The sequence below is a fragment of the Marinobacter sp. M5B genome (genome assembly GCF_042604615.1).
Classification (GTDB): domain Bacteria; phylum Pseudomonadota; class Gammaproteobacteria; order Pseudomonadales; family Oleiphilaceae; genus Marinobacter; species Marinobacter salarius.
The window spans coordinates 1-115,343 of the sequence record NZ_CP156894.1 but is presented as its reverse complement, the minus strand read 5'-3'; the positions used below and the strand labels follow the sequence as shown (position 1 = coordinate 115,343).

Annotated in this window: 97 protein-coding genes and 1 tRNA gene; 43 read left to right on the top strand and 55 right to left on the bottom strand. The window is 58.4% G+C overall.

The features are described 5' to 3' along the window. Positions 1 to 20: 20 nt before the first annotated feature. From AAGD24_RS00490 to AAGD24_RS00475, 4 genes are all read left to right on the top strand, one after another. Complete coding sequence (locus tag AAGD24_RS00490; RefSeq protein ID WP_036207642.1) at positions 21 to 1,331, top strand: NAD(P)/FAD-dependent oxidoreductase; 1,311 nt, start codon at positions 21 to 23, stop codon at positions 1,329 to 1,331. Positions 1,332 to 1,382: 51 nt separating this feature from the next. Next, a complete protein-coding gene (locus AAGD24_RS00485; RefSeq protein WP_127402061.1) occupies positions 1,383 to 3,098 on the top strand; it encodes a potassium/proton antiporter in 1,716 nt (571 codons plus the stop codon). A gap of 217 nt (positions 3,099 to 3,315) precedes the next feature. Continuing rightward, positions 3,316 to 3,762 (top strand): murein L,D-transpeptidase family protein, encoded by a 447-nt coding sequence (locus AAGD24_RS00480; protein WP_226910032.1) that lies wholly within the window; start codon positions 3,316 to 3,318, stop codon positions 3,760 to 3,762. A gap of 223 nt (positions 3,763 to 3,985) precedes the next feature. After that, positions 3,986 to 4,267: an Lpp/OprI family alanine-zipper lipoprotein gene (locus AAGD24_RS00475; protein WP_007154661.1), complete on the top strand. Its 282-nt coding sequence runs from the start codon at positions 3,986 to 3,988 to the stop codon at positions 4,265 to 4,267. 65 nt (positions 4,268 to 4,332) lie between these two features. Here AAGD24_RS00475 and AAGD24_RS00470 read toward each other — a convergent pair whose 3' ends face one another. From AAGD24_RS00470 to AAGD24_RS00440, 7 genes are all read right to left on the bottom strand, one after another. Further along, positions 4,333 to 5,127 carry a slipin family protein gene (locus AAGD24_RS00470; protein ID WP_041332783.1) on the bottom strand — a complete coding sequence of 265 codons (795 nt, stop codon included), beginning with the start codon at positions 5,125 to 5,127 and terminating at the stop codon, positions 4,333 to 4,335. A gap of 58 nt (positions 5,128 to 5,185) precedes the next feature. Beyond that, the gene (locus tag AAGD24_RS00465) at positions 5,186 to 6,658 is read right to left on the bottom strand and encodes a nodulation protein NfeD (RefSeq protein ID WP_127402060.1); all 1,473 of its coding nucleotides are present in this window, start codon (positions 6,656 to 6,658) and stop codon (positions 5,186 to 5,188) included. 42 nt (positions 6,659 to 6,700) lie between these two features. Then, on the bottom strand, positions 6,701 to 7,768 hold the full coding sequence (locus tag AAGD24_RS00460) for a L,D-transpeptidase family protein (RefSeq protein ID WP_127402059.1): 1,068 nt from the start codon (positions 7,766 to 7,768) through the stop codon (positions 6,701 to 6,703). 44 nt (positions 7,769 to 7,812) lie between these two features. Beyond that, positions 7,813 to 8,382, bottom strand: a complete 570-nt coding sequence (locus AAGD24_RS00455; protein WP_127402058.1) for a TMEM165/GDT1 family protein — start codon at positions 8,380 to 8,382, stop codon at positions 7,813 to 7,815. Between the two features lie 230 nt (positions 8,383 to 8,612). Continuing rightward, complete coding sequence (locus AAGD24_RS00450; protein WP_036207660.1) at positions 8,613 to 10,004, bottom strand: DHA2 family efflux MFS transporter permease subunit; 1,392 nt, start codon at positions 10,002 to 10,004, stop codon at positions 8,613 to 8,615. Positions 10,005 to 10,043: 39 nt separating this feature from the next. After that, the gene (locus tag AAGD24_RS00445; protein WP_036207661.1) at positions 10,044 to 10,469 is read right to left on the bottom strand and encodes a MarR family transcriptional regulator; all 426 of its coding nucleotides are present in this window, start codon (positions 10,467 to 10,469) and stop codon (positions 10,044 to 10,046) included. A 190-nt stretch (positions 10,470 to 10,659) separates the two neighbouring features. Beyond that, a complete protein-coding gene (locus tag AAGD24_RS00440) occupies positions 10,660 to 11,943 on the bottom strand; it encodes an MFS transporter (RefSeq protein ID WP_075196356.1) in 1,284 nt (427 codons plus the stop codon). Between the two features lie 307 nt (positions 11,944 to 12,250). Here AAGD24_RS00440 and AAGD24_RS00435 point away from each other — a divergent pair, with 307 nt between their 5' ends. The 4 genes from AAGD24_RS00435 (at position 12,251) to AAGD24_RS00420 (ending at position 17,132) form a co-directional block, all read left to right on the top strand. Further along, entirely contained in the window at positions 12,251 to 13,156 is a 906-nt protein-coding gene (locus AAGD24_RS00435; protein WP_036207665.1) for a WYL domain-containing protein, read from the top strand. Positions 13,157 to 13,165: 9 nt separating this feature from the next. Then, positions 13,166 to 14,932 carry an ExeM/NucH family extracellular endonuclease gene (locus AAGD24_RS00430; protein WP_379866189.1) on the top strand — a complete coding sequence of 589 codons (1,767 nt, stop codon included), beginning with the start codon at positions 13,166 to 13,168 and terminating at the stop codon, positions 14,930 to 14,932. A 102-nt stretch (positions 14,933 to 15,034) separates the two neighbouring features. After that, on the top strand, positions 15,035 to 15,937 hold the full coding sequence (locus tag AAGD24_RS00425; RefSeq protein WP_085678144.1) for an alpha/beta fold hydrolase: 903 nt from the start codon (positions 15,035 to 15,037) through the stop codon (positions 15,935 to 15,937). Between the two features lie 121 nt (positions 15,938 to 16,058). Then, entirely contained in the window at positions 16,059 to 17,132 is a 1,074-nt protein-coding gene (locus tag AAGD24_RS00420; protein WP_036207671.1) for an AraC family transcriptional regulator, read from the top strand. 5 nt (positions 17,133 to 17,137) lie between these two features. Here the strand turns inward: AAGD24_RS00420 and queE are convergent, their stop codons facing one another. Together queE and queC are read right to left on the bottom strand one after the other, a co-directional pair. Beyond that, positions 17,138 to 17,794 (bottom strand): 7-carboxy-7-deazaguanine synthase, encoded by a 657-nt coding sequence (queE, locus tag AAGD24_RS00415; RefSeq protein ID WP_036207673.1) that lies wholly within the window; start codon positions 17,792 to 17,794, stop codon positions 17,138 to 17,140. Further along, a complete protein-coding gene (gene queC / locus AAGD24_RS00410; protein ID WP_036207677.1) occupies positions 17,794 to 18,459 on the bottom strand; it encodes a 7-cyano-7-deazaguanine synthase QueC in 666 nt (221 codons plus the stop codon). Before queC ends, queE begins: the two co-directional genes overlap by 1 nt. 165 nt (positions 18,460 to 18,624) lie before the next feature. On the opposite strand from queC, the gene AAGD24_RS00405 reads away from it, so the two are divergent. Further along, positions 18,625 to 19,161 carry a hypothetical protein gene (locus AAGD24_RS00405; protein ID WP_036207679.1) on the top strand — a complete coding sequence of 179 codons (537 nt, stop codon included), beginning with the start codon at positions 18,625 to 18,627 and terminating at the stop codon, positions 19,159 to 19,161. A 50-nt stretch (positions 19,162 to 19,211) separates the two neighbouring features. On the opposite strand, the gene AAGD24_RS00400 is transcribed toward AAGD24_RS00405, so the two are convergent. After that, on the bottom strand, positions 19,212 to 19,478 hold the full coding sequence (locus AAGD24_RS00400; protein ID WP_226909995.1) for a hypothetical protein: 267 nt from the start codon (positions 19,476 to 19,478) through the stop codon (positions 19,212 to 19,214). 592 nt (positions 19,479 to 20,070) lie between these two features. On the opposite strand from AAGD24_RS00400, the gene AAGD24_RS00395 reads away from it, so the two are divergent. Then, on the top strand, positions 20,071 to 20,340 hold the full coding sequence (locus AAGD24_RS00395) for a hypothetical protein (RefSeq protein WP_036207831.1): 270 nt from the start codon (positions 20,071 to 20,073) through the stop codon (positions 20,338 to 20,340). 24 nt (positions 20,341 to 20,364) lie between these two features. Here AAGD24_RS00395 and AAGD24_RS00390 read toward each other — a convergent pair whose 3' ends face one another. From AAGD24_RS00390 to AAGD24_RS00380, 3 genes are read right to left on the bottom strand one after another with little or no spacing between them, the layout of a single operon-like run. Next, complete coding sequence (locus tag AAGD24_RS00390; RefSeq protein ID WP_036207689.1) at positions 20,365 to 20,778, bottom strand: response regulator; 414 nt, start codon at positions 20,776 to 20,778, stop codon at positions 20,365 to 20,367. Between the two features lie 45 nt (positions 20,779 to 20,823). Then, positions 20,824 to 21,384 carry a hypothetical protein gene (locus AAGD24_RS00385; protein WP_036207692.1) on the bottom strand — a complete coding sequence of 187 codons (561 nt, stop codon included), beginning with the start codon at positions 21,382 to 21,384 and terminating at the stop codon, positions 20,824 to 20,826. Between the two features lie 42 nt (positions 21,385 to 21,426). Beyond that, on the bottom strand, positions 21,427 to 24,948 hold the full coding sequence (locus tag AAGD24_RS00380; protein WP_379866184.1) for a response regulator: 3,522 nt from the start codon (positions 24,946 to 24,948) through the stop codon (positions 21,427 to 21,429). 138 nt (positions 24,949 to 25,086) lie between these two features. On the opposite strand from AAGD24_RS00380, the gene AAGD24_RS00375 reads away from it, so the two are divergent. Further along, a complete protein-coding gene (locus AAGD24_RS00375; RefSeq protein WP_228210652.1) occupies positions 25,087 to 26,097 on the top strand; it encodes a hypothetical protein in 1,011 nt (336 codons plus the stop codon). Here AAGD24_RS00375 and AAGD24_RS00370 read toward each other — a convergent pair. Further along, complete coding sequence (locus tag AAGD24_RS00370; protein ID WP_036207701.1) at positions 26,091 to 26,345, bottom strand: hypothetical protein; 255 nt, start codon at positions 26,343 to 26,345, stop codon at positions 26,091 to 26,093. The genes AAGD24_RS00375 and AAGD24_RS00370 overlap by 7 nt on opposite strands. A 364-nt stretch (positions 26,346 to 26,709) precedes the next feature. On the opposite strand from AAGD24_RS00370, the gene AAGD24_RS00365 reads away from it, so the two are divergent. Then, positions 26,710 to 27,054 (top strand): hypothetical protein, encoded by a 345-nt coding sequence (locus AAGD24_RS00365; RefSeq protein ID WP_036207704.1) that lies wholly within the window; start codon positions 26,710 to 26,712, stop codon positions 27,052 to 27,054. A 4-nt stretch (positions 27,055 to 27,058) separates the two neighbouring features. On the opposite strand, the gene AAGD24_RS00360 is transcribed toward AAGD24_RS00365, so the two are convergent. From AAGD24_RS00360 to AAGD24_RS00315, 10 genes are all read right to left on the bottom strand, one after another. After that, a complete protein-coding gene (locus AAGD24_RS00360; RefSeq protein WP_085678152.1) occupies positions 27,059 to 28,345 on the bottom strand; it encodes a serine hydrolase in 1,287 nt (428 codons plus the stop codon). A gap of 114 nt (positions 28,346 to 28,459) precedes the next feature. Continuing rightward, on the bottom strand, positions 28,460 to 30,034 hold the full coding sequence (locus AAGD24_RS00355) for a diguanylate cyclase (RefSeq protein ID WP_379866181.1): 1,575 nt from the start codon (positions 30,032 to 30,034) through the stop codon (positions 28,460 to 28,462). Positions 30,035 to 30,219: 185 nt separating this feature from the next. Next, the gene (locus AAGD24_RS00350; RefSeq protein WP_085678157.1) at positions 30,220 to 32,463 is read right to left on the bottom strand and encodes an NADP-dependent isocitrate dehydrogenase; all 2,244 of its coding nucleotides are present in this window, start codon (positions 32,461 to 32,463) and stop codon (positions 30,220 to 30,222) included. Positions 32,464 to 32,949: 486 nt separating this feature from the next. Beyond that, positions 32,950 to 34,941 carry an acetoacetate--CoA ligase gene (locus AAGD24_RS00345; protein ID WP_379866179.1) on the bottom strand — a complete coding sequence of 664 codons (1,992 nt, stop codon included), beginning with the start codon at positions 34,939 to 34,941 and terminating at the stop codon, positions 32,950 to 32,952. A gap of 16 nt (positions 34,942 to 34,957) precedes the next feature. Continuing rightward, the gene (locus AAGD24_RS00340; RefSeq protein WP_286810534.1) at positions 34,958 to 35,737 is read right to left on the bottom strand and encodes a 3-hydroxybutyrate dehydrogenase; all 780 of its coding nucleotides are present in this window, start codon (positions 35,735 to 35,737) and stop codon (positions 34,958 to 34,960) included. A gap of 12 nt (positions 35,738 to 35,749) precedes the next feature. Then, positions 35,750 to 37,114 carry a TRAP transporter large permease subunit gene (locus AAGD24_RS00335; protein WP_075196367.1) on the bottom strand — a complete coding sequence of 455 codons (1,365 nt, stop codon included), beginning with the start codon at positions 37,112 to 37,114 and terminating at the stop codon, positions 35,750 to 35,752. Continuing rightward, entirely contained in the window at positions 37,114 to 37,752 is a 639-nt protein-coding gene (locus AAGD24_RS00330; protein ID WP_075196368.1) for a TRAP transporter small permease subunit, read from the bottom strand. The genes AAGD24_RS00335 and AAGD24_RS00330 overlap by 1 nt, the downstream gene beginning before the upstream one ends. A 117-nt stretch (positions 37,753 to 37,869) precedes the next feature. Continuing rightward, positions 37,870 to 38,922 (bottom strand): TRAP transporter substrate-binding protein, encoded by a 1,053-nt coding sequence (locus AAGD24_RS00325; RefSeq protein ID WP_036207728.1) that lies wholly within the window; start codon positions 38,920 to 38,922, stop codon positions 37,870 to 37,872. A gap of 326 nt (positions 38,923 to 39,248) precedes the next feature. After that, a complete protein-coding gene (locus AAGD24_RS00320) occupies positions 39,249 to 40,694 on the bottom strand; it encodes a sigma-54-dependent Fis family transcriptional regulator (RefSeq protein ID WP_007155474.1) in 1,446 nt (481 codons plus the stop codon). A gap of 114 nt (positions 40,695 to 40,808) precedes the next feature. Further along, entirely contained in the window at positions 40,809 to 42,920 is a 2,112-nt protein-coding gene (locus AAGD24_RS00315; protein ID WP_269399964.1) for a 3-hydroxybutyrate oligomer hydrolase family protein, read from the bottom strand. 344 nt (positions 42,921 to 43,264) lie between these two features. On the opposite strand from AAGD24_RS00315, the gene AAGD24_RS00310 reads away from it, so the two are divergent. Continuing rightward, positions 43,265 to 44,152, top strand: coding sequence for an alpha/beta hydrolase (locus tag AAGD24_RS00310; protein WP_269399965.1), 888 nt, complete (start codon positions 43,265 to 43,267; stop codon positions 44,150 to 44,152). Here the strand turns inward: AAGD24_RS00310 and AAGD24_RS00305 are convergent, their stop codons facing one another. Beyond that, entirely contained in the window at positions 44,153 to 44,512 is a 360-nt protein-coding gene (locus AAGD24_RS00305) for a DUF6164 family protein (RefSeq protein WP_036207734.1), read from the bottom strand. A gap of 99 nt (positions 44,513 to 44,611) precedes the next feature. Here AAGD24_RS00305 and AAGD24_RS00300 point away from each other — a divergent pair, with 99 nt between their 5' ends. The 4 genes from AAGD24_RS00300 to AAGD24_RS00285 are packed head-to-tail and all read left to right on the top strand — an operon-like array spanning position 44,612 to position 49,105. Beyond that, positions 44,612 to 46,018: a DUF2868 domain-containing protein gene (locus tag AAGD24_RS00300; RefSeq protein ID WP_036207737.1), complete on the top strand. Its 1,407-nt coding sequence runs from the start codon at positions 44,612 to 44,614 to the stop codon at positions 46,016 to 46,018. Then, positions 46,015 to 47,445, top strand: coding sequence for a GTPase/DUF3482 domain-containing protein (locus AAGD24_RS00295; RefSeq protein ID WP_087148956.1), 1,431 nt, complete (start codon positions 46,015 to 46,017; stop codon positions 47,443 to 47,445). The genes AAGD24_RS00300 and AAGD24_RS00295 overlap by 4 nt, the downstream gene beginning before the upstream one ends. A 50-nt stretch (positions 47,446 to 47,495) precedes the next feature. Beyond that, on the top strand, positions 47,496 to 47,891 hold the full coding sequence (locus AAGD24_RS00290; protein ID WP_007155480.1) for an ectoine synthase: 396 nt from the start codon (positions 47,496 to 47,498) through the stop codon (positions 47,889 to 47,891). An 11-nt stretch (positions 47,892 to 47,902) separates the two neighbouring features. Then, positions 47,903 to 49,105 (top strand): CynX/NimT family MFS transporter, encoded by a 1,203-nt coding sequence (locus AAGD24_RS00285; protein WP_085678174.1) that lies wholly within the window; start codon positions 47,903 to 47,905, stop codon positions 49,103 to 49,105. 139 nt (positions 49,106 to 49,244) lie between these two features. Here AAGD24_RS00285 and AAGD24_RS00280 read toward each other — a convergent pair whose 3' ends face one another. From AAGD24_RS00280 to AAGD24_RS00240, 9 genes are all read right to left on the bottom strand, one after another. Continuing rightward, positions 49,245 to 50,420, bottom strand: a complete 1,176-nt coding sequence (locus AAGD24_RS00280; RefSeq protein ID WP_126810903.1) for a type III PLP-dependent enzyme — start codon at positions 50,418 to 50,420, stop codon at positions 49,245 to 49,247. Positions 50,421 to 50,572: 152 nt separating this feature from the next. Next, positions 50,573 to 51,391, bottom strand: a complete 819-nt coding sequence (locus AAGD24_RS00275) for a RimK family alpha-L-glutamate ligase (protein ID WP_126810904.1) — start codon at positions 51,389 to 51,391, stop codon at positions 50,573 to 50,575. Between the two features lie 302 nt (positions 51,392 to 51,693). Next, the gene (hrpB, locus tag AAGD24_RS00270) at positions 51,694 to 54,186 is read right to left on the bottom strand and encodes an ATP-dependent helicase HrpB (protein ID WP_379866174.1); all 2,493 of its coding nucleotides are present in this window, start codon (positions 54,184 to 54,186) and stop codon (positions 51,694 to 51,696) included. Positions 54,187 to 54,472: 286 nt separating this feature from the next. Continuing rightward, entirely contained in the window at positions 54,473 to 55,684 is a 1,212-nt protein-coding gene (locus AAGD24_RS00265; RefSeq protein WP_278592352.1) for a YbfB/YjiJ family MFS transporter, read from the bottom strand. Between the two features lie 84 nt (positions 55,685 to 55,768). After that, positions 55,769 to 56,437 (bottom strand): SCO family protein, encoded by a 669-nt coding sequence (locus AAGD24_RS00260; protein ID WP_305936335.1) that lies wholly within the window; start codon positions 56,435 to 56,437, stop codon positions 55,769 to 55,771. A gap of 22 nt (positions 56,438 to 56,459) precedes the next feature. Then, positions 56,460 to 57,383 carry a heme o synthase gene (gene cyoE, locus AAGD24_RS00255; protein ID WP_036207795.1) on the bottom strand — a complete coding sequence of 308 codons (924 nt, stop codon included), beginning with the start codon at positions 57,381 to 57,383 and terminating at the stop codon, positions 56,460 to 56,462. Beyond that, complete coding sequence (locus AAGD24_RS00250; RefSeq protein WP_369810871.1) at positions 57,380 to 58,486, bottom strand: heme A synthase; 1,107 nt, start codon at positions 58,484 to 58,486, stop codon at positions 57,380 to 57,382. The genes cyoE and AAGD24_RS00250 overlap by 4 nt, the downstream gene beginning before the upstream one ends. A gap of 24 nt (positions 58,487 to 58,510) precedes the next feature. Then, the gene (locus tag AAGD24_RS00245) at positions 58,511 to 59,155 is read right to left on the bottom strand and encodes a hypothetical protein (protein WP_051946976.1); all 645 of its coding nucleotides are present in this window, start codon (positions 59,153 to 59,155) and stop codon (positions 58,511 to 58,513) included. Continuing rightward, a complete protein-coding gene (locus AAGD24_RS00240) occupies positions 59,142 to 59,882 on the bottom strand; it encodes an SURF1 family protein (protein WP_305936336.1) in 741 nt (246 codons plus the stop codon). The genes AAGD24_RS00245 and AAGD24_RS00240 overlap by 14 nt, the downstream gene beginning before the upstream one ends. 50 nt (positions 59,883 to 59,932) lie before the next feature. Here AAGD24_RS00240 and AAGD24_RS00235 point away from each other — a divergent pair, with 50 nt between their 5' ends. After that, positions 59,933 to 60,136, top strand: coding sequence for a twin transmembrane helix small protein (locus tag AAGD24_RS00235; RefSeq protein WP_007152938.1), 204 nt, complete (start codon positions 59,933 to 59,935; stop codon positions 60,134 to 60,136). A 9-nt stretch (positions 60,137 to 60,145) separates the two neighbouring features. Here AAGD24_RS00235 and AAGD24_RS00230 read toward each other — a convergent pair whose 3' ends face one another. The 3 genes from AAGD24_RS00230 to coxB form a co-directional block, all read right to left on the bottom strand. Further along, positions 60,146 to 61,033, bottom strand: a complete 888-nt coding sequence (locus AAGD24_RS00230; RefSeq protein ID WP_075196380.1) for a cytochrome c oxidase subunit 3 — start codon at positions 61,031 to 61,033, stop codon at positions 60,146 to 60,148. A 61-nt stretch (positions 61,034 to 61,094) separates the two neighbouring features. After that, positions 61,095 to 62,681: a cytochrome c oxidase subunit I gene (ctaD, locus tag AAGD24_RS00225; protein WP_075196381.1), complete on the bottom strand. Its 1,587-nt coding sequence runs from the start codon at positions 62,679 to 62,681 to the stop codon at positions 61,095 to 61,097. 102 nt (positions 62,682 to 62,783) lie between these two features. Further along, positions 62,784 to 63,908 (bottom strand): cytochrome c oxidase subunit II, encoded by a 1,125-nt coding sequence (gene coxB, locus AAGD24_RS00220; RefSeq protein ID WP_075196382.1) that lies wholly within the window; start codon positions 63,906 to 63,908, stop codon positions 62,784 to 62,786. A 263-nt stretch (positions 63,909 to 64,171) separates the two neighbouring features. On the opposite strand from coxB, the gene AAGD24_RS00215 reads away from it, so the two are divergent. From AAGD24_RS00215 to AAGD24_RS00185, 7 genes are all read left to right on the top strand, one after another. Further along, positions 64,172 to 65,443: an MATE family efflux transporter gene (locus AAGD24_RS00215; RefSeq protein WP_305936337.1), complete on the top strand. Its 1,272-nt coding sequence runs from the start codon at positions 64,172 to 64,174 to the stop codon at positions 65,441 to 65,443. A gap of 201 nt (positions 65,444 to 65,644) precedes the next feature. Beyond that, positions 65,645 to 66,292 (top strand): hypothetical protein, encoded by a 648-nt coding sequence (locus tag AAGD24_RS00210; protein ID WP_036207815.1) that lies wholly within the window; start codon positions 65,645 to 65,647, stop codon positions 66,290 to 66,292. Positions 66,293 to 66,314: 22 nt separating this feature from the next. Further along, positions 66,315 to 66,977, top strand: coding sequence for a methylamine utilization protein (locus AAGD24_RS00205; RefSeq protein ID WP_379866168.1), 663 nt, complete (start codon positions 66,315 to 66,317; stop codon positions 66,975 to 66,977). After that, positions 66,977 to 69,352: a bifunctional diguanylate cyclase/phosphodiesterase gene (locus AAGD24_RS00200; RefSeq protein ID WP_305936338.1), complete on the top strand. Its 2,376-nt coding sequence runs from the start codon at positions 66,977 to 66,979 to the stop codon at positions 69,350 to 69,352. The genes AAGD24_RS00205 and AAGD24_RS00200 overlap by 1 nt, the downstream gene beginning before the upstream one ends. Further along, positions 69,349 to 70,230 carry a DUF3034 family protein gene (locus AAGD24_RS00195; RefSeq protein ID WP_036211837.1) on the top strand — a complete coding sequence of 294 codons (882 nt, stop codon included), beginning with the start codon at positions 69,349 to 69,351 and terminating at the stop codon, positions 70,228 to 70,230. The genes AAGD24_RS00200 and AAGD24_RS00195 overlap by 4 nt, the downstream gene beginning before the upstream one ends. A gap of 17 nt (positions 70,231 to 70,247) precedes the next feature. After that, positions 70,248 to 70,688, top strand: a complete 441-nt coding sequence (locus AAGD24_RS00190) for a group 1 truncated hemoglobin (RefSeq protein WP_036211834.1) — start codon at positions 70,248 to 70,250, stop codon at positions 70,686 to 70,688. A gap of 66 nt (positions 70,689 to 70,754) precedes the next feature. Then, entirely contained in the window at positions 70,755 to 71,141 is a 387-nt protein-coding gene (locus AAGD24_RS00185; protein WP_036211832.1) for a DoxX family protein, read from the top strand. A gap of 2 nt (positions 71,142 to 71,143) precedes the next feature. On the opposite strand, the gene AAGD24_RS00180 is transcribed toward AAGD24_RS00185, so the two are convergent. Beyond that, entirely contained in the window at positions 71,144 to 72,943 is a 1,800-nt protein-coding gene (locus AAGD24_RS00180) for a diguanylate cyclase (RefSeq protein ID WP_227664902.1), read from the bottom strand. A gap of 160 nt (positions 72,944 to 73,103) precedes the next feature. Here AAGD24_RS00180 and AAGD24_RS00175 point away from each other — a divergent pair, with 160 nt between their 5' ends. Next, positions 73,104 to 73,340 (top strand): DUF1653 domain-containing protein, encoded by a 237-nt coding sequence (locus AAGD24_RS00175; protein WP_041332743.1) that lies wholly within the window; start codon positions 73,104 to 73,106, stop codon positions 73,338 to 73,340. A gap of 106 nt (positions 73,341 to 73,446) precedes the next feature. Beyond that, positions 73,447 to 74,769 (top strand): Na+/H+ antiporter family protein, encoded by a 1,323-nt coding sequence (locus AAGD24_RS00170; RefSeq protein ID WP_041332741.1) that lies wholly within the window; start codon positions 73,447 to 73,449, stop codon positions 74,767 to 74,769. A gap of 351 nt (positions 74,770 to 75,120) precedes the next feature. Here AAGD24_RS00170 and AAGD24_RS00165 read toward each other — a convergent pair whose 3' ends face one another. Both AAGD24_RS00165 and prlC read right to left on the bottom strand, forming a co-directional pair. Next, positions 75,121 to 75,369 (bottom strand): YheV family putative zinc ribbon protein, encoded by a 249-nt coding sequence (locus AAGD24_RS00165; protein ID WP_007152953.1) that lies wholly within the window; start codon positions 75,367 to 75,369, stop codon positions 75,121 to 75,123. Positions 75,370 to 75,430: 61 nt separating this feature from the next. Beyond that, entirely contained in the window at positions 75,431 to 77,476 is a 2,046-nt protein-coding gene (prlC, locus tag AAGD24_RS00160; RefSeq protein ID WP_305936339.1) for an oligopeptidase A, read from the bottom strand. Positions 77,477 to 77,683: 207 nt separating this feature from the next. On the opposite strand from prlC, the gene AAGD24_RS00155 reads away from it, so the two are divergent. The 3 genes from AAGD24_RS00155 (at position 77,684) to AAGD24_RS00145 (ending at position 80,442) form a co-directional block, all read left to right on the top strand. Next, positions 77,684 to 78,220, top strand: a complete 537-nt coding sequence (locus AAGD24_RS00155) for a gamma carbonic anhydrase family protein (protein WP_041332737.1) — start codon at positions 77,684 to 77,686, stop codon at positions 78,218 to 78,220. Positions 78,221 to 78,235: 15 nt separating this feature from the next. Next, positions 78,236 to 79,855, top strand: a complete 1,620-nt coding sequence (locus tag AAGD24_RS00150; RefSeq protein ID WP_085678211.1) for a hypothetical protein — start codon at positions 78,236 to 78,238, stop codon at positions 79,853 to 79,855. Between the two features lie 131 nt (positions 79,856 to 79,986). Further along, entirely contained in the window at positions 79,987 to 80,442 is a 456-nt protein-coding gene (locus AAGD24_RS00145; RefSeq protein WP_085678214.1) for an Hsp20/alpha crystallin family protein, read from the top strand. A 31-nt stretch (positions 80,443 to 80,473) separates the two neighbouring features. Here the strand turns inward: AAGD24_RS00145 and AAGD24_RS00140 are convergent, their stop codons facing one another. The 8 genes from AAGD24_RS00140 to AAGD24_RS00105 form a co-directional block, all read right to left on the bottom strand. Continuing rightward, positions 80,474 to 80,791: a PA4642 family protein gene (locus AAGD24_RS00140; protein WP_007152958.1), complete on the bottom strand. Its 318-nt coding sequence runs from the start codon at positions 80,789 to 80,791 to the stop codon at positions 80,474 to 80,476. Between the two features lie 146 nt (positions 80,792 to 80,937). Then, positions 80,938 to 81,771: a flagellar motor protein MotB gene (locus AAGD24_RS00135; protein WP_075196390.1), complete on the bottom strand. Its 834-nt coding sequence runs from the start codon at positions 81,769 to 81,771 to the stop codon at positions 80,938 to 80,940. A gap of 3 nt (positions 81,772 to 81,774) precedes the next feature. After that, positions 81,775 to 82,548 carry a MotA/TolQ/ExbB proton channel family protein gene (locus tag AAGD24_RS00130; protein ID WP_075196391.1) on the bottom strand — a complete coding sequence of 258 codons (774 nt, stop codon included), beginning with the start codon at positions 82,546 to 82,548 and terminating at the stop codon, positions 81,775 to 81,777. 84 nt (positions 82,549 to 82,632) lie between these two features. Then, positions 82,633 to 83,460 carry a shikimate dehydrogenase gene (gene aroE, locus AAGD24_RS00125; protein ID WP_041332733.1) on the bottom strand — a complete coding sequence of 276 codons (828 nt, stop codon included), beginning with the start codon at positions 83,458 to 83,460 and terminating at the stop codon, positions 82,633 to 82,635. Beyond that, complete coding sequence (hemF, locus tag AAGD24_RS00120; RefSeq protein WP_075196392.1) at positions 83,450 to 84,391, bottom strand: oxygen-dependent coproporphyrinogen oxidase; 942 nt, start codon at positions 84,389 to 84,391, stop codon at positions 83,450 to 83,452. Before hemF ends, aroE begins: the two co-directional genes overlap by 11 nt. An 8-nt stretch (positions 84,392 to 84,399) precedes the next feature. Further along, positions 84,400 to 84,975: an L-threonylcarbamoyladenylate synthase gene (locus AAGD24_RS00115; protein ID WP_075196393.1), complete on the bottom strand. Its 576-nt coding sequence runs from the start codon at positions 84,973 to 84,975 to the stop codon at positions 84,400 to 84,402. A gap of 26 nt (positions 84,976 to 85,001) precedes the next feature. Next, complete coding sequence (gene dprA / locus AAGD24_RS00110; protein WP_127402048.1) at positions 85,002 to 86,168, bottom strand: DNA-processing protein DprA; 1,167 nt, start codon at positions 86,166 to 86,168, stop codon at positions 85,002 to 85,004. A gap of 130 nt (positions 86,169 to 86,298) precedes the next feature. After that, positions 86,299 to 87,315, bottom strand: a complete 1,017-nt coding sequence (locus AAGD24_RS00105) for a LysM peptidoglycan-binding domain-containing protein (protein ID WP_075196395.1) — start codon at positions 87,313 to 87,315, stop codon at positions 86,299 to 86,301. A 374-nt stretch (positions 87,316 to 87,689) separates the two neighbouring features. Between AAGD24_RS00105 and def the strand changes: the two genes are divergently transcribed. From def to AAGD24_RS00060, 9 genes are all read left to right on the top strand, one after another. Further along, positions 87,690 to 88,193 (top strand): peptide deformylase, encoded by a 504-nt coding sequence (gene def / locus AAGD24_RS00100; protein WP_036211796.1) that lies wholly within the window; start codon positions 87,690 to 87,692, stop codon positions 88,191 to 88,193. Positions 88,194 to 88,270: 77 nt separating this feature from the next. Further along, entirely contained in the window at positions 88,271 to 89,206 is a 936-nt protein-coding gene (gene fmt, locus AAGD24_RS00095; RefSeq protein WP_199446796.1) for a methionyl-tRNA formyltransferase, read from the top strand. Further along, the gene (rsmB, locus tag AAGD24_RS00090; RefSeq protein ID WP_379866160.1) at positions 89,207 to 90,508 is read left to right on the top strand and encodes a 16S rRNA (cytosine(967)-C(5))-methyltransferase RsmB; all 1,302 of its coding nucleotides are present in this window, start codon (positions 89,207 to 89,209) and stop codon (positions 90,506 to 90,508) included. Then, the gene (gene trkA, locus AAGD24_RS00085; protein ID WP_036211787.1) at positions 90,505 to 91,908 is read left to right on the top strand and encodes a Trk system potassium transporter TrkA; all 1,404 of its coding nucleotides are present in this window, start codon (positions 90,505 to 90,507) and stop codon (positions 91,906 to 91,908) included. Before rsmB ends, trkA begins: the two co-directional genes overlap by 4 nt. Before the next feature lie 127 nt (positions 91,909 to 92,035). Beyond that, positions 92,036 to 93,061 (top strand): glycine--tRNA ligase subunit alpha, encoded by a 1,026-nt coding sequence (gene glyQ, locus AAGD24_RS00080; protein ID WP_379867375.1) that lies wholly within the window; start codon positions 92,036 to 92,038, stop codon positions 93,059 to 93,061. Positions 93,062 to 93,063: 2 nt separating this feature from the next. Then, positions 93,064 to 95,151: a glycine--tRNA ligase subunit beta gene (gene glyS, locus AAGD24_RS00075; RefSeq protein WP_379866158.1), complete on the top strand. Its 2,088-nt coding sequence runs from the start codon at positions 93,064 to 93,066 to the stop codon at positions 95,149 to 95,151. Positions 95,152 to 95,207: 56 nt separating this feature from the next. Further along, positions 95,208 to 95,284: transfer RNA gene (locus tag AAGD24_RS00070), tRNA-Pro, on the top strand. A gap of 130 nt (positions 95,285 to 95,414) precedes the next feature. Beyond that, entirely contained in the window at positions 95,415 to 96,995 is a 1,581-nt protein-coding gene (locus AAGD24_RS00065; protein WP_075196398.1) for a hypothetical protein, read from the top strand. A gap of 99 nt (positions 96,996 to 97,094) precedes the next feature. Beyond that, positions 97,095 to 98,654 (top strand): BCCT family transporter, encoded by a 1,560-nt coding sequence (locus AAGD24_RS00060; RefSeq protein ID WP_379866156.1) that lies wholly within the window; start codon positions 97,095 to 97,097, stop codon positions 98,652 to 98,654. Here the strand turns inward: AAGD24_RS00060 and AAGD24_RS00055 are convergent. Further along, positions 98,639 to 100,447, bottom strand: coding sequence for an ABC transporter ATP-binding protein/permease (locus AAGD24_RS00055; RefSeq protein WP_228210632.1), 1,809 nt, complete (start codon positions 100,445 to 100,447; stop codon positions 98,639 to 98,641). The two genes, AAGD24_RS00060 and AAGD24_RS00055, sit on opposite strands and share 16 nt — an antisense overlap. Positions 100,448 to 100,704: 257 nt before the next feature. On the opposite strand from AAGD24_RS00055, the gene AAGD24_RS00050 reads away from it, so the two are divergent. Both AAGD24_RS00050 and gabT read left to right on the top strand, forming a co-directional pair. Next, positions 100,705 to 102,450, top strand: a complete 1,746-nt coding sequence (locus AAGD24_RS00050) for an ABC transporter transmembrane domain-containing protein (RefSeq protein ID WP_041332720.1) — start codon at positions 100,705 to 100,707, stop codon at positions 102,448 to 102,450. Between the two features lie 81 nt (positions 102,451 to 102,531). Further along, positions 102,532 to 103,806: a 4-aminobutyrate--2-oxoglutarate transaminase gene (gabT, locus tag AAGD24_RS00045; protein WP_379866154.1), complete on the top strand. Its 1,275-nt coding sequence runs from the start codon at positions 102,532 to 102,534 to the stop codon at positions 103,804 to 103,806. A gap of 97 nt (positions 103,807 to 103,903) precedes the next feature. Here the strand turns inward: gabT and AAGD24_RS00040 are convergent, their stop codons facing one another. Then, complete coding sequence (locus AAGD24_RS00040) at positions 103,904 to 104,644, bottom strand: ParA family protein (protein WP_075196401.1); 741 nt, start codon at positions 104,642 to 104,644, stop codon at positions 103,904 to 103,906. A gap of 264 nt (positions 104,645 to 104,908) precedes the next feature. On the opposite strand from AAGD24_RS00040, the gene AAGD24_RS00035 reads away from it, so the two are divergent. Beyond that, a complete protein-coding gene (locus AAGD24_RS00035; protein ID WP_379866152.1) occupies positions 104,909 to 106,624 on the top strand; it encodes a carbohydrate-binding module family 20 domain-containing protein in 1,716 nt (571 codons plus the stop codon). A 163-nt stretch (positions 106,625 to 106,787) separates the two neighbouring features. Beyond that, positions 106,788 to 107,552, top strand: a complete 765-nt coding sequence (locus AAGD24_RS00030) for a VC0807 family protein (RefSeq protein ID WP_075196403.1) — start codon at positions 106,788 to 106,790, stop codon at positions 107,550 to 107,552. 118 nt (positions 107,553 to 107,670) lie between these two features. On the opposite strand, the gene gyrB is transcribed toward AAGD24_RS00030, so the two are convergent. The 5 genes from gyrB to dnaA all read right to left on the bottom strand — a co-directional run bounded on the left by gyrB (position 107,671) and on the right by dnaA (position 115,343). After that, positions 107,671 to 110,085 (bottom strand): DNA topoisomerase (ATP-hydrolyzing) subunit B, encoded by a 2,415-nt coding sequence (gene gyrB / locus AAGD24_RS00025; protein WP_036211765.1) that lies wholly within the window; start codon positions 110,083 to 110,085, stop codon positions 107,671 to 107,673. Between the two features lie 72 nt (positions 110,086 to 110,157). Beyond that, on the bottom strand, positions 110,158 to 111,294 hold the full coding sequence (gene recF, locus AAGD24_RS00020) for a DNA replication/repair protein RecF (RefSeq protein ID WP_036211762.1): 1,137 nt from the start codon (positions 111,292 to 111,294) through the stop codon (positions 110,158 to 110,160). A gap of 103 nt (positions 111,295 to 111,397) precedes the next feature. Further along, a complete protein-coding gene (locus AAGD24_RS00015) occupies positions 111,398 to 112,669 on the bottom strand; it encodes an AarF/ABC1/UbiB kinase family protein (protein WP_036211759.1) in 1,272 nt (423 codons plus the stop codon). Positions 112,670 to 112,731: 62 nt separating this feature from the next. Next, a complete protein-coding gene (dnaN, locus tag AAGD24_RS00010; RefSeq protein WP_379866149.1) occupies positions 112,732 to 113,835 on the bottom strand; it encodes a DNA polymerase III subunit beta in 1,104 nt (367 codons plus the stop codon). 56 nt (positions 113,836 to 113,891) lie between these two features. Continuing rightward, positions 113,892 to 115,343: a chromosomal replication initiator protein DnaA gene (dnaA, locus tag AAGD24_RS00005; protein ID WP_379866147.1), complete on the bottom strand. Its 1,452-nt coding sequence runs from the start codon at positions 115,341 to 115,343 to the stop codon at positions 113,892 to 113,894.

The window sequence follows — 115,343 nt, the reverse complement described above, 5'->3', positions numbered from 1 at the left end:
TCACTTCAGGAACCCTTGTCATGGATAATCTGCATCACATCGTCGTCGTAGGCGGCGGCGCGGGCGGTCTTGAGCTGGCCACCCGCCTCGGTAACAAACTCGGAAAGAAACGCAAAGCCCGTATCACCCTGGTCGACGCCGGCCTGACCCACGTCTGGAAACCCCTGCTTCACGAAGTGGCCTCCGGCTCGCTTGATGCCAACGCCAACGAAATCAACTACCGGGCCCACGCACGCAAGCATCACTATGAATTCCAGCTCGGGCGCATGAACGGCCTGGATCACAACGCCAGGGAAGTGATCATCGCGCCATTCCACGATGAGGACGGCGGCGAAGTCGTGCCGGAACGCCGCATCGGTTATGACACCCTGGTGATTGCCGTGGGCAGTACAGCGAACGACTTCGGAACCCCCGGCGCCCAGGATCATTGCCTGTTCCTGGACAGCCTCAACCAGGCCCGGCGTTTCCACAACCTGATGCTTAACGCATTTTTGCGTAAGAACCACGATGCCCAATCCGGCAATGGCCATGAACTGCCCATCACCATCATTGGCGCCGGCGCAACCGGCGTTGAACTGGCAGCGGAACTGCGACTGGCTTCCAGGGAACTGCCCATATACGGTATGAATCACCTGCGGCCGGAGGACGTATCCATTACCGTTGTCGAAGCCGCTGACCGCATTCTGCCGGCGCTGCCGGCCCGGCTCTCCGAGGCCGCAACCCGCGAACTGGATCACCAGAATGTCAGGGTGATGACTGGCGAGCCCGTCAGCGAAGTCCGCGATGGCGTGGTGGTGCTCAAAGACGGCACGGAAATCGCCTCGGAGATGACCATCTGGGCCGCCGGCATCAAGGCGCCTGCGTTCCTGGCAACACTGGACGGCCTGGAAACGAACCGTGGCAACCAGATCAAGGTGAAGCAAACCCTGGAGGCCACCACGGCTCCGGACATCTTTGCCTTTGGCGATTGCGCCGAGTGCCCCCAGCCCCAGTCAGAACGGCCCGTACCACCGCGTGCTCAATCCGCGCACCAGCAGGCGGACACTCTTTTCAAGACCCTGTGTCATCGACTGGAAGGCCGTGAGGCGGTTCCGTTTGTCTACAACGACCATGGTTCGCTGATCAATTTCAGCCGCTACACCACCGTGGGGAACCTGATGGGGAATCTCTCCGGTCGCAGTATGTACATCGAGGGCAAAGTCGCGCGCCTGTTTTACCTGTCGCTCTACCGCATGCACCAGGTCGCGCTGCACGGCGTCGTTCGAACCGGAATCATCTGGTTGATGGACCGGATAAGCCGGGCCATGCACCCGCGCCTGAAACTGCACTGATCCGCTCGTGACCCTGCTATCATCGAGACATATTCCCAGGCCGGAGCAGGAATGGATCCGCTAGTTACTCTGATCGGCGCTCTGATGCTGGTCATCAGCATCATGCTCAGCCCGCTGTCCAGCAGGCTGGGCATGCCGGTACTGCTGATTTTTCTCGTGGTCGGCATGATCATGGGGGAAGACGGTCCCGGTGGCATCCTCTTCGACGACTTCGAGCTGGCGTTCCTGATTGCCAACCTGGCGCTCGGCGTGATCCTGCTGGATGGCGGCATGCGCACCCGGGCAGAAACCTTTCGTGTCGGTCTCCGCCCGGCATTGGTACTCGCTTCCGTTGGCGTATTCCTGACCGCCTCCGGGGCCGGCCTGGTGGCCTGGTGGGTGTTTGACATGCACTGGCTGACAGCACTGCTGATTGGCGCCATTATCTCCTCCACCGATGCAGCGGCAGTGTTTTCACTGCTTCAGGGGCGCGGCCTTCATTTGAACGAACGGGTCAGTGCAACCCTGGAAATCGAGTCCGGCAGCAACGACCCGATGGCGATTTTCCTGACCCTGATGCTGGTCACCATGATTGAGGCAGGCGGAACATCCGAAGGCTGGATGGCGATGATGATGCTGGTGAAGCAATTCGGCATTGGCGGTGCGGTAGGCGTCGCCGGCGGTTTTATCGTAGTGGAACTGGCCAACCGGGTTCGGCTGACCCCGTCGCTATACCCTTTGCTGGTGGTGGCCGCCGGCATCATGGTGTTCTCCGGCACCAACGCGCTCGGAGGTAGCGGTTTCCTGGCGATCTATCTGGCCGGTGTGGTGGTTGGCAACCGCCCGGTTCGAATGATGCCGATGATTCTCCAGGTTCACGATGGCCTGGCCTGGCTGGCCCAGCTATGCCTGTTCCTGATGCTGGGGTTGTTGGTCACGCCCTCGGAACTGTTGCCTCTCGCCGGGGGCGGTCTGATCCTGGCGCTGGCGCTGATTTTCCTGATCCGGCCGCTGACGGTGATGGCGACACTCTGGCCTTTCGGTTTTAATCGACGCGAGCTGGGCTTTATCAGCTGGGTTGGTTTGCGAGGCGCCGTGCCCATTGTGCTGGCGTTATTCCCGATCATCGCCGGGCTGCCGGAGGCGCAGCTCATCTTCCATGTTGCCTTCTTCATCGTACTGGTGTCGCTGGTGGTCCAGGGGACCACCATGGCGCCACTGGCCAGGAAGCTGCGACTGGAAGTCCCCGCAGGTGAAGATCCCTACCGCCGCCTGCCCCTCGATGTCCCGGCCGCCGGGGACCACGAACTGATGCTGTTCCCGCTCCGGGGCGGTGCCTGGGAGTCACCCAGGCCCCTGGGCCAGCTCCGTTTACCGGACAACACGGCCATCGCTGGCGTTTTCCGCAAACGGACGTGTTATCAGCCCAGCCCGGATATGGAAGTCGCCAGCGGCGATGTACTGGCAATGTTTGCAACGCCAGCGATGCTGTCCGAGCTGGGCAAAGCCCTCAGCGGTCGCCATGCACCCAAATACCTCGCCGAGCGCGCCTTCTTTGGCGACTTCGTGCTCAATGGTGATGCTCTGCTGGGGGATGTGGAGCAGGTCTACGGCATCGAGTTTGACCAGCTGCCCCCAGAATTGTCCCTGGCGGAGTGCTTTGCGCGGCGCACCAAAGGGCATCCGGTGGTGGGCGACAAGGTGGTACTGGGCCCCGTTACCCTGGTCGCAAGGGCAACCGAGGCCGACCGGGTGACGAAGGTAGGCCTGAAAATGGACAACCAATAAAAATCTTTAACAAAAACACTCAAAACCCTGGTTCGATTAACAAAAGTCCTGTGCTATAAAGTGTACAAAGATTAATCATTGACTCCTTATGCTACTGAAAATGTCGATTTCACTCTCCGGCACCGGCCGGTCCTCAGTTGCCATTGCCAGCTTTCTGGCCTTTGCTTTCTCGTTGTTGCTGGCGCCCCTATCCCCGCTATCGGCATCGGAGCTGCCGATGGGTGCCATGGATGAAACGCCGGAAGTCAGCGAGGTTCTGGTTCGCAAGGAAGAGCGCAGGCTTTACCTGCTGTCCGGTGACCAGGTGGTGCGCAGCTACCGTATCGGGCTGGGCGACAACCCCTCGGGGCACAAGCTCTACGAAGGGGATAAGCGCACCCCCGAAGGTAAATATGTGCTGGATTGGCGTAACTCCAACAGCGATTTCTACAAATCCATCCACATTTCCTATCCCAATGCTGAAGACCGCGAGCAGGCTTCTGCCTGGGGGCTCGATCCCGGCGGTAGCATCATGATTCATGGTTTGCCAAACGAAGCCGGTGATATGGCATTCGCTTTCCTCGGATTGGACTGGACCGATGGTTGCATCGCCGTCAGTAACGAGGAAATGGACGAAATCTGGCAATTGGTGGCTGATGGTACGCCAATACGGATTGTCCCCTGACACTGATCCAATCCCCGCTTCATGCGTAGATTCTTGCTGCAATATTAAGTTGTTGTCATAACCTAGGAACTTTTACGTATCCTTAGTTAACATTTCTGTCTAGACTGATTTACACTGTTTGACGATGTCGTTGGCCAAACGCTAACGACCCCGTTTTGACAGAATGTCTGCACCAACGACTTCTGGAACGCAGGAAATAAAACGACCAATAAGGGGATATACAATGCGTAAACTGACGATCGCAGGGTTTGCACTGGCCACCGCACTGACCGCAGGTTGTGCGACAACCGACCAGGGCGCTCTCGACGAAGCAAATGCAACCGCTTCTTCCGCCGAGCAAACCGCTGAAAATGCACTGAACACCGCTAACAGCGCTTCCAGCGCTGCACGCTCCGCTCAGCGCACTGCTGACGAAGCACTGGCTGCCGCCAAGGCTGCCCAGAAGGCTGCTAACGAAGCCAACGAGCGCGCCAAGCGTATGCTCGAGCGTGCCAGCCAGAAGTAAGGCTGTTACGTAAAAAAAGGCCGGGATTCGTCCCGGCCTTTTTTGTGGGCGCCTGGTAGCACTCATCAGGATTCGTCGTTATCGCTCTTCGGCTTCTGTGGTGAGGGCGTTTTGCTCATAAAGGCAGACATCATTTCCATCGGCAGCGGGAACACAATCGTGGAACTGTTGTTGGTGCTCATATCCGCCAGGGTTTGCATGTAGCGCAGCTGCATTGCTCCAGAGTTGGCGGACATAACTTCGGCCGCTTCAACCAGCTTTTTCGATGCCTGCAATTCACCCTCCGCGTGAATCACCTTGGCACGACGCTCCCGCTCTGCCTCCGCCTGACGGGCAATGGCACGAATCATCGACTCATTCAGGTCCACGTGCTTGATTTCAACGTTGGCGACCTTGATGCCCCATTCCTCGGTCTGGGCGTCGATAATACTCTGGATATCCGAATTCAGCTTGTCACGCTCTGAGAGCATTTCATCGAGATCATGCTTACCCAGTACCGAACGCAACGTCGTCTGGGCCAGTTGACTGGTAGCAGAGCCGAAATCCTCGACCCGTATAATCGCACGCTCAGGGTCGACCACCCGGAAATACAGCACGGCATTGACCCGCACGGTCACGTTGTCTTTCGAGATAACGTCCTGGCTTGGCACGTCCAACGCAATAACACGCAAATCCACGCGGGTTATCTGTTGGATACCTGGGATTACGATGATCAGGCCAGGCCCTTTGACACCCTGAAAGCGCCCCAGGAAGAAAACCACGCCACGCTCGTATTCCGGCAGAATCTTGATCGCCGACCCAAGAATCAGCAGGAGCACCACCGTGGGTGCGATATAGGGAATCAGGTCTGTGATGTTCATAAGGCCTCCTTCGTTGGCTTGATCGCCGGGTAACCTGTCAACATTCTCCAGGCCGGCGTCAGGGTTCCGCTTTGTCGGCTTCGACGTACACCGTCAAACCTTCCAATGCAGTCACCCTCAGCTTGTCACCGTTGCCTACTGGGGATTTGCAGGCGGCATTCCAGCGTTCACCGCTCATGCGCACGTGCCCCCTGAAATACCCGTCGTCTTCCTGAAAGTCATCAAGTGCGGTCACTCTCTCGTGGACAATCTGTTCGCTTCCGCTGACCGGGTGCTTCCGGCGCAAGCCGATGAACTTGATGACGGTCCAGAGGATAAAGCCGGCCGCGACCAGTGCCGTGCCACCGATAGTGGGCAGTGAAATCTCCTGATGGCTGCCGTCCATCAGTATGATGGAACCGGCTACAAACGCGACAATCCCCCCTATGCCCAGTATGCCGAAGCTGGGCATAAAGGCCTCGCCGACAATGAAGGCAAGCCCCAACAGAATCAGCGCCAGGCCCGCGTAATTGACGGACAGCACCTGGAAGGCAAACAGTGCGAGGATCAGGCAGATAGCGCCAATCACACCCGGGAATATCGCCCCGGGGTTGGATAATTCGAAGATAATGCCGTAGAAGCCGATGATCATCAGGAAGTAAGCGACATTCGGATTGGTGATCACCGATAGCAGTCGCGTGCGCCAGTCCGGGTCTGCTCGCGTCAATTCAATGTTCGCGGTGGCCAGCGTTTTCTCGCCATTGGCCATTTTCACGGTGCGCCCGTCGATCTGCTGCATCAGGCTGTCCATGTTGTCAGCCACCACATCGACCACGTTCTGCGCCAGCGCTTCTTTGGCGCCCAGGTTGACGGCTTCGCGCACTGCCTGCTCCGCCCAGTCGGCGTTGCGGCCATGTCGCTCCGCCAGGCCACGGATGTAGCTGACGGCATCTTCCAGAACCTTACGCTCCATGGCCGTGCCGCCTCGGCGTTTATCGGAGGCGTCATCCTGCGCCGATTCCTCGTTTCCGGCGCTTTCCTTGTCATCGGGATTGGCATCCCCGGCGTCTTCGGCAGGCTTCTGTTCCTCGGAGCCGGGCAGCCCGCCCATCTGGACCGGCGTGGCCGAACCCAGGTGGGTGGCCCCTGCCATGGCCGCCACGTGACTGCCATAGAGAATGTAGGTGCCGGCGCTGGCGGCACGCGCCCCTGCCGGCGACACCCAGGTCACCACGGGTACCTCTGAAGAAAGGATTTCCTTGATGATACCGCGCATGGATTCCATCAGACCGCCAGGGGTATCCATCCGGATAACAAGCAACTCGGCACCTTCGGACTCGGCGCGGCGAATGCCACGCACCAGGTAGTCCATGGTGGCAGGGCCGATAGCCCCGTCGACGGTCAACACAAGACCTGTGGGTGACTCGTCCTGCTGGGCGATAACCGTATGAGACAGAGAGGCCAATGCCAGCACCAGGCCCAGCAGGAACACGGCCAGCCACCAGTGCAGGCGGCCGGAGGGATTGGATTGGTTGGGTCGGTTAGCGATCATCACTCCTCCCCGGATCCGTTCAGCGGATCAGAGCCTTCGGTATCAGAACCAGAGGCGTTGCTTCTCACCTTTATTGCCATCTGGGGTACTTCGCATCGGCCCGGCAGACTCATCCGCGACGCGGGTCAGACGTTCACCCACCATCCGCGGCAGGCCGTCCGCCTGGTCCACAGCCAGTTCAATGGCCATGCGCTTCACTTCCACACCGGGCATTTTCTGGCGGAAGTCTTCCACCTTTTTCTGCACTTGCTTCCACAATTGTTCACGGTCCTGCTGACTGTAGTCTTCTTCAGGGCGGTGTACCTCCAGCCAGACCTCATTACCTTTCAGGCCGATCTTCACGGGCTCATGGATAACCTGCACCGGCGTGCCCTTACTGACTTCGTAGACAAACCGCGATATATCCTCGTTGTACATGCGGAAACAACCGTGACTGACCTGCATGCCCACTCCGAACAACTTGTTGGTACCGTGAATCAGGTACCCTTTCTCACTGAGCATCAGTGCGTGGGACCCCAGAGGATTACCCGGCCCCGGTGGAATCATCCTGGGCAGGTACTCTCCCGCAGCTTCGTATTCGGCACGGATGCTTGCAGGCGGATACCAGGCCGGCGACTCCAGTGGCATGGTCACTTCAGCGTTGGTCAGTGGCGATGGGTTGTCATCGGTGCCTACCCCCACCGGATAGACCTGTACCTTCCCCTCAGTAAAGTAGTACAAACGGTATTCCGCCAGATTGATGATTATGCCCTCGCGCTTTACATCCGGAAGCACGTAGTGCCGGGGCACAGTTATCCGGGTGCCATCACCGGGCAGCCAGGGATCAACACCGGGGTTGGCCTTAACGAGTTCCAGATAACCAAGACTGTTCTGATTGCCAATGGCCGCAAAGGTGTCTTCATAGCGGGTGGTCATCACCGACAGCTCCCCGGCCAGATCCCCGTCAATGGAAAACCGGGGAACACGGGGCTTCTCGGGGGTGTCGCTTTTTCCTTCGGCTGTAGTCAGTTCCTGACCCCCGGCCTGCGCTTCCGTTTCGGCACCAACCACGTTGGCCGACACCAGGGCCAGCAAAACCAGCAGAAAACCTGTCAACTGCGTTCGATACATAGCGTCTCAATCCGATATCCGGTCTGCGGCGACAACAACGCGCTTCAAACCGACGTCAGGGCTGTCCAAACGGTGGCAACAGCCAGAATCACAAATAGAAGACTGGCTCCAACTCTGGCCGTCGCCAGTGGTAACCGCTCCATCAACCATTTACCAGCCATGATAACCGGTATATTAGCTAGCAGCATACCAACGGTGGTGCCCATAATCACCCAGAAGGTGTCCGTATATCGCGCGGCCAGCACCACGGTCGCGATCTGGGTCTTGTCGCCGATCTCCGCCAGGAAGAACATCACCGTCGTGGCCATGAAGGCGCCCATGCCCAGGAACGCCGAATCACCATTGTCATCCTTGTCCGGAATCAACAACCAGAGTGCAATGGCCACGAAGCTGGTAGCCAGGATCCAGGGCAACCAGGCTTGCGGAATCCACTCTGCGATCCAGGCACCCAACAGCGCTGACAAGGCATGGTTCAGCAGGGTGGCGACAAGTATGCCAAGAATGATGGGCGCACGCTTGGCGTAACGGGCAACCAGGAAGAGAGAGAGTAGTTGGGTCTTGTCGCCGATCTCCGCAATGGCGACCGCAAACGTTGAAGCGAGAAAAGCGTCCATGAAAAACTCCGGGGCGGACATTCAGACATGAGACAGCCCACCTTCCGCCCTGGGAGGTGAAACTGCCTCAGGTCTTGCCAATTTCACCAATGTACCGGTGAAACATGATAGCCACGGAGATTGAGCCCCAAGTATGTTGACTACCATCCGCCCCTGGAAACGGGTTCCGTTGCGGAGGCTACTCCCCTGAAGAGTGCCGAAATGTTAATCAATACCTGGGCGGATGGCAACTATACGCGCATTTTCCACACTGGAATGGCCGCCATCGCCACGAATACAGCCACCAGCCACCAGGCTGAATGAAACGCCCCAATAGTGGGGATGCCGCCACTGTGGTCACCAAATTCAATGGTCAGGGCCACGATATTGACGCCAAAGGCCCCACCCAGCTGGCGGGTAAAGTTAATGGTGCTCGAACCGGCACCGAGTTGCTCCGGCGCCAGTGGATTCAGGGCACCCGTTGAGAGGGCTGGCAGCATGAAGCCGATACCGATTCGCCCCAACACGGTCCATAGCGCCAGCCAGCCGAAGGCGAGCTCAATGTCCGATACCGCAAACAACATGGCCGACATGGCGAACAGGACAATGCCGAATATCACCAGCTTACGGGCACTCAGGCGGTCCGCCAGTCTCCCGGCCAATGGAAAGGTCATGCCCAGCACAATGCCTGCTGGCAACATCAGCAAACCGGCTTCGGTGGCGGTGAATTCCAGGGCCGTCTGCACAAACAGGGGTACCAGGTAGGTGGAGCCAAACAAGGCGAGCCCCAACGCCATGGCGCCCACGTTGGCGTAAACGAAGGCCGGATTGCGTAGAAGCTCTATGTTCACCAATGGGTGTCGGGCGCGTCGCTCACGAATCACAAACAGCACCAGGGCGATGACCGCAACAGCGCCCTCGATGGCAATTCGTGCTTCCTGTCCCGCCAGTTCCTGAAGCCGGTTGAGGGTGTCCAGCGACAGACCGATGGCAGCGCCCAGGAGCACCAAGCCAGGAAAGTCAAAACGGTAGGGAGCCGGGCGGGAGACCGGCAGCGGCAGAAAGCGCCATGCCATAAACACCCCGGTCAGGGTGACGGGCACGGGGGCGAACATCACATAGCGCCAGTCCAACTGATCCACCAGGAAGCCCCCGAGAACCGGGCCCAGGGCTGGAGCGAGAATCACACCCATGCCGTAGATACCCATGGCCTGCCCACGACGGTTGCGGGGGAAAATCCGGAACACCAGATACATACCCATGGGCTGCATGAGCCCCGCCATGGCACCCTGGCCAATGCGGGCGGCAATCAACTGTTCCGGGGAGGTGGCAAAACCACCAAGGAGGGAGATCACCGTGAACAGGAACATGGCCGTCGCCAGGGTCTTGCGCACGCCAAAGTGATCCAGAAGCCACGACGAGGCCAGCATGGTGGTGGTCATGGCCGCGATGAACCCGGTGGCCAGCCAGTGCACCTGGCCCTGCCGAATACCGAATTCCAGCATGATGTCGTGCAGGGCAACATTGACCACGGTTGCGCTGAGCACCGTTGCCATGGTGCCCAGCATGACCGTGGCAACCGCCAGCCAACGCCAGCGTTCGCCGTAACGGGCCCTTAACCCCTCAACCGTGTTATCACTCAGACCAAGACCCCTTCAGGCCGAGATATCGACCGCACACCATTACCGTTGCCGCTCCGCATTCTCCAGGATCCTGTGGAACACCTTGACGGCACCTTCGATGTCCCGGTCGCTAATACCCTCCAGCATCTCTTCACGCAGGCGGGCCGCACGCTCGGTCAGGACGTTCATGAATTCGGTCCCGTCCTTGGTAAGGTGAAGACGGCGGGCACGACGATCATTGGGACAGGGACGGCGCTCAATCAGGCCCTGCTGTTCCAGGCTGTCCAGCAATCGCACCAGCGTCGGATTCTCAATGGCCATCAGGCGGGCGAGCTCACGCTGGGTCAGCCCTTCGCCCCCTTGTTGCAGATAGACCATGGTGGTCCAACGAGCCTGGGTGACACCCAGATCCTTAAGGCGTTCATCCAGCAATTTGCGCCAGCGACGGGTGACCCGGGCTACGGCAAAGGGAAACTGATCTCTCATGATCTGGGACTCCGGTAATGGGGTATCGACTGCTGTACTACCTGTAACGAATACCACTGCCGAAACGGTGCAGTGACGGACAACGTTACCAATAGTAAGCTAACCATTACGATAAAAACAGATATGCAAGGTGAAACAAAATTGGGGAAAACCGAGAGACGCGGCCCGATAGGCGAGAAAGACCGGCCTATCAGCCGGTCCTGTGTAGGTCTTCGTGACGCTCCTGAGCCGCTGGTGACTCGTGAAATTCCTCGTTACGGGGGTCCATTTCCGTCAGCACCGGCGAGGTCTCAGGCATGGCAGGTATGAAGTGTTCCTGCTCCGCCACCGGCACGTCTTCCGTGTGGCTGATGCGATAACTGGTGATAATCGCCAACACCACCAGGAAACCGGCGTTGCCGAAGAACAGCCCCCTGGGGCCCAATATGCCCACCAACTCGGCCATCACGATGGGGCCAATGACACTGCCCACGCCGTAACTCAGCAGCAGTGTTGCGCTGGCGGCCACAATACGATTACTTTCCATCCGGTCGTTGGTGATTGCAACCGCGATCGGATACAGCGTGGCCGAGAGGCCCGTAAACAGGCCAACCAGCAGGGTCAGTAGCCACATCCGTTCAGCCCCGAGGATGCCAACCGACACCGCCGCGGTGCCCGCTGCCACCGCCACCCAGAACATGACGCGGCGACGATCAAACCGGTCACACACCAGCCCCAGCGGCCAGGCCAGGAGCATGGCCGCCACAATGGCACTGGCCATGAAGGTGGACACCCGGCTGACCTCCAGACCCACCAGGGTGGCGTATACCGGGCCGAGCGCATAAAAAGAACCGATCATGACACCGCAGATCAGCGCACCGGAAACCCCGGTGAACGACTCACGGGCCAGGGTGAAGAATGACAGTCGCTCGGACTGCTCGATCACCGGGGCATCCATACGTGTCAACGACAATGGAATCAGCGCCAGCGTCAACAGGACAGCGGCGAGCGAAAACGGTATGAACGAAGACGGCTCACCGACGTTGATCAGCAACTGGCCACCGGCGGCGGACAGGTAGAACACAATTTGATAAACCGCAAAAAGGGCGCCCCGGTTGGCGTTGGTGGCGCGACTGCTGAACCAGCTCTCAATCACCACCAGAACGCCGGCCACACTGAAGCCCGACAAGGCACGCAAAATGGCCCAGAACACCTCGGACACCGCCATGGGATACAGCAGGGCGCACACCGCCGCCATGGCGGCAAAGACCGCGAAAGCCCGGATATGCCCGACACGACCGATGATGAGATGGACGTAGAGCGTACCCAACACGAAGCCAATGGAGTAACACACCAGGATCCAGCCGATAATGTTCGGCGAGACCGCTTCAATACTCAGTCGCACACCCAACAGAGTCATCAGAAAGGCGTTGCCACTGACCAGCAGGACAATACTGAGGATCAGGGCTGAAAGCGAGGTGACCATTCGGGTCATCGGTCTGGCTCCGGCGTACTTTAAACAGGTTGATACAGGAATGTAATGAAACTAGCAGCAACGCCGGAACATTGCAGAGCACGAATTAGAACAGGGCGTAATTCACAAAACCACTACGCAGTTCCCGAAATCCCCAATACCGCTTGCAGCGCCGTGATGACTGGATTTAACATCATTTTACATTAAGGTGACGTAACACACGCTGGCGGCCTGAAGGGTTAACATGTGGGTAGTTTGATCGCTGCCTATTTGAACCCACGAGAGTCTCTCATCTCATGCAATCCACGCTAACCATGAGCGCCTGGTTATGAAAAAGACGGACTGGCCCATTCGATGGGATCTGTTGCTTCGCTACCGGCTGATTGAAATCATCGCCCTATGGGAAGGACGGCTCACCACCAATCATATCTGCCACAGTTTCGGCATTGGGCGACAGCAGGCTTCCAAGGATATCAACACCTACCTGCGGGAACTGGCACCGGACAATCTGGTTTACGATCGCCACCTTAAAGGCTATGTGCCATCGTCCAGTTTCCGGCCGGTGGTCACCGCTGGCAACGCCAGTGAATACCAGGATCTGCTGGCTCGCCAGGACGCCCTCAGTGACACCTTTGAATCGCTTAATATCAGCCTGCCTGACAGCACCATCGTCCGTGGCCCGGAACGGGTTGTTAAGCCGGAAGTCATGCGTGCCGCAGTTGCAGCAGCTCGCCACGGCCGGGTGATGAAGGCAGAGTATGCCTCCCTAAGCCCTGCTGGCGTTTCCCAGCGCACTCTGGAACCCCACACTCTGGTGTGTGTCGGCCAGAACTGGCACCTCCGTGCCTGGTGCGACGCCAACCGGGAATTTCGGGACTTCGCCCTCAGCCGTTTCCGCGGCAAGCCGGAAACCACCCGGCAACGCAGCCGTCACACCATCCAGCATGATGATGACTGGAACCGTCAAGTCTCACTGGTGATGATGCCTGATAGCCGTTTGAACAAGGCACAGCAGGATATTGTTGCCACCGATTACGGCATGGTCAGCAACCGGCTCGAACTCACCATTCGCGCGGCCCTTGCACCCTACGTACTGTCCCGGCTCGGCCTGGGTTCAGACAGCCAGCACCCGGACCCAATGGTCCAGCAGCTGGAACTGGCCAACGAAGAGCAGCTGGGCATTGCCGAGTCGGCTCGCGAACGGGCTATTAAAGCAGTAGCGGGGCTCTGCTAGACTGAGCGGGTGATCACAACCAACCCTTTCCTGTTCTGGCGCCTTGCCCTCACCCTGCTCATAGCCCTGCCCGCTGTCGCGGCGGGGGATTGTGGTACCGGGGTTATCCCGGTTTCCCGCATTCAGGGCACGGGCGATCATTCCTCTTTCGCCGGCCAGACCGTTTCCGTTGAAGGCATCATAACCATGGATGCTCGCCAACGAGGCGGCTTCCGCGGTTTTTATCTGCAACAAGCCGATGGCGAAACGGACAACGATCCGCAAACCTCCGAGGCCCTGTTTGTTTACACCCATCGCACCGACGGACAGCACGGGGATAGGGTGCATGTCTCGGGGCGGGTGAAAGAGTTCCATGGCCTGACCGAGCTCACCGATATTACCTCCATCACCCGTTGCGGGAATGGCCGTCTGCCTGAGCCTGTCTCCGTCACGCTGCCGTGGCAGGATGGCGAACCTCCGGAACACCTGGAAAACATGCGGATCAACGTCGCCGGCGAGCTAACGGTGATCAATCACTATAACCTGGCCCGTTACGGTGAACTCACCCTCGCGGCAAAGCCTCAGACGATGGCCACGGAAATCCTGGAACCAGGGCCGGGCGCTCAATCGCGCCACAGGTGGCAGGCGATCAACCGACTGTTGCTGGATGACGGCCTGGGGGCGCGCAACCCGCGCCCGATTCCCTGGCCTGGGCCACAACTGTCCGCAAACAACACGGTTCGCACCGGCGACAAGGTCAGCGGGTTAACAGGCATACTGGATTTTCGGTTCGGCGCCTGGCGACTGCAGCCGCAATCAACGCCGGCGTTCAGCCCCGCCAATCCACGCGCACCAGCACCCGAGCGACCGGAGTCGGCCACGCTCAGGGTGGTCACACTCAATCTTGGCAATTTCTTCAATGGCGATGGCCGTGGCGGCGGTTTTCCGGCAGCTCGGGGGGCCCGATCCGCCACTCAGTTTGAGCAACAGAAAGCACGGCTGGTTGCCGCGCTGACGGCGCCGAACCCGGACATCATCGCTGTCACAGAAATGGAAAACGACGGCTATGACGGCGACAGCGCCATTGCCGAATTGGCCGGCGCCTTGGGTTCACACTGGCGCTACGTGGAAACAAGCGACAACACTGGCAGTGATGCCATACGCACCGATCTGCTGTACCGCAGCGACCGTGTGGTCGCGGAAGGCTCTCCCAGCCGCCTGACAACAACACCATTTGATCGTCGTGGCCGGCCACCAGTCACTCAGGTATTCCGCCTCATTCACAGAGATCGAGCCCTGAGGGTTGTCGTTCCTCACTTGAAATCAAAGGCCTGCCGTGGCGCCAGTGGTCAGAACCGGGATCAGGACGACGGCCAGGGCTGCTACAATCACAGCCGCGAACAAGCGACCCGGGCCATTATCCGCTGGACCAATGCCCTGCCGCACCCGGATGGCCTGTCCGGCACCCTGATCACCGGGGATATGAACGCCTACGCCCGGGAGACGCCGCTGCAACTGCTGGAAGCGGCAGGCTTTATCAACGCCGTTCGTCGCATCCACGGCTGCACCGACACCACCTGTAAGCACACCAGCTATAGCTATCACGGCCGTAGCGGAACCCTGGACTACAGCCTGGTCTCGAAAAGGCTGCTCCCACGGATCGTCGATGCCCGCACCTGGTCGATAAATTCCGATGAACCCCGGGCGCTGGGCTACAAGGGGCCGGTTACCGTACCCAACGGCCAGCCCTGGCGCTCATCGGACCACAACCCGGTCATCACCGACCTGTCACTCTGATTCCACCTTGCCCGCGAGCCGCAGCATCAGGGCAGGCAGGCCAAAGCCCGGCGCGGTATACGCGGTACACTGGCTCCAATCCAGTTGAAACGGAAACCGACCGTGAAAATACCCACTCCAAACTTATGGCCTGCCGCCCGCACCAGTCAGCGATGGCTGGTACAGGCAAAACGTCGTGAAACCGTGATCGATGGCCACCGCATGGTGTATCTGGAAAAAGGGACCCCTGCCGGGGACCAACCCACCGTTATACTGATGCACGGTTTTGCCGCCATGAAAGAGAACTGGGCGCTCTGGCTGCAGCGGCTGCCCGAACACTGGCACATTCTGGTTCCGGACCTGCCAGGGCTTGGAGAAAGCGAGTACCGTTCGGACGCCGATTACGGCTACGAGGCCCAGGCGTCAAGACTGGAAGCCTGGATCGATACTCTGGCCACCAACAACCTTCACCTGGTCGGCAGCTCCATGGGGGGTGCCATTGCCACCGTCCTCGCTCACAAAATGACGCCCGCACCCGCTTCCCTGACGGTGCTGAACAGCGCCGGCATACCCGAACATACAAACGTGGACCTCGATGCCCCCTTCGAGTCCGACCGCGACGCCATTCTGATTCCCCGGGACTGGGCCGGTGTCTACCGGATGTTCAATAGCGTCGGCACTGGCAGGCCAACGGCTATGGGCGTCGCCATGACGGGGCTCCTGGGGCCGGACCTGCTGCAACGAACCACGTCCTTGCGTCACATTTTCAACGATATGCTCGCCGACGCATTGGCACCAGCACGCTACCTTGGCCCCAACACACCTCCCCTTCAGGTCCAGTGGGGGGACCGGGACGTGATCACGCCCACACGCTGTGTGGACTGGTATCGAAAGGTGACGCCCCAGGCCGATATCCACGTGTTCCGGCGGGTAGGCCATCTTCCCATGCTGGAGAATCCCGGTCGCTCAGCCCGTAAACTGGCAGCCTTCATCGACCGCCACTCAGCGGGCGGCCAGCTCTGTTAATTGGCCTGCATATCCTGTTGACCCGTCAGCGAAGTCATGGGGTGGGAGGAACATTCCGTTCATAATCGTGGAAGAAGTTTCATCCCTGACATAACAACAACAGGAAACACGAGGAAATCCCATGCGCGCCTCAGTATCTACCACTCAGGATCTGGGCATGCCGGCCATTTACCTGCACTTGCTGGCGGAGTTGCTTAGTACCATCGGCGTCGATGAAAAAGCGCTGCTCAAGCGTGTCGGCCTGGACCCGGTGCGCCTGCAGTCAACCGATTTAAGAGTCAGTCAGTCACAGGCCAGCGAGTTCGTGACCCGAGCCATCATCGAAAGCGGCGAGCCCGGGCTCGGCATCATGCTGGCCCGGGAGCTTCGACTGCCACTGCACGGAGCCCTGGGCACCGCGGTCATGAGCAGCCGCACTCTGGCAGAGGCTCTGGACCTGATGACGCGATACCTGACCCTGCGCGCCCCGCACCTGCACGTCAAGCGCCGGCAGCAGGATGGCCAGTCTATCTACGCCATCTCGTGTGGCATTGATCTGGGCCCATTGCAGGGCTTTATCATGGACGCCATGCTGTTCGGCTGCGCGTCCATGGGCGCGCAGCTAACAGGCTCACCAGTCGCCGGCTCGTCGATTCAGCGACGCGGACCGGAACCGGCCTACTTCCATCGCTTTCGCCAGCAAATTCCCATCCCCGTGGTGTACGGCGCTGGCGAAGATGCGATTGTTATTCCCGATCCGCAGCTGGCATTGCCCATCCGCTTCTCTGACGATCAGTTGGCCGCCTCGTCGAAAGCCCAGTGTGAGGAGGCCTTACGCCTTCTAACGGAAGATGCCGGCTTTGCCTGTCGGGTCAGGCGGGTGATTGAAACCAGTCACCCGTTCCCGCCGAAACTGGCCAGGGTAGCCACAACGCTGTTTGTGTCGGAGCGCACCCTGAAACGGCGTTTACAGGCGGAAGAAGCCAGTTTTCAGCACCTGGTGGATCAGGTGCGACTGGAAAGAGCGGGGGAGTTGCTGCAGCAAACTGCCATGAACCTGAGCCAGATTGCCGACGCCCTGGGCTACGCCGACGCCGCCAACTTTACCAGGGCGTTCAAGCGCTGGACCGGACAGAGCCCCAGCCAGTACCGAAACCAGGAGTCATTGCCAACAACAACGTCGATCAAGAGAACACCAACCAGTGCGATGGCCTGAAACACTCAGTCGATGCCTATGATCTTGTGCATCTGCAGGGTCAACCGCCACTGCGGGTGGGTCAGGCAGTAATCCGTGGCTTTGCGGGTGTTACTTTGCTTGACGGGGTCAGCCTCACCCTCTGAGACAGTCGGCGACGCCATTGGCGAAAGGAAATAGTGGCTGGCGTTAATGTCGGTGAAACGCTCCGGCATCGCCAGGGGCTGAGGGTACACCACTTTCAGCTCGTCACACTGGCGCAATACCACCGGCGCGTCCGCCTTGGGGCTCACACACAACCAGTCAATACCGGACGGTGCCGGCAGTGTGCCGTTGGTTTCCACGCCCACTTCAAAGCCGGCCCGGTGAAAGGCATCCACCAGCTTGTCATCCAGTTGCAGTAGTGGCTCACCACCCGTGCACACCACATAGGGTTGCCCAGGCGCATCCGGCCAAAGGCGACGAATATGCGCCGCCAGCGCATCCGCGGTTTCAAACTGGCCGCCGTTCTGACCATCGGTACCTACGAAGTCGGTATCGCAGAAGCTGCATACGGCATTGGCCCGGTCCTTTTCACGGCCAGTCCAGAGATTGCACTTGCTGAAGCGGCAAAACACCGCTGCCCGCCCGGCCTGGGCACCCTCTCCCTGCAATGTATAGAACGCTTCCTTTACCCGATACATCAGGTTTCCACCTCATACCGCAAGGGATCTGAAACGCCGTTGGCGGCAAACGCCTCCAGGCGCTCCACGCAGGAGCCACAAACGCCACAGGCTCGGTCCCGGCCGTTGTAGCAGGTCCAGGTTTTGCCGTAATCGAGCCCCAACTTCAGGCCCTCGGCCAGGATGGCCCCCTTGTCCGAGCCCATGAAGGGCGCTTCTATTTTCACCGGCTCATAGTTCGCCACCTGACAGACTGCGTCCATTTTCTCCACGAACTCCGGTCGACAGTCCGGATAGATCGCGTGATCGCCGCCATGGGCGCCGTACCAAACAGCAACAGCACCGGCGGTAACCGCATAGCCGGTGGCCAGCGACAACAGAATCATGTTGCGGTTGGGCACCACGGTGGCCTTCATGTTGTCTTCTTCGTAGTGCCCCTCGGGCACGTCCACTGCGTCCGTCAGGGCCGATCCGGCCATGACTTCACTGAGCGCACGAATATCGATCACCTTGTGCGGCACCGATAATTCTTCGCACACCTGGCGGGCGCATTCCAGTTCGCGAACGTGCCGCTGGCCGTAGTCAAACGACAGGGCATGAACCTTATACCCTCGGGCACGGGCAAGGTGGAGCAGGGTGAACGAATCCATTCCCCCAGAGTAGATTACAACGACGGTTTCGGTCATCAGGTCATCCCGGTTTCAGACAGCCAGCAGGGCGTCACTGGATTGTTATAGGGTCGGAGTAACATCCGTGGACACATTGTAACAGTGGAATGCGACGATGGGTTCGCGTCTGCAGTAGCGTGCGGGTAAACTCTGATGACGGCACATCAACAAAAACCAGGCGGAATGAGAACCAGAACCAGCCCAGCCTTTATTGACTTCGAGGCCTCCAGCCTCGATCTGATCGCCAGCTATCCGATCGAGGTGGGCATATGCTTGCCCGACGGCACCTTGCACAGCTGGCTGATACAACCCCATGTACTTTGGCAGGACTGGTCAGAAAGTGCCGAGCAGGTTCACGGAATCACCCGGGAAACCCTGGAAACGGAGGGTACACCGGTGTCGGAGGTTGCGGCACACCTGAACCAGCTGCTCTCGGGGCAGGTATTCTGCGATGCCTGGACGTTTGACAGCTTCTGGCTTCATCGGCTGTTTCGAGCCGCCAACACCCGCGCCGACTTTCAACTGGAATCCATTTCCATGTTGCTGGATGCCAATCAGGTAAGGCACTGGTCGGCATCGCGTCAGCAGGTTATCAAGCGTCTGGGGTTGCCCGTGCACAGGGCGGCAAACGACGCGCTTATCCTCCACAGAACCTGGGAAGAGATCCAACTGTTCGCTGCGGACGACGAACCGCTTCACGGACGCAGCCGGCAGGTCTGAGGTTTCCATCATGGAGCACAGCGCGCCGGCATGGAACTCAGCGCTGGGGACTATTCACCTTGGGGACGAGGACTTCGAGTCACCTTGAGGGCGAGGACTTCGAGGCCATCACGCATGGTGTTCAGTGTCCAGTAGGTTACCAGCACCATCAGCGCCGCCCCAATGACGGTAAAGGAAAAATTATCACCCACCATCTGGCTGCGGGCGATGAACAGGTATACGGCGAGCGCGAGGACAAGCAGCACTTCGACTATGGCGTGTGACTGTAACCGGTTTTTTGCAGATCCGTTTTCTTCGGACATCTTACTGGGTTTCAACCTCTCATTTCTGACGATACATTGCATTGATTAGTGTGCAAATTATCGCCAAATATGGTCCGGGCGTCTGTACGAACTAGTGGCTACGAGGTTTCCACGATGCCGTCAGGAGCACACTTTTCGGACGGCCAAAAAAAAACGCAGCCCCGAGGGCTGCGTATAAAGGAGAGATCCATGCGGTACGCCACAGATAAAAGGTGGGCACCGGAGGATTGCACAACGTAAAACACGTGACAGGACAAATTATGATCGCTTCGAGGAGCCGCGTCTGTAGGGGTTTGCCGAAGCACTCTGCCCCTTGCAAAGCCATGGGCACGCGATACACTGATGACAGTACCGAAACCGATATGCTCGGCAAACGATGCCGGAAAAGGCCCATGACAATGCTTCAGAAATACCAGTATCTGATGATTGACGCGATTGCGCACCGCAAGGGTGAGGCGTGTGCGCACTCCATGGTGAACGACATCTAACGGCTTTCGGTCAGTCCCGGGAGCCTTTGGAGCGACCGGGCAAGCTTCTCCGCGAGACCCCGGTTGCCCAGAGCGCCGGGGTTTTGTTTTTGCAGCCGCAAAACGACAAGGAGAAGATCATGAAGAGACATCCGACAAAAGCAGCAAACCAGCCGGCAAGCAGCCGCACGGGGCCTATTCGGCGCCCGGAAAAGCTGCCTCTGCTGGATGCCATCTGCAAAAAACTGAACCAGCGCGTCAACCTGGACGACGAACAACGGGTGCTGGGGCTGTATGAGCGAGGCTGGATATTCAAGGGTGTTCTGGGCAATCTGAACGATGGCGAAGCACGATACGTGCGTGCTCTTGCCACTCGCTACGGTTCCTGGATCGCCCGCCAGGTTGCGTAATGGGAAACCCGATGGGCCGAACCGTCAATGCTGGCGGTTCAGTCCCTGTATCATGGCGGCATCGCCGCCGTGCACCATGGCGTAGTTGTTCACCACGTCGTGAATTTTTTCCTGGGAATAGGGTTTGACCACGTAACCGTTGGCCCCGGCACTGATTGCTTTCTGGATGCTGTCGATGGAGTCATCCGCTGTCACTAAAACAATGTGCTGATCCTTGCGCTTGGCCTTGAACTCCTCCATCAACTGATGACCGTTGCCATCCGGCAGCCCCAGGTCCAGCAAGATGATCTGGAAGACGTCAGCCTCAAAGGCAGCCCTGGCACCCGCAATGTCCGGACACTCAACCACACTGCTTGCACCTGCCGTGTATAGCATGTCTACCAACCGCTCCCTCATGACCGGCTCGTCTTCCACCACCAATATTCTCATATCACTCATACCCCGCCTCCTGATTCTATTTTATACCCGGCCCCACAAGGCACTTCAAAGGGAATCACCGCCGGTTCGCCGGGGAATCGCCAGCGGCTCATGCTGGGCAGTGGCTGGCGCAGGTTCTCCAGTCTCGTCCAGGCGAGCGCCAGCAGTGCGGGACGAACTGGCGTTTACCCCGCCGGACCGGGTCAGAATATTACTGATACTGACGGCCGTGGTGTAGAGGGAAATCGCGATGATCAGCAGGATAGGCTGAACAAACGCCACGAACCCGGGCACTTCGCGATGACCAGCGATACTGAGCATAAGGATGATGGCCGGCCCCAACACTACAAACAGCGTCAATGCGATAAAGAACACAATACGCTCCTTGAAACGGCCCAAGTCGCGGTTACTGACCAGCCCCAGCACGAATTTTCCGATGGCCAGCCCGGCCAGTATCGCAGCCGCAATGCTCAGATCGGGCCTGAGTAGCGTCTCATAAAGCTGGCCATCCCATAACCGTTGCATGCTGATGACCAGGAACGGAAAGAGGACAAACAGAATGTCGGCGTAGGTGCCATACATCATACTCAGCGAGTGCTGTTCGCTTTGCTGGAGGTTTTCACTCATCAATCACGATTCCTGTTTTATCGGTAGCCGAAATGTCGGTTGTCATAGACGTGCCTCCCGCCCCTGCAATGCCCTGTCGATCATGTCAGCCAGGGCTTGCAGCTGGCTGTGAACGTGGTCCCAGTCACGGTCTTCAACGTTCACGCAAGCCTCCAGTTTCCCTGCCTGCCGTGTCATGTCAGGGTAGCCCATGGCGCCGGCGGTGCCTTTGATCTGATGGGCTTCCGATGCCAATCGCTGCTGATCACGACGCGCGGCTGCGGCTTCCATGGCCACTTTTCGGGACGCCAACCCATCGAGGAAGCGTTCGACCAGGTGACCAATGTCCTCATCCTCCGTCGAGTCTCTGCTCGGGCCATTGGACTCTGGGAGGAAATGGTCCAGCGTGCTCAGCAAATGCCTACTGTCGATGGGTTTGTTCAATACCCCATCGCACCCGGCCGCCATCAACGCATCGGTTTCCGACTGGTCACCGGCGGTGAAGGCAATAACTGGCCGGCGGAAGCCCGTCTGCCGCAGTAACCGGGTAGCCTCCACTCCGTCCAGACCCGGCATATGGCGGTCCATCAGCACCATCTGCACCGATTCGGACAGCGCCGTTCGGACCGCATCATCGCCACTGGCAACGGTGATGACATCCAACCCCTGGGCCCCGAGCATGCGCTCCACCAGACGACGGTTGTCCTCGTTGTCCTCCGCGACCAGTATTGTGCCGCAATAGCGCCGGTGGCCATCGGATTCACTCTCCGGCCGCACCACCAGATATCTGGCCATGACTTCGTAGAAACGCTGTTTGTCGATGGGTTTGGCCAGATGGTCATTACAGCCTGCGAGGCGATAGTCTGCAATATCCTCCGCCATCACGTTTGCCGTCAACGCAATGACCGGGATATTCAGGCCAGCTTCACGAATGGCCGCCGTTGCATCCCGACCGTTCATGACCGGCATCTGTATGTCCATCAGAATCAGATCAAAGGGCTCCCTCAGCGCCAGATCCAGTGCTTCAGCGCCATTGCCGACATGGACCAGCTCAGCGCCCGTGCGACCCACCAGCAGGGACACCAGGCGACGATTCACGTCATTGTCCTCCGCCAGCAGGATACGGCCGGAAAGCCTTGGCGCAAGCACCATGGGAATGCTCCGCCGACGTTGCGACAATTCCGACGCGTCGCGCAGAAAGTGGACATCCTCCAATGGGCCGGTGGCGATGGAAAGCTCAAACTCACTGCCTTCGCCATACGTGCTGGAAACGGATATGTTGCCACCCAGCAACTCCGCCAGCCGACGGGAAATGCTCAACCCGAGACCGGTTCCTCCATATTGCCGGGCAATCGCGGCGCTACCCTGGGCGAACGGGTCAAACAGCCGGCCCAACTGTTCGGGTTTCATGCCGATGCCGGTGTCCACCACCCTGGCCACCAGGGCCTGGCGCTCACGATCACATCGAACATTCAGAGAAATAGAGCCATTTTCCGTGAATTTAAGCGCATTTCCGCACAGATTGATGATGATTTGGCGAAAGCGGGTCGGGTCCGTGGCAACCTTTTCGGGCAGGGGATACTCACAGATGATATGAAATTCCAGCCCCTTTTCCCGCGCCCTGGGTGCGAAGAAAGCGCGGATTTCGTCAAGCAGTTCCGGCAAATTAACCGACACTATATCCACATCCAGCTTATTGGCGTCGATCTTCGAGTGATCCAGGATGTCGTTAATCAGGTCCAGCAAGTGACGGCCACTGCGCACCACCGTTTCCGCACTGGTGTGTTTCTCCCTCTCGGTCAGGTCGGGATCGAGCAGGGTTTCGCCATAACCGATAATCGCCGCCAACGGTGTGCGAATTTCGTGGCTCATGTTGGCCAGGAACTGGCTTTTTGCTTCGGCCGAATTGCGGGCCAGTTCTTTTTCCAGACGTTCCTGCTCCCTCTCCCGCTCGATACGCTGGCGCTGATGGCGCTCGGTGGCGTCAATGCAGGTGCCCTCAAGATGGGCGGGATCGCCATCGGGGGTATACACGGTATGTAACGAAATGGTGGCCCAGCGCTCTTCACCGGAACGGGTGTAATAGCGTGCTTCGATACCCTTGACGGTGCCTCGGGATTCCAACTGCCCAATCACCCAGCGGCGCACTCTCTCATCCGCAAAACAGGTTTCCAGGACGTCCGGGTCAAGATCCAGCAGCTCCCGGCTGCTGGTGTAGCCCATCAACCTTGCCATGGCGGGGTTGGCGGTGACGAAACGCCGGCCCAGCGACATCTGGAACACGCCCTCTATGGCGTTGTCGAACAGCGACTGGTATCGACGCAGGTTGGCCAGAGCCCGCTGGCTCCAACCCAGGGCTTCGCCCTGCACCTGTTTGATCCGGTCAGCCAGGGCAAAGGAAAACAGGATAATCTGGGCCGTCAGGCCGAACTGCGGGGCATAGGAAGTGAACATGTTCAACGGCAGGTAGCCCATCACGGTCAGGCCATAGATACCGAAACCCACCAGCGCCAGGGTCCAGGCAAAAAAGTAGGAGCGCGCAGCCGGGTTGTAATAGCGCCACGACAGGTAACTGACCACAATCAGGATGATGCTGAGCAGGATCGACGCCAACACGATCCATTCCATCGCCGTGTGATAGGGCAGGAACAGGGATAGCACAAAGGTCGCCACAATGGCGTACAGGCAAAGCTGGATCACCTTGTCCAGGTCCGCCGACCGCTCCCGGGTTTCCAACAGGGACCGGGCCATCAACAGGCCCCAGAACCAGGTATTGATGATCTGGTAATGGAGGTATTCCTTGTGCAACAGTGCAGGACGATTCTCCAGTAGCTGGATACCGTGCACCTGCTCGGTGGCGATGAATACCGTGGCTGATACCAGATACATCACGTAGTAGATATTGCTGCGCTCGCGAACCGACACGGCAACAAACAGGTTGTAGGCGAGAATGGCCAGGATGCTGCCTAGCAGAATGCCCCGCACGGCTTCATCGACCGACACCTTCTCAATATAAGCATCGGGGTGCCATAGGGTGATCGGCAGGCGGAAAGTGTTGGTATTGGTGATGCGCAAATAAATGCGGGTTGAGCTTCCCGGTTCCAGTGACAAACGGAACGTGGGGTTGGGTACGGCCAGGTCACGCCCGGACCAGTCGCCCTCGTAGCCAGCACGGCGCTGCTCTATCAGCTCACCATCCTGGACCAGATAGAGCACCACCTCATCCACCAATGGCAGGGCGAGCTCCAGTATCCAGTCTGTCAGTGCTGCGCCAGCTCCTACCTCGACATCAAATCTGGCCCAGTATGCAGATTCCGTGTAGCCAAAGTTCAGCACACCGCCTTCGTGACGGGTGAAAGGCGCGGTATCGCCACTCAGTGTATCGTTGAAATCGACGGCGTGTTCCGGGTCCTCCAGGTACCAGATACAACTACCCAGATCACGCACACTGCTGGTGGCGCTGTTCAGAACAATCTCGCCGTCCTGGCATCGCTCCTGCGCCGCGGCGGAGGCCGGAATAATAATAGCCAGAACCGCAAGCGCGATGAAACGGAACCATCGGGCGTGGCATTCCCATTGCTGCAAAATGTGATCTCCGCGAGGGCAGATGCCTTTTTTATGGTTTATTGTCAGCAGTCACGCAGGTGCCGAATGAATTCAGCGGCACCCTAGCTAAACACTTTAGCGTTTTACCGACAACGACGCATCTCAGGGTCACTTGAAATGAGACATTCCTGCATTTTCGCCACCGTTCCCCTGTTTACCCTGACATTGGCCGGCTGTGGGCCAGATGACTCTTCAGACAGTAATTTCATCAACCCGGCAACCAGCGTGGCGTTGACGTTCGAAAGCTTTGATATCCAGAATGAAGATGGGCTGCCCCCCGTACTGCCCCAAACCATATTCTACGATTTTTACCGGGGCGTTGAGCCCGCTGACGGGGAGGACGACGAGGGAATAGCAACACAGCTGCGTGAGCGTCTTAATACGCTGATGGGCCTGACGCCAAGCAACGATGGTACCCGCTACACCAGTGCCCGCAATCCGATGGACTTCCTGCAACATGTCATTTCATCGAACCAGGTGGACTCATTCAACCGGGGCCGCCGACTGATGCGGGACAGCATGAACAGCGGTGACCCCGCTACCTACAACACACCGGACAAGAACGCGCAGATCCACTTTACCGAAACCGGTGGCAACAATGGAACCGAGCCTGAACCTGACCAGATCTGGGTCTATCCGCTACTGGACTGGACCAGCAACCCGCAACTGAACAAGATTTTCCGGTCCTTTCAGTTTATCGCCAGGGCGCCCGATCAGAATGACAGTTCACCGTCAGAGATTGCCAGTGCGTTCTGGAGTGGCCGCTTTGCAAATGAAAGCTTCTCGGTGAGCGGTTACAACCGGCCAGAGTTTGCGTCGCTGAGTTTTACCGGTCGCTCACTGGGCCACGGGGAACTGTTTCAGGAGTTCATCAGAAACAAATCAGACATGCTGACATTCCTGGACACATCCGGCATTACCGTTGACGGCCAGGAACCGGACTGCATTCGGGTCAGAGTGGACTATGAGGCTGCAGAAGTGCGCGTTTTTACATCCAGTGGCGAAGACCCTACCATCGAGGATGACGAAACCGGGGAAACCTCTCCCAATCCGGCACATTGCGGAAACCAGCAGAACGGCAGCGAGGCCATTTTCTACCAGTCCGTGACTATCGATGAGCGTCAGTAACCGGTATTGCCCTGCATATCCCAGTTCTTGAGGAACCCCTTCTTGCGGTCGATCATGCGCTCGTAGGTCGAGATCATGATGGCGGCGTGAGGGGCTTTGGTCAGTCGGAGGGTTTCAATACGGCGCTCAAGGCGCGCCACTTCGGTACTGACCTGCTGGCAGACGTGGGACCGAACACTGTCGTGATGGTCAAGCTTGACCGGGCGCGGCTGTTCCGGCCCAGGCTGTGGCTGCGTGTGTTTATCCATGATCGTCCTCTTCCACTGAGTATCCAATGATCAATACGCCGAAACCGATGATTCCGCCCATGTTTTAGTGGCTCTTTTTGGCCGGGCTGGAAGTCCTTTTATCCTTCTGTTTCGTCGGGCTTTTCCAAAGCCTCAGTACATACTGTAGCAGGCTTTGTCCACGTTGTATGATTTGGCGTAATTCTGCACAACTGTCGGACAAAACTCAATAAAAATGAATAGAGTTTCATATTTTTTGCAGCGAATACGACGCTGCTACCCAAACTACACGAACAAACCCCTGCTATAGTTCCCTTCAGATCACCATATATGCGCAGCCATTTGCCGTAACAGCCCCATTCCATCCCGGCCAGGAAGACCGCTTATGAACCAGACATCCGTTGCCGACACACTAAGGGAATACCTTTCCCTGCTGGAGCTGCTTGACGATGCGTACTGGGAGGCGAGCTCCATTCAGCACAAGGACATGCTTTACGACATCATCAGCATCTTCAGTCAGGAAGTGGCTGAGATCAACAAACTCAGCATCATGGACCACCATTACCCCTACGAAGTTATCACTGAGGGAATCCGGCGGGTGGTCCCCAAGCTGGAGCGGCTGGATGAAAGTCGGGAGGATGTGATCCAGCGAACCCAGACACTCACCGACTTCCGGGATATCCTGTCGTCAGTGCTGGGGATACTGGAGGAACAGCTGGCAACCCTTTAAGGGGTCAGGCCGCCACCAGGGGCCTGCGGTTTTCCGGTATCAACGGAAAACGGTCGCACACTGTGTAGACAAACCGCGCCAGCGCCGGCAGGTGGTGGCCAACAATGGGGATGCCGGTGTTGAGCAGGCTGACGGAAATGTCCCGGGCTGCATCGGCCCAGCACAGCTTGTTGATCAGACCAATGTGACCAAAGGCATGCCTGCTTTGCTGGCCCCAAAGCCCCACGGGGTTGCCTCCAAGCATCATGCCCGCACTGAAGCGCATGGGGATCATCATCGTGCGGTCAATCTGTAGCGAGCCAAACTGTTGGATGGAGCGCCTCACGGTCATCTCGCTGCAAATACGTTTGCCATTCCAGACCCCACCATTAAGCATCATCTGAAAGAAACGCCCCATTTCCTCGGCGGTGCCACACAGGTTGCCTGCAGGGATAACCGCCTCCTGGAAGCGGGGATCATTGGAGACTCGTTCCACGGTGCGTATATCGCCTCCCAGCGCCCGGTTCACAATCCAGGATACCGGAAAGCGCGGCGTTGGGCCGGTGGCATAGTTGCCGGCCAGCTTGTCCACGTCTGCGGGTGCAATCCCATAGGTAAACCACTTCATACCCATGGGCTTGCGGAGGTGTCGGTCGATATACGCCTCAATGGTATCGCCGGTCACTTTCTCCAGTACCCGCTGCAACACAAAGCCCCCGGTGATGGCGTGGTACGCCACTTTGGCACCATCCACCTCCACCGGCTTCGCTTCACACAGCAGGCGCCAGATTTCGTCCCTGTCCCAGAGCACATCAATGGGGGTTTCCCGGGGAATCGCCGGAATGCCGCCACGGTGGGACAACACCTGGTGAATGGTAATGGTGCGCTTACCACCCCCCGCGAACTCCGGGCAGTAATACGACACCGGGTCCATCAGATTGACCAGCCCCTGTTCCGCCAGGATGTGGATTAGCAGGGCCGTGACTGCCTTGGAGGCGGAGAAATAGCAAATGGGTGTCTCGGTGGTCATCGGCACCTTCAGCGCGTCCACGGCGTCATGGGGCCCGTTGCCACTGGCATGGCCGATGGCTCGATGCAGGATCTGTTCGCCCCGGTGCCTGACCGACAGCTGTATGCCCGGATGCACTCCGGTTCGGTACAACCGCTCAACGCTGTGCCAGATGGCCTCGACAACCTCGGGGCTCACTCCGGCCAGCTCCGGTTTCTCGCCAGCCTCATCGCGGTGGGTTACTGACGCCAGGTCAGTGGGAACGGCGGAGGTGTGGAGCGCACGGCGGGCAATTCGGTTCATCGCTTGACCTTTGATTCCGGAGACTGTCTTTTCGCACATCCTGACGCTGGATATCACCCGGCACATTGGCCGGATAGCGGGCCTGGCTGCGTCAACTCATCCAGCACATCGTCTTCAAGGATTATGGGCTTCCTCGGTCAAGGGTGCCAGTACCACCTGATTGCGGCCATCGGCCTTGGCCTGATACATGGCCCTGTCGGCCGCCGCGCACAGGGTATCGGCGCTTTCACCATGGTCGGGAAATACGGAAACGCCGATACTGACGGTCATTACGACTGTGTTGCCATTCCCCAGAGGCTGTGGGGTATCACTCACCAGTCCGCGCAGTCGTTCTGCAGTTTCCAGCGCCTCGCGACGGTCCATTTCCGGCAGCAGAATAACAAACTCTTCGCCGCCAAACCGACCGACGCTATCGACACTCCGCACACTCCCTGCCAGCGATGCGCTAGCCGCCTTCAGCACGGAATCGCCGGCAGCGTGCCCATGGTCATCATTGATAGCTTTGAAGTGGTCAAAGTCGATCCACAACAGGGCCAACTCACGGTCGTAACGTTTGGCGCGGGCGATTTCCTCTTCCAATATGCGGGTCATCTCCCGCCGGTTCAGCACCCCGGTCAGCGAGTCACGGGTTGCCAGTTCCGACAGTTCTTCCTCCAGCTCCTTACGATCCGAGATATCGAGAATAATCCCCTCGAGTACCAGTTCGCCCTCACCTTCGACGCCCCGTCCACGCTCCCATACCCATATTTTCCGGCCATCCTTACGGGTTATCGGGTATTCAATGGAAAATGGCTCGGCGTTACCGATGGCGGATTCTACCGTTCGCAGGATGGTTTCATTGCTGGCTTCGTCGATGAGTTTTGCATAGCTGACCAGGCTGTTGTTCACCAGCTCGTGTGGCTCATAACCGGTCAACTCAAGACAACCGTTGGATACGGACAGCATGGTCCAGAACTCATCGTACCGGCAGCGGTAGGCCATTCCGGGCAGGTTGTCCATGATTGTGGATAGCTGGCGTTCACGCCATCGAAGGGTGTTCTCCGCTTCGCGGATATCGGTTATGTCCTGGCCGATAGCAATGGAGCCGGTGATCTCCCCGGCATCGTTCCGAAGGCTGCGTGAGTTCCACGAGAGCTGACGCTCGCGGCCGTTGCGAGTGGTAATCCAGGTTTCATAACCCACCACCTCGCCTTCGTCACGTAGGATCTCATTGGCCCTTTCGCGAATTCGCACCCGGTTCTCCTCTTCCGGGTACAACCATTGCCATATTGCATCCGAATCCATGACCTCTTCTCTAGGATAACCGCTGATATCTTCAGCAGCCTTGTTCCAGAGTACGACCCGACCCTCCGGATCCAACACATTGATCCATACATTAGCACGCTCAATCACGCTTTCGCGGAACTGGTTCAATTCGCGAATCTCTTCCTGCTGACGGACGTTCAGAGACAGCAATGTTCGATCACTCACGAATTGACGGATCAACGACAGGAAAAGCACGAGCGCAGTCACAAGGACGAAGAACGCTCCTTTGTAGGTCTGGACCCGGCTCAGCGTCTCTGGGTCGGGAAACCACTGCTGTACCAGATAATCTGAAAACGTAATCCACAACCATCCTACCAGCAGATAGATACCGACAATCCATAGTGATCGCCGCAGTGGCGTATGGCGCCCTTGAATCTTCTCCATTTAAGTCTTTCCCCGGGTTCCGGCTGCTTCCCTGTCGGTGTGAACACCTCGGGCCCACTTTGAAGGCATTACACCCTGAAAATAGTCACAGACGGCGCTGCCGTCGAGGGAATAGTGCAATTGATCAGGCATAAAAAAACCCGGAGGGTGTTTCCACCGTCCGGGTTTTGCCAGGCTTTATAAGCTTACTTCACCTGTGCGCGAGCCTCTTCAAGAATGCGGTTGAAGGTCTCGCTGGGCTGCATGATCTTGCAGACTTTCTCGGCCGGTGGGTGATAGTAACCACCGATATCGGCCGGATGGCCCTGGATCACACTCATTTCTTCCAGGATCTTGTCCTTGTTGTCTTCCAGTTGCTTCGACAGCTTGGCGAAGAAGTCCTTCAGATCCTTGTCGTCATCCTGGTTGGCCAGTTCCTCCGCCCAGTAACGGGCGAGGTGGAAGTGGCTGCCGCGGTTGTCCAGCTCACCGGTGTTGCGCGACGGCGACTGGTTGTTCTCCAGCAGGCGTTCAGTGGCTTTGTCCAGGGTCAGGCCCAGCAGGCGCGCCCGCTCGTTGTTCTGCTTTTCACCCAGTTCTTCCAGGGAAACAGCCGTGGCCAGGAACTCGCCCAGCGAGTCCCAGCGCAGGTGATTTTCCTGCAGCAGTTGCTGAACGTGCTTCGGCGCGGAACCGCCAGCACCAGTCTCGTAAAGGCCGCCGCCGTTAAGCAGGGGCACGATGGACAGCATCTTGGCACTGGTGCCCAGCTCCAGGATCGGGAACAGGTCGGTAAGGTAGTCGCGCAGGACGTTACCAGTGACGGAGATAGTATCCAGACCACGAATCAGTCGCTCCATGGTCCAGCGAATGGCACGTACGGGCGACTTGATGAGGATGTCCAGGCCGTCGGTATCGTGTTCCTTGAGATACATTTCCACTTTCTTGATCAGCTCGGCGTCGTGCGGGCGCTCATCGTCAAGCCAGAACAGGGCTGGCATGCCGGTAGCGCGGGCGCGGTTAACCGCCAACTTGACCCAATCGCGGATTGGCAGATCCTTGGTCTGGCAGGCACGCCAGATGTCGCCCTTCTCGACCTTGTGCTCGGTCAGCACGGCGCCGTCTTCAGCGATGACACGAACGATGCCGTCTTCCTTGATTTCAAAGGTCTTGTCGTGGGAGCCGTACTCTTCAGCCTTCTGCGCCATCAGGCCAACGTTCGGCACCGTGCCCATGGTGGTGGGATCAAACGCGCCGTGGGTCTTACAGAAGTTGATCACTTCCTGGTAGATGGTGGCGTAGGTGCTCTCAGGCATCACCGCTTTGGTGTCCTTGAGCTTGTTGTCCCGGGCCCACATCTTGCCGGAGTTACGGATCATCGCCGGCATGGAGGCATCAACAATGACGTCGCTGGGTACGTGCAGGTTGGTGATGCCCTTGACGGAATCTACCATGGCAATTTCCGGACGATGCTCATAGCAGGCGTGCAGGTCTTCCAGAATCTGCTCCTGCTTGGACTCCGGCAGTTGCTTGATTTTGTCCGTCACACTGGAAAGACCGTTGTTGGGGTTCACGCCCAGCTCGTCGAACAGTTCACCGTACTTGTCGAACAGTTCCTTGTAGAAGATCTTTACCGCGTGACCGAAGACGATCGGGTGGGAGATCTTCATCATCGTGGCTTTGACGTGCAGGGAGAACATCACGCCGGTCTTCTCGCAGTCTTCGATGCAATCATCGAAGAACTTGCGAAGTGCTTTGCAGCTCATGAACATGCCGTCCAGCACTTCGCCTTCCTGCAGTGCCAGTTCACTCTTGAGAACGGTCTGCTTACCCTTGGCGTTCTCAAAAACGATACGGGCGTTGGTGGCCTTGTCCAGTGTCAGAGACTGTTCGTTGGAGTAGAAATCACCGCCGCGCATGTGGGCCACGTGGGTGCGTGACGCCGGGCTCCACTCGCCCATGGTGTGGGGGTGTTTGCGGGCAAAGGCCTTGACTGCTGTGGGGGCACGACGGTCGGAGTTACCTTCACGCAGCACCGGGTTTACAGCGCTGCCCAGTACTTTGGAGTAGCGGGCATGGATTTCTTTCTCTTCGTCAGACTCAGGGTGTTCCTTGTACTCGGGAACGTTGTAACCCTGGTCATTGAGCTCCTTGATGGCAGCCCGCAGCTGGGGAATTGAGGCACTGATGTTGGGAAGCTTGATGATGTTGGCTTCCGGGTCCTTGGTGTAGTCACCCAGCTCTTTGAGGTCGTCCGGAACTTGTTGCTTTTCTTCCAGGTAATCAGGGAAGAGCGCGAGAATACGGGCAGCAAGCGAGATGTCGCTGGTGCCGAACTCGATGCCTGCGGGCTTGGCGTAAGTTTCGAGGATGGGAAGAAGTGACCGTGTCGCGAGGGCGGGGGCCTCATCGGTCAGTGTGTAAATGATCTTGGCTTTGGATGATGTCATTTTCGTCCTCAGGCTGATGGGTGAGTTCAGGACGGTCACCGCAGGGTCAGCCGTCTTGTGAACGTCTGGCTTGAGCGATGACTGATTCGGGAACTTTTGATAGACCTACTAAGATAGCATTTTTTTGCCAATTCTGGTTACGATCTTAGTATAAGAACCGACTAAAAGTTCGCTAAAAGCCGTTACAGGGTGATGAAAAGGCAGGAATTTACGAAACTTTCGGACATTTAGGTTTGGGAGTATCGCGCTGGGGGTAGGGGCAACCAAAACACGCTCAAGCACATCCCTGTGGCGCTTGGGCTCCGCCATCCATGGCTCCGCACAGTTTTGGTTGCCCCTACCCCCAGCGCTCGGCAAATTTCATGCATGCCCGCCGGTTACAGCAGCCACCGTAGGTCGGATTAGGCGAAGCCGTAATCCAACAACAAGGCTCAAACATCAGCCCCCGTCGCATTTCGCTACGCTCTATACGACCTACGAGCTAACTCACCCCTTCGGCAACAACCCCGCCTCGTCGAGGCATTCCCGAATCCGGTCCAACGCCTCCGGATTGCCAAGAGCATCCCGGTTGTCGGCTTTGTTGGAACCGTTGATCAGGCGTGCCACCGCCAGCTCCACTTTCTTACCGCTGCGCGTGTAGGGAATATCCGGCACCTGGATGATGTGTTTCGGTACGTGGCGCGGGCTTGCGCCCTGGCGGATGCGGGTTTTGAGGTTTTTCTGAAGGTCGTCGGTGAGGGCCTGGCCCTCTGCCGGGACCACCAGCAAGACCACTTCCACGTCACCTTCGATCTGACGACCAACAACCAGGCTGTCTTTGACTTCCGCCACGGTTTCCACCTGGCGGTAGATCTCAGCGGTACCGATTCTCACACCGCCCGGGTTAAGGGTGGCATCTGAACGGCCGTAGATGACGGCGCCGCCGTGTTCGGTGAATTCGATGAAGTCGCCGTGGGCCCAGACATCCGGGAAGGTGTTGAAGTAGGCGTCTTTATAGCGCTCGTTGCCGGGGTCGTCCCAGAAGGCGACGGGCATGGAAGGCAGCGGCTGCCGGCAGACGAGTTCGCCTCGGCCGCCACTGACGGGCTGGCCGTCGTCGCCGTAGGCCACGGCGTCAACACCGAGGAGGCGGCACTGGATTTCGCCACGGCGGACCGACAACAGCGGAGTGGAACCCACAAAGCAGCCGCAGATGTCGGTGCCGCCGGCGATGGAGCCCAGCAATACGTTGGGGGCGCCGTCGCTGTAGATCCAGTCATAGTCTTCCGGCAACAGGGGCGAGCCAGTGGAGAAGACGACTCTCAAGGCCGTCAGGTCCAGGTTTTTCGCCGGGGCCAGTTCAGCCTTGCGACAGCCGGCGATGAACCGTGCGCTGGTGCCGTAATGGGTGACTTTCTCGTCGGCCACCACCTGCCATAGATAGTTCAGGTCCGGGTAGCCAGGTGAGCCGTCGACCGTGATGACGGCCGCGCCAGTCAGCAGGGCAGACGCCTGCCAGTTCCACATCATCCAGCCGCAGGTGGTGAAGTACAGGAAGCGGTCGTCGGGGCCGACATCGCCATGGAGCATCAGTTCTTTGGCGTGGTTGACCAGCAGGCCAGCGTTGCCATGCACGATGCACTTGGGTTTGCCGGTGGTGCCGGAGGAATAGAGGATGTACACCGGGTGCTCCGGTGGCAACGGTGTGAAGGAGGGCGCCTGGCCCTGTCCCTCGGCAAGGGCCTCGTCCCAGTGGGTAACCTTGTCGCCAGCGACGGCGGGTTCGCCTCGCAGCTGTTCGATGCTGACAACGCAGCGCAGGCTGGGCAGGCCGTCAATCAGGCCGGCGAAGTCATCCTGGCGGTTGAAGACCTTGCCGCCATAGCCGTAGCCGTTGACCACGATCAGCGCTGCCGGCTCAATCTGGCCGAAGCGATCAAGGATGGCGCCCACGCCGAAATCCGGTGACGCGGAACTCCAGACGGCGCCCAGGCTGGTGGCCGCCAACATACCCACAAGGGCCTCATAACCATTGGTGACCACACCGGCCACGCGGTCACCCTGTCGAATCCCTTTGTTGCGCAGGAAGGCTTCCAGGGCACCGGTGTCCGCTTTCAATTCAGCGTAGGTGCGGCGCAGTACCGGGCGGGTTTCGCAGTAGGCCACAACCGCTTCGCGCTCGGCGTGGTCGCCTTCCGCCAACCGCAGCAGGTTGGCCGCAAAGTTGAGTTTCATACCGGGGAACCACTCCGCGCCGGGCATATCACGTTTGCCCAGAACGGCATCGGCTGGCGTGTCGCATACCAGGCCACAGTAGTCCCATACCTTTTGCCAGAAGGTCTCTAGGTTCTCAATGGACCACCGGTGGAGGGCGTGGTAATCGGCAAACGGGCCGAAACCCTGTTGCTCCAGCCAACCCTGGAACTGGCCCATCTGGCAGTGTTTCAGTGTGTCCTGCGAAGGAGACCAGACCACTGGTGATTGTTCTGTGTTGCTCATCCGTCTCTCCTGTTGCTTACTGCATATGCCAGCCGTGACTGACCACAATGGATTGGCCAGTCAGTGCCGCCGAGGGGAAGGCCGCCAGGTGCACTGCCAGCTCGGCGACGTCTTCCAGGGTGGTGAATTTGCCATCGACGGTATTCTTCAGCATAACCTTACTGATGACCTCTTCTTCGGAAATGCCCAGCTCCTTGGCCTGCTCCGGGATCTGCTTGTCCACCAAGGGCGTTCTGACAAAACCGGGGCAGATGATGTTACTACTCACACCATGCTCGGCACCCTCTTTCGCCACCGCCCGGCACAGGCCCAGCATGCCGTGCTTCGCCGCCACGTAGGGCGCCTTGAGGGGAGACGCTTCCAGGGAGTGGACAGACCCCATATACAACATGGTCCCGCCCCCACTGGCGTACATCTGTTTGAGGGCTGCTCGCGTTACCAGAAACGCCCCGTCCAGATGAACATTCATCACTTTACGCCAGTCGGCAAAGGCCAGTTTATGCAATGGGTCGATATGCTGGATACCGGCGTTGGCCAGGGCCACGTCGAGGCCACCCCATTTTTCCACGATGGCGGCCACGCCTTGGTCAACCGCCTTCTCATCCGTAACGTCCATGGCCAGGGCCATGGCGGTGCCCCCTGCCTTTTCAATGGCATCAACGGCGTCCTGGGCGCTTTCCAGGGTGAGGTCGGCCACGGCCACCCGGGCGCCCTCACGGCCATAATGTTCGGCTATGGCCCGGCCAATTCCGCGCCCCGCCCCTGTGATCAGGGCTATCCGGTTTTCTAGACGCATGTTTCTCTCTCCTTAGTCGTAAGCCACGCTAGGCAGCCAGGTCGCGATTTCGGGCACCAGGAAGACAATCGCCAGAGCCACCAGCTGAATAATGATGAAGGGTATGACGCCCTTGTAGATGTCGGTCACCTTGATTTCCGGCGGCGCCACACCCTTGATGTAGAACAGTGCAAAGCCGACAGGTGGCGTCAGGAACGACGTCTGCAGGCACATGGCGAAGAGGATGGTGAACCACACCAGATCAAAGCCCAGTTGCTGAACCACCGGTGCCACCAACGGCAGGATGATCAGGGTGATCTCAACCCAATCCAGGAAGAAGCCGAGCAGAAAGACACCAAACAGGATGGTAAGAATCACGCCATAGGGGCCGAAAGGCAGTCCCAGCAGAGCGTCCTCGATAACCTGGTCACCACCCAGCCCCCGGAGGACGACAGAGAACGCCGTGGCACCCAGGAAAATGGCAAAAATGAACGCCGCCGTGCGGGTTGTCTGCTGCATGGAAGAGTTGAGCACTTTCATGCTCAGGCGACCCGACATCAGCGCCAACAGCAAAGCGCCCAATGCGCCAACACCGGAGGCTTCCGTTGGTGTTGCGATTCCGGCAAAGATAGAACCCAGCACGCCCAGAATTAACGCGGCTGTCGGCACAACGGCCTTTGCCACTTCCCAGACGATGCCCCAGGTCACTTTCTCAGTACCCTCGGGCACCGGCGCAATGTGCGGTTGCAGCATTGGGCGGATAATGGCGTAGGCCACGTACATGGCCCCCAGCATAAGGCCAGGAAAGAACGCACCCATAAACAGATCGCCAACTGACGCGTCAGGAACCGCCAGCCGATCCGCCATCAATACCAGCATGATGGACGGAGGAATCAGGATGCCCAGGGTTCCAGTCGCACAGGCCGTCCCCACAGCAAATCCCTTGTCGTACTTGTTCTCCATCATCACGGGCAGGGATAGCATGCCCAGCAGCACAACGGACGCACCGATGATACCCGTGGTCGCGGCCAGCAGTACGCCGATAACAATCACGGTTACCGCATAGCCGCCGCGAACAGCGCCAAACAGTTTGACCATACTGTTCATCAAACGCTCAGCCACCCCGGACTGGTCAAGCATGATGCCCATGAAAATAAACATGGGCAGAGCAACAAGAGTCTCGCTGTTTACAACCTTCCATATCCGCTCGGGCACGAGCCCCATGGAGGAGGAATAGTCAAACCACAGATTTGCTCCAAAATTCTCGACGGCGATTACACCGACAACGGTCCAGATAACTGCGGTGCCACCCAACACCCATGCAACCGGAAAACCGGTCATCAACAATGCTCCAAACGTCAGGAACATGCCGATTACGAAAAGGGTTTCAAGCTCCATCAGGACGCATCCTCTTTATTGTTATCCCCGGACTCGATCCGAATTGGCTTCGGAAAACCGAAAAGCAGAGCAGTGACTTTCAGCAGACGGGATAGCGCTGCCAGAATCAGAAGAACAAAAGACAGTGCCAGGATACTCTTGAGAATCCAGCGATAAGGAAGCCCGGCAGGCGCTTGGCTGGTCTCGCCCTGGGCCCAGGAACTGAAGGCATAGGGGATCATTTCGTAAACTGCCAGCCCGAGAAACGGTAACAGCAGGAATACAAGTCCGAGCAGTTCGATCCAGGCCTGGCCCCTGAGAGACAGGCGCTCATGGATCACATCGACTCTGACATGGTCATCCGTCACCAGGGTATAGCCCAACCCCAATAACCAGCCTGCACCGGCCAGATGCCATTGGACTTCTTCCAGAGTGACCGAACCCATGCCAAAGGCATAGCGACCTACCACTGCATAGATGATCACGCCGGTGACCACGATCCAGAGCCAGGAAGCACTCTTGCCTATTGCGGAAATTACACCGTCCATAAACTGGCTGAGCCAGGTCGTCGGGAATTCCGTGTGATGATGAATAAATTGACCGGCGTCCGACGCCGATGCATGCACATCGGGCGGTGAGCCTTTATCAGACACTGTCATACAACAGTTCCTCGTTCAGAAAGCCTGCCGTGAAACAAGGATGGCCCCGAAGGGCCATCCAGACTTAATCAGAGAATACCGACACTCTGGTCGGCATCTCGGGGTCAGCCCCGAACCTTACAGGTCCGCCGGAACATAGGCGCGGGTGTCCCACACCTTGTAGGATTCCATGAACTCCTGCTGGCTTTCATAGACGCGCTTGAAGTCAGCATCCTTGGAGGCTTCTTCTTCGAGCACTTCCTGAGTTACTTCCTTCAGCTTGAGCAGAACGTCGCGGGGGATCTGATCGGCCTGAACGCCCTTGTCCTGGAACTCGGCCAGAACCTTGCCGTTCTTGTACTCGCCTTCTGCGAGACCACGCGTGGTCGCTGCGGTGCAAGAAGCCTCAACCAGCGCCTTCTGGGCGTCAGTCGCACGAGCCCACTCATCCTTGTTGATCAGCATATACTGAGCCGTGAACTGCTGGTGCCAGCCCGGGAACAGGTTGTACTTGACCACCTGATTGAAGCCGAGAATCTGGTCGATGGCGGGCATGGAGAATTCGGTGGCATCAATGGTGCCTTTCTCCAGTGCCTGGTAAAGCTCGCCGCCGGGCATCATGGTGACGGACGCGCCAAGCTTCTCCAGAACCTTGCCACCCAGGCCGGCGAAGCGGATCTTCAGGCCTTTGTAGTCTTCCAGTGTTTCGATGGGCTTGGAGTACCAACCCGCTGTTTCAGGCCCAATGATGCCGCACAGTTGTGCGTGTACATCGAAGCCTTTATTGGCATAGGTTTCCTGCAGCATTTCATGCCCACCGCCGAAGTAATACCAGCCGATATAGGCGGGTGGCTTCATGCCGAACGGAACAGCGGCAAACAAGGGAATCGCTGGCACCTTGCCCTGGTCGTAACCAATCCAGGTGTAGCCGGCGGATACCTTGCCATCGGAAACCGACTGCAGAATATCGAACGCAGGTACCAGCTTGCCGGGCTCGTAGACCCGAACCTGGATGCTGCCATCGGAAGCGGTATTGAGGTTGTCGGCGACCCAGGCAGCAGGTGACCCCAGGCCGGGCAGGTTGGTGGCGAAGGCGACCGGCATTTTCCAGCGCAGGTCATCTGCGAACGCCGATCCGGTAGTCAGGGCGATCGCACCGGCGATACCGGTAAGTGCCTTGAAGAGTTTCATTGGCAAGTCTCCTAGCATTGTTGTTGTATTCGGCCAAACAGGAACGTTCCCGACGGGCCTTATCTGAGTGTAGTCAGACATCGCAGGAAACGAGACAGACAAGATGTGTTTTGGGTCCAACGATAGCGCCAGTCTTGTTTTCTGCGTTGTTCTGACGTCCTGCATCCGGGATATAGCAGGCACTGTGCCAATCACAATATTTTGTTATTTATCAAACAGATAAAAACAAAGAAAGACATCGCACATAATAGATAGTCCGGAAAACCGGACGCATATAGACATCCGTCGTAGGGGTTTGTACGGATAACAGGACAGGCGTCCTGATTTCAGGACATCTTGGCGAGTTTTTCGTAAAGCACCGAACGCGAAATACCCAGCAGTTTGGCTGCCCGGGTACGATTACCACGACTGGCGACCAGTGCTTCTTCAATTGCCTGGGCTTCGGCATCGGCCAGGGTTTTAGCCAGTGGACGCACCGGCTGTGGCACCAGCGATGAGGCTGGCCGGTTGCCACTGCGGGGCAACACCTTGAAAATGGCGTCGGCGTCCAGCAGACCACCGTCTTCACCCATGGTCAGGGCCCGCTCCAGCACATTGCGCAGCTCACGGATATTACCGGGCCAGTCGTAACCGCCCAAAGCAGCCACACCAGCGTCGGTGATTTCACCCCGCATCTCCAGACCGTCGCAGATTTCACCCAGCAGGGCCTCACACAACACGCCCAGATCGGCCAGGCGGTCCCGCAACGGAGGAATAGGGATTTCCAGCACGTTCAGCCGGTAATACAGGTCCGACCGGAACTCACCTTCGGCAATCATCGCCTCCAGGTTGCGACTGGTCGCGGCAATGACCCGCACATCCACCGAGGCCACCTTGTTGGAGCCCAGAGGCTCAATCTCACCTTCCTGCAACGCCCGCAGCAGTTTTGCCTGCAACGGCAGTGGCATATCCCCGACTTCATCCAGAAACAGGGTGCCGCCGTTGGCGAGCTGGAACTTGCCTTCCCGGGTGCGGCGATCAGCCCCGGTGTAGGCTCCGGGTGCCACGCCGAAAAATTCAGCTTCCAGCAGGTTGTCTGGAATCGCAGCCACGTTCACGCCCACAAAAGGCTTGTCGGCACGGGTAGAAACGGAATGAATGGCCTGCGCCAGCACCTCCTTGCCAGTGCCGGTTTCACCCAGCAGCAGCACCGGCATGTCACGGCCGGCCGCCAACCGGGCCCGGCGCTTGACTTCCAGTGCTGCGGGGCTGGCACCCACAAAGTCGGCGAGGTTGTAGCGAGTGCCACGCGCCTTCTTGGCCAGCGCCTTACGAGCAGCCGCCAGGTCCTGATGCAGGCGACGGTACTTGGCCACCAACGGCGTCAGCGGTTGCAGGTCGTCATACAGCACAAATGCCACCGCCCCCATGATGCGCCCTTCGTCGTCATAAAACGGCAGCCGGGTCACCACCAGTTGTTGCTTGCTGTGCTCCATGATGTCCAGCAGCAGGGGTTTACCGGTTTCCACCACTTCCGGCATGCGACTCTGGGGAATCACCTGGCGGACAGGTTTACCGATGACGGCCCTGGGGTCTTCCAACCCGAGCAGATGGGCATAACTGTTGTTGATCCAGGTAATACGGCTTTGGTGATCAACCGCAATCGCGCCGGCACTGGCTTCCTCAAACATGGGAAACAGTGCCTCGATCAGATCCCTGGTCAGGCCACTCTTGTTATTCTCGGTAAACAGCTCTGTCATGTACCCTGTACCACCGGGTTGGATGTTATTCATGGCAATATCCAGAGCACCCGGCGAACCGGGTGCAGAAACGGAAGTATATGGCGCCCCCGGAACAGGGGCAAACAATGCCGGCCCGGAACCTGCCCGGGCCGACCGACAGGTGTGTCAGTCTGGAATCTGTACCTGATCGTCAGCGAACACGATGCGGTCGCCGGCATCCGGGGCAGGATCGATCGGGGTCAGGTTAGCCTCAGACAGAGGGGTGGCCATATCGCCACGCGGTACTGTTCTGACCACCTGACTGGGCGGCAAGGCCTGCTTGTCGGCAAGGTTCGCCCACACCAGATCCAGGGCCTGGAAGAAGTAGTGATGCAGCGGCACATACCGATCCGCAATACCCGGGAAGCCGTTGAGGACATCCAGGTGATGGGCATTGAGAATCTCGTAATACCTCAGCTTGCTGTTGCTGCCCTCAACCCGCTGGTTCAGCCCGAAATAGGGCCGCGAGGTGTGGTTGATGGGCAGGATGGCGTCGGCACGACCGGTCACAAAGACCGCTGGCTTGCCCCGCAGGTTGCCAGACGCGCGAATTTGCTCAACGCCATCAGCAATACGCTCTGACCATTCCGCGGCATCACCCGACAGCGGGCTTCCGGTCACGGCATCGGTGCCCAGGGCAAGGCTTCTCAGACACAGCAGAGCATCCAGACCGTAATCCTGCTGACTGGTGCTGGGCGATGCACTGGCACCCAGATTGGTGGGCTGACCTTCGGCACCGTCGTACACCAGATTCACCCCGGCACTGGGGGGAATACCGTTACTCGCGGAGAACAGCGCTGCTTCCTGCGCCGCAGTGATCGGCGTGACCGCTCCGCCAGCCCCCGTAGCCGCCAGGCTGATATCACACAACCTGTCCTCAACACCGGCCTGACCGTAGGCGTTGGCATAGGTGGTGGAGATGCTCTGGGCAACCGCCAGCCCGAAATGAACCGGTGCCAGCAGGTTCTGCTCCGGCTGGATACCCACTTCCTCTTCCAGGATGCGCAGCGCATCGGAGGCGCGGTCGTCGGTGGTAGCGCCTGTCACCAGGCCCTTGTTGGCCAGTGAGTTACAGATGTTCTCCGCAATCGTGAAGTTGTTGAATGTGGCGTTCAGTGGTGCCACATCACGCACTTCCGGTGCAATGTTCGCGCAACCCTGATACACCGCCAGCGCCGTGGTGTAATCCAGCAGGCTGCGGCTGTGTTCGGCCAGTTCGGGGCCACTGCCCTGGCGGATGGTAAAGCTGGTATCCACCTGCGGATTGACGTTGGGCTCCGACACCGCCACCCCGTCGATCAGCCCCTTATCGTCAAGCTCAGCGGCACGGACCGAAGCCCCACCGCCGTTGGAAACGCTGGACGCAATCACCAGGGTATCCTTCGGCTTCACCTTGATCACTTTGCGACCATTTCCGGTTTCCTGCCCGAATTCCTCGTTCAGCACATAGAAGCCGAATTCAATCGACTGCAGTACATGCCGCCCCCAGTCAGCCTCGGGGTTGGCCTTGGAGTGAGCGTGCTTGTAGGCGAAACGGTCCGGCCAGGCGGCATCAAAATCAGCCCGCGCCTGGGCATCCAGATCGGCCCGGAACTGCACCGGCTCATCCGCCTGGGTAAGAGTACCGTCGATACGCTGGGCAGAGTTGGTGGCCAGGTTGTGGGAACCGGTTCCCGTGCCCTTGTCGGTGTAGACCACGGCGCAGCCTTTCTTCAGGCCCCATTCGCCGGCGGTGCCGATCGCGCCGTAAATGCCGCGGGAACCGGACGAGGGCGCCGTTACCATACAGGCCTGCTCGGGGTCGAAACTGGACGGTACCTGGACCATCACAGTCACCGGCACATCACTGCCATTAACCGCCATGTAGGCCAGGTATTCATTACCCGCAATCAGCCCCTCACCACTGCTATCGACCTGGGGACCGAAGAATTCGCCGTAACCACCACCCGGCACGGTGTCCACAAGAGCCCGATAGTTGTTGTAGATGGCCAGCGTCCGGAGTTCTTCAGGCGTGGGGTTGAGTGGATCATCAAAGGCCGGTGCCGTTGCACTGGCCAGACCGCTGGCGCCCAGGCCGCCGGTCAGGAGATCATTGGTGACGCCATCATACTGGGTGGAATGGACCTCTCCCTGGATGAATCCCGGGAGCTGGTTGAACGGTTTCTTGCTGCTGTCGTTGCAGGCGGTACCCGTCAGAGCCACCGCACCAATCAGCGTGTACTGAAATAGCGTTTTCATAGGTTGTTCCCTGTTGTTTTTGTTAGACATGAGAACCCGGCGTACACGAACGAAGCCGGGTACCATGACAGGGGCCATGCGTATCCTGTGCCAATACAGCAGAACGTTGATTTTCATTGCTTTTTCTTGGAATCGCTCTAATTCTCAAGCACTATTTCCGGATTTCCGGACAGTGGTCAGAGGGGGAGGTGGGCGGAAATGCCCTCTACGGGCCGTCTCGCGACATTGTCCTGAAGCCAGGACAGTGTCCCGTTTTCAGGACAGCGCTGAGCACCGCACAATGCATCCGTGGTCATATTCAAGACGTATAAGTCTTCGTTTCCGCCCGGATGAACGGAGAGTCCATGCACGTCAACCGCCTGCTGGCATTGGCCGCCAGCACCTTGCTATCTGCCTGCGCCTCACACCTGAACGCGCCAGCAGAAACGGTGTCGGTCCCCGATACCGGCTTTCGCACCACAACTGGCATCACCTATTCCCCGGACAGCTGGCCTCAGGAGCTCCAGGCGGATCTTTATCTGCCAGACAGCCCCGACCCCGCACCTGCAGTACTCCTGGTGCATGGCGGTGGTTGGGAACGGCGTTCGCGGAAGGACATGACATGGATCGCAGAGCACCTGGCCGGCCGGGGCTTCGCCGTGATGAACATTGATTATCGGTTTGCACCTGAACACACCTTCCCGGCGCAACTCCACGATCTTCAGATAGCCATGAACTGGCTTCATGCCAGGGCGGGAGCCTACAACCTGGACCGGAATGCGATCAGTGCATTTGGCTTTTCTTCTGGCGCTCACCTGGTCAGCTTGTTGGCCGTGATTGCCGAAAGCCAACACCCGTTGAACCAACCACACGGAGGCGCGGACGCGCGGCCGGAGGCTGTTGTTGCCGGTGGCTTGCCAGCCAACCTGCGAACCTTCGGGTCCGGAAAGCTGATCCGTCAGTTCCTGGGCGGTGATCAGCAGGACATTCCGGGTGTTTATGAGGCCGCCTCGCCGATCACCCACATTACCGCCGGCACGCCTCCGTTTTTCCTGTTCCATGGCGCCCAGGATATGCTGGTGCCTGCGGATCAGGCGCGGGATTTTCGGGCACGCCTTGCGGAGCATCACGTTGAGAGTGAGCTTTACCTGATGCACCTGCGAGGCCACATCACCAGTTTCCTGACTGCCGGCAATGCGGTTGAGAAAGCCACAGACTTCCTGATCCGGCACGCGGAAAAGCAGCCGGAGTGACTAAAGAGTCACAAACGGAGCAATTGTTAATGCCAGGATGACAACGATGGCCAGGCAAGCCGCCAGGGTCGTCACCGGCTTGCGGCGAAGCCGATGCCAGAATCCGCCGACCCGGCCCGCCGCCAGATCCTCCTCGTAAGCGTCACGCTGACGCTGCAGGCGCTCCTTCTGGTAGGTCTGCAGCAATTCCCGGGCTCGTTGGGCCTCCTCATTGTCGTGGACCCAGAATCCACCCATGCTGATACCCCAGCGACTGGGAGGCGTCTCGTAGTAGGACACGTTGTGCGTCTCGAACAGCTCGCGTATTTCGTCCGCCTCGTCGTCGGGGACGTGACGAAGGTTCATGAGGTGGTTGGTCATGGTAGGTCCGACACCGGTTTATGGGATACCCTTATCATCCTAAACCCTTATCCTAGCATTCCGCGGCGGCTCTCACCGCCCTGTCGATCAGGATACTCGATGCCAGACAGCGCCATTCGACGATTACTGGAGTTCGACAATCAGGTTCAGCGCGACCGCGACCAGAACCCGGTGTTCCTGCACCGGCGGGATCGCCGTTTTGCCCTGGACTGCCACAACCAGGGCGTCAGCCCGGGTCCGGATCGGTGGCTTGAACATGTCAGGCGCCTGTCCCGCCGTAGACCGACCGATGACCCATTGAAATTCTGGCGAAGGGTGACCACAGGTTTTGCCCTGGCGGGGCTCGTTGCCGGAACGCTGGCCATGCTGGGGCTACTGTTCTACGACGGTGGCCAGCGAATCAATCTGACGGTGATCCTGGCCTTCGTGCTGCTCCAGTGCATCCTCGCTGTGGTTACCACTGTCCAGGCCTTTGCCGGCTGGCAGCCCTGGCGCTGGCTGCTGAGGAAGTTTGCGGTCGCACGCCCCTCGGGCGCCCTGCGAACACTGCAACCACTGTTAATGGCCCGTGCCGCCCATACCGGCGGACTGGCGTTTGGTGTCGCCGGACTGATAACCCTGCTGGTACTGGTGGTGATCCAGGATCTCGCCTTTGGCTGGAGCACCACCCTGAATACCGGCACCGACAGCTACTACCGCATGCTATCCGCCATCGCCACACCCTGGCAGCATCTGTGGCCTGCGGCGATGCCGGACCGCGAACTGGTGGATGCCACCCGGTTCTTCCGCAGCCAGTCTTCCACAACGACCGATCCGGCCCTCTGGGGGAGTTGGTGGCCGTTCGTGGCAATGGTCTGGATGATCTATGTCGTCCTGCCCCGGCTCGCTCTGCTGGTGGTGGCGATCGTTCATCCCCAAATGCGCGCGCGTAAGGCGCTCCGAGCCCATCATGGCTGGGTCGCCCTCCAGTACCGCATGGAGACACCCACCGTGGACACGGGCAATCGCCACAATGACGCCGCCGACCAACCGGATACGACAACGTCTGCGAAATTGCAGCCTATCCCCAGGGCCCAGGCTATTATTCGCTGGGCGGAAGCCGGCAGGCCAGCGCTGCCGCAAACCATCATCGCAGGAGACCAGGAGCCCCTCGCCGCCGGCGGTAGCGCCTCGCTCGAGCACGACCATCACATCATCGAACTGGCAAACCAACGACTGACCAGTGCTCTCACTCCCGCGGCCATTATCGTCACCCGCAGTTGGGAACCACCCACCGGCGAGCTTGCGGATTTTCTACAACAGGCCCGCGAAACATGGCCAAGGCAGACCACCATTGCGCTGGTACCGATGGCAGCTCAACCAGACCAGTCGCCACCGGACCATCAACTCAGCCAGTGGCTGCGGTTTGCGGAGCGTACGGAGGATGAGAGGATGGTGGTCAGCACGCCGATTACAACACCGCCGGATATCCTTATGCACCGCGCACTGCAGGACCAGGACGAATAATGAAAGCCCCCGTGTTTGCCGTGGTCGGCCACCCCAACAAGGGCAAATCCAGCATTGTGGCCACGCTGTCCCAGAACGACGCCATTGCCATCGCGCTGGAGCCTGGAACCACCCGTAAACATCAGGCCTATCCGTTGGCTGTCGATGGCAAGACACTGTACACACTGGTGGACACGCCGGGGTTCCAACGCCCCCGGCGTGTACTGGAATGGCTTGAAGCCCACAGCGTGTCTGCCTCTGACCGGGCCGAAACCGTCGAGGCCTTTGTGGTTCAACACCGCCAGGACAACGGCTTTGTCGATGAATGCGAGCTCTTGCAACCGCTCATTGAAGGCGCGGGCATCATCTACGTGGTTGACGGTTCGGTTCCCTACAGCACCCAGCATGAAGCGGAGATGACCATCCTGCGCTGGACCGGCCGGCCGAGCCTCGCCTTGATCAACAGTATTGGTGAAGACGACTACAGCGACACCTGGGCCAGGGCGCTCGGCCAGTTTTTCCAGGTTGTCCGGACCTTTGATGCGGTTCGCGCGCCCTTCGAGCAACACCTCAGCCTGTTGCGAGCCTTTGGGCAACTTGAGCCGGACTGGGAGCAACCCCTGGACAGCGCGACGGCGTTTCTCTCGGCGCAGAGACGGCAACGCCGCACCCAAGCGGCCACACTCATCGCCCGTAGCCTGGAAGACATGATGTCCTTCCGCGAAAAACGGACACTGACCACACTCCAGACCAGCGAAATCTCCGATCACGACCTGGCCGCACAGTTGCGCAAAAGCTGGTATGACAACCAGAGAAAACGGGAACAGCACCTTCGAATTGCCATTGAGAAGCTCTACGAGCATCACCGTGTACAACGACAGGAAGCGGAACTGGAATGGCACAGTGAACACGACCTGTTCAGCGAAGACAGCCACAAAGCCTGGGGAGTAAACCGCCGCTACCTGGCCACCGCAGGCTTCGGGGCCGGTGCCGTGAGCGGGGCCGGGGTGGATGCGTTGACCCTTGGCCATTCACTGGGCGCCGGAGCCCTGGTAGGCGGGCTGATCGGTGCCGCAGGCAGCTATTTTTACGGCGACCGCCTGGCACTGCCGGTGCTCAATACCGGTGTACTGAAAAATGGGCTCAGGACCGCCACCTTCGGGCCTGTACAAGACAGCCAATTCGGCTATGTTGTATTAGGAAGGGCCGTTAATCACTGGTGGCATATCAGCCACCGAAATCATGCCGGCCGGGAACTGCTGGATCTTGAACCTGCCGATGACCATTGGCTTGAGCAACTCGACCGCAGGCAACGCCGGACCATCCATCAGGCCTTTGAACGTTGCCGGAAAAAGCGCGCCCTGGATGACAAAATGAGGATAGCCTTTATAGCCGCCATCGAGCAGTCGCTGGACGCCTACGACGATTGGCGGTTGAACCGAACCTGACGGGGATGTTTATACTGTAAGGCTGCTCCATCACACAGCGAGGGATAAGTATGAAAATTGTACGAGTTCAGGACATCATCGGCTCCGAGCGCGAAGTATCAGGGCCGGGCTGGACCAGCCGCCGCATGCTGCTGAAAAAAGACGGCATGGGCTTTTCATTCCACGAGACCATCATCCCTGCGGGCGCCGAGCTGAACCTCTGGTACAAGCATCACCTTGAAGCTGTATATTGTGTCGCCGGTAACGGCAGCATCTACGACAAGGCCACTGGCGAAACCCACGAGATTTCCGATGGCACGCTTTACGCGCTGGACAAGAACGACCCGCATACGCTGCGTGGTGGCACCGAAGACATGCGACTGATCTGTGCCTTCAACCCGCCCGTCACCGGCCGTGAAGTCCACGACGAAGACGGCGCCTATCTCCCGGACACCGGCGACAACTAAGCCCGGCCCCAGTGGCTGACGTTTCAGGCACAACAACACCGCCACCGGCAGCCAAGCTGCTCCCGGTGGCGGTGTTGCTTTGGCTGGCCGGTGTTTATCTGCGCATACCGGTATTGGTTGCACCTCCCCTGGCGCCGTTCATCAGCGACGAACTCAGCCTGTCCCAGGCTCTGACCGGTGCGCTCACCACTCTTCCAATTTTGATGCTGGCTGTCGGTTCCATGCCCGGTTCCCTGGCCATCGCACGGATGGGCCCACGCAATACCCTGGCGCTGGCCATGGTGATCATGGTCATCGGTTCCGCCGGTCGCGGGCTGTCACCCGATACCATCACGCTTATGCTGGCGAGTGCCGTCATGGGCCTGGGTGTGGCCATGATGCAGCCCTCCCTGCCGGCACTCCTGCCACGCTGGCTCGAACCCAAACATCTGGCCATCGGCTCCGCTATCTACATGAACGGCATGCTGATGGGCGAGTTCATCGGCGCCGGCATCACCCTCCCGGTACTGATGCCACTGATGGACGACAGCTGGCGCGCCACCCTGCTGGCCTGGTCACTGCCCGCGTTGCTGGTCGCTGCCGCTCTGTTCCTGCCCCGAAGAGAAATGGCCCGACCTGTAAAGAAACCGGCATGGCTGCCTGATTGGAAAAACCCACTGACTCTGCGAATTGGCCTGCTGCTGGGCCTGTCAGGCTCCCTGTTCTTCGGCCTTAACGCCTACATGGGCAATATCCTGGAGCAACAAGGCAACTTCGACATGCTGGCGGACGCCTTGTTCTGGTATAACTTCGCCCAGGTGATCGCCTCCCTGGTCATGCTGAAAATGGCGAGATATTGGGTAGGCCTCAAAGGCCCCATCATGGTGATGGCAACCTGCAGCATCCTGGGCACAGTGGGAACGGTCGTCTTCACTGGCTGGTGGTCAATAGCCAGCGCAACGTTTATGAGCTTCACGGCCGGCATTCTGCTGATCCTGCTGGTGGCTTTACCCCCTGTACTGGTGGAATCAAGAGAAACGGGGCGACTCTCAGCAGGAAACTTTCTGGTTGGTTACACAGTGGCGTTTTCTGTTCCCATGATCGGCGGGTTACTGGCCGATTGGGGCAACGACGCCCGATACGCCATTATCTTTATCATCGCCTATTGCGCTCTGGTTCTTCCCCTGACCTTTACCCTGGACCTGAAACGACAAAAGGGCCAACCCGAAAGTTGACCCTCTGTCTGGTGCCATTGATCTATGCTTTGCCGGGCCGCGGGGTGGGGGTATATTTTCCTTGGAAATGGAACTCGCTTCGCTCAGACACCCATTTCTGGCGGAAAATATACCCCCACCCCACGTCCTTACCGCTGGCTTAGATGTAATAGTCCTTTAACGGGGGGAAACCGTTAAACTCTATGGCACTGTACGTCGTGGTGTAGGCACCGGTGGACAGCCAGTACATGCGGTCGCCGATGGCCAAATTCAGCGGCAACGGGTACTTGTGGTGTTCGTACATGATATCGGCGCTGTCGCAGGTTGGGCCTGCAATTACACAGTCCTCGCCTTCGCCGGATTTCTCTGTATAGATCGGGAACTTGATGGATTCATCAAGCGTTTCGATCAAGCCACCGAATTTACCAACATCGGTGAATACCCAACGGTGTAGGGCAGTACGCGATTTACGTGAAATCAGCACCACTTCACTTACCAGAACACCTGCGTTGGAAATCAGCGAGCGGCCCGGTTCGATAATAATCTCGGGCAAATCATCGCCAAAATCCTCATCCAGGAAACGCTTGATCTCTTCCGCGTAGGTTTTCAGGTCATTCGTACGGGTGATGTAGTTGGCCGGGAAGCCGCCGCCCATGTTGATCATCTTCAGTTCGATGCCGTCTTCTTCCTTCAGACGCTCGAAAATCACCTTCACCTTGCCCAGGGCGGCGTCCCACGCGCCGATTTCCCGTTGCTGGGAACCCACGTGAAAAGAGACGCCGTAAGGCACCAGGCCCAGATCGCGGGCCAGGATCAGCAAGTCCATGGCCATGTCGGTCTGGCAGCCGAACTTGCGGGACAGCGGCCAGTCAGCGGTCAGGGTGCCTTCGGTCAGGATGCGAACATACACTTTCGAGCCCGGAGCCGCCTTGGCGATGTTGCGCAGGTCCGCTTCCGAATCCGTCGCGTACAGGCGAACACCTCGCTCGTAGAAGGTGCGGATATCCTTGGCCTTCTTGATGGTGTTGCCGTAACTGATGCGGTCGCCCGTCACACCCAGGCCCATGACCTTGTCGAGTTCGTACACCGACGCGATATCAAAGCTGGCGCCCTTGTCCCGCAACATCGTCAGAACCTGCGGGGCAGGGTTGGCCTTCACCGCATAGTAGACGTTGGCATAGGGAAAGCCTTCCACCAGTTCATCGTACTGGCGGTTGATGGTCGCGGTATCAATCACGACGCAGGGCGTGTCCTTGGTATCGGCAAATGCCTTGATACGGGCAAAGGTCTCGGCGTCGTAGTAGTCAGTGATGATGGCGTTGGTGGATTCGGTCATGGATAGGGTTTCCCTCCAAAGGGCAAACGGGTCGTTCAAACAACATAGGTACCGATCCGGTACCCGTCAATCGCGCGATCATCGGTTCTTTTCCGGGGGCGTGATATGAGCATATCTACCCATAACCACCGTCTGGCCCGTTTGCCTTCAGCTCACACTGCGACTGGCCACAACGGCGCCGGCCCGGTGGGGCCGTTCGGGTCTTCGGGCTCGGCCTGGCGCTGCAGGTAATCCAGAATCGCAGTTTTCAGATCACTACCCTGACCGAGTCCCTGATTGCCGAATAGCCGATTGAACTCAAGCACGTAGGGATACCCCTCCACCAGGGCAATATCAAACCCCGCGTGATCCACCTCCAGCTCCCGCGCAAGGCGCAGTGCCAGATCGGTTACCACGGAAGGCACTGGCCCCCGGTCGATGCGCCCACCCTGCGACACGTTATTGTAGAACCCCTGGTCCGCCTGGGTTCGCCAGTAGGCGGATACCACGTTGTCCCCGACAATCACTACCCGCACATCCCGATCAATCGGCAGGTATTCCTGGGCATAAAGAACATGGGTCCGCTCGCAATAACGCTGCCAGTCGGCTTTGTTTTCGATTAACCACACACCTTCGCCCATGCTGGCTTTGGGCAGCTTGGCCACGAAGGGCACGACCATGGCATCCCACACCGCCTGCTGTTCCTCCGGGCCATTGGCTTCAATCAGAGTCCACGGAGTGTGTTCAGGTGCGACCGCCTGAAAAGCCCGGGTCATTTCCACCTTGTCGTGGCCGATGCGATAGCTGGCGACACTGGGGAAAACGCGGCATTTCAGCCCGTGTACGAGGGCATTCAGCTGCCAGTATTCCGGGAACAGCACCCAGTCTGCGTCTTTAAGCAGTTCTTTATGGGCCAGGAACTGTTCGGGCTTGAGGGTTTTGGTATTCGGGAAGCCGAGGGTGCGGAATATGTCGAAGGAGACCAGTTTCATTTGGGTTGGGTGCGTGGTTGGGTTGGTCGCATTTTATACAGGTTTGGGTTGGGGGCAATGTTTATTTGTTTGTTGTTTTCTTGGTAGGACTGGGTGTTTTGGGGGAGGGGCATGGGGGTGTTTTATTTTTCAAGTGAAAATGAACTCGCTGCGCTCAGACACCATTTTCTTTATTGAAAAATAAAACACCCCCATACCCTTAGTTAACAACAGTTGTCGCGACGATTTACCCTGATTTTTCCTGGGTTTGTCGGAGAGCTCGAAATCAAAGCACCGCCAAACCCTCGCTTTTCGTAACGACATCACCCTTTGCCAATAGAGCGGGGAGGACGCTTCTTAGTCCCCTGACTCGCATCCGCCGTCAGGGGATCTTCCGGCCAGGGGTGCTTGGGATACCGACCGCGCATGTCCTTGCGGACCTCCGGGTAGGCGTTCTGCCAGAAGCTTGCCAGGTCGGCCGTGACGGCCAGAGGGCGCTGGGCTGGGGACAGCAGGTGGATCACCACCGGCACTTGGCCTCCGGCAACCGTAGGAGTTTTGGTCCAGCCGAACAGGGCCTGGAGCTTGGCCGCCAATACCGGGCCGTTATCTGCGGTGTAGTCCAGCGCCACGGACTGGCCGGTTGGGATCGTCAGGCGGGTGGGCGCCAGGTCTTCCAGTGCCTGTTGTTGCGGATACTCCAGCAGGCTGGCAAGAGCCTGGATCAGATTGAGCTTGTCCAGGTCACGCCAGTGGGTCATCCCTGCGAGGAACGGACCAAGCCAGGTTTCCAGGTTATCTGTCAGCCAGCGCTCGCTGACCGTTGGCCATTCTCCGGGAAAGTATTCTGCCAGCAGGGTGACCCGGGCAAGCCACTGCTCCGCCGCCGGCGTCCATGGCAGGCTCCCAAGGCCCTTCTTGCGCACGGCGGCGAGCAGCCCCTGCTGCACCAGTTCCGGGGACGGGGCCGGCAAGGCTGTTTCCTCCAGCTCCAACTGCCCCAGTTTTCGGACGCGACGGGCCACCACGGTTCCGCGTCGCTCGTCCCAGACCGCCTCCTCGTACTCTTCAATGTGACCGAACAGATCCTGTTCCAGCACCGCTGGGGTAACCGGTGCAGCAAGATAAATCGTAGCCTCCCTGGCCTTGCCGTCCAGTTCAGCTGCAACCAGCCACTCATAGCGAGCCAGCCGGTCGTCGCTGCGAAGGGCTGCGCCGCGACCGTTGCTGAGCTGGTATCGCGGTGCTTCGCCCCGCCGTTTACGGGCAATCCGGTCCGGGTAGGCCTGTGCGAGCACGCGTCCTACCTCATCGTCAGTGGGCATTGCCTGGGGTCGTTCAAAACCTCCAGCCAGGCGGGACACCGACTTGGTGATCGATATCACCCTGGCGGTATCCACACCCTGTCGCGGGCCAGAACCCCGCAGCATCCTGACCCGCTCCTGCATATCCGCCCCGGCTGATCGGCCCGCCAGATCCCGTTCTTCCAGCAGCGCCGCCAACTCGGCCGCGAGATAGCCATGGCCAATGTCCCGTCCGCGTAGAATCATGTGCGCCAGCCGTGGATGAACGCCCATGTCCCGCGCCGCCTTGCCATGTTCGGTAATGGCGCTGTCGGCATCCAGCATATCCAGCCACTGCAACAACGCCACAGCCTGCTGCCAGTGCGCAGCAGGGGGCGGGTCAATCCAGTCCAGCTGATCCGGCGACCGCGCGCCCCATTGCGCCAGTTCCAGCACCAGGGGTGCCAGGTCCGCTTCCTTTATTTCCGGCGGGGTGAACTCGGCCAGACCAAACTGGGCGGACTCGCTCCACAGCCGGTAACAGACGCCAGGCTCAATACGCCCGGCCCGTCCCTTGCGCTGCTCCGCAGACGCTTTCGACACCCAGCCCGTCACCAGCCGTGTCATACCGCTGTTGGCATCAAACACCGCCCGGCGTTGTTGACCGCTGTCGATGACGACGCGCACGCCTTCAATGGTGAGACTGGATTCGGCAATAGCCGTGGCCAGAACCACTTTGCGGTAACCTTCGGGCGCCGGCGCGATGGCCCGGTCCTGCTCCACGCTTTTCAGGTTGCCGTACAACGGTGCCACGATCACATCATTGCCTGTCTGGTTCTGAAGCTGACGCTCAACCCGACGAATCTCGCCCGCACCGGGAAGAAACACCAGCAACGACCCACTCTGATCCGCCAGTGCCTCATGAATAACGGACACCACCTGTTGCTCGATCCGGCCATTACGCGGAATGGGGCGATACGCCACCTCCACAGGGAACGCCCGGCCGTCACTACTCAGCACCGGCACATCACCCAGCAACCGGGCGATGGGTGCGGTATCCAACGTGGCGGACATGACGATGATCCGCAGGTCCTCCCTCAAGGCCTGGCGGGCTTCCCGCACCAACGCCAGCCCAAGATCAGCCTGCAATGACCGTTCGTGAAACTCATCGAAAATCACAACGGCGTAGTCTTCCAGCGCTGGATCGTTCTGGATCAACCGCGTGAGAATACCTTCGGTGACCACTTCTATCACCGTGGCAGACGTCACCCGCGTATCAAGCCGTGTGCGATAACCAACGGTCTGGCCCGGCTTCTCCCCCATCTGCCCGGCCATGTACCTTGCCGCGGACCTGGCCGCCAGCCGCCTGGGCTCGAGCATCAGGATTTTCCGGCCCTCACGCCAGTCAGCATCCATCAGGGCCAGTGGCACCCTGGTGGTTTTACCGGCGCCCGGTGGTGCCTGTAGCAGGATGGTTGTTTGGGACTCCAGGGTGTTCAGGAGGTCCGGGATGATGTTGTTGATTGGGAGCATTTGTTTTTGGCTGTGTTCAGGACTGGTTGGGTTGGGGGAGGGGCGTGGGTGTGTTTTATTTTTCAAATGAAAATGAACTCGCTTTGCTCGGACACCATTTTCTTTATTGAAAAATAAAACACACCCACACCCTTAGGTAACTCCCGTAATTCTCCAAAGGGTACTATGGTCTAAACTTGTTTTGCGCGAAACGTTGATGCGCTTACCTCAACAGACGCGACAACTGCCAGTTACATGAGAGTGGGGTGGTGGAATTATTTTCCGCCACCCCACTCTCATGCCCCCCCTAACGATCAGTCCTGCCAGCCCCCCCAGGCAAAGGCACAAAAAACGCAAACACTGCTCCAAGAGCCAACGCCACCACCCCGATGCCAAAGGCTGTGGTCAGGGTGCCGCCGGCTTCCAGCCATTGCTTGGTGAGCCACGGGCCGGCCATCTGGGTGAAGCCGTAGACCGACACCATTGCCGCTGACAGTCGCGGCCCCTGGTGCGGATGCAGGGCCCGGCCGATGCGTTGGGTGAGCATCACCGTACCCACGAACGTGCTGCCCACCAGGGCGGCACAAACCGCCAGGCCCAAGGCACCAGGCAAGATCACTGCTGCCAGGACGCCGGCAAGCTGTACCACGAAATTCATGCGCAATGCAGGGAGATCGCCGATTTTTGCACCAAGATAGTTCCATATCGAGGGTGACAGGATCGTCGCCACAGCCGCCAGGAACCAGGCGCCATCCAGCAGCCAGTGGTCGGCCGGTAACTGGTCCTTGGCCAGCAATGGCAAGAACGTCATCGGCAGTATGTAACCGAGACCAGCCCCGGCGTAGGAGAGAAACAGGGGCACACTTGCCCGGTCAAACAGGGGCGATTTTCCCGGCGGGGTTTCGCCGTCGCTTTGCGCCCTCACCGGTACGTCCAGTCGGAGTAACCGCGCCGTGGCCCACCAGGCCAGGGGGATGGAAAGCACGACGGCAGGCCACCAGCGTTCAGTCCCCTCAAGCCAGTGGGCGCTGGAGCTGACCAGGCCACTTGATACCAAAAGGCCCAGGCCTACACCAATGTAGAGATGCCCACTGAGCGTAGCGCGGTTGCGCAGCACCAGCCATTCCAGGATCAACGCCGGAGCCTGGACAAAGACAACGCCGTTGGCGATGCCATTGAACAGGCGGGCGGCGGACATGGCCACAAGGTGGTCAGTCTGCGTCATCGCAAGGGTGGTCAACAGGTGAACCGCGAGGGAGGCCGGCAGCAGCAGGCGAATGTGACTGATGGTGTGCCAGCGGATGGCCAGCAAGGCGCCAAGCAGATAGCCAAGGTAGTTCCAGGTCGCCACAGCGGCACCCTGTCCGGCGGTGATCTGGCCATCGTCCACCAGATAAGGCAGTAGCGGCGTGTAGATGAAACGGCCCAGGCCATGGGTGACCAGCAACAGGATGGCACCCGCTACCACGACCAGATAAAGATCCCGCGGCGGTGTGCAGGAAGGATGGGAATTTGGCATCACAGAACCCCAGGGGAAAGCCGGTAGGCAGTCTAAGTCAGTGCAATCAGGAAGTCAGCCGACTCAAGGCGCAGGAGAGCGAGGTCATGACTGGGACGCCCGCGGATGATTTTCCCGGGCCCACTCATAGATTTCACGATAGGCCTCAACCAGATCTTCCGGCTTGTGGGGTGGCTGAAGCACGGCGGTCATTTCGCCGTCCGGGTTGATCAGTGTGAAATGCCCGCTGTGTTCCACCAGCCGTTCACCATCCACCTGACGATGGGAGAAAACCGCGTTCATGCTTCTGGCAAGCTCTCTCAGTGTCTCAATGTTGCCAGTCAGGCCGTGAAAGTCGTCGCCGAAAAAGCCCACATAGTCTTTCAGTCTCTGGGGCGTATCGTGTTCCGGGTCTGCAGAGATCAGCAGGAACTCTGGCTGCGGCAGCTCCTCCGACAGCATCTTGTCGGTTTTGCGCAGGGTCGCCATGGCGGCCGGGCAGATATCCGGGCAATTGGTATAGCCAACGAAAGCAAACGTCCATTTGCCCTGCAGGCTGTCCCCGGTGACCGTTTCGCCCTGTTCGTTAAGCAGCTCGAACTCTGCAAGCTTACGACTTTTTTCGTACACGTAAGCGTTGATACTGCTGAGTTCCGGCGGTGGTGAAGGCTGGTCATTTCCGACCAGCAACACCTGCCGTCCAACCACCAGCCCGAAGACCAGCACGACAACCAACAGCAGCAGGATCAGCGTCAGGCGAATCGAACGGTCCATGAAATCTCCGGTAAATCAGCATTCAGAAAAACACAAAGTGGTCGACCAGCAGCACCACAAACAGGGCCATCAGATAGGTGATGGAATATTTGAAGGTGTTGAGTGCAACACGACGGTCATCACCTCTGAGCAACCGTACGGCATACTGCAGGAAACGCAGGCCGAGGGCCAGTGCACCCACCAGATAGATAACGCCAGACATACCGGTGACAAACGGCAGCAGGCTGACAGCAAGCAGCATCAGGGTGTACAGGAGTATATGTAACTCTGTGTACTTGTTGCCATGGGTGACTGGCAGCATGGGAATACCGGCCTTGGCGTATTCTTCCTTGCGATGGATGGCCAGTGCCCAGAAATGCGGTGGGGTCCAGGCGAAGATGATCAGCACCAGCAGCAGGGCGTGGCCTTCCACCTGCCCGGTCACCGCGGTCCAACCCAGCAAAGGCGGCATCGCGCCGGCCAGGCCACCGATAACGATGTTCTGCGGGGTCATACGCTTGAGAAACAGGGTGTAGACGCCCGCATACCCCACCAGTGACGCCAGGGTCAGCCAGGCTGTCAGCGCATTCACCTGCCACACCAGGATGACCATGCCGGCAACCGCCAGCACGGTTGCGAACAGCAGTGCGTCCAGCGGCGAGATTTTCCCGGTGGCGACGGGCCGTTTGCGGGTACGGGCCATGACCGTGTCGATTTTCTGATCCACCACGTGATTGACCACGGCTGCCGCGCCCGCCAGCAGGGCGATGCCCAGGTTACCGTAGAGCATAACCTCCCAACCCGGCACGCCCGGTGTGGCCAGTAGCATGCCTATGACTGAGGTGAGGATCATCATCGCCACCACAGTGGGCTTGGTCAGCTCCAGAAAATCCCGCCAGGAAATGCCCGCGGCAGCGGACTCGTTGGTCGTTCCCTGCGCCGGCAGTGCCTTTACGTGCTCGCTCATGCCGTCACCTCTCGCTCGATTGTTGTTGTAGGTTCTGTTTTTGCTGCCTCTGGCAGGGCCTGTTGATGAAATCGCCAGAGCAGATTGATCACTGCCAGCAAAAGCCCTGCGCCCATTGCGTTGTGCGCCACCGCCACTGACAGAGGTATATGAAACACGATGTTGGCCAGGCCCAGCGCAATCTGCGCAACCAGGGCCACGGCCACCAGCTGCACATGCCACGCCAGTGGTGTTCGCTTTGTCCTGCGCCACAGTAATGCCAGAAAAACCGTGAAGTACGCAAGCACTATCATCGCTCCCAGCCGGTGACTGACATGGATGGCGACACGACCGTCAGCCGTTAGCTGCCCGCCCAGGTAATTCGGCCCCACATGCTGGGTGACATCGAACCCATGCTGGAAGTCCATCTCAGCCGGCCACCATTCGCCCTGGCAGGTGGGCAGGTCAGTACAGGCCACAGCCGCGTAGTTGGCCGCTGTCCAGGCCCCCAGGGCAATTTGCATAACAACCAGCGCCAGACCACCGTATAGCCACGGCCGGAAACGGCGCAACCCGGGGGGCCGGCCTGCGCCGGGTGATTCCCCTTCAGGTTGCGGTCTACGGCGCAGGCGAAGCGTGAGCAGTGTCAGCAGGCTCAGGGTGGTAAAGCCCCCTAACAGGTGCAGGGCAACCACCTGCGGCCAGAGCTTCAGGGTCACTGTCCACATGCCGAAGGCGCCCTGGAGCAGAATGAAGGCAGCAATAAACAGTGGCAGCCGAAGCGGCACGCCGTCACGACGATGACGGAACGCGTAGGCTGCCAGGCCAAACACCACCAGCCCCAGCGTGCCGGCGGCGTATCGGTGGATCATTTCAGGCCAGCCTTTTTCCACGTCGACGGGCGTGTCGGGAAAGCGCGCATTGGCGATGGCCATCCGCGACTCATCATGGGGCACCGTCAGAAACCCGTAACAACCGGGCCAGTCCGGACAGCCAAGGCCTGCGTCCACCAATCGGGTCCAGGCCCCAAGCATGATGACGACCACCGCCAGCAGGGTGGCCAGTAGCGACCAGCGCGCCATGAGGTGGGCCGGGCGGGAAAGACGGGGTTGGGTGGTGTTCAACGGGGCATCTCCGGTTACTGATGGTCAGCCGATCTGTGACAGCTTCAACAGGTGTTTCAGATCCTTCAGCATATCCTTTCCCGTGTGTTCGGTGCCGTAGTGCATGATCACGTTACCAAAGGGGTCCACCAGCAGAATCCGTGGCTGGTGCTCCGGGTTGATGCCGGACGGCCATTTCGGAGCGCGGCCCTCCAGGATACTCAGCCGTTCCATGGAGCTGTATTCGTCGCTCCAGCGAGCCGAAAGATCGTCAGGGATAGTGCCGAGCCAGGCCGAACGATTTACCCGGTTAGCATTCTTGCCCAGGGCAATATTGACCTGGCGCGCCAGATACAGAAGCTCTTCACACTCCGAGGCGCATTGCTCGGAAACCACCACCATCATCCATTCGGCGTCGGGTTCGTCAGGGCCAAAGCGGTCGACAAGCGGGTTGCCGCTGGCTCCCTGAAGCTGCATTTGAGCCAGGGGCGCCGGCGGCTGGATCAGCTCGCCATTATTGCTATTGCCGGCAGGATTCAGCCAGCCGGTGTAGTACATGATAGTGGCAAAAATCATCGGGCCGAAACCGATGGCAAACAGTAAAAGGGCGGTTCGCCTGCCGCGGCGTACCTGCTCTGGAGAGACGTTGTCGTCCGGGTCTTTCTGGTCCATGCGCTCAGCCGTTGTCATTGTGATTACGGACTCCTGTTTTGCGATAGCTCGCTACGACCGTCAATATAACCAGCGCGATGGCCAGTGAAAACCATTGCACCGCATATCCATAATGGGTTTGTGGCCCCATCCGGTCTGGAGCCCAGTCGGCGCGGTAGGCGCCAGGTTGCTCCGGCCCGGAAAGCCTGAGTACCAGGCTGGCAACATCATTCTCAATTTCCCGAGCCTGCCCGTGGGACAGCGACTGTGTTCGCTTCGGCCAGCCCGCTTTGTCAGATGGCACGGACTTGAGCACCGGGGGTTCCGGAAACTCACTCAACCGCCCCTTCACACTAAGCTCTCCGGACGGATAACTGACATCGGGCAGTTGATCACGTCGCCGGGGAGCTTGTACCCAACCGCGATTCACAACCACCGGGCGGCCCTGAACCGGGTGGAACAGGGTCAGTACCTCATAGCCCGGCGCGCCATCGCGTGTGCGGTTATCGAGGAGCCAAGATACCTCGCTGTAACGGCCGGACAGTGTCACCGGTTGCCCGGCTTCGAGGCCGGCCGCCAGATGTTGCGACCAGCTCAGGTTTCCGGCCTGGTGCTGCCACTGTTCAAGCTGGGCCTGTTTCTCTCCTGCTCGCTCCAGCTGCCAGATCCCCAGGCCTAACAGTACCGGCAGAAAGAAGCCGGCGAACACCAACAGGCGCCAATCGAAGTGCCATTGGCGACGAGAACGATCGGTTGGATCAGACATGCTCTGCTATAGTGGGCTCTGGATCTACATTCCCGTTTACAGGATTTCCCATGCTGAAGATTCTCATTGTCGTACTCATGCTGGCCGTTCTGGTGAGCCTGTTCAGCGGTCTGTTCTTCCTGATCCGGGATGGCGGGAAAACGAACCGTGTCCTGAATTCCCTGGCGTTGCGGGTCGCCCTCAGCGTACTGCTGCTGGCAGTCATTCTGATTTCGGTATGGCAAGGGGGCCTGACCCTGAATCCGACCCCCTGACGCGCGTCGTCAGAGCACGTAAACGAAGACGAACAGCCCGAGCCAGACCACATCCACGAAGTGCCAGTACCACGCCGACGCCTCGAAACCAAAGTGGTAATCGCCGGTGAAATGGCCTTTGTGTATGCGGATCAACATGATCGTGAGCATCAGGGTACCCAGTATCACATGGGCGCCGTGAAACCCGGTCAGCATGAAGAAGGTGCTGCCATAAATGCCGGACTGCAGGGTCAGGTTCAGATCCTGATAGGCGTGAGCGTATTCATAGCCCTGGACACACACAAAGATCAGCGCCAGCGCAATGGTGGCGCTCAGCCAGAGTTTGACCTTCTTGCGGTTGTCTTCCTTGAGGGCATGGTGCGCAACCGTAACCGTAAAGGACGACGTCACCAGCAGAATGGTGTTGATCAGTGGCAAACCCCAGGGGCCGATAATGCCTTCCGGTGCCGGGTAAGCGTCGGGGTCAGGATTGTTGATCAGCGGCCATGTCGCCTGGAAACCTTCCCAGAGGATATTGGAACTGCCACGGTCGCCTTCACCGCCAAGCCAGGGCACCGCGAACATCCGGGTGTAGAACAGGGCACCGAAGAAAGCCGCGAAGAACATGACCTCGGAAAAAATGAACCAGCTCATACCCCAGCGGAAGGAACGATCCATCTGTGGGCTGTACAGGCCTGACCGGCTTTCCTTGATGACGGTCCCGAACCATCCAAACAGCATGTAGGCCATGATCAGGGAACCGATCAAGAACATCACCCAGGAGCCGGTGGTGCTCTCACCCTGCTGGCCGTTCACCATAATGGCCGCCGCGCCGTAGAGGGTAACCCCCAGCCCGACGGTGGCGACAATCGGCCACTTGCTCTGTTCCGGAACGTAGTACGTCTGGTTTTCCGCCATGACAATCTCCGATGGCTTATCCGTTATCGTTTGTTGTTGTGGGCGCCAGTCAGCCTCTGTTTCACTTCACTTCCGGCGGCGTGGCAAAGGTGTGGTAGGGCGCCGGAGAGGGCACTGTCCACTCAAGGCCTTCGGCACCGTCCCACGGCTGGGCAGAGGCCTTTTCACCGCCTTTGACGCACTTGACCACAATCACCAGGAACAGGATCTGACTGGCACCAAACATGAATGCGCCAATGCTGGACACCATGTTGAAGTCGGCAAACTGCAGCGCGTAATCCGGAATACGCCGCGGCATACCCGCCAAACCGAGGAAGTGCATCGGGAAGAAGGCCAGGTTCATACCGATGAACGACAGCCAAAAATGCGTCTTGCCCAGTGTTTCGTCGTACATATGGCCGGTCCACTTGGGCAGCCAGAAATACGCCGAGGCAAAGATGCCGAAGATGGCGCCCGGTACCAGTACGTAGTGGAAGTGTGCTACCACGAAGTAGGTATCGTGATACTGGAAGTCAGCCGGTGCAATGGCCAGCATCAGGCCGGAGAAACCGCCGATGGTAAACAGGATGACGAAGGCGACCGCAAACAGCATCGGCGCCTCGAAGGTCAGTGACCCCCGGAACATGGTCGCCACCCAGTTGAACACCTTCACGCCCGTGGGCACGGCAATCAGCATGGTCGCATACATGAAGAACAGCTGACCGGCGATGGGAATGCCGACAGTGAACATATGGTGAGCCCAGACCACAAACGACAGCAGGGCGATGGCGCCCACCGCATATACCATCGAGGCGTAGCCAAACAACGGCTTGCGGGAGAACGCCGGAATAATGTGGGACACCGCCCCGAACGCAGGCAGGATCATGATGTAGACCTCGGGGTGCCCGAAGAACCAGAACACATGCTGGAACAGTACCGGGTCACCACCGCCGGAGGCATCAAAGAAGCTGGTGCCGAAGTTGATGTCCATCAGCATCATGGTGACGACGCCGGCCAGCACCGGCATAACGGCAATCAACAGGAACGCCGTAATCAGCCAGGTCCAGACGAACAGGGGCATCTTCATCAGCGTCATGCCTGGTGCCCGCATGTTCAGGATAGTGGCGATCACGTTGATAGCACCCATGATCGACGACACACCCATGATGTGAACGGCGAAGATAAAGAACGTGGTGCTCGGTGGGCCATAGGTCGTCGACAATGGCGCGTAGAAGGTCCAGCCAAAGTTGGGCGCCCCCCCTTCCATAAACAGCGTGGACACCAGAATCAGGAACGCGCAGGGCAGGAGCCAGAAGCTCCAGTTGTTCATTCGCGGCAGCGCCATGTCCGGGGCACCCACCATCAATGGAATCATCCAGTTCGCCAGGCCAACGAAGGCCGGCATCACCGCACCAAACACCATGATAAGACCGTGCATGGTGGTCATCTGGTTAAAGAATTCCGGCTCAACAATCTGCAGGCCAGGCTGGAACAGTTCCGCCCGGATCACCATGGCCATGGTTCCGCCGAGCAGGAACATCGCAAAACTGAATATCAGGTACATGGACCCGATATCTTTGTGGTTGGTCGTCAGCAGCCACCGAGAAAAGCCCTTTGCGGGGCCGTGGTGATGATCGTCCTGGGCGTGGGTATCTGCAACCGCACTCATGAAAAACCCCCGTTACCGCCGTATATTCAGGCTGGTGATGTCATTAATCTGGCGTCATTGGATAGGGTGGACTGGAGCCTTCGCTCCACCCCACCCGGTTCATCATTCCTGATTCTTGTACTCGAAGACTTCTTTTGGCGTCACCATTTCACCGGTGTCATTACCCCAGGCATTCCGCTCATAGGTGATGACCGCTGCGAGGTCGACTTCGCTCAGCTGACCGCCAAACGCTTGCATGGCGGTGCCGGAAACGCCGTTTACAACAATATCCATATGCGCCTGCATGTCTTCGGTCACGACTTTACTGCCCTTCAGAGCCGGGAATGCTGGCGGCGCACCGCTACCGTCCGCCTGGTGGCAGGCAGCACACGCGCTGGCATAGGCTTTTTCGCCACGTGCCATCAGCTCCTCCAGGGTCCAGTCTTTCTCGGTCAGCTCACGCTCACGCTGGGCCGCCTCCTTCTGCTCAGCCACCCAGGCATCGTATTCGTCCTGAGGCACCGCCTTGACCACCACAGGCATGAAACCGTGCTTTACGCCACACAGCTCGGTGCATTGACCACGATAGATACCGGGCTCGTCGACCCTGGTCCAGGTTTCGTTCACAAAGCCGGGAATGGCGTCCTTTTTCACGCCGAAGGCAGGCACCCACCAGGAGTGGATAACATCATTGGCGGTGACCAACAGGCGGATTTTCGCTCCAACAGGCACTACCATCGGGTTGTCTACTTCGAGCAGGTAGTTCTCGGTTTTCTCGGTGCGGTTGTAGATTTCGTCATCGCTGGTGGTGATATTGGAAAAGTATCCAAAATCATCCTCTATGTAGTCGTATTTCCAGCGCCACTGATAGCCGGTGACCTTGATGTCTACGTCAGCTTCGCTGGTGTCGTACATGTCCACAAGCGTTGCAGTGGCAGGAATCGCCATTACCACCAGAATCACGAGGGGAATGATGGTCCAGAGAATCTCGACCAGGGTATTCTCGTGAAAGTTTGCCGGTTTTCGGCCCGGGGACTTGCGATGGGCGAAGATGGACCAGAACATGACCCCAAACACCACGATGCCGATGACAACGCAGATCCAGAGGATCGTCATGTGAAGGCTGAAGATTTCATTGCTGGTACCGGTGACCCCGGGACTCATGTTCAGCGTCCAGTCCGCCATGGACAACGCTGGCGTCATAAGCCCGCCCAAGAGGACACCTGCCCGCTTAGCGTGCACGCGCATAATACTGTGTCTCCACAGAGTGTTATTCTTGTCGGATTTTGCGTCCAATCCCCCTGTTCCAGACAGTGCTCGCACACACTATCCAAGTCAGGGTGGAAGTCTGCTATGGATAATACACAACCCAGTATAGACACAGATCAAAAAAATGCGAAAGTCCGTCCACCCATAAATGTATTAAAGAAGGAAAGCCTCTCATTCCCATAGAATCCGCTCCGCAACTCGCCACCACCGACCGCAGGCTCTGGGCGCTGGCCTGGCCACTGATGCTCACCAATCTCACTGTGCCGCTGCTGGGGCTTGTGGATACGGCCGTGCTGGGACACCTCGATACACCGGAATATCTGGGGGCTGTCGCGGTGGGCGCAAACCTGTTCAGCATACTCTACTGGACCTTTGGCTTTATGCGCATGGGCACGACGGGGCTGGCTGCCCAGGCTTGGGGCAAACGCGATGAGTTTGCGCAGATTGCCCTGCTGCTACGCTCCGTGTTGCTGGCTATCGGTATCGGCCTGTTGCTGATTCTGTTCCATCAGCCGTTGATCAAACTGGGCCTGACTCTGATGAACCCCAGTGAACGTGTTGCCGCGCTGGCAGCAGAGTACGCCAGCATCCGTATCTGGAGCGCGCCGGCCGTGCTCTGCCAATACACGCTGGTGGGCTGGCTGATAGGCACCCAGTACGCGCGGGGCCCCATGGTCATGCTGATTGTGGCCAACGGGCTCAACATTGTTCTCGATGTGCTCTTTGTGACCGGTTTTGGCTGGAACAGCCGGGGCGTTGCCATGGCCACCGTGATGGCAGAGTACTCGGCGGCCGCCATCGGGTTCTACATGGTGCTGAAACGCATGCCGGACGGCCAGGGGTTTGAGCGGGCGCTGTTCGGGCAGCTGCGGGACTACCTCAGAATATTACAGGTCAACCGGTACATCATGGTGCGCACCATTGCCCTGCTTCTGGTGCTGGCCTTCTTCACCGCACAGGGTGCGCGACAGGGCGACACCATACTGGCCGCCAACGCGGTGCTGATTACCTTTCTACTGATCATTTCCAACGGCCTTGACGGCTTTGCCAATGCCGCCGAGGCACTGATTGGTGAAGCGGTGGGAAGAAACAATCGGCGCCAGTTCAAAAACGTCTTTCGGGTGGCATTCCGGTGGTCGTTGTGGGGTTCCGTGCTGTTTACCGTCGCCTTTGTTCTTGGCGGGCGCTTCCTCATCGGCTTGCTGACCGGTATCGAGGAAGTGCGCGCAACCGCCTGGGACTATCTGCCCTGGCTGTGGATGCTGCCGCTGGCCTCGGTGTGGGGCTTCCTTCTGGATGGCGTGTTTATCGGCGCAACCCGCACACAGGACATGCAGAACACCATGCTGTTTTCGGCGCTGGTGGTCTTCCTCCCGGTCTGGTGGCTGACGACCGGGTGGGGTAATCATGGACTGTGGTTCTCGCTGATCTGCCTGATGCTGGCACGGGCAATTTCCATGGGTTGGCTGTTTTTGAGCCATTCGCGGCACGATCGCTGGTTTTCAGAACAGTGAAGAAGCTTGAAGCCAATCCATGGACAACACGTTCAGGTTTAATGCACACACCACAGCAGCCTGTTAAATCTCGTCTACACTTGTGAGAAAAGGCAGGCATGTTGCGGTAGCCAGCCGCTTCCCCATGCCCCTGACGATCCCATGCGTATAACGGGAGGCGCCTTGCGACCCCATTCCGTTCAGAGACCGGCATCTCCTGAAATGACACCAAAGGTAGTTCTCGACATCATTGATCAGGCCCGACGGCAGGAAGCCCGTTCCGGCACCTTTCTCAAGCAGATGCGGGAAAGGGCGTCGTCGCTGCCTGCCACCATCACCATTGACGGTTACCAACCGGCGACCTGCCTGTTCCAGTTTGCCATTGAGTACATCGAAATGGCGCCACGACTGATTGAGTGCGTGGAAGCCTGTGCGAGAGAAGCCGGCAAGGCCGAGTTGTTTGCGCCTTTTGTAGAGGCTGCCATCGGTTATTTTACTCAACCGTCGGTTCTTCTGGTACGTTATGATGGCCTTGACGGGCTTCTGATACGAGCCTATCTCTGCCACCGCCTGATGGAGGAAATGTACGAGAACAACCGCTCCACCCGCGCCAGCGAACTGGTCGACGTGGAGGCAACACGGGCAAATCTGCTGGCGCATCAGTTGATCGGCGAACCGTTCGCCAACGAACTGGACCAGTCCATCACCGTCACCGTGTTGCAGATTGCCGGCTCACCGGACTATTACGAACTAAACTTGGACCCGTTCGTAGAACAGACAAGGAACGTTGCATGGGACTGGATGAGACACTATTGGGAAAACCTGCTGGTCCGTAACCACATACGCTTGTCGTTAGGAGCGGGTCTTTAGAAAATACGGATGAACAACATTGATGTACAAGCTGACCGTTACCCTGTTTCTGTTGCTTGCAGGCTCTCTCTGCAACGGCGCCGAGACCAACACCGTACCTCTTCAACTGACCGATAACCTGTCAGGAAAGCCGGTCGCCAATGCCGTGGTGATTCTGGAAAACGGCCTCTCGGAATCCCCCGTAGAAGCTGAGATTGTCCAAAAAAATCGCAACTTTCACCCCCATACGTTGATCATACCCAAGAATTCCAGAGTGGATTTTCCCAACCAGGACAACACTCAGCACCACGTCTACTCATTCTCACCCGCCAAGGCATTCAACATTGAGCTATACGCCGGACGTCCGACGGAACCGGTTGTCTTCGACAAGACCGGTGTGGTGGAAATTGGCTGCAACATCCATGACCACATGCAGGCGTTTATTCTGGTCACCGACAGCGCACCCTCCGGCCGAACCGATGAACAGGGCCGTTTGACGGTTGAGATTCCGCCGTCGGCAGACGATGGGTCCGGTAAGATTGAGCTCCAGGTATGGCACCCCCGATTGACAGACAACACCCGTATGGCCCGATTCACCGTTGAGCAACCCTACCCTGCATCACTCGAACTGTCGGTGGAATTGTCCCCGGAACCCGCGAGTGATGACAGGCTGGATGGCCTGCAAGAACGTTTCCGGGAGCTTTGATGGCGGTCGCTAGCCGAATAGGGTTTCGTGGACGTTTGGTGACCGTCATGGTCACCATGGTGGCCATCGTCAGCCTGAGCATCGGTGCACTGTTGATGCTTTACCTGTTCGAGGATGAAAAGGCACGTGCACTTGAGCAATTGAGTCTCGGCGAGCAAGTGGCAGAGGAGGTGCTTGAGCGCCGCACCAGCCTGATTCTTTCCCGGCTGGACGTTGTGATCCGTGATTTTGGCTTTCGCTCTGCCGTCGCCAGCGGAGATCGCGCCACCACAGACAGTGCGCTGACCAATCAGGCCCGAAGGGTGAATGCCGATTTTGCCGTCTTGCTTGGCAGCGACGGGCATATCCTTGCCGACACCGATGGGCTGCCCGATGCGTTTGCCAATAGCCCGCTGGTTACAGAAATGCTCTCCAAGGCGCGACAAACAGGCTTTGCCAGCCAGATGAGCGTTTTCGGTGCGGACGGCTTTGAACTGCTCACCATTCCGGTGGAAGCACCTGGATTAAGGGCATGGCTGATTGCCGGTTTTAACCTCAACAATGATCTTACCGACATTATCGGTCGACTGAGCGGAACCGAGGTGTTGTTCAGGGCCTCCTCTGGTGAGGAAGGCAGTTATCAGATTCTTACCGACCCGGGTTCCATCAACGCATCGAGGCTCGATGAACTGAACAATGCCATGGCCAGGACGTCCGGCGAGGACCAGTTTCTTGAGAGTACACATTACTTCACCCGCATCATAAGCCTGACCGGGGACGAAACGCCGGCCCTGCAGCTGCTGCTCTTAATCAACCGTGAGGCCCGTCTCAGCAACTACTATGAGCGTGCTGTGGAAATTCTTACGCTGGTCAGTGCCGTTCTGGTGCTGGCTGCCCTGATTGCGCTCATTATCGCTCGCAACATGGGGCAACCAGTCCTGCAACTGGCGGACTATGCCAAGGCCATCGGCGATGGCCACACGCCCGCACCTCCCCGTATCCGCGCCGGCGGTGAACTGGCCGAATTACGCAGGGCGCTCGGCGACATGCTGAGCAAACTGCGGGACCGCGAGGAGCAGATACACTACGCCGCCAGCCACGATGAAATTACCGGGCTACCCAATCGAAACGCCTTCCTGTCGCGCCTGCGGGAGCAATTCGACAACCACCGCCCCTGCAGCCTGATGGGCCTGCGCCTCAATGATATTTCTGACGTCAATGACACTCTGGGCCTCGAGTTCGGGGACAAGGTTTTACAGGCAGTGTCGGCCAGGTTGGAGGAAGCACTGCCCGGCAGCTCAGCACTGGCAAGGACCGGAGGCGCCGAATTCCTGATGATGACTGGTCTCCAGCCGCAATCCGAGCTCGATAAACTTGCCACCAGGATCAGCGAAATCGTGGAATCGCCGTTGTTCATCGACAACACTCCGTTCTCCCTTCGCTGCACCATGGTTACGCTGCAGCTACCCCAGGACGCCATCGATACCGACCAGGTTCGCAGGCGCCTGAACCTCACGTTCGAACAGGCACAAAAAAGCCGGCTGCCCGTAACCCATTATCAGCCAGGGCAGGATGAGAACCACCTGAGGGAACTTCAGCTGATCTCTGATCTGCACCACGCCATTGCCAGCAACGGCTTGCATATGAACTACCAGCCCAAACTTGATATGGAGTCTGCCGGCTTTCATCAGGCCGAAGCACTGGTGCGCTGGATTCACCCGGACCTGGGGTTCATCTCGCCGGAAGAATTCATTTTCCTGGCGGAGCAATCCGGCCAGATCACCGAACTGACCCGACACATCCTCCGCCGTGTTGCCAACGATGCTGGCAAGTGGCACGCCGCGGGCCTGAATATTGGTGTTGCCATCAACCTGTCGGCGCTCGACCTGACCCGCCCGGAACTCGCCAAGGAAGTTGCCGAGGCGTTCTCCCAATGGCAGTTACCCATGTCCAGTATCACTCTGGAGGTAACCGAGAGCGCCCTGATGGAGGAACCCGAAACGGCCTTTGAAACCCTGCGGCGCTTACGCCAACTCGGTGTCACACTGTCGGTGGACGACTTTGGCACGGGCTATTCCTCGCTGTCGCAATTGCGCAACCTGCCGGTGCAGGAACTCAAGATCGACAAATCCTTCGTCCTGCGCCTGAATACCGAACCCCAGGACCAGCTCATCGTGCGCTCCACCATAGATATGGCCCATGGCCTGGGGTTGCGGGTTGTCGCGGAAGGAATCGAGAACGCCGAAAGCTGGGCGCTGTTGCGGGACTGGGGCTGCGAGATCGGGCAGGGGTACTTTCTCAGCCGCCCCGTCGCCGCTGGCGACCTGAAGGAGACAGAACAGTCGCTGACGGACCGTCAGCAGGAACTCAGATACGCAGGAGAAACCACGTCATGACACGCTTGGCCAGGGTACTAGGCACCGGTTTACTGGCATTAACGGCATCGGCGAACCTGTTCGCAGACACGGGCAGCAGACTCTGGGCCACCGGTGGGGTAACGTCCATCGGGGGTGCCGCCGGGGGCGGTCTGTCACCCTGGGCCCTGCTCGGCGGTTATGCCAGCGATGAAGAGTGGGGGGGCACGCTGACCCTGTCCCGCGCCGAAACCGACGACTATACCCTGTCGGTGGTCGGGACAGGCGTCACCTGGAACAATCGTGTTGAGCTCACGCTGGCACGCCAGACTCTGGACCTGGATAGCCTGGTGTTCACCCTGAAAAACGGCTTTGGCCTTGAAGAGGACGAACTGGTACAGGACGTTTTCGGGCTCAAAGTGAGACTCGCCGGCGACGCCCTCTACAGCCCCTGGGGGCAATGGTCAGCCGGGCTTCTGCACAAACGCAACCGCGAGTTTACCGTACCCGACGCCATCGGCGCCAAAGATGACAGCGGCACCGATATCTACGTCGGAGGCAGCAAACTCTTCTTCGCGGCGGTGATGGATCGCAATCTGCTGGTCAATGCCACCGTTCGCGGGACCAAGGCCAACCAGGGCGGCCTCCTGGGTTTCGGTGGCGACCGTAACGACAGCTACGAGGCGATGTTTGAAGGCAGTGTCGGGTTGTTTGTGACCCGCCAGTGGCTGGTGGGTACCGAATACCGCCAGAAACCGGACAACCTGGGTTTCGCCACCGAGGACGACTGGTGGGATGTTTTCGTAGCCTGGGTACCCGACCGTCGCTTGTCGGTCACGGCCGCCCTGGTCAATCTTGGTGACGTTGCCACTCTGGAAGACCAGCGCGGTGCCTACCTGTCACTGCAGGCCAGTTTCTGACAACCCGGGAGGATACTATGAAACATTCCGTCATCATCATGGTTCTGCTGCCCCTGCTGGTCCTCTCCGGTTGCCAGTCCATGGTTGAATCCAGTCAACAGAATACTTCTCTCTATCAGCAGCTTGGGGAGCGTTCCGGCATTGCCGATATCGTCGAAGACCTGCTCTACCGGATTGTCGAAGACGAGCGTATCAACGATCAGTTTCGTGGCATTGACGTGCGCCAGTTCCACACCAACCTGACGGACCAACTCTGCGAACTCAGTGGTGGGCCGTGCACCTATTCCGGGCGCGGAATGCGCGAAAGCCACGCCGATATGAACGTGACGGACACCCAATTCAATGCCCTGGCTGAGAACCTCATCCTGGCCATGGAAGAGAACGGCATACCCACGGGTGCGCAGAACCAACTGATCAAAAAACTGGTGCCGCTGTACCCCCAGATCCGCAACCTTTGAGCCGGGCGACAAACCGGTTAAGCTTGCCCGCTGACCAATAAACCTTTCCTGACGGGAGAATAAACCTTGCTCGACAACGCGGATCTGGGAAAACTGATTGTTCGACTGACCCTGGGCGGACTATTGCTGTTTCATGGCATCGCCAAGCTGTTCCATGGCGTGGGCTTCATCGAAGGCCAACTGGCCAGCCATGGGATTCCCGCCTTTTTCGCGTGGGGCGTGTTCATTGGTGAGTTGCTGGCACCATTAATGGTGATCCTGGGCTACCAGACCCGTATCGGCGCCTTACTCATCGCCTTCAACATGCTGGTGGCCATAGCGCTGGTACACAGCCATGAACTGATGACATTGGGCAATCACGGCGGCTGGGCACTGGAGCTGCAGGGTTTCTTCCTGTTCATCGCGGTAGCCGTTATTTTTCTCGGCCCCGGCCGCTACAAGCTGAAAAACTGACGTTAGGAACCGGCGATGGCCTCTGCGCCCGACTCCCGGAATACCATCACCTGGTTACGCCCTGCGCCCTTAGCGGCATACAGGGCCTCATCGGCCCTGCCGATGAGGTCCTCGGGGCGGCTGCCCGGTTCCGGCAGGATGGTGGCCACCCCGGCGCTCACCGACAGGTTCAATGGGCTGCTGTGGTCACCAACGTAAACCGATGTGCCCGCCACAGCCACCCGCAAGCGTTCAGCCACATTGGCGGCCCCGGCCTCCGGCGTCGCCGGCAGGAGCACACTGAATTCCTCGCCGCCGTATCGCGCCAGCAAATCTCCTGAGCGCTGGATTTCGGCGGCGCAGACCCACGCGACACTGACCAGGCAATCATCCCCCGCCAGATGGCCAAAGTTGTCGTTCACCCGTTTGAAGTAATCAATATCCAACAGGACCAGACTCAGGGGATGTCCCTGGCGCAGGGCACGGTGCCATTCTGCCTCCAGTTTTTCGTCAAACTGGCGACGATTGGCAACCCCGGTCAAGCCATCGGTAATGGAAACCGCCTTGAGTTGCTCATTGACTTGCTCCAGCTCTTCCGTACGCGCCTGAACGCGGGCTTCCAACGTCTGGTTGGCTTGCAGCTGGATGTCCAGGGCATGGTCCTGGGCCTCAATCCTGAGGCGGCGCTCAAGGTTGATTCTGTACGCCAGGGCAAACGACATCAAAATGACCTCCAGCGCCACACCCGTCTGGGGTGCAAGCTCTGTTACCGTGCTGGTAGGAATAAGGCCGATTTTACTGATCGACATAACCAGATGCCCGAGCAGTAACGGGGTCCATGCCACCACGTAGAACCCCGCCAATGCCTGGCCCTTGCGCCAGATGACCAGGCCAAGAATCCAGGTAAGGGGAGTGATTACCGCCGCGAATACGCTGATGATGGCTGTAGAGCTCTGGTAAGACCCGAAAAGGCCGTAGACAAGACTGCACCCACTGACCAATGCCACCAATTGCAACACGCGGTAGGACACCCGGCTGTAATTTCGGACGGCGAGAAAGTTCAGTGCAAACATCACCGCAAACAGAATGTTGGCCGATATGGCCGGGGCCGTGAAGTAACGGTTCAGAATCGGCAAATCCGGCCAAAGCCACTGGAACACCAGGCCGTTGAAGTTCAGCAACACCAGTGCAGAAGCAACCACCGTCAACACGTACCACAGATAGGCCTGTTGACGGACGATGACGAATACAAACAGGTTGTACAGGGCCATGGCAATCATGATGCCCAGGAAAACCGCCTGCCAGCCGTAGTCCAGTTGCTCACGCGCCAGAAAGTCCGCCGACTCGATAACCTGGGCCGGGATCTGCACCGCCCCCTCACTCTGAACACGGACATACGCTGTGGTGGGGTCGCTGTTCGAAGGTACCGGAAAAACAAAGTTGCGGTGGTAAATCGGGCGGGAGCCGAACTTGCGACTGTCCCCGGTGACATGGCGTTCCACCTGCTCGCCCCCGATATACCAGTAGACCCGCACATCGTCCAACAGGGGATAGCCGATTTCCAGCACCCGGTTAACCGGCTCAGCAGGCACCTCAACTCGTAGCCAATAGGTGCTTTTGGTGAAGCCAAAATTCAGGGTTTGTTTACGGGCAACTGGTTGCCATTGCGCTTCCGCCAGGCCACGGATATCCTCCACATCCGTCTCCGGCCCCGATGCTTCAAACCAGGCAAACGATGCCCTTTCACCGTAGGCAGGGCCCGCGGCCATGGTCAGCGCCAGCAACAGTATCCGCACCAGTCGGCAAACTGAAAAAGTGCTCATAGTGGCCGTGTTACCCGGAACAGGAAAACTCAACTAAACTGTCGATGCCAACAGTCAGTCCCAATGCCTCCTTGCGTTTACTTCCTGACAGTCTAGACGTTTACTGGGAGTAAGTCCGCCTCAAAAATACGTAGTTATCAACTACGTATGGAGAAACACGATGACCGATAAGAAATCAGAGCTACGCCCTGGCCGCTACCGCCACTACAAAGGCAGGGACTATGACGTTATCGGCGTGGCCCGCCACAGCGAAACCGAGGAACCGATGGTCGTTTATCGCTGCCTGTACGGCGACTACAGCCTATGGGTACGACCATTGGCGATGTTCCAGGAAACCGTGGAAGTCGCTGGCGAGGACGTTCCCCGGTTTACCTACGTGGCTGACGACCACACGTAAACACGATTTTTGACTGCAGCACGCGTTTCCGGCACATTAGCGCGCTTTCCTGAACCGCCCCACCTCCGGGGCGCTGAAAGCCATCCCCGACATCCCGGAGTCTGCCATGAATGCCGTTGTTGCTGCGGTAGCGATCATGCTCGTACTGAGCCTGTGCCGCATCCACGTTGTTGTTGCCCTGATTATCGGTGCCGTTGCCGGCGGCCTGATCAGCGGCTTGTCACTGGACGCCACCATTGCCGCGTTTAACGAGGGCCTGGGAGGCGGCGCAACCGTTGCCCTGTCCTACGCCACCCTCGGTGCCTTCGCCGTTGCCATCGGCAAATCCGGCCTGGCCCATGCCCTGGCGGACAAAGCCCTGAACCTGGTGGGCCGGCAGGACAACGGCAAAGCCGCTGGCGGCATCCGCCTGCTGATCGTTGGCCTGCTACTGGCCATTGCCATGTCGTCCCAGAATATCCTGCCCATTCACATTGCGTTTATTCCTCTGGTTGTACCGCCACTGCTGTATGTGATGGCCAAACTGAACATGGACCGCCGCCTGGTGGCCTGCGTGCTGACGTTCGGCCTGATCACACCCTACATGTTCCTGCCTGTGGGTTTCGGAGGGATATACCTCAATGAAATACTGCTGGCGAACGTGGGTGACAACGGCATCGACGCCACTGATCTCAATGTCATGTCCGCCATGGCCTTGCCAGCACTCGGCATGCTCTGTGGACTTCTCGTTGCCGTCTTTTTCAGCTACCGCGGCGACCGACACTACAATCTGGACGCCATTGCCCGCACCGAACGGGTGGATGTGACCTACAACGGCGGCACGCTGCTGATGGCCCTGGTCGCCATCGTGGCGGCGTTCGTGGTTCAACTGTGGTTGGGTTCGATGATCCTCGGGGCGCTGGCTGGCTTTGTACTGTTCAACCTGTCCGGGGTGGTGAAATGGAAAGAAGCCGACGACCTGTTCACCGAAGGCATGAAAATGCTGGCAATGATCGGCTTCATCATGATCGCCGCCTCCGGCTTTGCGGAAGTCATGCGCGAAACCGGTGACATCGCCACTCTGGTGGAGGGCTCCGTCTCTGCCATCGGCGACAACAAAGCTCTGGCCGCCCTGCTGATGCTGGTCGTCGGCCTACTGATCACCATGGGCATCGGCTCATCCTTCTCCACCATCCCCATCATCGCCGCCCTCTACGTGCCGCTGGCCCTGGAACTGGGCTTCAGCCCCCTGGCCATCGTGGCCCTGGTCGGCACCGCCGGCGCGCTGGGCGATGCCGGCTCCCCGGCCTCGGACTCCACCCTCGGCCCTACCGCTGGCCTCAACGTCGACGGCCAGCACAACCACATCTGGGATACGGTGGTGCCGACGTTCCTGCACTACAACCTGCCGTTGTTGGGCTTTGGGTGGTTGGCGGCTATGGTTCTTTAGGCTTTTGGAGTTTGCCCTCCTTTTCTAGCCTGGTTGGTGTGGGGGCTGCGAGGGGGCAGGGGGAGTTTTTGCTCTTGAAATGGAACTCGCTGCGCTCAGACACCCATTTCTGGCGAGTAAAAATCCCCCTACCCCCTCACGAACGAACCGCGTCAATATCGCCTAGAGAAAGCCGTGAGCTCGACTCGAACGGCGATATCCGTGTGGTTCAAACCGGAGGGTGTTGAGGTGCTTTCTGCCGGGAAAAAGGTGTCTGAGCGCAGCGAGTTCTTTTTCCCAGAAGAAAGCACCACGACGCCGTCCAGGCCTCCAAAACCAGCAGGCTACAACAGGAAGGCAAACTCCAAAGCCTCAATCATCCTTGGAAGAAAAGAACACCACCTGCTTAACGGTATGATCATCTTCGTTGCCGAGCTTGTTCACCCGGGTTTCCAGTTCGGGATTGGTCGGCTCCGGGGTATCAGACACCGCATCCGTGAAACCGCAGGCCACGCACTCGCGAACCTGATCATCGTCGTCGGTGGTAAACATCATGATTTTGTCCATCTCCGCACAACGGGGACAGACAGCGCCGGCGATAAAACGTTTGGGGGTCGCCATGGTTAAAACTCCAACAATTCCAGAACCCGGCCAGCCACAACACTGACCGGGTGATATCGGCTTAAGCCGCGTCTTCAGTAATACCCGTCTGTTTCAGCAGCGCACCCACCTCCGGTTCACGGCCACGGAACGCCTTGAACAGTTCCATCGGTTCCTGGGAACCGCCTTTTTCAAGGATGTTCTGCAGGAACGCCTTGCCGGTTTGCGGATCGAAGATACCCTTCTCCTCGAACAGCGAAAACGCATCCGCCGCCAGCACCTCGGCCCATTTGTAGCTGTAATAACCCGCGGCGTACCCTCCCGCAAAGATGTGGGAGAAGCTGTTGGGGAAGCGGTTGAATGACGGTGCTTCCACCACCGCGATCTCGCTACGCACCTTGCGGTGCATATCCAGCGGGTTAGTGGGGGCATCCAGGGTGAATTCCGCGTGCAGGCGGAAATCAAACAGCGAAAACTCCAGCTGACGCACCATCGCCATGCCGGACTGGAAGTTCTTGGCCGCCAGCAGCTTTTGCAGCAGGTCGTCCGGCAGCGGCTCACCGGTTTCATGGTGCGAGGCGATCAGGGCCAGGGACTCGGGGTTCCAGCACCAGTTTTCCAGGAACTGGCTGGGCAGCTCGACGGCGTCCCAGGCAACGCCATTGATTCCGGATACGTCCAGCACATCCACCTGGGTGAGCATGTGGTGCAGGCCGTGCCCGAACTCGTGGAACAGCGTGGTGACCTCATCGTGGGTCAGCAGTGACGGCTTGCCGTTCACCGGCGGCGTGAAGTTACAGGTCAGGAAGGCCACCGGCAGTTGCAATTGGCCGCGCAGGTTTCGCCAGCGTACCCGGCAGTCCGCCATCCAGGCGCCGCCACGCTTGCCTTGGCGAGCGTACAGGTCAAGGTAAAACCAGGCCAGGGGCTCGCCATTGCGGCTGATGCAATAGGCGGTCGCGTCCGGGTGCCAGGTTTCTACGTCTGGTTTGGCTTCAATCTGCACGTCGAACAGCTTCTCGGCCACGGCAAACAGGCCCGGGACCACCTTGTCCACCGGGAACCATGGGCGCAGGGTTTCCGGGGAAATGTCGTAGCGTTCCTGGCGCAGTTTTTCACTGTAGTAGCCGATGTCCCACGCCTGCAGGTCCTCAACACCGTGGGTGTCCCTGGCGAAGGCCTTCAGCTCGGCAAACTCCCGCTCGGCAATGGGTTTGGACTTGGCCGCCAGCTGGTTCAGGAAGTCCAGCACTTCGTCCACATTGCGGGCCATCTTGGTGGCCAGGGAGCGCTCGGCGTAATTGTCGAATCCGAGCAACTGAGCCATAGCGTGACGACGCTTGAGGATTTCCGCCATCACTGGCGTGTTGTCCCAGGTGCCTGCATCCGGGCCCATGTCGGACGCTCGGGTCACAAAGGCTTCGTAGACCTCACGGCGTAGGTCGCGGTTGTCACCGTAGGTCATCACGGGGTAAAAACTGGGAAAATCCAGGGTGATCACATAGCCGTCCAGATCCTTCTGTTGTGCTGCCTGCCTGGCGCCATCGAGTGCGCTCTCAGGAACACCCGCCAGCTCTTCCACATCGGTGATGTGCTTGAACCAGTGTTGGGTGGCATCCAGAACGTTGTCGCTGAAACGGTTAGAGAGCTCCGACAGCTCCATCGACAGATTGGCGTACTGCTCTTTCTTTTCCTGGGGCAGATCGACGCCACCGAGGTGGAAGTCCCGCAGGGTGTTGTCCACGGATTTACGCTGTGCCTCGCTGAGTTCATTGTACTGGTCGCTTGCTGCCAGCTTCTTGTAAGCCTCGCAGAGCTCAGCATTCTGGCTCAGCTCGGTGCTGTACTCGGTGAGCTTTTCCAGGCAGTTCTTGTACACTTTGCGCAGGTCGTCGCTGTTCATCACACCGTTCAGGTGGGAAATCACCGACCAGGCTCTTTCCAGCCGGTCTTCGGTTGCCTGCATCGGTTGCGCCAGGGTTTCCCAGGTGGGTTCGTCCTGCTGCGCCAGTTGTGAGATTTTCACGCGGTTCTCGCTGAGAATCTGGTCGATTGCCGGTTCCATGTGCTCGGTGCGAACATGGTCAAACTTGGGCAACAGGTCGTCGGTCAATAACGGGTTATTCATAAGTCCCCTTCTCAGCTCCGGGTGTCTGATGTAATTTGAAGTAACTCCAACGCTTGGGGAGTCTCTGGGTGAGGCCTTTCCAAAACTGTGCGGAGCCATGGATGGCGGAGCTCAAGCGCCACATGGATGTGCCTGAGCGTGTTTTGGAAAGGCCTCACCCAGAGACTCCTTCCCCACAAGCAATAATCCATTTCAAGAGTATATGTAATGTCGAATGTACGAACACACAAGGGTAACACGCCACAATTTGGAGAACGCGCCTGGATTGACCCAAGCGCAGTAGTCATCGGGGATGTCCAGACCGGGGATGACGTCTCTATCTGGCCGATGACCGTGGTGCGCGGCGACATGCACAAGATTCGCATCGGCAACCGCTGCAGCATTCAGGATGGGTCGGTGCTGCACATCACTCATGCCAGTGATTATAACCCCGGTGGCTATCCACTTCAGATCGGGGATGACGTGACCGTTGGCCACAAGGCGCTGCTGCACGGCTGCACCATTGGTAATCGGGTGCTGGTAGGTATGGGTTGCATCATCATGGACGGCGCCGTGGTGGAGGACGAGGTGATTGTCGCTGCTGGCTGCCTGGTGCCGCCGGGCAAAACCCTGGAGTCCGGTTACCTGTACGTTGGGTCACCCTGCAAACAGGCCCGGGCGTTGTCGGATCAGGAAAAGACCTTCTTCAAGTATACCGCGGCCAATTACGTCAAACTCAAGGACGACTATCTCAATGAGGTTTAGTGGAGAGATCCGCCATTGAAGCGACTGTTACTCACCACCATCCTGCTGAACGTTCTGTTTCTGGCGTTGCTGCTGCCTCACTATTCCCAAATGCCCTGGTTGGCTGCGGAAGCCCTGTTGATAAGTGGACTGTTCGCTCTTCTACCTGAAAGCACGGGGAAGCGTGTCGGAGCGGCAACTGTTGGCGCTCTCTTTGGCCTGCTCGCCTTCTTTGCACTGAGTGATGTTCTGGTTCGCCACAGCATCGGGCGACCTTTCAATCTCTATCTCGAGTTGGGACTTGCCGGTTCGGTGTTTAACCTGTTGCAGAGCAACCTGGGCGTGACGCTGTCGCTGGTGCTGATCGTCATGGCCCTGACTGTCTTCGTGGGGTTGGGCATCTGCGTGAGCCGGTTGCTCCGGCAGGTTGATGCAAACCGTTCCCGCGCCGCGGCAAGGGCTGTTGCGTCTCTGGGCATCGTCGCCATCGGGGTAACGTTCTTACCGCAACCATTCGTAGGCCTGACGGCAGCCCGGGCAGCCACTCAGCAAGTTGAACTGGCCGCTGATACCTATCAGTCAACGGCCTCTTTCCAACAACATTTGATGGATAACCCGGGCGCGAGCCAATCCAGGCCACTGCAAGCGCTTGCTCAAACCGATGTGATCCTGGGGTTCATTGAGTCCTACGGCATATCATCCGTCACCGACCCGCGTTACGGGCGCCTGATCCAGCCTCGCCTCCAGCAAATGGAGCAGGTGCTGGCGAACGCCGGCCTGCATATGGTCACGGGCCGCCTGCAATCCCCCGTTCAGGGTGGTCAATCCTGGCTGGCGCATACCACGCTGCTCAGCGGCCAATGGATCGATACCCAACTCGATTACGACACTTTCCTGGCCAGTGACTATCCCACACTGATTGACGATATGGGCGCGACTGGCCATGATTCCGTGGCTGTTATGCCCGCCATTACCCGCGAGTGGCCGGAGGGTCTTGCGTTCGGCTACAACCGCATCTATCACTCCACCTCCATGGGCTATCGTGGACCCGCCCTGAACTGGGTCACCATGCCGGATCAGTACACCTGGTCATGGTTCCAACGCCAGATTCGGGAGCGCGCCGATCATACCCCTGTGTTCGCTGAAGTGGCACTGATCAGCAGCCACGCGCCATGGGTCCCCATACTCCCGGTTCTGGACGATTGGGACAGCATTGGCGATGGAGAAATCTTTAACCGCTGGAAAGATGCCGGCGAAGCACCCGCAAGCCTGTGGCGGGACCCCGAGCGCGTACGCGATCACTACGCCCGCTCGCTGGATTATGCGCTGAACGTGGCCACCGAGTACGCCAAACGTCATGTGGATAACAAGACCCTGCTGGTGCTGACAGGTGACCATCAGGCGGCCCCTTTGATCACAGGCGACAACGCCAGCCGCGACGTCGTTGTTCATGTGATCAGCGCCGACCCCACAATGCTGGCACCGTTTGTTGGAAGCGGTGATCAGGAAGGCTTACGCGGATTCCGTTGGGGCGCGCACCCTCACTCGGGTCAACCGGGGCCTTCAATGGCCAGTTTCCGGCCCTTCCTTCATCAGGCTTTCAGCCCGTCTCTCATCCCGGTAAAAATTTCTGCTGCAGACACTATTGAAAAATAAGCGACCGATCCTACATTCGAAAATAGCAGAAGTTCACGGAAAACCATCCGGCTGGCGCCACCGGTATGGAGCTGTTCCGCGAGCGAAGCTGACATCAACGTGTGATTTCAGATTCGTAGGAGGGGTTTCATATGACCAACATTACTCGCTGGAATCCGGTCAACGAGTTCGAAGACCTGATTAACCGCTACAACCGCTACTTCGGCCTTGCCCGTGGCAATGGCGAGCGTGAGGGTAAAGACCTGTTCAGCCGCAGCGACTGGGCACCGGCGGTGGATATCCGGGAAACACCGGAAGCGTTCCGCATTGAGGCGGAACTGCCGGGCATGTCAAAGGATGATGTAAAAGTCACCGTGCAGGATGGCGTGTTGAGCATCCAGGGTGAGCGCAAGCAAGAGGAAGAAACCAACGACAGCAAGCACCATCGCGTGGAGCGAATCTATGGCAGCTTCCTGCGCCGGTTCACCCTGCCGGAGAATGTGGATGAGAACAGTATCCGGGCCAACTTCAAGGATGGCATCCTGTCGCTGACGTTAACCAAGGCCGAGCCGGCCGAACCCAAAGCTATTGAGGTGGACGTCCAGTAAACCGGCGGGCCGTCAATGGTAGAGCCGGGGCTCAGCTCCCGGCCTCTGCCGTTGTTTTTGCGCCGGCTTTGCGAAGTGTCTCAGCGTAAGCGGTGCTACGACGGTGCCGCGACACCAGGTCCAGGATAGTCTCACCATTTTCATCAACTGCGTTGAGATCCCGCCCCGCTTCCACAAAGAAACCGACGAAACGGTCAAAGTCTTCGGCAATCATGGCCTGGTAGGCCTTGATCAGGGCATTGAAGTCAGGATTGATGTTGCTGTCGTAGGGCGTAATGGCCAGGAAGCTCTTTACCCGCTCATCGCTCCATTCCTCACCAATCACTTTCGGTTTGTCAGGTCCGCTCATAATCTCTCTGGCCTTTTCGTTACAGCTTTTTACAGCAAATAGTTACGACAAATGTGTTTGCGTTGGGCTGCACAGTATAAAGATCTAAAAGCGCCGGGGTTATATAAATTCACTATGAGGAGCTTCCCGGCAGGCATATGCGAACTTCACGGGTTAATTTCCACCGGTAACTGATCCGTCTCCACGCTGTCGTCGCATTGCGGGTTGCGGATGGCGATCTCCACTCTTCGGTTCTTGGCCCGGTTCTCCGGGCTGTCGTTGGGCGCCAGCGGGTTGGTTTCCGCCCGGCCCGCCGCGACAACCCGCTCCGCCGGCACCTGACGATTCAGCACCAGCTCGTGAACCACCGACACGGCACGCGCGGCAGACAGGTCCCAGTTAGAGCGATAGCGGCCACTGGCTATCGGGCGGTCATCCGTGTAACCCGCCACCAGAACGTCACCGGTGCAACCAGACAACACCTCTACCACGCGCTCGATGATCGGCACCATTCCCGGCTTGATCGCCGCTTCTCCGGAGCGGAACGTGGCTTCCTCCGAAAACCGGATCACCACCCGGCTTTCATCGTAGTTGACGCTCAATGCCTCCGAAGCCACTTCCGGTTCAAGCTCTTCGATCATTCGGCTGGCCAGATCGATCACACCCGCCGGAATTTTGGTCGGGGCATCCCCCTCCGCGCGTTCATCAATAAATTCGGGCTCGTCGGTCGCCGTCTCCATTGGCTCCGGCAGGGAAACCGTATCCGACTCAATCAATGTCAGCGGCGAGCCCCCCACCGCATCGCCGAGCACCTGGTTGCTGCCGAAGGCCACCGCCATGGAATTGGCCATAGCACGGTATTTTTCAACATCCATTTCGGCGAAGGACAGCAACAGGATAAAAAAGGTCAGCAGCAGGGTGGCCAGATCGGCAAAGGTGACGATCCAGGCCGGGGAGCCACGACCATGCTTCTTCTTTTTGACGGGCTGGCGGACCACCAAAACCTACGCCTCCCGCTCCGGCGCAAGACCGTTGCGCTGCTCCGGCGTTACGAAGGACGACAGCAGTTCGGTCATCACCCGGGGATTCTCGCCGCGCATGATAGTACGCATCGACGTGGTGATCAGTACCTGGTTACGTGCCTCATCTTCGGCCTTGAGCTGCAGCTTGTCGGCCAGGGGCAGGGCGATCAGCTGGGCGATGAAGGCGCCATAGAGCGTGGTCAGCAGGGCGATCGCCATGGCCGGGCCAATGGAGGACGGATCGTCGAGGGTGTTGAGCATCTGCACCAGGCCAACCAGCGTACCCAGCATACCGATGGCCGGAGCGGATTCACCAATACCACGAAATACCCTTTCGGAGACTTCGTAACGCTCAGCCGTCTGTTGGGTTTCCTGGGCCAGAGCTTCTTCAACCAGCTCCGGTGGGTGGCCGTCCACGCACAGATTGATGGCCTTTTGCAGAAACTCGTTTTTGGTGGGGTGGTTTTCCAGGCCCAGGATACCTTCCTTGCGAACGACAAGAGCCAATGTGCCAACTTCGCGGATCAACTCCGCCGGCCGTTCTACGCGGTCCTTGAATGCCGCTGAAAACGCCAGCCTGAAAGCACTCATCACCGAAGGCAGACGAAACTTGATCAGGGTAACGGCAAACGTGCCACCCAGCACAATCGCCAACCCCGGAAGGTTGAAAAAGGTCAGTATCGACGCGTTAGCCAGCATCGCAAGCACGACAATCAGTACGCCTGCCACCAGCCCGACAAGGGTGAGTATATCCATCAGAGACCTTAAATCAGCGATTAATCAGCGATCTTCGGGAACCGTTTGCACCTGCGAAGCATAGCCCATTCATCCGGGTTGGGCTCAGTCGTTTCGCAATTCTTCAATCACCGGACGGGTGTCCGGAGTTTTTCCACGCCATATCCGGAACGACTCCGCCGCCTGTTCCACCAGCATGCCCAGGCCATCGAACACCCGGGTGGCTCCCTGGTCCAGAGCCCACTGGTTGAAGGTGGTGGTCTGCAGAGAATACATCATGTCGTAGATCACCGTGTCGGCACCGATCACACTTGTGGAAACCGGCGGCAAATCTCCCTGCAGGCTGGCACTGGTGCCGTTGATAATAACGTCGAAAGCGTCGGCCGGCTGTTCGAATCCGCAGGCCTCCAGGTGCGTATCGCCGGCCACGGATTCAAAGAAACTGACCAGCCCCTCGGCTTTTGCCAGGGTGCGGTTGGCAATCGTCAGGGCAGCGGGCTCTTCAGCAAGAATCGGCCCCAGAACACCACGAACGGCCCCGCCTGCGCCCAGCACCAGCAGGCGTTTACCCGCCAGGCGAACGCCATGGTTGACCATCAGGTCGGTAACCAATCCTTTGCCATCAGTGTTATCGGCGGTAAGTGAGCCTTTACTGTCTTTGTAGAGTGTGTTCGCCGCACCCGCTCGCTCGGCGCGCTGGGTCCGCAGGTCCGCCAACTGCCAGGCCTGCTCCTTGAAAGGCACGGTGATATTCAACCCTTTGCCACCGCGTTCAAAAAAGCCTTTTACGGTATTCGCGAAATCGTCTTCCGGCGCCTGTATGGCCGTGTATTCCAGCTGCTCGCCGGTCTGGCGGGCAAACAGGCTATGAATGCGGGGGGATTTGCTGTGACTGATCGGATTGCCAACCACCGCATACAGATCATTGTGCATCAGCGCTCTCCAGCCAGTCCCGCCCGGTAAGAAAGTAGTCCGTCAGCCGCGCTTCCTCCGATCCGGGCTCCGGCACGAAGTCGTACTCCCAGCGCACCAGCGGAGGCAGCGACATCAGGATGGATTCGGTACGGCCACCGGACTGCAGGCCAAACAGGGTGCCCCGGTCGTACACCAGGTTGAACTCCACGTAGCGGCCGCGGCGGTACAGCTGGAAATCGCGCTCGCGATCGCCCCACACCATGGCTTTTCGTCGCTCGATAATGGGCTCATAGGCATCGATGAAGCTGTCCCCGACTGACTGCATCAAGGCAAAATCACGGCTGAAATCCCCGGTGTTGTGGTCGTCAAAAAACAACCCTCCCACGCCCCGCGGCTCGTCCCGGTGTTTGAGGTAGAAATAGTTGTCACACCAGTGCTTGTACTCACGATACAGTTGGTCGCCGAAAGGATCACAAGCGGCTTTCGCAACCCGGTGCCAATGGACGCAATCCTCGTCGAAGCCGTAATAGGGCGTAAGGTCATAACCCCCGCCAAACCAATAGACCGGCTCTGCATCCTCGGGGGTCGCAACAAAAAACCGGACGTTGGCGTGGGACGTGGGTACGTAGGGGTTCGAAGGGTGCATGACCAGAGACACCCCCATGGCTTGCCAGGGCGCACCCGCCAGGTGGGGTCTATGCGCGGTGGCTGACGCAGGCATGGTCTCGCCCATCACATGGGAGAAGTTTACACCGCCTTTCTCGAACACCTCGCCATCGGTGATCACCCGGCTGATGCCACCTCCGCCCTCGGGCCGGTCCCAGGCATCGGTTTCAAAAACGCCCTTGCCATCGACCGCAGCCAGCCGTTCGCAGATTCGATCCTGCAGGCCAAGCAGGTATTGTTTCACGGCATTGGTGTCGGGGTGCTGGACAGGGTGCTGAGACATGGGAACTCCTAGCGCAGTTGCTTTCCGCTGACGATATCGATGATACGGCTGGGTTGACGATTACCGCCCAGGTCTCCTGGCACCAGCCAATCCAGTTGGCCCTCGAAGTAACGACGTACCTGCCAGGAGGAACGGGCCGGCTGGCGTCCTGCCGGATTACAGGAGGTTGAAACCAGGGGAAAGCCGACCGCCTCGCACAAGGCGCGCACAACAGGGTGGTCACTGACCCTGACAGCGATGGAGCTGTGATGCCCCCGAACCTGTTGTGGGATTTGCTTGCGGATATCCGGCAGAAGACAGGTAACCGGGCCAGGCCAATGACTCATCGCCTGGCGCTGCTGCTCCTTCGGCAATGGGTCCAACAGGAACCGTATCTGATCAACAGACGCCGCCACAAGGATCAGTCCCTTCTCCATGGGACGCTGCTTGAGCGACAGGACCCGTTCAACGGCGTCCTGATCCCAGGGGTCACAACCCAGCCCCCAGACGGCTTCCGTGGGATAGGCAATGACCCCGCCACCAAGGACGGTGCGGCGGGCGCAATGAAGGTGCCAGTCGGACAAAGGTTGCTGTGGTAATTTCATGAAATCTTCAAGTCTGTAAACGTGGCTCAGCCAATCCGTTGAAACCCTCCCGGCGCAGAATCCACCAATCCCTGTAACTCCAAGAGAAGCAGCGACTGCATCAACTGATCGGCGGGAAGACCGGTCACTGAACACAAATCATCGGTTGACTGCGGATCATACCCTAAAGCCTCCAGCACCGCGATTTCCCGGGAGTCCAGGCCTTCGGGTGCTGGCCTTTTCATGATCACCGAAGAGGAATCGCCCTCGTTCTGACTGGTCCACCAGCCGCCGAGTTCCTCGCAGATATCGTCCACGGTTTCCACCAGCTTCGCACCCTGGCGTATCAGGTGATGGCAGCCCCGTGCCAAAGGATTGTGGACCGAGCCCGGAATCGCAAATACCTCCCGCCCCTGTTCCAGCGCCAGTCGGGCGGTGATCAGGGAGCCGCTTTTGAGTCCCGCCTCTACCACCAGGATACCTCGACTAAGGCCGCTGATAATCCGGTTTCGGCGAGGGAAGTGGCCCGCCTTGGCGGAGGTGCCTGGCGGGTATTCGGAGACAATCACTCCCTCTCCGGCGATGCGCTCACTGAGCGTGCGGTGGCGGTAGGGGTAAGGCTTATCAACACCATTGCCAATCACGGCGACGGTCGGGAAGCCGGCATCCAGGGCGCCGGCATGGGCGGCGCCGTCCACCCCCAGGGCCAACCCGCTGGTCACCAGCAAGCCTTTTTGGCCGAGCGCCGCGGCAAAGGAACGGGCATGTTCCAGCCCGGCCCGGGTGGCGTTGCGGCTACCTACAATACCGATCTGCTCGCGCCCCAGCAGGGAGCGATCACCGCGCACATAGAGGACCAATGGCCCGTCGTGAATATGCCTGAGAGGCTCGGGGTAGTCGGCATCGGCGATGGTCAGGATAGCCGTGCCGGTCCGCAGGCAATCCCGGTATATGCCGTCGGCGCTGGCGATCACAGGGTGAGCGCTGTCCTGGCGGCGCCATGCCTGGAGAGCGTCGATCGTTTCCGCCGCCAAACCCAGTGCTTTCAGCGTGGCGGCGTTATGGGTCAGGAGATGCTGGAAATCCGGAATCTGTTCGAGGATCGCCTGCTGGCGACGGGCTCCGAATTTCGGCAGACAGGACAGGAATATCCAGAACCCGTGTTCCGACTGGAACAGGTTCGGGACAGACAGGGGCTCGGTAGAGAGGGGCATGGCATCCTTCCGTGGATCAGGGTTGGCTAACGGGGCCTGCCTTCCTGGCAGGCCGAGGGTGAATTATGCCATAAAAAAAGGAGCCGGCGATGCGGCTCCCTTTCTACGGACGTCTTACGTTGTGATCAGCTCAGGGATTGGTCACCTTGTCACCAACCGACAACGGACGGGTGGCCTGCAGGATCAGGCCATAGCTCATTTTCTCGTAGGTCTGGAACACCATCATCAGCCCGGCACGCTCGGAGGGCAGTTCGATGGTTTCATTGGTGACCGGGTCCCGAACCAGATTGCCACTCTTCAGCACGGCCATGACATTGCCCGGCTTCAGACCTTCCCGTTCACCGCGGTTGATAGCCACCACGTCAAACTGCCCGATCTGGCTGACACCACCATCGACCGAGATCATCTGGGCCTCGATGTCACTGTCGGGAGAGCTGGGCACAAAACTGGTGGTGATGCGACGCTCTTCGCCAACCAGCAGACGGTCCCCGATGCGCACTTCCTCATTGGACTGCTTCAGTCGGAGTGTCAGAACGTCTTTATTCTCGGCAATGACTTCGCCGCGGGCAATACTCCGGGCCTCAAGGCCAAGGAACTCACCGGTTTCCGGATCGCGGAATTCCTTGCTGCGGCGGAAGACGCCCACATTGTCAGCCGGCTTCTCACCACGGGCGTAAATCCGATCACCCGCGCCGGTAATTATCCGGCCGTCCTCGCCTTCCAGCACGTAAGGCGCGCCATTGAGTGCCTCAACGTCAACAATACGCGTGTCGGTCAGGAAACTGCTGATCGCATCCAGGGGAATCGCGGGAATCGGCGTATCGATGGGCTCGGAACGCACTTTTGGTGAAAGCTTCACCACCCGATCACTGGAAACCTTGGTAACACGCGGCTTGCCGTCAATATAGACCAGCGCCAGCTCGTCACCCGGATAGATCAGGTGTGGGTTTGCAACCTGTGGATTCACGTGCCAGATTTCCGGCCAGTACCAGGGGTTATTCAGGAAGCGGGCGGAAATATCCCACAGGGTGTCACCCTTCACGACAGTGTAACGCTCGGGATGATCGGACCTCAGTTCCGGGGCGGCGTGGGCCCAGGAGGTTAGCAGCAGCATGCTTGCTGCCAGAGCGTACAGCAGTTTCCTCATTGTTTAAGTCCTTGATCGCGTGCCTTGAATCGATAGATTCTGTTCTTGGTAAGCAGCCGGTACTCTGCCTTTTATACCACTACTATAGAAGATGTCTCGCAAATTGTGATGTTATCTTTTGTTCTTCCAGTAAATTCTACGCTATGGTCGAAAGCTTTTGACTATCAACTGATCAGTTTGTACTCAATGAGCGAGTTGAGGGATAATAGCACCATAAACGGCAAAAACCCGTTGAAACCGGCTCTTTCATCCCGATCATAATAGTCACGGGATGGAAAAATGCGCAGTACGCTGTCGCATTTCGGAGACAGTATTCACACCGTTACAAAAGATAACGGTGAAAGCCAGAATCAGACACCAAAAGTACGAGCGCCATGATACTAGATATTCTCGAATACCCGGACCCCCGCTTGCGCACCCTTGCCAAGCCAGTGGACGAGGTAACAGACGAGACCCGCAAGCTGATCGACGACATGTTCGAGACCATGTACGATGCGCCCGGCATTGGCCTGGCAGCCACCCAGGTCAATGTACACAAGCAGATCATCGTCATGGATCTGTCCGAAGACAAAAGTGAACCGCGGGTATTCATCAATCCGGAAGTGGAAGTGCTTGATGGCGAGCTTGAGGAGATGCAGGAAGGCTGCCTGTCGGTACCGGGTTTCTACGAGGACGTCTCCCGTATCGAACACTGCATGATCAGGGCTATTGGCCGTGACGGCAAACCCTTTGAGCTGGAAGCCCGTGGCCTGTTGGCGGTATGTATCCAGCATGAGATGGATCACCTCAACGGCAAGCTGTTTGTGGACTACCTGAGTTCACTGAAGCGCACCCGTATTCGCAAGAAACTGGAAAAGCTTCACAAGAAAAGCGCCTGAAGCCGCCAAAACAGCGTAAATCGGGACCGGGTGAAAACCCGGTCTTTTCGTATTCAACGGACCAGGAAGCGATACCCGTGCGACTTGTTTTTGCCGGCACCCCCGAATTCGCAGCCACCGCGCTGAAGGCACTGCTCACGACCCATCATCAGGTGGTTGGCGTTTACTCCCAACCCGACCGGCCCGCTGGCCGTGGCCGCAAACTGACACCCAGCCCGGTCAAACAGGTGGCGGTTGAGGCGGGCATTCCCGTGTTTCAACCAGAGTCCCTGAAATCGCCCGAAGCGCAGGAACAGCTCCGCAGCCTTAACGCAGACGTGATGATCGTCGCTGCCTACGGACTGATTCTGCCGCAGGCGGTGCTGGACCTCCCTCGTCACGGCTGCCTGAACATCCATGCCTCGTTGCTGCCTCGCTGGCGCGGTGCCGCGCCTATTCAGCGCGCGATTGCCGCGGGTGACCGGGAAACCGGTATTACCATCATGCAGATGGACGCTGGCCTCGACACCGGCGCAATGCTGCTGAAAGCCATTACCCCGATCGAAGACGCCGATACCGGCGGCAGCCTTCACGACCGTCTGGCGGGCCTGGGTGGCGAAGCCATCGTCAAGGCGCTGGAACAGCTTGAGAAAGGCGAGCTGCAGGGCGAAGTCCAGGACGAGGCCCGGGCCTGCTATGCCCGTAAACTCAGCAAGGAAGAAGGGCATATCGACTGGACCCGGGACGCCCCCGCCATCAGCCGGCTGATTCGTGCCTTTAATCCCTGGCCGGGCACCTACACCGACCTGGACGATCTGCGCATCCGCATTCATCAGGCGGAGATTCTGGACGACACCAGCGACAAACATCCCGGCACGGTGATTCGCCGCGACCGCGAGGGCATCGACATTGCCTGCGGCCTGGAATCCCTGAGGATCACCCGTTTGCAGTTGTCCGGCTCTCGGCCACAATCGGTGAACGACCTGATCAACGGCGGCAAGGACATACTGATGCCCGGCCAGGAGCTGAACTGAATGAGCCAGCAGGGACAGCCACTGCGGGCGGTTGCTGCCCGGGTTTTGCAATCCGTTGAGAACGGCCAGTCGCTGTCCCAATGCCTGCCCCACGCCATGGGTGATGTGGCAGACAACGAACGACCACCACTACAGGCACTGTGTTACGGCACCTGTCGCTGGTTTCACCGGCTCGATGGCGAATTACAGGCGCGCCTGAAAAAACCGCTGCGCAAATCCGACCGGGTGGTCCACCACCTGATGCTGGTGGCACTGTTCCAGCTTCGCTTCAGCCAGCAGGCCACCTACGCGATTCTGAATGAAACCGTGGAAGCCTGCCGCGCCCTCGACAAACCACACCTGACAGGGCTGGTTAACGGCGTTCTGCGGGCTGCGGAGCGGGAAGGGGAGCCACCCATTGCCGACGAAACAGGTCGTTTCAGCCACCCTCCCTGGATGCTTGAAAAACTGCGCCATAACTGGCCTCACGACTGGCAGGCTATTCTCGAAGCCAATAACACCCAAGCCCCCATGACCCTGCGGGTGAATGCCCTGCGCTTCAGCCGCGACGACTACCTGCAGTTGCTGTCCGATGCCGGTATTGATGCCAACGCAACCGTGTTTGCGCCCCACGGCATCCAATTGGCCGCCCCGGTGCCGGTGGACTTTCTGCCCTGGTTTTCCGAAGGCGCAGTCAGTGTGCAGGATGAAGCAGCCCAGCTCTGCACCACCCTGATGGACCTGGCGCCCGGCCAACGGGTGTTGGATGCCTGTGCCGCACCGGGAGGCAAAACCTGCGCTATCCTTGAAAGCTGTGGACAACTGGAAGAAGTGGTCGCTATCGACGAATCCGCTGATCGACTGCCACGGGTGCAGGAAAACCTGGAACGGCTGGATCTCGTGGCGACACTGAAACAGGCCGATGCCGCAGATATTGACCAGTGGTGGGACCGGAAGCCGTTCGATCGCATCCTGCTGGACGTTCCCTGCAGCGCCACCGGCGTGATTCGCCGCCATCCGGACATCAAGTTGCTGCGCCGTGAATCAGACATTGTCCCGCTCGCCAGCATTCAGCTGGGTCTGCTGGAGTCGATGTGGCAAGTGCTCGCACCCGGAGGGCGCCTGGTCTATGCCACCTGTTCGGTGTTTCCGCAGGAGAATCACCGTATAATTCGTCGATTCCTGAAACAGCAGGACGACGCTGCCCTGGTGGAGCCCGATGTCCTTTGGGGGCGCGATATGGAAACCGGCCGCCAGATGCTGCCTGTTCCCGAAAGCCACGATGGATTTTTCTACGCTGTGCTGGAGAAACCCGAACCATGAAAATCCTGATTCTCGGTGCCGGCCAGGTGGGCGGGACCCTGGCAGAAAACCTCGCCAACGAAGCCAACGACATCACCGTGATCGACAGTGACAGTACCCGCCTGCGGGAGCTTCAGGATCGACTGGATATTCGGACTGTCCAGGGCATGGCCTCCTTTCCCACGGTTCTGCGTCAGGCGGGCGCTGAAGATGGCGACATGGTCATCGCCGTGACCAACAGTGACGAGGTCAACATGGTCGCCTGCCAGGTCTCCAAGTTGCTCTACAAAACCCCGACCACCATCTGCCGGGTCAGGGCCAACGCCTACCTGGCTAAACCAGAACTGTTCTACCAGCGGGATCAGAAAAAGGATCTGGACAGCCTGCGGGGTTTCCCCATAGATGTTCTGATCAGCCCGGAGCACCTGGTCACCAAGCACATTACACGACTGATCGAATACCCCGGCGCGCTGCAGGTACTGGAATTTTCCAAGGGGCTTGTTCAGTTGGTCGCCATTCGGGCGACGGAAGGCGGCCCACTGGTTGGCCACGAACTGTCGTACCTGCGTAGCCATATGCCCAAAATCGAAACACGGGTCGCCGCCATTTTCAGGAAAGACCGGGCGATCATGCCTCAGGGGGATACGGTGATCGAAGACGGCGACGAGGTCTTCTTTATCGCCGCCTCCGACCATATTCGCTCGGTGATGAGCGAGTTGCAGCCACTGGAAAAACCCTACAAGCGCATCTTCATCTGTGGGGGTGGCAACATCGGCCAGCGCCTGGCCCATACTCTCGAATCCCGCTACCAGGTGAAACTTCTGGAACGGGACCACGAACGTTGCGTGATGCTGTCCGAGAACCTTCGCAAAACCGTGGTGCTGGAGGGCAACGCCGCCAACAAGGACATTCTGCTGGAAGAAAACATCGAAAATACCGATGTCTTCTGTGCGGTCACCAACGATGACGAAGCCAACATCATGGCGTCACTGCTGGCCAAACGCCTGGGCGCCCGCAAGGTACTGACCCTGATCAACAACCCGGACTACGTTGACCTGATCCAGGGCGGCGACATTGATGTCGCTATTTCGCCCCAGCAAACCACCATTGGCAGCCTGCTTACCCACATTCGCCGCGGGGACGTAGTAAACGTTCACTCACTCCGTAGGGGCGCTGCCGAAGCCATTGAGGCCATCGCCCATGGCGACCACCGGTCCTCCCGGGTAGTGGGTAAGCGGCTTGACGAAATCAACCTGCCGGAAGGCACCACCATTGGCGCCATCGTCCGCCACAGCGAAGTCCTCATCGCCCACGACCATCTGCGGGTACAGCCGGATGACCACGTTATCCTGTTCCTGGTGGACAAGTCGCGGATACGGGATGTGGAGAAACTGTTCCAGGTGGGACTGACGTTCTTCTAGCGCAAAATCAATCTTCTGAACCCAACTTAGAAATACGCGATTGGCAGGCGTATAATGCCCCTTTTTTCCGGAGTGCCCCGGCCAGATGCCCGGGCGCCACACACAGACTGACCAGCAGGCAAACGTCGTGACAGACAAGGCAACTTCCGCAAACACGCCGGACATCAAAACCTTCCAGGGCCTGATCCTCGCCCTGCAGAACTTCTGGGCGCAGCACGGCTGCGTGGTCCTCCAGCCCCTGGACATGGAAGTGGGTGCCGGCACCTTCCACCCGGCCACCTTCCTGCGCTCCATCGGTCCGGAAACCTGGAACGCCGCCTACGTTCAGCCCAGCCGCCGCCCCACCGATGGCCGCTACGGGGAGAACCCCAACCGCCTGCAACACTACTACCAGTTCCAGGTGGTGCTGAAACCGTCCCCGGACAACATTCAGGAACTGTACCTGGATTCCCTGAAGGCTCTTGGGCTGGACCCACTGGTCCACGATATCCGTTTTGTTGAGGACAACTGGGAATCACCCACCCTCGGCGCCTGGGGCCTGGGTTGGGAAATCTGGCTGAACGGCATGGAAGTAACCCAGTTCACCTACTTCCAGCAGGTGGGTGGCATGGAATGCTATCCGGTCACCGGCGAGCTCACCTACGGGCTTGAGCGCATTGCCATGTACCTGCAGGGCGTGGACAGCGTCTACGACCTGGTGTGGACCGAAGGCCCGGATGGTGTGGTCACCTACGGCGACGTGTTCCATCAGCAGGAGGTGGAGATGTCCACCTACAACTTCGAGCACGCCGACACCGAGTTCCTGTTTCACAGCTTCGATGTACACGAACGCGAGAGCGCGCGCCTGATCGAAGCCGGCCTGGCATTGCCCGCCTATGAGCAGGTGCTCAAGGCTTCACACACTTTCAATCTGCTTGACGCCCGCCACGCCATCTCCGTGACCGAGCGCCAACGTTTTATCCTGCGGGTTCGCACCCTGGCCCGGGCCGTTGCCCAGGCGTATTTCGACAGCCGCCGCAAGCTTGGCTTCCCGCTGGCACCGGATGCCCTGCGCAAAGAGGTACTTGCAGCGACCGAGGCCGCCGCCGAAAAGGCGAACGGCAAGAAGGGTAAGAAAGCGAAAAAAGCTCAGCAGGAACAGGGGAACGCATAATCATGGCAAAACAGGATTTTCTGGTCGAACTGGGCACTGAAGAGCTGCCTCCCAAGGCCCTCAAGCCACTGTCGGACGCGTTTACCCGTGGCATTACCAATGGCCTGGAAGAGGCCGGTATTCGGTTCGGCAAGGTGGAAGCCTTTGCTGCACCACGCCGGCTTGCCGTCAGGGTACGGGACCTGGAAGACGCTCAGCCGGACAAACCGATGGAAAAACGCGGCCCGGCCGTGAAAGCTGCGTTCGACGATTCCGGCAACCCCACCCGGGCACTGACCGGCTTCGCCACCTCCCTGGGCGTGACACCGGACCAGCTTGATACGATGGAAACCGACAAGGGCGCCTGGGTGGTCTATCGCACCATCGAGAAAGGCCGCCCCACCGTTGAACTGATGCCGGAACTGGTAGACCAGTCCCTGGCCGCACTGCCGATTCCCAAACGCATGCGCTGGGGCGCGCACAGAACTGAGTTCGTGCGTCCGGTGCACTGGGCCATCCTGCTGTTCGGCAACAAGGTGATCGACACCCCGATCATGGGGCTGACTCCGGGTAACAAAACCCGCGGTCACCGTTTCCACTGCCCGAAATCATTGATCGTGCCCACGCCCGGCGACTACGAAGTGGTGCTGCGCCAGGAAGGGTATGTGATCGCTGACTTCGCCGAACGCCGCGAGCAGATCCGCGACGGCGTCACCGCCATCGCCAGGAAGGAAGCGGGCGGCCAGGCGGTTATCGATGAAGACCTGCTGGACGAAGTCACCGCCCTCAACGAGTGGCCCGTGCCGCTCATGGGCCGTTTCGAGGAACGCTTCCTCGAAGTTCCCGCCGAGGCACTGATTTCCTCCATGAAGGAGCACCAGAAGTACTTTCACGTGGTTTCCGCCGACGGCCGGATGCTGCCGCTGTTCATCACCGTCGCCAATCTGGAAAGCAAGGACCCGCAACAGGTCATTTCCGGCAATGAGAAGGTCATCCGCCCACGCCTGTCCGATGCGGCTTTCTTCTATGACACTGACCGCAAGACCCGGCTGGAAGACCGCATCGACCAACTCAAGCCGATCGTGTTCCAGGACAAGCTGGGCAGCATTTACGACAAGTCCGTGCGGGTGGCCGCACTGGCGAAGAAGATCGCCGACGCCGTTGGCAGCGATCCCGTTCTGGCTGAACGCGCTGCCATGCTCGCCAAGACCGACCTGGTCACCGAGATGGTGCTGGAATTCACTGACCTGCAGGGCATCATGGGCCAGTACTACGCCGCCAACGACGGCGAGAATGAAGACGTGGCCAGCGCCCTGAACGAGCAGTACATGCCCCGCTTTGCCGGTGACGACCTGCCCGCAACACTGACGGGCTGCGCCGTGGCCATTGCCGACCGCATCGATTCCCTGGTGGGGCTGTTCGGCATTAACCAGCCACCGTCCGGTACCCGTGACCCGTTCGGGCTGCGTCGAGCCTCACTGGGCGTATTGCGCGTCATCATCGAGCGGGAGCTGCCGCTGGACCTGCAAACCCTGTGCGAGTGGGCGGTAGAGGAACACAACAGCATCACCGAACCGAATGTGGCCAACACGGTGGTGGACTACATGCTGGAACGGTTCCGTGCGCATTATGAAGAGCAGGGCATCAGTGCCGAAGTCTACCTCGCCGTGCACGCCCGCCGTCCAACACGCCCGCTGGACTTTGACCGCCGGGTGAAAGCCGTGGAAGCCTTCCGCCAGCTACCGGAAGCCCTGGCCCTGGCCGGCGCCAACAAACGGGTGTCCAACATCCTTACCAAGCAGGGTGGCGACAGCATTGGTGAAAGCATCGACAGTGAGTTGTTGCAGGACAAGGCGGAAATAACACTGGCCGACCAAATCCGCCAGCAAGCCGACAAGGCATTGCCACTGTTTGAAAAAGGCGATTACGCGACGGCCTTGAGCTCTCTCGCCAGCCTGCGGGAGCCGGTGGATAACTTCTTTGATGAAGTCATGGTGATGGCTGACGACGAGGCCGTGCGTAATAACCGCCTGGCCATGCTCAACCTGCTGCGTAACCTGTTCCTGCGGGTGGCGGATATCTCGGTATTACCCACTGCCAGTGGGCAGTGAAAATCATACGGGGGCTGGTAAAAAACCAGCCAATCCGTATAATACCGGCCGTTGATCGGCGTGTGGCGCAGCTTGGTAGCGCACTTCGTTCGGGACGAAGGGGTCGCAGGTTCGAATCCTGCCACGCCGACCATTTTCCCGCATCTCAGTCCCTTCTTTAACGACGAAATACTCCCCTTTAAGCGACTCTTTTCTTTCAATTGACATAAAGCTTTCACATTGGACATGTACAACGGTGCTCTCATCCCAACGGAGCAGCAGTAATGTCCGACCAATCCTCCCTTTTGGTAGAGAAGCTCTGGCGACTCAAACGTCGCATCGACAAGGGCCAGTGCCCGAGCGTCGACTTTGTCCATCTCAACGTCTTACTGAGAGAGCCCAACTACCGCAATGACGTTCTGATGCGTGTGGAAGCCAATGGCACGCCAGAGCTTCAGGCGCTGGCACGCGAGATCATGGCCAACGATGATGGCCGTCCGCTGATGGCCAAGTCCTCGAACCAGAAACTTCAGGCCAGTCCCGTCACGCCGCAAAAAAGACGCGGTTGGTTTGCCCGTCACGCGCTGGTACTGGTTCCCGTCATTGGCACGGTTGTCGCCACGGTCGCCGGTTTTACCGCATTTGAGAATCGCAACGTGCGTATCAGCGCCGACATTACCACAGACACCGTCTGGGAAAGCGGTCATCGATACACCCTTGAAAACACCGTGTTTGTGGAAGGCGCGAACCTGACCATTGAACCCGGCGTAACCATAGAGGGCGAACCCGGTTCCGCCCTGGTTGTCACGTCCAGTGCCAAACTGTTTGCCCGCGGCAGCCGTAACCAACCGGTGGTCTTTACCAGTAGCAAGGAACCCGGAGCACGGGCTCGCGGTGACTGGGGTGGCGTTGTGCTTCTTGGAAAGGCACCGGTGAACGAGCCGAACGCCCGCATTGAAGGCGTACCTGAAAACGACACCCGTGGGCAATTCGGTGGCAGCGACACGCAGCATAGTTGCGGCGTGGTGCAGTACACCCGCATTGAATTTGCCGGTTTCGAGGTCTATCAGAACAACGAGCTGAACGGCTTAACCCTGGGTGGCTGTGGCTCCAACACCATCATCCAGAACGTGCAGGTTCACCGTGCTCTGGACGACGGTATCGAAATGTTCGGTGGCACCGTCGACCTGAAAAACATCCTGGTGACCGGTGCTGCCGATGACAGCATCGACTGGGACTGGGGCTGGCGAGGCAGGGTACAGTTTGCCATTATTCAGCAGTACCGGGATGTCGGCGATAACGCCTTTGAGGGCGACAACAACGGTTCCAGCCACTCGGCCGTGCCACGGTCCGAACCCACATTCTACAACGTCACCCTTTATGGCAGCGGCCGTTCCGCCAAAGAACACCGCGCTATTATGCTAAGAGAGGGATCCGGCGGCCACTTCCACAATATGATCATCGACAGTTACGCCATTGAGGCCCTGGATACCAGGGATGAGGTCACCGCGCTGGTGGGCATGAATGCCCTGACGTTCAGCCACAACCTGCTTGCCAACAACGGTAGGTTAGGCAACCTCACCATTGTTAACGAAACCGATGATGACGATTTCGGCTTCAACGAAGAGCTGTGGATACGCAGCCCCGAACTGCAGAACACCGTTCAGGTTGAAACCGGCTTGCAACCCTCTGTCACCAGCGAGTCGTCGCCGCATTTCCGCCCCAGAAGCTCAGTGCGCGCCATGACTGCCAAGCGGCCTCCGAAAGCCGAATTCTTTGATGAGTCGGCGATGTACCAGGGCGCTGTTAACCCCAGGGCCACATCGACCTGGCTGGATGACTGGACGGCATTTCCGGAATCCTGACGAGCTTACCAATGCCTGGGAGGGTGGCTACCTCCACAAAGGAATGCAGAGGTCTGAACTTTTCTGTACCCTGCGCGGCTCTTCGCGAAAGGAACAACCATGACCTCCCAGACAAACTCCCTGGCTACCGATGAACGGCCGGGCGCTTTCTCCGATAGCGACCCGATCGTTCTGACGCTTACGATTGGCTTCATCCTGCTGTTCGTTGGTGCTTCCATTATTGACAGCAGCGCCGTCGCCACAGCGATTGGCGCCGGATTCACCTGGACGGCAAAGTACCTGGGGTCGTTCTTCCAACTACTCCTGCTGGCAACCTTTTTCATCGCACTTGGAACAGCGGTCAGCAAGGCCGGCAATGCACGGATTGGTGGCCTGGACCGGCCGGAAATCAGCCGTTTTCGCTGGCTTTCAATGATCATGTGTACATTGCTGGCCGGTGGAGGGGTGTTTTTCGCCGCCGGGGAACCGGTCTATCACTTTGTGGTAACACCACCGGCGTTTGATACCGAAGCCGGAACGGCTGCGGCCACCGCTCCCGCCATGGCGCAGTCGTTTACTCACTGGGGCTTCCTTGCCTGGGCCGTGCTCGGCTCGCTGACCGCACTGGTTCTCAGCAGGGCTCACTATGATCAGGGCAAACCGCTGCAGCCGCGAACCCTATTGTATCCGGTGTTTGGTGAGAACGCTGTTCAAGGCAAGCTGGGTGGGGTGATTGACGCCCTTTGCGTCATTGCCGTGGTGGCGGGAACCGTCGGCCCTATCGGTTTCCTGGCAACCCAGATGAGTTTCGGGCTGCACGAGCTGTTTGGCATCACCGATGGCTATGGCACCCAGCTCGCGGTACTGATCATTCTGGCCGGGGTGTACATGACCTCCGCCATGACCGGCCTGCACAAGGGTATTCAGTTGCTCAGCCGGTTCAACGTGCTCCTCGCCCTGGCCATCGCCGCGGTGATTTTCCTGTTCGGTCCCACACTGTTTCTGGCCAACACCTTTACCCAGTCATTCGGCGAGTACCTGACGTCTTTCATGGCAATGTCGACGATGACCGCTGAAACGGCGCCGGACTGGTGGATGAAATGGTGGACGGTGTTTTTCTTCGCCTGGTTTATTGGTTACACGCCTTTGATGGCAGTGTTTGTGTCGCGAATTTCCCGCGGACGCACGGTTCGTGAAATGATCCTCGCGGTTGCCGTATTGGCACCTATTGCCACCACAATCTGGTTTACGCTGCTGGGTGGCTCGGGGATCTATCACCAGCTGGCCGGCACCTTTGACCTGACCGAAGCGTTGAACAATTTCCGTTTTGACGTCGCCACACTGACCGTGGCCCAGGCGCTGCCAGGAGGCACCTGGATGGCCGCCGCGATACTGCTGCTCACCACCATTTTTGTCGCCACCACCGGCGACTCCATGAGCTATTCCATTGCCATGGTGGGTGCGGGCCATGATGAGCCAAATCCTTGGATCCGGGTATTCTGGGGCGGTGCTATGGCGATGATGGCCGCCATTCTGCTGTATATGGGTTCAGGGCAGATTGGCGTGCTTCAGCAGTTCATTGTGATAACCGCCATACCGGTCTCCTTTGTCATACTGCCATCGCTATGGACAGGGCCGAAAGCGGCTATGGCCATGGCCCGTGATCAGGGGCTTGCCTGACCATCATCACCAGTTCGATGCTGCTGTTCCCAGAGCCTGGCGTAATGCCCCTTCTGGCCCAGCAGCTCGACGTGGTTGCCACTCTCGACAATGCAGCCGCCGTCCATCACCAGAATGGTATCCGCATCGCGCGTCGTCGACAGCCGATGAGCGATAACCAGGGAGGTGCGCTGGCGGCTGACTTCCTTCAAGGCCCCCAGAATCGCCTGTTCAGACAGCGAATCCAGAGAAGATGTGGCTTCGTCCAGAATCAATAACGGTGGGTTCTTGAGAAGTACCCGGGCAATGGCGACCCGCTGTTTCTCGCCGCCGGAAAGTTTAAGCCCCCGCTCACCAACCTGTGTGTTATAGCCATCGGGCAGGCTGTGGATAAACTGTTCCAGGTGCGCCATTCGGGCTGCCCGGTACACCTCTTCCTCGCTGGCATCAGGCCGACCGTAAGCCAGGTTCCGAAAAAGCGTGTCGTTGAACAGCACCGTATCCTGGGGCACCACGCCAATGGCGGAACGCAGGCTGTCCTGGGTGACCTCACGGATATCCTGACCATCGATGGTGATACTGCCCCGGTTCACATCGTAAAACCGGAAAAGCAGGCGGGCGAGGGTCGATTTCCCCGCGCCGCTGGCGCCCACGACGGCTACGGTATGCCCAGCGGGAATAGAGAAACTCACGTTCCGGAGGATCTGACGGTTGGGGCGATAACCAAAGTGAACCTGGTCGAAACAAACCTCGCCTTTTTCCACCACCAACGCTTTGGCGTTCGGCGCGTCCTCAATGACCGGTTCGTCGCCGAGCAACCCGAACAACCGTTCCACATTCACCAGCGCCTGGCGGATCTCCCGATACACGAACCCCAGTGCATTGAGCGGTATAAACAGCTGTAACAGGTAGGCATTAATCATGGTGAAATCCCCCAGGGTGATCTCACCACTGGCGACTTCCTGCACTGCCATGGCCATGATGACGATCATCGCCACACCGATGATCAGGGCCTGGCCCGAGTTCAGGGCGGCCAGCGACAGCCGGTTTTTGAGCCGTGCCTGTTCCCAGTCATCCAGGTCCTTGTCGTAGAGCTCTGCCTCGAAGCGTTCGTTATTGAAATACTTTACGGTCTCGTAGTTGAGCAGGCTGTCGACTGCGCGGGAATTGGACTGGTTGTCCCGGGCATTGGCTTCGCGCACGTATTTCGTGCGCCACTCGGTCACCTTGATGGAAAACACCACATACACCACCACCGCTACCAGGATCGCCAGCACATAGCCCACGTTGAACACCACGAAGAGAATACCGGCCACCATCAGGATTTCGAGGAGGGTGGGGACAATGTTGAAGAGGGTGAAACGCAGCAGGAAGCTAATGCCGTTGGTGCCCCGTTCAATGTCCCGGGCCAGTCCGCCGGTTTTCCGGTCCAGGTGAAAGGACAGCTCCCGGTTGTGCAGATGTTCGAAAACCCTCAGTGACACTCGTCGCATGGCCCGTTCCGCGACTCGGGCGAACACCGCGTCCCGCAATTCGCTGAACAGGGTGCTGCCAAATCGGAGCAGGCCGTAGGCGACGACCAGTATGACCGGTATCCACAGCAGTACCTCGCCGCCCTGATTTTCGTCCAGGTAGTCGACGATGTATTTCAAGGCGACCGGTGTGGCGACCGTGGCCAGTTTGGAGAAGATCAGGAACCCCAGTGCCAGCATGACTCGACCACGGAATTCCGCCAGATAGGGCCATAGGCCGGCGATGACTTTCCAGTCGGGTTTGTGGTTGGCGGGGTACTCGTTGTCAGCGTAGGCGCGCACTCGGGTTTCCCTTCAATCACGGAGTAGTCGAGCGCACGAGATGGGACTTGTCTGCCAGGACACGCTGTAGATACGTCCCTGTACGCTCGACAAAAGCCATCCATGGCTTTTGACGGTCCTGGCAGACAAGTCCCACCCCGCACGCTCTTACGTAGCTGTATGATAGGTTCTAATACGAGTAAAAACCGTATTGTTATCGGAGTTTACAGTACCCCTTATCCTGGAGGCACACCATCAACACCCGTCATCGGAAGGCTCTGAAACTGGTTGTCGATTTTATCAGCCCTTACAAAAGGGCTGTTACCGGCGCTCTCGTGGCTCTGGTTATTACAGCCGGCATCACACTTGCCCTGGGTCAGGGCTTACGGATTCTGGTGGACCAGGGCCTTGCCACCCAGTCTCCCGCGATGTTGTCCAAAGCAGTCGGTCTGTTTTTTGTGCTGGTGATCGGACTGGCTATCGGCTCCTTTGCCCGCTTTTATCTTGTGTCCTGGATTGGCGAAAGGGTGGTGGCGGATATTCGAAAGCAGGTGTTTAACCATCTGATCGACCTTCACCCTGGTTTCTACGAGAAAAACCGAAGCCTGGAAATACAGTCGCGGTTTACCGCTGATACAACAGTGCTGCAATCCGTCATCGGCTCCACGGTCTCCATCGCGCTGCGCAACACCCTGATGCTGGTGGGCGGTCTGATCCTGCTCTTCATAACCAATGCCAAACTTGCCGGTATCATCATCCTCGGCTTCCCACTGGTGATCATTCCCATCCTGATCTATGGTCGCCGTGTGCGGCAGCTGTCCAGGCTGAGCCAGGACCGGGTCGCGGAAGTGGGCAGCTACGTGGGGGAGAACCTCACCCAGATCAAGACGGTGCAGGCGTTCAACCATCAGCCTCATGACCGCCGGTTTTTCTCACAGGTGGCGGAAAATGCCTTCGAGATTGCCCGTGTGAGGATTCGCCAGCGGGCCTGGCTGACCACCATCGCCATTACCCTGGTTATGGGTGCCATTGGCGTGGTGATCTGGATTGGCGGGCTGGATGTGATCTCAGGTCGTACCAGCCCGGGCGAGCTGGCGGCATTTGTATTCTACAGCCTGTTGGTGGGACTGGCCGCCGGCGCCATCAGTGAAGTGATTGGTGAGTTGCAGCGCGCAGCCGGGGCAGCGGCGCGGATTTTCGAGCTGCTGCAGACACCCAGTGAAATCCTCAGTGGGGCAAACGCCACCCAGGCTCTGCCCGACCCCCTTCGCGGCGACATCGAGATCAGCAATCTGACCTTTTCCTATCCGGCCCGTCGCGATATCGAGGTTCTGCAAAGCCTTTCACTTCACATCCAGGCAGGCGAAACCGTGGCCCTGGTTGGTCCCTCCGGGGCTGGAAAGTCTACGTTGTTCGATCTGCTCTTGAGGTTCTATGACCCCGACACGGGGCGGATTCTTATCGACGGCGTTGACAGTCGTAAGTTAGCGCTTACAGACCTGCGCCAATGCTTTGCGCTGGTGCCACAGAACCCCGCGCTGTTTCACGGCACCATTGCCGATAACATCCGCTACGCTCGACCGGAGGCCAGCGACACTGCCATGGTGGAGGCCGCCAGGATTGCCCATGCCGATGAGTTTATCCGCAAACTGCCAAAAGGCTATGAAACGCCACTGGGCGATACGGGTCTCGGGCTATCGGGGGGGCAGAAGCAGCGGCTGGCGATTGCCCGCGCACTGCTTGCGGATGCGCCTATACTGTTATTGGATGAGGCGACCAGCGCACTGGATGCAGAAAGCGAACACCTGATCCAGCAAGCCATGCCGGGACTGATGTCCAACCGCACGACATTGGTCATCGCACACCGGTTGGCCACCGTCAGGCACGCCGATCGTATCATTGTGATGGACGCCGGAATTATTCAGGATATCGGCAACCACGATGAACTTGTCGAACGGAATCCGCTGTACCGGAGACTTGCGGAACTTCAGTTCCGGGAGGACATTGGCGGCCGCAGTACGTAGAAACAACAGGGCCGGGTTTTCAAACCGGGCCATCATTTCGTGTATGCTGACAGTACCAAACCGAATTCGAGGAGAGGCAAAGTGACGAACAAAGAATTGCAGGCACTCAAAGAACGTTATGTCGCGGCCGGTGCTGCCAGCCCCAACGAGCAGTTTGCCGACCATGCGACCAATGCCGAGCTCTGGGATGCCGATGGCAAGCGTATGATCGACTTCGCCGGCGGCATTGGTGTACTGAATATCGGCCATCGTCACCCCAAAGTGGTTGAAGCGGTGAAGGCGCAGTTGGACAAGCTGATGCACACCTGCCAGACCGTCATGCCCTATGAGGGCTATGTGAAGCTGGCGCAGAAGCTCAGTGAAGTGGTTCCGGTAAAGGGCCACGCCAAGGTCATGCTGGCCAACTCCGGCGCAGAAGCCCTGGAAAACGCCATGAAGATCGCCCGCGCGGCGACCGGCAAAACCAATGTGATCTGCTTTGACGGCGGTTATCACGGCCGTACCTTCTACACCATGGCCATGAACGGCAAAGCCGCTCCTTATCAGACCGATTTCGGCCCAATGCCGGGCACCGTCTTTCGCGCCCCCTATCCGGTTCCCTATCACGGTGTCAGTGAGGATGAAGCGCTCCGTGGCCTGAAGATGGCCATGAAGGCCGATTCACCCGCCAGTGACACCGCCGCCATCGTGATTGAGCCGGTATTGGGTGAGGGTGGTTTCTACGCCGCACCAGCCAGCTTCCTCAAAGAGATCCGCAAGATCTGCGATGAGAACGGCATCCTGATGATCGCGGATGAGGTTCAGAGCGGCTTCGGCCGGACTGGCAAGATGTTCGCCATCGAACACAGCGGTGTTGAGCCCGACATGATGACCATGGCCAAGAGTATGGCCGATGGCATGCCGATCTCAGCCATTGTCGGTACCGACAAGGTTATGGACTCGTCCGGCCCGAACTCCCTCGGCGGCACCTACACTGGCAGCCCGACGGCCTGTGCGGCAGCCCTGGCAGTATTTGACGTGTTCAAGGAAGAAGACATTCTGGGCAAGAGTCAGCGCCTGGGTGACACCCTGCGCAAACGCTTTGATCAGTGGCAGGAACAGTTCCCCCACGTGGACAACGTGCGCAACCTCGGGCCCATGGCTGCGATTGAACTGGTCACCGACAAAACCAGCAAGGAACCGCGGGCAGACCTGGCGGCGGCCGTTACCAAGAAAGCCAAGGAAAACGGCCTGATCCTGCTGAGCTGCGGCATGTTCGGCAATACCTTGCGTTTCCTTATGCCGGTCACCATCGAGGACAATATTCTTGAGGAAGGCCTGGCGATCGTTGAGCAGGCACTGAAAGAGGTGGGCTAACACCTTCTGGCAGGGTCATTAACACACCTGCCGCTGTATACCGGAACGCTGGTCAGTGTGAAGCTGACCAGCGTTTTTTTTATGGGCTCTATCCGTTCTAGATCAACTTCCTGATTTCCTTCCACAAGCGCCGATAGGCATCGGCAGCTGCGGATGACCGATCCATCAGTTCCACCGGCTGGCCACTCTCACCCATCTTCTCCACCACACTGGCATTGGGAATCAGCGCGTTCAGCCCATTCTCGAGGCGCTGTTTGCGATGGATCACCATCTCGCGATGCAGATTCTTGCGGCGGTCGACGATGGAGAAAAACGGGTGCAGACGACCGGGTTTGAGTTTCTTGTCCTTGGCGAAGGACTGGAGCTGTTGCCAGCTATTCAGAGCGAGCCAGGTCGGAACCACCGGCACGAACACGCCATCGGCGGTTTTCAACACCTGCTCGGACAACCGCGACATCGAGGGCGGGCAATCCAGTACGACCAGGCTGGTTTCCTCCGATAGCGGCGCCAGCCAGTTTTTGAGGGTATTGGCGCTGTCGTCCTTATCCAGCCGGACATCAAGGTTGCGAAAACTGTTATGGGCCGGGATAAAATCGAGGTCAGGGTAGGCGCTGGCCCGAATGAATTTGCCGATGGGGGTCTTGCCATCCATCAGTGCAGCCAGTTTCCGACCCTTGATCTCGTCGGTTCCCGCCAGGTACCAGCTGGCCGCGCCCTGAGGGTCGAGATCCCATAGCAGGGTGGGAATGCCAGCCTGGCTGGCCAGGTAGGCAATGTTTACAGCCGCAGCGGTTTTACCGACACCGCCTTTAAGGCTGTAAAACGCAATGATCTTCATGCTTCCTCCTAAAGCCCCGTCAAAACACCGGCTGCAAGCTTAACCGATCCCACTGGCAGGCGTGTTTCAGTTTAGTGACACGTATTCAGAAGCTACGTAAATATTGCAACTCCTCCCCCTGACTACTCCCCGCAAACTGCCTGAAAGGATGTTTTGGCTAACGATTGAACACTTCATGTTGACGATGGACATCCACAACTGCCGTCAACAGCCGGCAGTGGCCATTGGATCGTCTCCACAACAAATACAAGACAGGAGCACACAATGATCTCCATACAACGCCTGGTAACCGGTGTCAGTCTCGGCCTGACACTTGCGTTGCCCATTAATACCGCCCACGCCGGTACCTTTGTCCATCTGTTCGAATGGAAGTGGAGCGATGTCGCCACTGAATGTGAACAGTTTCTTGGGCCCAAGGGTTACAGCGCCGTTCAGGTGTCACCGCCGCAGGAACACATTCAGGGCAGCGCCTGGTGGACGCGCTATCAACCGGTCAGCTACCAGCTCCAGAGCCGCAGTGGTAACGCCAACCAGTTCGCTAACATGGTTTCGCGCTGCAACGCGGCCGGAGTGGATGTTTACGTGGATGCAGTGATCAACCATACCGCCAATGGTACGGGAACCGGCACCGCCGGGTCCTATTACAGCAGCGATTCCCTGACCTATCCTATCTACAGTGGCAATGATTTCCACGCCGAATGCAGTATCAACGGCTCGGATTACAGTTCGGATGCCTGGCGCGTTCGCAATTGCCGACTCGTCGGCTTACCGGACCTGGATACCGGAAGCGGCTACGTGCGCGACACTCTGGCCGGCTATCTCAATCAGCTCACGTCGCTGGGTGTGAAGGGTATACGGGTGGATGCCGCCAAACATATGTCGCCCGGTGATATCGGCGCCGTCATCAATCAGGCCGGCGGCCCGCTGTACGTATTCCAGGAGGTGATCGACCTGGGTGGCGAAGCCGTCAGTGCCACTGAGTACACGGGTACGTCAGACGTCACCGAGTTCCGCTACAGCGCGTCCATCGGCAACGTCTTCAAGAACCAGCAACTGGCCAACCTCAACGCCTTTGGTGAGAGCTGGGGCTTCCTGTCCGGCGGTGATGCCGTTGTATTCACCGACAACCATGACAACCAACGTGGCCACGGTGCCGGTGGCAGCAATGTGTTGACCTACAAGGATGGTGATCTCTACAACCTGGCCAACGTGTTCATGCTGGGCTGGCCTTATGGCTACCCCAAGGTAATGTCGAGCTACGCATTTTCCAACGGTGACCAGGGCCCTCCAGCCCAAAACGTCTACCAGAACGGCGCTGCTCAGTGCGGGTCCGCCTGGGTATGCGAACATCGCTGGGACTCCATTGCCAACATGGTTGCCTTCCGAGCTGAGACCGACGGCCAGGGCGTGAACAGCTGGTGGGACAATGGCAATAACCAGATCGCCTTTAGTCGGGGCAATAAGGGGTTCGTCGCCATCAACCGTGAAGGCAGCACACTGTCACGGACTTTCAACACCGGGCTGGCCGATGGAAACTATCGCAATGTGGCTGGCAACGGTGCCTGCGTAACGGTGCAGAATGGCCAGGTGGCACTGACGGTACCGGCGATGGAGGCAGCGGCACTTCATAGCGGTGCCCCCTGTGACGGAAGCGATCCCAATCCGCCAACAGCAGGGACGGCATCCGTCACCTTCCAGTGCCAGAACGGCACTACCACCATGGGGCAAAGTGTGTACGTTACCGGCAACAACAATGCTTTGGGTAACTGGTCACCTGCCGATGCGGTAAAACTGGATCCAACAGCCTACCCAACCTGGAGTGGGTCGATCAATCTACCAGCGGAGACCTCCATCGAGTGGAAATGCCTGAAGCGCAGCGAAACCGATCCCAGCGCCCAGCAGCAGTGGCAGTCAGGGGATAATAACCTGGTACAGACCGCAGGTGAGGGCACCAGCAGTTCCACTTCCGGTTCTTTCTGAAGCGCATCTGCCACTACCACACCAACTGAAACGGCCCGCGTTAGCGGGCCGGTACCGCCGACCTCGGTTACTCACACTCACGGTTTCATCGTATACTGCCTGACGACTTTTTCGGTATGCTGGATTCCACCGGCATCACTTCCCCGAACGATCAGGCTGATTTATGACCGACCCGGAAATCCAATCTCCACCGACCCACAAGCCAAGGCCCTGGGTTGATCTACTCGTGAGTATCATCATTCCCTCCGTCATTCTGATGAAATTGAGCGGGGATGAATATTTGGGCAGTGTCATGGCCCTGGTCATCGGGCTTGCGTTCCCCCTTGGATGGGGACTGTTCGAGTTGGTGCGCTATCGCAAGTACAACTTTATTGCGGTGCTCGGCATTGTCAGCGTCGGTTTGACCGGCGGTATCGGCCTGATGGAGCTGGATGCCGGCTGGCTGGCGATCAAGGAAGCGGCTGTTCCCGCCGTCATCGGTATTGCCGTGCTTGTTTCAACCCGTACACGCTATCCGCTGGTTAGAACGCTGCTGTACAACCCGTCCGTGCTCAACGTGGACAAGATTCAGGCGGTGCTGAAAGAAAACGGAAGTGAGGAAGAGTTCGAGGCCCGCCTGCTCAAGGCCAGCTATTTCTTCAGCCTGACCTTTCTGTTCTCCTCCATCATGAATTTCGTGCTGGCCAAGTGGATTGTCACCAGCCCGTCCGGAACCCAGGCGTTCAATGAAGAACTGGGCAGGATGACCTTGGTGAGTTATCCCATGATCGCTATTCCCTCGATGATCATGATGATCGCCATTTTCTACTACCTCTGGCGTTCCATTCGCCGGCTCACCGGCTACACCCTTGAGGATGTTATGGCGCCGCACCTTGCGGCCCAGCACGACAACAAGTCGTCTGACACATCCACAGGTAACGGTAGCTGACGCCAGTCAGAAATACTGAATTCCTCTAAATAACTGAATTATAAATAAAAAAGGCGACCACCAGGTCGCCTTTTTCGTATCCCCGGATGACCCGGGTCCGATCAAAAACCCGCCGTGATCACACGTCCAGGTTGGTCACTTCAAGCGCATTACTCTGGATGAACAGGCGCCGTGGCTCGACGTCATCGCCCATCAGGGTGGTGAAGATCTGGTCCGCCGCAATGGCGTCCTCGATGGTGACCTTCATCATGCGACGAGTCTCCGGATCCATGGTGGTTTCCCATAACTGCTCCGGGTTCATCTCACCCAGCCCCTTATAGCGCTGGATGTTCAGGCCGCGTTGGGCTTCCTTCATCAGCCATTCCAGAGCGCCCTCGAATGACAGCACCGCCTGCTTGCGCTCGCCACGCTGGATATAAGCGCCGTCTTCGATCAAGCCGTCCAGTGTCTCACCCATCCTCGCGATGGCCGCGTAAGAGGACGACTCGAAGAACTCATGGCTGAACACGTGGTTATGGGGAATCCCGTGCACATAAATCACCACCTTCGGCAGGTAGAGATTGCGCTCGGTGTCCTTTTCCACCGAGAAGGTGTACTTGGTGCCGGTGCGAGTATCCAGCTGAAGGCCGTCACCCAGGCGAGCCACCCAACGAGCCACTTCTGCCTCTTCCTTCAGGTGTTCCGGCTTCAGGGTCACGTTATCCAGCATTTGTTGGAGTACCTTGGCCGGGTAGGCGCGGGACAGACGATCAATCATCGCCATCACCGCCTGGTAGTCCTTCACCATGGTTTCCAGAGCGGAATCCTTGATAGCCGGCGCTTCCGGATTGACATAGAGCTGGGCGCCTTCCAGGGCGGTCTGTGTCAGGTACGCTTCCTTGGCTTTCTCGTCTTTCAGGTACTGCTCCTGCTTGCCACGCTTGACCTTGTACAGCGGCGGCATGGCAATGAACACATGGCCACGCTCAATAATTTCACGCATCTGACGGAACAGGAAGGTGAGTAGCAGCGTACGGATGTGGGAACCGTCCACGTCCGCATCGGTCATGATAATCAGGGAGTGGTAGCGGAGTTTTTCCGGATTGAATTCCTCTCGCCCGATGCCGCAGCCCAGCGCAGTAATGAGCGTACCCACTTCCGCCGAGGACAACATCTTGTCGAAGCGGGCCTTCTCCACGTTCAGGATCTTACCCTTGAGTGGCAGGATGGCCTGTGTCTTCCGATCGCGCCCCTGTTTGGCACTACCACCGGCGGAATCACCCTCCACTATGAACAGTTCGGAAAGAGCGGGGTCTTTTTCCTGACAGTCCGCCAACTTGCCCGGCAGACCGGCAATGTCCAGCGCCCCCTTGCGGCGCGTCATGTCACGGGCCTTGCGGGCCGCTTCACGGGCGCGGGCCGCTTCAATCATCTTGTTGACGATCAGCTTGGCCTCGTTGGGCTGCTCCTGCAGGAAGTCCGCAAAGGATTGATACAACTCCTGCTCAACCGCGGTTTTGACCTCGGAAGAAACCAGCTTGTCCTTGGTCTGGGACGAGAACTTGGGGTCAGGAACCTTCACGCTGATAATAGCCGTCAGACCTTCCCGAGCGTCATCACCGGACGTGCTGACCTTGGCCTTTTTGCCCAGGCCTTCGTGCTCAATATAGTTGTTGAGCGAACGGGTCAGGGCCGCACGGAACCCAGCGAGGTGGGTACCACCGTCGCGCTGCGGGATGTTGTTGGTAAACGTATAGATATTTTCCTGGAAGGCATCGTTCCACTGCATGGCCACTTCCACCGCAATACCGTCTTCACGTTCCTTGATGAAATGAAACACGCGGTTGATCGGTGTCTTGTTGGAGTTCAGGTGCTCAACAAAGGCACGCAGGCCACCCTCGTATTCGAATACCTCTTCCTTGCCACTACGCTCATCCTGCAGGCGGATACGCACACCGCTGTTCAGGAACGCCAGCTCCCGCAGGCGTTTGGCCAAAATATCCCAGTGGAATTCAATGCTGGTAAACGTATCCGGGGATGGAATGAAGTGAACCTTCGTACCACTGGCGTCGGTGTCGCCAACCACATCGAGCGGCGCTTTTGGTACGCCGTTGTTGTAGGTTTGCTCGTAAACCTTGCCATCACGTCGAATGGTCAACGTAAGGGAGGAGGAGAGGGCGTTTACCACCGACACCCCAACACCGTGAAGCCCGCCTGAGACCTTGTAGCTGTTGTCATCAAACTTACCACCGGCATGGAGAACCGTCATGATAACTTCCGCAGCGGAGACACCTTCTTCCTTGTGAAGGTCGACCGGAATACCACGGCCGTTATCCCTGACCGTGACTGATTCGTCCGGATGGATGATCACCCCGATTTCAGAACAGTGCCCAGCCAACGCCTCGTCAATGGAGTTGTCCACCAACTCAAAGACCATGTGATGCAGGCCCGTGCCATCATCAGTGTCACCGATATACATGCCGGGCCGCTTCCGAACGGCATCCAGTCCTTTCAATACCTTGATGCTTGAGGAGTTGTAGTTCGATTCACTCATTAGGGTACTCCTGAAGGGTGATTTCCCGGCGTGAAGCCATTGCCGCTGTTATTTTAGAGCGATGAAAGTGGATCATCCGGGTTCCTGTTCTTCCGTCAATTTGCCATGTTCCACGTGGAACAATCTGTATTCCGGCATGGTGTGCCGCCATAATTCATCCGGCCTGGGCGCCTCTATCGATGTCACAAACACCTGACATCGTAATTCGTAGAGCTTTTGGGCAAGCATGGCCCTGTGGACGACATCCAGCTCTGCATTGATATCGTCCAGCAAAAAGGTAACCTGCTTTCCAAGATCGCTCAGCACCATGCCTTGTGCGATCTTCATCAAAATGACCAACGTCTTTTGCTGGCCCCGGGAGAAGGTCTCCGCCACCGGCCTTCCCTGGTATCGCAAGCGGATGTCAGCCCGATTGGGACCGTACAGGGTATGGCCCATTTTCTGTTCCTGCTCCCGGTGGGAACGTAGTACCTCGACCAGGGGTTGGCTGGCGTCCCAGCCAACGTAATAGTCCAGCTTGAGCCCATCAACCCAGGGGGCGTCTATCTCACCGAGTAAACTGTAAAAAGCCTTGGTAAAGAGCCGAAAGGTTTCGTTCCGGGCTTGCGTCAATCGCTCTGCCAACTCCGTGTACTGGGAATCCCAGACCTTCATCAGAGCGTCATCTATTCTACCATTTCTCAGGATCTGATTCCGCTGTGACGTCACTCTTTGACACTGCTGCCACAACGAAGCAAACGAAGGTTCCACGTGGAACACTGCCCAATCGAGAAACTGCCGGCGTTTTCCGGGTCCGCCGGCAACAATATCAAACACCCCCGGATCGATAACCGAGACGGGCAGATGCCGGGCAAGCGAAGACAGGTTACGAACTGCTTCCCCATCCACTCTAAGCGTGGTTTCTTTAGCGGTCACATCCCTGGAGATGCCCACACGATGGTTAAGCTCTCCAACCGATGATTGTTCCCCTCCCGACATTCCCTGATCCAGGCCACCGAACACCGTCAGTTTGTGTTGGCCGTGGCTAACCACCGCCTGATGTCTACTTACCCGGAATGAGCGGCCAAGCCCCAGGTAGCCAATGGCTTCCAGAACGCTGGTTTTTCCACTGCCGTTGGCGCCATATAACAAATTAATGGAAGGTGAGAAACTGACCGGCGCAGGCGAGAGATTGCGGAAATGTTCCGATTGAAGTTTAACAAGCGCCATAGGTCACGATAGGTTATTAACCAGCAGGAGACGGGGACAAAAAAGGCAGCGTGCCTTACCGACAACGCTGCCCCAGTGTACAAAACCTCGCGGGTGAACGCGATTAATGCAGCATGTTCAACCGCTCGTCCATGAAGACATCCATTTCCGGCGCCAGTATGTGAACGTAACGGTCGAAATACAGGAACTGTTTCAGCAAGAGCGCAAACTCTCTTGGAAAATGCAGCCCGTGGCCCTCACCAATCCGTACCATATCCATCAGGATGTTGTTCACGTCATCCTCAGCTTGTTCAGCCTGATACGGCACTTCATCCGGCACCATGGTGTCCATTTGCTGGTAAAGGCGCCGCAGGTCGGCTGCGAGTTCAGCCACCTGAACCTTTTGATGGGTGATACCGATACGAATCATCGCGTCGGCCATGCCTTCAAAATTGCCGACCATGACCGTTGAAATAAAATCGCTGACGGCCTGCCAGGTATCCGGACGGATGCGACCGACAATACCGAAATCAATAAAACCAACCCGGCCGTCTTTCAACACCATCAGATTGCCCGCATGAACATCGGCGTGGAAAAACTCACACTGGGTGAGGCTGGAAAACCAGGTGTTCATTGCCGTAATCAGCGTGCGCTCCGGATCCCGCGCGTAACCCCGGATGCTTTCAAGATCCGTCAGAGGTACACCGTGGAAACGCTCCATGGTAAGAATGCGACGAGTACTGCAGCTTTCGTAGACCCGTGGCACGGTAGCATCTTCATTGTGGGTGTTATGGAGAAATTCCCGGAACACCTTAAGGTTGTTCGCTTCCTTGATGAAGTCGCACTCCTCCAGCATGGTGCGCTGGATTTCCTCCACGATTCCGGACAACGAAGTCCAGGATAGTTTGGGCGCCAGAGTCTCCAGAATTTTCGCGGACAGGTACAGGAAATTGAGATCCGTCAGCAGAATGTTTTCCACACCCGGCTTTTGCACCTTGATCACCACATCCTCACCAGTAACCAGCTTTGCGGCGTGAACCTGTGCAATCGATGCCGACGCCAAAGCCACCGGGTCAATGTCAGAGTAAACGTCTTCGATTGGTCGGCCCAGTTCGTCCCGGATAATTTTCCGGATCACACTGAATGGCAGGCTTGGGGTACGGTCCAGACAGTATTGGAATTCCTCCACGTATTCCTTGGGGAAAAACGTGGGGGAGCTGGCAATAAACTGGCCGAGCTTGATGTAGGTGGCACCCAGGGATTCAAACGTCTGCCTGAGCAACCGCGGCGCGGGCGGTCGATCTCCCCGCACCCAATTCACTCCAGCGCGTCCCAACACCGATACAGTCTGACCGATTCGAAAGGCACCCTTGAGGCTGTTCGTCACCGTTCCCATCACTCTCTTCCTTACTGATCCGGTAAACATCTGGCGGCCACAACCAATCCGGCGGACCTACACTACAGCCGCATCGGCATGACGACATAGAGGCAGCGATTGTCATTCTCCGCCTCAATCAACGCACTGCTATTGGGATTCGCCAGGGTTATCTTGACCTGATCCTCATCCAGCGCGTTCATCACATCCACCAGGTAGCCTACATTAAAGCCAATCTGAAGTGATTCGCCCTGATACTCGACCGGCAGCGCGTCTTCGGCCTGTTCCTGATCCGGGTTGTTGGCAAATACCTGCAACTCGTTGGGCGCCAGGTTCAGGCGTACGCCACGGATGTTTTCATGGGATAGAATGCCGGCGCGCTGGAGTGTGTTCTTGAGGGTAGCGCGATCCGCCAGGACAACTTTATCCCCACCGCGGGGAATGACCCGGTTATAGTCCGGGAACTTGCCTTCGATCAACTTCGAGGTAAAGGTATAAGAGCCTACCGTCGCGCGCAGATGATTGTCTCCGATCACCAGGGTCACCGGGGTTTCCACATCATCCAGCAAGCGCGCCAGTTCCAGCACACCCTTACGCGGCACAATCACCTGGCGGGGTTCCGGGCAGCCGGTGGGCAAATCAAAATGCGACATGGCCAGGCGATGGCCATCAGTAGCCACAGTGCGAACGTGATCCTTGTCGACTTCCAGCAACAGCCCGTTCAGGTAATAGCGAACATCCTGTTGAGCCATTGCAAAAGCAGTGGCGTCGAACATTCGGCTGAGTTCTTTCTGGGGCAGTTCCAGGCCGAAACTTTCCGCATCATCCTCAACGTTGGGAAAATGCTCCGCCGGCAAGGTCGACAGCGTAAAGTGGCTGGCGCCACAACGCAGATGCAGGCGGTCGCCCTCCAACGCCAACTCGATAGGCGCCTCATCACCCAACGCCCGGCATATATCAGACAGTTTCCGCGCCGGAACTGTAATGCGGCCTGGCTGGTCAACGTGCACCGGTGACACCCGGCCCACCAGTTCCACTTCCATATTGGTACCAGTCAGCGTAAGGGTATTATCCTCGGCCACCAGCAACACGTTGGAGAGAACGGGCATTGTCTGTTTTCGCTCCACCACACCGGCAATGGACTGAAGGGGGGTGAGCAGAGATTCTCGGCTGATCGTCAGTTTCATGGCACTCAGCATTCTTTTATTGGAAGGTGAATGTGTATTGGCTGCCGCTAACCCGGTCAGGTTGTCAGTAGCCGCATAAAGTTCTGATAATCCTCTCGGATGCCAGGATCCGTTTCCTGCAGCTCTACAATCTTTTTGCAGGCATGCAATACCGTGGTGTGATCACGGCCACCAAACGCATCGCCAATTTCCGGCAGGCTGTGATTGGTCAATTCCTTGGCCAGGGACATGGCAACCTGTCTTGGCCGGGTCACAGTGCGGGTACGCCGTTTTGACAACAAATCGGCCACCTTGATCTTGTAGTACTCCGCCACCGTGCGCTGGATATTATCGATGCTGACCTGCTTTTCATGCAGCGCCAACAGATCCTTGAGGCTTTCCCGGATAAACGGCGGGGTGATCTCCGAACCAGTGAAGTGAGCATTCGCTATCACTAGGCGCAGCGCCCCTTCTAGTTCACGAACGTTCGATCGAATTTTTTGCGCGATAAAAAACGCCGCCTCGCTGCTGAGTTTGACGTTCACCTGCTCCGCCTTTTTCATCAGGATGGCGACCCTGGTCTCCAGCTCCGGTGGCTCTACCATCACGGTCAGGCCCCAGCCGAAACGGGATTTAAGGCGCTCTTCCATATCCACAATTTCTTTCGGAAAGCGGTCACAGGTCACAATAACCTGTTGTCCGCCTTCCAGTAACGCATTGAAAGTATGGAAAAATTCTTCCTGGGAGCGCTCCTTGCGGGCGAAAAACTGAATATCGTCTATCAACAATGCGTCCACAGAACGGTAATAGCGCTTGAACTCATTGATGGCGTTTAACTGAAGTGCCTTCACCATATCCGCCACAAAACGCTCGGAGCGAAGATAGGCCACCTTGGCTCTCGGGTTGCGCCGTACAATGTCATTACCAATGGCATGCATCAGGTGGGTCTTACCCAGACCCACACCACCATACAAAAACAGTGGGTTATAAGCTCCACCAGGGTTCTCCGCCACCTGCATCGAGGCCGCCCGGGCCAACTGGTTCGATTTACCCTCCACAAACGTGTCAAAGGTAAAGCCTTCGTTCAGGAAACTCTGGTGCTTGATGTCACCCTCAACCTGAACCGAACGTCGTTCGCTGGTGCTCTTGGCCTTCACCGAAGGCGTGGTCACTGTGGCCGCAACGCCTTTCTCTTCTTCCGTTATCCGGCTGCCCGCTTCCTCCTGTTCGGCGGCCACACCACTGACCGCGTTCTCGGAACGGACCACCAGGTCAGATGACCGTGGCGCGGAACCCACCTTCATATCAATCCGAGGTGCCTGGCCACCGTGCAGATCCTTCAGGACTTCTTCAATTCTTCTGAGGTATTTTTCGTTCACCCAGTCCATGACGAACCGATTGGGTGCGAACAGCATCAACTGACCCTCGCGGTGATCCGACTGCAAGGGTCTAAGCCAGGTGTTGAATTGCTGGGCGGGAAACTCGTCCCGGAGTACTTCCAGACACTGATGCCATATGTTGTTCGGCAC

Excerpts from the sequence above, each read along its gene's own strand:
- prlC (WP_305936339.1), bottom strand. The coding sequence starts at position 77,476 with ATGAATAACCCGTTATTGACCGACGACCTGTTGCCCAAGTTTGACCAT.
- AAGD24_RS00175 (WP_041332743.1), top strand. The coding sequence starts at position 73,104 with ATGACCGATAAGAAATCAGAGCTACGCCCTGGCCGCTACCGCCACTAC.
- AAGD24_RS00195 (WP_036211837.1), top strand. The coding sequence starts at position 69,349 with ATGACACGCTTGGCCAGGGTACTAGGCACCGGTTTACTGGCATTAACG.
- AAGD24_RS00290 (WP_007155480.1), top strand. The coding sequence starts at position 47,496 with ATGAAAATTGTACGAGTTCAGGACATCATCGGCTCCGAGCGCGAAGTA.
- AAGD24_RS00325 (WP_036207728.1), bottom strand. The coding sequence starts at position 38,922 with ATGAAACTCTTCAAGGCACTTACCGGTATCGCCGGTGCGATCGCCCTG.
- AAGD24_RS00040 (WP_075196401.1), bottom strand. The coding sequence starts at position 104,644 with ATGAAGATCATTGCGTTTTACAGCCTTAAAGGCGGTGTCGGTAAAACC.
- AAGD24_RS00460 (WP_127402059.1), bottom strand. The coding sequence starts at position 7,768 with ATGTATCGAACGCAGTTGACAGGTTTTCTGCTGGTTTTGCTGGCCCTG.
- aroE (WP_041332733.1), bottom strand. The coding sequence starts at position 83,460 with ATGCACAATGATCTGTATGCGGTGGTTGGCAATCCGATCAGTCACAGC.
- AAGD24_RS00440 (WP_075196356.1), bottom strand. The coding sequence starts at position 11,943 with ATGACCCGAATGGTCACCTCGCTTTCAGCCCTGATCCTCAGTATTGTC.
- dprA (WP_127402048.1), bottom strand. The coding sequence starts at position 86,168 with ATGCCCCTCTCTACCGAGCCCCTGTCTGTCCCGAACCTGTTCCAGTCG.
- dnaN (WP_379866149.1), bottom strand. The coding sequence starts at position 113,835 with ATGAAACTGACGATCAGCCGAGAATCTCTGCTCACCCCCCTTCAGTCC.
- AAGD24_RS00395 (WP_036207831.1), top strand. The coding sequence starts at position 20,071 with ATGAAGAGACATCCGACAAAAGCAGCAAACCAGCCGGCAAGCAGCCGC.
- AAGD24_RS00445 (WP_036207661.1), bottom strand. The coding sequence starts at position 10,469 with ATGAGAGATCAGTTTCCCTTTGCCGTAGCCCGGGTCACCCGTCGCTGG.
- AAGD24_RS00480 (WP_226910032.1), top strand. The coding sequence starts at position 3,316 with ATGGGTGCCATGGATGAAACGCCGGAAGTCAGCGAGGTTCTGGTTCGC.
- AAGD24_RS00130 (WP_075196391.1), bottom strand. The coding sequence starts at position 82,548 with ATGGATATACTCACCCTTGTCGGGCTGGTGGCAGGCGTACTGATTGTC.
- AAGD24_RS00355 (WP_379866181.1), bottom strand. The coding sequence starts at position 30,034 with ATGGAGAAGATTCAAGGGCGCCATACGCCACTGCGGCGATCACTATGG.
- AAGD24_RS00310 (WP_269399965.1), top strand. The coding sequence starts at position 43,265 with ATGCACGTCAACCGCCTGCTGGCATTGGCCGCCAGCACCTTGCTATCT.
- AAGD24_RS00140 (WP_007152958.1), bottom strand. The coding sequence starts at position 80,791 with ATGAGCGGACCTGACAAACCGAAAGTGATTGGTGAGGAATGGAGCGAT.
- AAGD24_RS00015 (WP_036211759.1), bottom strand. The coding sequence starts at position 112,669 with ATGGGAACGGTGACGAACAGCCTCAAGGGTGCCTTTCGAATCGGTCAG.
- AAGD24_RS00215 (WP_305936337.1), top strand. The coding sequence starts at position 64,172 with ATGCTCACCAATCTCACTGTGCCGCTGCTGGGGCTTGTGGATACGGCC.
- AAGD24_RS00065 (WP_075196398.1), top strand. The coding sequence starts at position 95,415 with ATGTCCGACCAATCCTCCCTTTTGGTAGAGAAGCTCTGGCGACTCAAA.
- AAGD24_RS00385 (WP_036207692.1), bottom strand. The coding sequence starts at position 21,384 with ATGAGTGAAAACCTCCAGCAAAGCGAACAGCACTCGCTGAGTATGATG.
- AAGD24_RS00420 (WP_036207671.1), top strand. The coding sequence starts at position 16,059 with ATGCGCGCCTCAGTATCTACCACTCAGGATCTGGGCATGCCGGCCATT.
- AAGD24_RS00390 (WP_036207689.1), bottom strand. The coding sequence starts at position 20,778 with ATGAGTGATATGAGAATATTGGTGGTGGAAGACGAGCCGGTCATGAGG.
- AAGD24_RS00275 (WP_126810904.1), bottom strand. The coding sequence starts at position 51,391 with ATGAAACTGGTCTCCTTCGACATATTCCGCACCCTCGGCTTCCCGAAT.
- AAGD24_RS00455 (WP_127402058.1), bottom strand. The coding sequence starts at position 8,382 with ATGGACGCTTTTCTCGCTTCAACGTTTGCGGTCGCCATTGCGGAGATC.
- AAGD24_RS00360 (WP_085678152.1), bottom strand. The coding sequence starts at position 28,345 with ATGAACCGAATTGCCCGCCGTGCGCTCCACACCTCCGCCGTTCCCACT.
- trkA (WP_036211787.1), top strand. The coding sequence starts at position 90,505 with ATGAAAATCCTGATTCTCGGTGCCGGCCAGGTGGGCGGGACCCTGGCA.
- AAGD24_RS00305 (WP_036207734.1), bottom strand. The coding sequence starts at position 44,512 with ATGACCAACCACCTCATGAACCTTCGTCACGTCCCCGACGACGAGGCG.
- rsmB (WP_379866160.1), top strand. The coding sequence starts at position 89,207 with ATGAGCCAGCAGGGACAGCCACTGCGGGCGGTTGCTGCCCGGGTTTTG.
- coxB (WP_075196382.1), bottom strand. The coding sequence starts at position 63,908 with ATGCGCGTGCACGCTAAGCGGGCAGGTGTCCTCTTGGGCGGGCTTATG.
- ctaD (WP_075196381.1), bottom strand. The coding sequence starts at position 62,681 with ATGAGTGCGGTTGCAGATACCCACGCCCAGGACGATCATCACCACGGC.
- AAGD24_RS00210 (WP_036207815.1), top strand. The coding sequence starts at position 65,645 with ATGACACCAAAGGTAGTTCTCGACATCATTGATCAGGCCCGACGGCAG.
- AAGD24_RS00345 (WP_379866179.1), bottom strand. The coding sequence starts at position 34,941 with ATGAGCAACACAGAACAATCACCAGTGGTCTGGTCTCCTTCGCAGGAC.
- AAGD24_RS00475 (WP_007154661.1), top strand. The coding sequence starts at position 3,986 with ATGCGTAAACTGACGATCGCAGGGTTTGCACTGGCCACCGCACTGACC.
- AAGD24_RS00340 (WP_286810534.1), bottom strand. The coding sequence starts at position 35,737 with ATGCGTCTAGAAAACCGGATAGCCCTGATCACAGGGGCGGGGCGCGGA.
- AAGD24_RS00230 (WP_075196380.1), bottom strand. The coding sequence starts at position 61,033 with ATGGCGGAAAACCAGACGTACTACGTTCCGGAACAGAGCAAGTGGCCG.
- AAGD24_RS00060 (WP_379866156.1), top strand. The coding sequence starts at position 97,095 with ATGACCTCCCAGACAAACTCCCTGGCTACCGATGAACGGCCGGGCGCT.
- AAGD24_RS00145 (WP_085678214.1), top strand. The coding sequence starts at position 79,987 with ATGACCAACATTACTCGCTGGAATCCGGTCAACGAGTTCGAAGACCTG.
- queC (WP_036207677.1), bottom strand. The coding sequence starts at position 18,459 with ATGACCGAAACCGTCGTTGTAATCTACTCTGGGGGAATGGATTCGTTC.
- AAGD24_RS00260 (WP_305936335.1), bottom strand. The coding sequence starts at position 56,437 with ATGGACCGTTCGATTCGCCTGACGCTGATCCTGCTGCTGTTGGTTGTC.
- AAGD24_RS00115 (WP_075196393.1), bottom strand. The coding sequence starts at position 84,975 with ATGAAATTACCACAGCAACCTTTGTCCGACTGGCACCTTCATTGCGCC.
- AAGD24_RS00490 (WP_036207642.1), top strand. The coding sequence starts at position 21 with ATGGATAATCTGCATCACATCGTCGTCGTAGGCGGCGGCGCGGGCGGT.
- AAGD24_RS00265 (WP_278592352.1), bottom strand. The coding sequence starts at position 55,684 with ATGCCAAATTCCCATCCTTCCTGCACACCGCCGCGGGATCTTTATCTG.
- AAGD24_RS00280 (WP_126810903.1), bottom strand. The coding sequence starts at position 50,420 with ATGACCGAATCCACCAACGCCATCATCACTGACTACTACGACGCCGAG.
- AAGD24_RS00375 (WP_228210652.1), top strand. The coding sequence starts at position 25,087 with ATGAGACATTCCTGCATTTTCGCCACCGTTCCCCTGTTTACCCTGACA.
- cyoE (WP_036207795.1), bottom strand. The coding sequence starts at position 57,383 with ATGAGCGAGCACGTAAAGGCACTGCCGGCGCAGGGAACGACCAACGAG.
- AAGD24_RS00330 (WP_075196368.1), bottom strand. The coding sequence starts at position 37,752 with ATGACAGTGTCTGATAAAGGCTCACCGCCCGATGTGCATGCATCGGCG.
- hrpB (WP_379866174.1), bottom strand. The coding sequence starts at position 54,186 with ATGCTCCCAATCAACAACATCATCCCGGACCTCCTGAACACCCTGGAG.
- AAGD24_RS00365 (WP_036207704.1), top strand. The coding sequence starts at position 26,710 with ATGAACCAGACATCCGTTGCCGACACACTAAGGGAATACCTTTCCCTG.
- AAGD24_RS00245 (WP_051946976.1), bottom strand. The coding sequence starts at position 59,155 with ATGACAACGGCTGAGCGCATGGACCAGAAAGACCCGGACGACAACGTC.
- AAGD24_RS00190 (WP_036211834.1), top strand. The coding sequence starts at position 70,248 with ATGAAACATTCCGTCATCATCATGGTTCTGCTGCCCCTGCTGGTCCTC.
- AAGD24_RS00320 (WP_007155474.1), bottom strand. The coding sequence starts at position 40,694 with ATGAATAACATCCAACCCGGTGGTACAGGGTACATGACAGAGCTGTTT.
- def (WP_036211796.1), top strand. The coding sequence starts at position 87,690 with ATGATACTAGATATTCTCGAATACCCGGACCCCCGCTTGCGCACCCTT.
- AAGD24_RS00165 (WP_007152953.1), bottom strand. The coding sequence starts at position 75,369 with ATGGCGACCCCCAAACGTTTTATCGCCGGCGCTGTCTGTCCCCGTTGT.
- AAGD24_RS00235 (WP_007152938.1), top strand. The coding sequence starts at position 59,933 with ATGCTGAAGATTCTCATTGTCGTACTCATGCTGGCCGTTCTGGTGAGC.
- AAGD24_RS00170 (WP_041332741.1), top strand. The coding sequence starts at position 73,447 with ATGAATGCCGTTGTTGCTGCGGTAGCGATCATGCTCGTACTGAGCCTG.
- AAGD24_RS00485 (WP_127402061.1), top strand. The coding sequence starts at position 1,383 with ATGGATCCGCTAGTTACTCTGATCGGCGCTCTGATGCTGGTCATCAGC.
- queE (WP_036207673.1), bottom strand. The coding sequence starts at position 17,794 with ATGTATCGGGTAAAGGAAGCGTTCTATACATTGCAGGGAGAGGGTGCC.
- AAGD24_RS00155 (WP_041332737.1), top strand. The coding sequence starts at position 77,684 with ATGTCGAATGTACGAACACACAAGGGTAACACGCCACAATTTGGAGAA.
- recF (WP_036211762.1), bottom strand. The coding sequence starts at position 111,294 with ATGGCGCTTGTTAAACTTCAATCGGAACATTTCCGCAATCTCTCGCCT.
- AAGD24_RS00465 (WP_127402060.1), bottom strand. The coding sequence starts at position 6,658 with ATGATCGCTAACCGACCCAACCAATCCAATCCCTCCGGCCGCCTGCAC.
- AAGD24_RS00470 (WP_041332783.1), bottom strand. The coding sequence starts at position 5,127 with ATGAACATCACAGACCTGATTCCCTATATCGCACCCACGGTGGTGCTC.
- AAGD24_RS00035 (WP_379866152.1), top strand. The coding sequence starts at position 104,909 with ATGATCTCCATACAACGCCTGGTAACCGGTGTCAGTCTCGGCCTGACA.
- AAGD24_RS00030 (WP_075196403.1), top strand. The coding sequence starts at position 106,788 with ATGACCGACCCGGAAATCCAATCTCCACCGACCCACAAGCCAAGGCCC.
- AAGD24_RS00335 (WP_075196367.1), bottom strand. The coding sequence starts at position 37,114 with ATGGAGCTTGAAACCCTTTTCGTAATCGGCATGTTCCTGACGTTTGGA.
- AAGD24_RS00435 (WP_036207665.1), top strand. The coding sequence starts at position 12,251 with ATGAAAAAGACGGACTGGCCCATTCGATGGGATCTGTTGCTTCGCTAC.
- AAGD24_RS00370 (WP_036207701.1), bottom strand. The coding sequence starts at position 26,345 with ATGGATAAACACACGCAGCCACAGCCTGGGCCGGAACAGCCGCGCCCG.
- AAGD24_RS00300 (WP_036207737.1), top strand. The coding sequence starts at position 44,612 with ATGCCAGACAGCGCCATTCGACGATTACTGGAGTTCGACAATCAGGTT.
- hemF (WP_075196392.1), bottom strand. The coding sequence starts at position 84,391 with ATGTCTCAGCACCCTGTCCAGCACCCCGACACCAATGCCGTGAAACAA.
- glyS (WP_379866158.1), top strand. The coding sequence starts at position 93,064 with ATGGCAAAACAGGATTTTCTGGTCGAACTGGGCACTGAAGAGCTGCCT.
- gyrB (WP_036211765.1), bottom strand. The coding sequence starts at position 110,085 with ATGAGTGAATCGAACTACAACTCCTCAAGCATCAAGGTATTGAAAGGA.
- AAGD24_RS00200 (WP_305936338.1), top strand. The coding sequence starts at position 66,977 with ATGGCGGTCGCTAGCCGAATAGGGTTTCGTGGACGTTTGGTGACCGTC.
- AAGD24_RS00240 (WP_305936336.1), bottom strand. The coding sequence starts at position 59,882 with ATGTCTGATCCAACCGATCGTTCTCGTCGCCAATGGCACTTCGATTGG.
- AAGD24_RS00405 (WP_036207679.1), top strand. The coding sequence starts at position 18,625 with ATGAGAACCAGAACCAGCCCAGCCTTTATTGACTTCGAGGCCTCCAGC.
- AAGD24_RS00205 (WP_379866168.1), top strand. The coding sequence starts at position 66,315 with ATGTACAAGCTGACCGTTACCCTGTTTCTGTTGCTTGCAGGCTCTCTC.
- AAGD24_RS00105 (WP_075196395.1), bottom strand. The coding sequence starts at position 87,315 with ATGAGGAAACTGCTGTACGCTCTGGCAGCAAGCATGCTGCTGCTAACC.
- AAGD24_RS00315 (WP_269399964.1), bottom strand. The coding sequence starts at position 42,920 with ATGAAAACGCTATTTCAGTACACGCTGATTGGTGCGGTGGCTCTGACG.
- AAGD24_RS00350 (WP_085678157.1), bottom strand. The coding sequence starts at position 32,463 with ATGACATCATCCAAAGCCAAGATCATTTACACACTGACCGATGAGGCC.
- AAGD24_RS00180 (WP_227664902.1), bottom strand. The coding sequence starts at position 72,943 with ATGAGCACTTTTTCAGTTTGCCGACTGGTGCGGATACTGTTGCTGGCG.